The following is a 115,343-nucleotide window of genomic DNA, read 5'->3' as shown; positions in this document are numbered from 1 at the left end:
ATCGAGTAATAAGTAAAATTAAAGCATTATGGAGTATTTTAATTGTAGCGATAGTGTTCTTGAATATGTCAGTTTTAGAGGTAAAAGCAGAAGCTGTAAGCGATGAATGGTCGATTAAAACGACTATAGAAAATCCTAAGGCGGTAAGTGCTGTTTCTGAATTGAATGGCAAGATATATATTTTCGGTGGTTCTTCAGGATCAAACCCATATTAGGATGTTCAAATTTATGAGCCGAAAAATAATATATGGGCCTCAGGAAATAGCATGCCTACGGCTCGTTCTACAGCAACTTCCGTTGTTTATGGAAATGATATTTATGTTATTGGTGGCTATACAGGTAATGCCTTTTGCTGGACAGGAGGGTCCTCAGTAAATAATGTTGAAGTTTACAATACCCAGACAGATACATGGAGTGTTAGGAAAGCTATGCCGCAGGCTTTAGGTTCGTTGACAAGTGTTTTGTATAAGGGAAAGATTTATGTGTTTGGTGGGATGACAACAAATACGCGTTCAGTTGCTACTGTCCAAGTATATGATCCGGCTTCCGACATCTGGTCAACTAAACCCAATCTTTTGACAGCACGTGGAGGGGCCCAAGCTGTCATTTATTCCAATAAAATATTTGCTATTGCTGGAAAAACTGAAGCAGGTGGACGTAGTTATGAACTTAATACAGTAGAATCCTTTGATTTTGAACAGAATAAATGGTCTCCTGAGGCTAGCTTAAAGCAAGCCAGAAGTGGGGCTGGGGCTATAACATTAGGTGGACAAATTTACGTTATTGGAGGAAGTCAGAGTACATTGGCTAATTCTCCGGTTAATACTATAGAAATATTCGGGAAGATTGACGGTTCCACACCTGAGCCGGCACCAACTCCCGAACCAACTGATCCATCTCTACCAACTGGGGACCGTGCAATTCTGGTGGTTACTATGACAACTGGTTTGGAAAAGGAGTTTGACCTAAGCATGAAAGAGGTTAATGACTTTATCTCATGGTATGAGGGCAAGCAGGCTGGTTCTGGATCGGCTTCATACGCTATTAATAAACACGATAATAATAAAGGTCCATTCAGCAGCCGAAAGGATTACATGCTATATGATCGTATCCTAACATTTGAAGTAAGTGAATATTCTAAATAAATTTAAAAGCTCTGCTAACCTTAATTGGTCGGTAGAGCTTTTAACTGTTCACGCCTCTTATAATGTATCAAGGTATTCTTTCTGGGATTTGATATAATCTTCCACACCATCATGATAGGTAAATCTACCGCCATTTTTATCAATAATCCAGTTGATCTTCTCGTCATTTAACAAGACTCCATACATGCAGTGATGAAGCAGTTCAATTTGTTTTTCATCCCTAATTCGGATCAAGTGTTTTTCTTGTTCGTCAATGAGGTACCATTTCGTTTCTGTTTCATCTACATCTAGATCTACATCCGCATCCACATACAGTATTGATACCGACAAGGGGAATGGCCAGTCAAACCAATGTTCTCGCTTGTCTTCTCTATAACCTTCAAATGCCATGGTTATTTCCTCCTACTTGGATAATTTCCTGATTAGTTAAATGTAACTAACGTGCTGCGATTGTACGCTTTATTGAACACTGTTTTTTTGGAACTCGCAGCTATCCTCAGCCTTTGGCATCTTGGCACCAATGGGGTGAATGACTTGCCGTTTGAGGTTGGCACGAACTGCGATACGTCTGTTTAGGCTGGGTTAATGGGGGGGAGGTCCGAACTTTATTGTAAATCCCTCATTTGCTCAATTTGTAAAGGCAATGCTGGTTCAAGGGAGAATTTTCGGCAGTAGCCCCTTTTGACATTGGACGAGTAGGCTTTTAGGAATACACACATTAAATTTACTGCTGTTCTTGTCTTATCCTATTGGCTCAGGAATATCGCCCCCATATTCTTTCCATGGCTTTACGTGCGCCATCGTAAACTTCTGCAAAAGTTTAGTGTAACTTTGGCAACCGTCTATTCCGCTATTGTTGCATAATAGTTGTGTCCGCTTTCGTCGTTCATTGTTCTGATCTGTATAGTATACGGAAACGCTGGGTAACAAAGAAGTTGAACGCTTTGTTACCTGATATCGAACGCTACTCCAATACTCTACAATAATTCTGCTGAGCGAAGACGGGTGCCCAACATGATGGAACTGGAGATAAAGACAGGTAGCAGTGTAGTGGACATAAAGGCGCGCGGTTGTTGGCTTTGGGAAGAAGGGGACAACAAGAGCGATATGCGCTCTATATTGTAATCATAGAGGGCTGGGATGGTGACCAAAAGATCATTACATTTTCCTCGTCTGGAAATAGGCATTATACGGTATTAAACCTCCAATGATCGGGAGTTTATTTTTTGTACTCAGAATATAATTTGTGCATAACACATCAGGAGGCTACATACATGTCAAAAAGACTCGAAGGTAATGGATTATGGGAAAGCAGCTGCATCTTCATACTGGAACATAAGGAAGCGTATCTAAAGCTCATGAAAGACCGTCAACGGCGCGGCAAGCCAGAGTTGGATGATCAGGAAGTGCAGCTAATCGAGCAAGCGCTAATAGATTCCTACAACTCACGTACGGCTGTCACGCGGTGAGGATGATTTTAGCTGGATTAAGTTGGAGGATATTATTTCTGCAAGTACATAAAAGGCCCTAGGTAACCGGGTCTTTTTTACGTCCTTTACCAAGTTAAAATATGTTTACTATTTAATATTTTTCGTATATATTAATATTTGGAAATTATTTTTCATAAATTTTTCCTGCGAAAATAGATTGAATTAATAGAGGAGATTATCTCAATGAGCATTTCATTAAGAATAGAACGCAAATCCGGTGTTGAACCAATCGAGTTTATAAAAGGTGAGATCACTGGCTTTACTTATAAGAATAATAGTTCCATAAACCTTTCAGCTAAGTCTACAAACTTGGCTCATTCGCTACATATTCGAAGCAAAATTCCGCTTCATTCGCTTCCTTCAGTTATATACAATGCGGATAATTCCAACATGCTGTACACATGGGCAAACGCAGAATATAAACCTGATAGTGAGGACTACTATCGAAAATGTAACATCCAAGTCGTGAGAAATGAAAACGCGATCCGTGATATTACGTTTACACACGCTTATGTAGATAAGTATCAAGAACAGATTGATACCAGCAAAAAGATTCTTGAGTTTGAACTTGTTTTAAAACAAAAAGAAGATCAATTGGGAAAAATTCAGTACACTCCTCAGTTAGAACCTAAGGAAACAAGAGAACAGGATCAGCCTGATGTCTCGCAAAAAATACTAGAAGGCGCATATAGTAAGAATATGTTAGTGTATGCAGGAAATAATACTTTTCCGTTTGAAAATCCTATGGTAGAACTAGAAAAGACTTGGGTGCGAGGCGTAGAGCAGGTAAAAGATTCGACAGACACTGTAATACATTATCCTGATCGTAAAGCATTTACATTAGTAGCTGTTCCTATAGCTCGAAAGAAGTACGGGGACATCACAGCAAATTTACTTCAGCATTCACTTGATTACAAACCAGGACATTTACACTTTAATGAGTGGTCGTATGAGGCGCAGCAAATTAAAAAATCCAAAGAACATAATATGTATGTAATTGATAAAGCAGTACAAAAAGCTAACGACAAAAAAGTTAAAAGTTTTTCAAGTGAGGGGTCTATTGCAATTGAAAGTGACAGAGATTTGTATAACGCTTTTCACAAAATGAAGTACAAAATAGATGGAACATATGTAAAAGGACAATGGGAAATTACTACAATATATTATGATAAATATAATTTTGAATATAATTTTAAACAAATGTTTACTGGGGACAACAAGCTCGGTTGGGCTGCGGCCAACCTAACAAATTTAATGGAATCATGGGGAACACTCAATGAGTATACATCTTATGTTACAGTAACTGATACAAAAAAGGCTTGGAAGTGAGGTGTGAAGTGCAGATGAAGCGCAGATACATCTACATTTTGATCTCTCTACTAGTTATAGCTACTACTTTAATTTTTATGGCAAATTCTGGAGACGACACGATCAGGAAGTACCCATATGGCAAAGATACGTTAGAGTTTTTTGGAGATGGGACTTTTCAGATTTACAGAGGAGGAGGAGCCGGTGAGCCTCCAATACTATACACTCATCAAATTGAAGCTCCAAATTCAGTGATTGATAACGTTCTGTCTTATAAAATAGAAAAAAATATCGTATACGTGGTTGGTGAAAAAGGCTTCATTAAATTGGATTCAAGTACCAATACGTACGAGCAAAAGAAACGGATTTCCGACTTTACTTCCAAAGATAGAGCGATATTTAATAAATTAATGGAAAAATAGAAGTTATCATAAGCAAATGTGGTAGAAAGGGAGCTTTAATTTGTTCACTAAGGTTAAGTTAACATGCGCTTTAGTTGAGTAATTGTTATGTAAGTATTCTAAATTTATAAAGAATGGTTAACCACCAGTGGTGATTTTATGATTATTAAAATTGAAGGTTACTTTTTTCAAAATTTGATTACTGGTCACCAATGCACACAAGAAGAACTATATCAAAAGTATATACAAGCAAAAATGATAACTCTTAATATTAGAGATTTACCTGATATATTTTGTCGACTTCATAATTTTAATCGATTGCGTTTTGAAGATGACACAGAGGTTGGTTATGTGATTGATACAGATACAGACAGGATATACAGACCGATATATTGATGTTTAAAGCGATTTATCCGAAAGAGATCTTCCTATCTCCTTAAATTACAAGTAATGAAGGACTCACATAACTGGCTGACAGAACAAAAAATAGATACATAATAAGGAGAGGTCTTATAGCGGTGGGAAAATATACTTGTCCTTGCTGTGGTTACAAAACCTTAAACGATGAACCGCCTGGAACCTATGATATTTGTGAAATTTGTTTTTGGGAAGATGATGGTATTCAGTTTGCAGATCCTGATTATGATGGTGGGGCAAACATAGTATCTTTAAGACAGGGCCAGCAAAATTATAAAGTATTTGGCGCTTGCGAAGAAAAATGCATAGAGTTTGTGAGAAAAGCCTCAGATAAAGATATACGCGATACGAACTGGGAACCCTATAACTAACTGAAACGTTAGTTCTACTTGCCATCTAATGTTAAGAGGAATTTTCTTGAAGTTTTTGAAGGAGCAAATATAGATATGTGGGGTGGCACTGGAACGCGCCGAAGGGTTTAATCGATTAGCCAGGCAAAGAGTGGTACAAGGGCTTCTTCGGGGATTCCACCACAAATACGGCCTTTTTTATCGTTGGGGATAAGATCAAAGTAACAAGCCAAGGTACTTGGAACTGGACAGTACGTTTAATATCGTAAGGCGAGCAGCCTGACCTTACATAAATTCTTTTGAAATATCACCAAACCGTTGCATAATCCGAAAGAATGGGTGATACCCTACTGGCATGCGCTGACGGGATGTTTATTGTTTTGGAATATAGTAGAATTCATTAATTGAGTCTTGAGGAGTGAAAAATATATACTCGAAGCCATAACTCAATGCAATTAAATTGAATTAAGGCAGATATAAAGAAGGACTCTATCAGCTAAATGCTGTAGGAGTCCTTCTTGTTGTTCTTTAGTTGTGGCAATAGTAAAAGCTCTTCATCAGTGGCACCTTACTGGATACGCTGGTAAAGTGTTTTTATTTTCCTAGAAGTCCATCCCATAAACAAGACCTCGCATAGCCTGTGGAGTAAACAAAGGAGGCGTTACGTGTGAGAGGAATAGAAAGAGGTTACGAAGAGACGGCCGGGAAGATTTGGACATCGATAGCTGCTGTCTTGGCACTCTTCATTTTGTTGGTAATCATCTTGAAATTAATTCTTTTATAAAGATTATTAGGCTCTACCGGTTTATCTGGGTGTGAGCCTTTGTTTTGTTTACCTGCATGCCCTATCACTGAACGTATTTATACATATATTAAGGTGAACGACAAATAAAGGAGGTTTAAGACATGGGTGCATATGAAGGTGCAGGTGGCGGCGGTGTATGGACTTCTACAGCGGCAATTTTAGTGCTCTTTATTCTCTTAGTTATCATCACTAAATCACTTTGGGTTTAATTCGTGAAAAGAACTGTTGGATAATACCACTTCACTCATGGATGGCAAATAGTTGAACTCAATGAGCGCATAAGCTATTTGGCAATAGCTACAGTATTCGCTTCTCTTTTGGCGAATACTTGGTGGATTTCCTGCCATAATAGATTTGCGCTTATTGTATTTTGTAAGAAGGGGTATGTTTCATTGAATGGGTACAATCCTTCCTAATACCTAAATTTAATCTCAGATAGGGCCTTATTAGTTTGCAACAATAACTGGTATGAGTCTTTTATTTGCGATAATACGCACGATACTTTGACACATCTTTCAGTATAGTATTAAGAAGATTCAATATACTTTTCCAGCGGTCATTTCTTAGCTTTTGTTTATATGGCAAATTTACATAACATTTTTCTCATTAGTGAGTTTATTCTTAAAATTGATTCTTGAGATGGGATTATAATTACGGCGATACAATTTTAGTAGGATTATTCATCCAAAACTAAAAGACTCTATCCAAATATCGACAGAGTCTTTTGTATGAATATTTGTTTTAGGATGGAAAAAGTGTTTCGGAATCTGCGGAACCGCCGTCACCAAGCCAACGGTTAGGACCTGCAAATGAGAAAGTTTTCCCGTTTCCAGATATTTTGACATTAGCGATTTTCCAACCTGGTTTATACCCAGATCCATCAGTTCTAATAGTAATTTTTCTGATGTCACCTAGGTTACTAGTGCTGATTCTTGTTGTATCGGAATCTCCTTGTTCAAAGCTACCATTGAGTGTAGCGGTAGCATAATCTCCATTAGAACCATACAGAGTTATAGAGATGTTCGAGTCTGTTCCGGCATCTTTGAGATTGGCCGTATTTACAGTAACGACATATTCAACATTAGCAAAAGGCGTAACAGACTCTATACTTCTATTTGAGTCTTGTAATGAACTATAAGTGTCACTTGTGACCTGATCTGCAAAAGAAGGTGCAGCAAAAGCTACAGATGAGATAAGCATTGCTACTGATGCTAGTAAAGATACTTTTTTCATTAAATTGTTACCACCTTTCTAGTATTTGTATTTAATGTTATACATGTGTAATGTATTTGTACATAGTTCATTGGTTGTGAAGAGAAATTTTTTTCTTGTCTTTGTTTGTTGTATTTTATCTTTATGTGTCGGATATTAGCTTTCTAAATAATCATGTAAGGGTATGATTATTTAGAGAAGGATTTTTAGCGCTTATCCAGAATGAATTGTCGAGTTGATCAACATGAATCATACATATGAAGTGTTGATCCAATATCGAATTGTTTTCAGCTGCATTAAGTCAGATAAGAGCATCTGTAGTCCAGCCGTTGAGTAGGATATGATGGAGTTTGTGGAATACGGTGGTGGGCAAGTGGGGCCTTATAAAGTTTTAAAATAAAAAATTGAGCAAACAATGCAGCAACGTACAAACCATGGACGGATATACAGCCGGAATACTTAAGTGAAAAAAGCTGAAGCAAGTTTGAGGGCTATAGGTGTGGTCAGTTGTACACAAAGTATTTGAGTCAAGAATGCTGCTGCTTTTGACTGGGTACCATTTCGCTTCTGTTTTAACCAGTGGAAGCATAGTTGAATATGTATGGTATTTAAAAGGAAGGCAACTGAATTTAGCAGTTCTATGGAATTTAGGAGTTGGGTGTATCGTTTAACACAAAAAAAGCAGGAAGAATCCTTCCCGCTTTTGCTTGAAAACGATTATTAACGTCTGCGTTGTCTATCATTTACGCTAAACAGATTAACAGCCAGTGCGTTACCTCTTGCACGCGCAATGGCTCTTTGAGTGGAACGGATGTTTAATCTTCTTCTTCTTAAATCACGTTTGCAATGTCTTCTGCTCATAATATCACCTCCCTTCAAGAAATGAAGGTACGGTTAAATCTTAGTGGCGTTTATGCTTACGCTTGGAAATTTTGATATTCAAGGCATTGGTTGCTAGTGCATTTCCGCTTCCTGTTTTAGCAGCTGCGGCTTGAAAGACTTTAACGACCAGATATCTGTTTTTCCCGATGCGATGCTTATACGTTTTAACTCTATTTCTGATCATCTGCATATCTCCTTTGCTTAGTTCTGCTATATACATATGTCAATTGTGATAGTAATGTATCAGCATAAATCTATTAAAAGCAAAAAGAAGCTAGTACCTATATTCCTAATGGATAATAAAAAAACTCATGCGAACCTGTCTTCGCCTTTTCAACTTTACGTTGCAGGAGAATGTTATAGGCAGGTCGGCATGAGTCTAATAGTGTAGATAAAGATAATAGGCAGTTAGTATGAAAATTATTTACTATTAAGAGTGTTAAGTTTTTTCTCGTAGTACGCCTCTTGAGCAAGAATATGATTCAGTTGTTCAGAGAGCTGTTTATATTCTTGGCTGTCTTCTGGATAATTATTTCTTTCGAAAATTACAGCTTCGAGTTGCTTTTCTAAATACCTGAAATGGATAAGTATTTGTATATACTTAATACGGTCGTAAGTTGTTATGTGGGAGTTCTCTTTTGCATACAAATGATCCATTGTTGGAACTACACAGCTTATGGCGATAAATATCACAACAAACGCTGAAATTATAATTTTTTTCATTTAATTCCTCCTACAGAGCTATAAGTAATTAATATACCATATTTATCTAAAACAAAGAAAGATCTATTAGTTTTGCCCATGACAGTATAGCTGCTCAAGGTCAGTGGGGAATTATTTGAGATGAGGAGGCTGATTTTTAGTAGAAAAAATAGGGATAGGTTGCTGAAATGAAAAAAAAGTTGTGAGATACATAATAAACATAATAGCAATACAAAACCGGCTTGCCCTAGGCAGCCGGTTTTATATTAGTGGATAGAATAACGGGGAAGAAAGAACGAGAAATCAGTGGAAGTCCCGGAAGAGTCCTACAACCTTGCCCAAAATGCTGACGTGTGTCAGGCGAAGCGGTTCAAAGGCTGGATTTTCAGGTTGAAGCCGGATATGATCCTTTTCTTTGTAGAAGGTTTTAACTGTAGCTTCGTCTTCATCTGTCATAGCTACAACAATATCACCATTATCAGCGGTCTGCTGCTGACGTACGATTACATAGTCTCCGTTAGCAATACCAGCTTCAATCATGCTTTCGCCTACAACAGATAACATGAATATTTTATCCTCACCAACAAAGTGTTGGGGAAGAGGAAAGTAATCTTCAATATTTTCTGTCGCCGTAATAGGAAGGCCAGCAGTTACTTTGCCGACGACGGGGACACGACTAATGGAGTAATTAATCAAGTTGCTGTTATCCGATTCGTCTTGACCGAGTAACTCAATAGCCCGTGGTTTTGTAGGATCGCGGCGAATGAGTCCTTTTTTCTCTAAACGATCCAAATGACCATGAACCGTAGAACTGGAGGCTAATCCGACAGCCTCGCCTATTTCGCGTACAGAAGGGGGGTATCCCTTTAGACGCACTTCATTGCGGATAAATTCAAGAATGGCCTGCTGGCGGCTCGAAATCTTAGACATACCGTATCAACCCCATTTAGTAACGTTTGGGAAAATTATAGCATAGAACCTCCGTTCGTACAAACATAAGTTCTAAATAATCCCTAAAAATAATTACGAACTTTTGTTCTCTTTTCTATTGAATAAAACAAATGTTCGTGTTATATTGTGAAAACATAAGAACAAACGTTTGGAGGACACAGCCAATGATGAAATATAGCACTTATCAAAGTATTTTTCCGATGAATTTAGAAAATTTACAGGAGACTCGAAAAGAGGGTAGGGCACGTTTTATGCAGATTATTACCAATACTCTTTTACTTAAGCTTCTTATTATAGTGATTGTTGCTTGGATTGCAGGGGCAGGTGTACTTACAGTTTTCGCGGCACCTTCAGCTTCCAAGGAAGAAGTGACTAAACTGACCGTACAACCTGGGGATACGTTGTGGGAGATTGCCGCAAATCATAAACCGGAACGAATGGATACACGGGTATATATAGAAGGAATTGTGCGGATTAACGGTTTGGAGGATCGGGGAGTGCAGGCAGGTCAGGTACTCAAGCTTCCTAACTTCTGATCTATAGACTATTAGAGCTTGTCAGGGAGCGTAATACGGGAGCCTTGACAAGCTCTTTTCTACATGTCAAAGTGTATTATATCTTTGCTTTTATGGAGGGGACACAATTTGGATATAGACAGCTTGGTACAGCGCATTAATGAATTAGCGCGCAAAGCAAAATCCGAGGGTTTGACGGAAGAGGAAGCCACAGAGCGCGCCAATCTTCGGGAAATTTATTTAGGTAACATTCGCCGTAATTTTCGGCAGCAGCTTGAGACGATTGAATTTGTGGACGATGATACATCGAAAGGAAATGACGGGCTGAAGCATTAATGTTGTTAAAGTGCCCAAGCCTGCAATTTGCCTTTTGTTTTAGGTACCTTTTATGGTATCTATATAGATCAGCTTTGAGGCAATTGTTTTAATGTAATATATCTGGGAAGGAATTGAGAGATGGCCCGATCATTTGAAAGAAAAGTACGCAAAAACACAGCGCATTTAAATAAATCGCGCAAAAAGCAAGGCATTCAAACCATTAGCGGCGCAGGTTCTACAATGGATATTTTCCGTGGCCGTAACATTACTGTGCCAATTATGCTGGCTGGTCTTTCTGTATTGTACATGCTTATGAGTTACTTTTTGACTAAGACCGGTATGCGAGGGATGGATTGGCTTGTATTCGGCCTGTACTTGATGCTGGCTGTTATCTTTTTCATCCGTCGTCCTTATTTGAAAGTGGGAAAGGATACTCTCTATATGCTGAAAGGTGGTAGAGAACGTCCAATGACGGCAGGGGACATGAAAGCCATCAAGATTGAAAAGGGTTACGTAACCGTTGAAAGAAAAGGTAAGGGTGGTAATTTTATTTTCACAAAATCATTAGGTCGCTATGACACGGATGCCATTGCAGAGCGACTTGAGAAGTTTGCGCTATCCAATCAGATACAGGTAGACAAGAAATAACTGATTTGCCTGTAGCTCTGTAACAAAGGCCGTATGATGTTATTTCATATAACATGCTGCGGCCGCTTGCTTAATATGGGCACACATAACGATTCAAATGCTTAATCAAGCAAATAGGCGTACATATACTGTGGAAAGAGAGTGGATAATTCAGATGACGATTCAGGCGGTAATGTTTGATCTTGATGATACCCTTTTGTGGGATGAACGTAGTGTAGAAGAGGCATTTGATGCAGCGTGTCAAACAGGCTCCCGTGAAGCAGGCGTTGATCCAAAAACTCTGGAGGAAGCCGTACGTAAGGAAGCACGCGCTTTGTATGAATCCTATGAAACCTTTAGTTTTACTCAAATGATCGGCATTAATCCGTTTGAAGGATTGTGGGCGAATTTTACAGCAGGTGAGCAACCTGAATTCCGCCAATTGGAACAGTTGGCCCCTGTTTATCGAAAGGAATCATGGCGCAGAGGACTCCAGCAACTAGGGATAGATAATGAGAAGTTGGCGGAAAAGCTGGCTACCCAATTTGCTTCGGAAAGACGCGCGCGTCCACATGTATATGAAGAAACGTTCGAGATTCTAGAACAATTGAAGGGACATTACAAGCTGTTATTGCTGACAAATGGCTCCCCTGATCTACAACAGGAGAAACTGGATGGAGTTCCTCAATTAGCTCCTTTCTTTGATCATGTTGTCATTTCAGGTTCATTTGGTCGAGGCAAGCCTGATCCGTCTATATTCCAGCATGCTTTGGGGCTTCTTGGTATTGAGCCTGAACATGCTTTAATGGTAGGAGATAAACTGACGACTGATATTCAAGGAGCGTTGGCAGCAGGTGTACACTCGGTCTGGGTGAACCGAAACACTAAAACCAATACCACAGAGATCAAGCCGAAGTTCCAAATCAAGCATCTGTCTGAATTGGACGGAATTATTCAATCGTTAAAGTAAGAAATCAATAGTCTTTAGAAACGAGTATTAAGAAAACTCCCTTCGCTATTGTTACAGAGCAGAGGGAGTTTTTTTATTCACACAAGGATAAATTCGTAATTATGCTTTAATGAAGGTTGGATCTTCATACGGTTCGGCAATCCAGCCATTTTCTTCGATGAACAAGCGGATTGCGACGATCTTTTGATTCTCCATTAAAGTGAAGAAGTGAGGTATATTTTCAGGTACGGAGATAACGTCCCCAGGTGAAAGCTCTACGTTAAAATAGCCGATCTCTTCTGGGCCTTTAATGATGAAGATGCCTTTACCAGCGACAATGGCACGGATTTCATCCTCGGTGTGGGTGTGAATTTGCTCAAACTTGGCCAGCAGCTCGTTCAAATTCGGCGTTGCTTCAGATAAAGTGATAACGTCCCATATTTTATATCCGCGACGTGCGGCTAAATCCTTGATTTCGGGTTCAAATGTTTTGAGAACAGCGGCCTTTTGATCATCTGTTAAGGTAAAGTTTTCTTGCAGCTCCCCAGACAATTTGGAAGCATCCCAATGTTCATACAATATCTCGTGACTCTCCAGAAATTCACGTACTTGTTCTTCACCGCTAATTCGTTCATTGGTATTACGTATTAAGATTTCGGCCATATATATATATTCCCTCTTTTCCACTTGGATTAATGTTGTATAAAGAATACCATGTCTTGAAACGTTGTACAATACAGGATTTCAACATTTTATAATGCAAATGACCATAGCTAAAGGATACAGGGTTAAGTACGCTCTATAATGCTACAAACTATAAAAATGGATAAGAGAAGTCATTTTTACAAAGAACAACCTGTATAAAACGTATGTTTTTACTTCAATCTATCTAAATGATACGGTTTCTGCTAAACTAGGATTTAACGTTTTGCGGGGGTGAAGAAATTTGGATAAAGTTAGCTTGCAGGATGCATTACAACGAAGAATACTCCTTCTTGATGGGGCCATGGGCACCATGATTCAACAGGAAGACCTTTCCCCCGATGATTTTGGTGGGGAAGAGCTGGAGGGCTGTAATGAAATGCTGGTCTTAACGAGACCGGATGTCATTCAAGGGATTCATGAAGCATACTTGAAGGCCGGAGCAGATCTAATTGAAACGAATACATTTGGAGCAACATCCGTCGTTTTGGCGGATTACGATATACCAGAACGTGCCCGTGAAATTAATCTGGTGGCGGCCAAACTGGCGCGTAACGCGGTGGATAAATACAGCACTGCGGACAAGCCTCGTTTTGTAGTAGGAGCTATGGGCCCAACCACGAAAACCTTGTCTGTCACAGGTGGGGTTACATTTGCTGAGCTGATTGAAAGCTATCAAGAGCAGGCCTTGGCGCTTATTGAAGGCGGCGTGGATGTACTCCTTTTGGAGACCTCACAGGATACGCTTAACGTCAAAGCTGGAAGCATCGGAATTCGGCAAGCTTTTGAGCAGACAGGTATCGAGCTTCCGCTAATGATTTCAGGCACGATTGAGCCTATGGGAACTACGTTGGCCGGACAAAATATCGAATCCTTTTGCATATCACTGGAACACTTGCACCCAATTTCGATTGGATTGAATTGTGCTACAGGTCCAGAGTTTATGCGTGATCATATTCGCTCTCTGTCTGAAATGTCCTCTGCAGCTATTAGCTGTTATCCAAATGCGGGCTTGCCCGATGAAAATGGCCAATACCATGAATCGCCTGATTCTTTAGCACGTAAAATGGCTGCTTTTGCTGAAAAAGGCTGGTTGAATATTGCTGGGGGTTGTTGTGGTACCACGCCTGAGCATATTCGAGTTATGAGTGAAAGTATGGCGCAGTTTGAGCCGCGTCCGCTGGTAGGTCATCATCCTCCTGCCGTATCGGGCATTGAGCCTGTATATATTGAACAGGACAATCGTCCGTATATGGTTGGTGAGCGAACGAATGTTCTGGGCTCCCGCAAATTCAAGCGTTTGATCGTGGAAGGCAAATATGAAGAGGCATCTGAAATTGCCCGTGCTCAGGTAAAAAGCGGAGCGCATGTCATTGATATTTGTGTGCAGGACCCGGATCGCGATGAAATGACGGATATGGAAGCATTTTTGAAACTGGTTGTAAACAAGGTAAAGGTACCTTTAGTGATTGATACCACGGATATTAAAGTCATTGATACAGCACTTCAATATTCGCAAGGCAAGGCAATAATTAACTCCATTAATTTGGAGGATGGTGAAGAGAAATTTGAGAAAATGGCTCCTCTTATTCATAAGTACGGCGCCGCTGTTGTTGTTGGAACAATTGATGAACGCGGACAGGCTATTTCACGTGAGGATAAGCTTGAGGTAGCTAAACGTTCTTATGATCTGTTGGTGAACCGTTATGGTTTGGCAGCGGAGGATCTAATTTTTGATACGCTCGTATTCCCAGTAGGAACAGGTGATGAGCAATATATCGGTTCAGCTAAGGAAACCATTGAGGGCATTCGCATTATTAAAGAAGCGCTTCCCGGGGTGCATACCATCCTGGGCATCAGTAACGTATCTTTTGGTTTGCCGGAAGCGGGTCGTGAAGTGCTCAATTCCGTCTATTTATATGAATGCACCAAAGCAGGTCTGGACTATGCGATTGTAAACACTGAGAAGCTTGAACGTTATGCATCCATTCCAGAGCATGAGCGGAAACTTGCGGAAGACTTGATCTATAAAACAAATGACGATACTTTATCCGCTTTTGTAGCAGCTTTCCGTAACAAGAAAGTGGAGAAAAAAGAAAAGATATCAAACCTTTCGCTCGAAGAACGACTGGCTTCCTATGTAGTCGAGGGAAGTAAGGAGGGACTCATTCCGGATCTGGAGCAAGCGCTCGTGAAATATTCTTCGCTGGAGATTATTAACGGCCCGCTGATGAAGGGGATGGAGGAAGTAGGACGACTGTTTAACAATAACGAACTGATTGTTGCGGAGGTGCTGCAAAGCGCTGAAGTGATGAAGGCGTCCGTAGCCTATTTAGAGCCGTTCATGGAGAAGAATGAATCCTCAGTAAAAGGTAAGATTTTGTTGGCTACAGTCAAAGGTGATGTGCATGACATTGGTAAGAATCTGGTGGAGATTATTCTATCCAACAATGGTTACCATATCGTGAATCTGGGTATAAAAGTACCACCAGAACGCATTATTGAGGCTTACCGTGAAGAAAAGGCCGATATGATTGGCTTATCCGGACTGCTTGTTAAATCGGCACAACAAATGGTGCTGACCGCACAGGATTTGAAAAATGCGAATATTGATATTCCAATAATGGTTGGTGGAGCTGCTTTAACACGTAAGTTCACTAAAAATCGTATCCGTCCTGAGTATGATGGTCTGGTTGCCTATGCAAAGGATGCTATGGATGGGCTGGATATTGCCAACAAGCTTATGAATCCTGAGTCCCGCAAAAAAATGGCTGAGGACATGGAGGCTGAGCGGGAGGCTGAAGCGGCAATAGTCGTGGAAGCTAAGCCGCTCCCTAAGCTCACTCGAGCTGTGCGCTCTAACATTGCTCAGGATCTGCCCGTCTATATTCCACCAGATACGGATCGTCATGTACTGCGTAATTATCCACTGAATTATATTTTGCCTTACGTGAATATGCAAATGCTAATGGGGCATCATCTTGGTTTAAAAGGCAATGTTGAGCAGCTGCTGGCTTCGGAAGATCCGAAAGCGATTCAGTTGAAGGAAACCGTGGACAGCATCATGTTTGAAGCTGTGACGGACGGAATCATCCAGGCACATGCTATGTATCGTTTCTTTCCAGCGCAGTCCCAAGGAAATCAAATTCTGATCTATGATCCGTCGGATGTGAGCAAGGTACTGCACACATTTACATTCCCGCGCCAGCAGGTAGAGCCTTATCTATGTCTGGCTGATTTCTTGAAATCAGTGGAATCCGGGGTTATGGACTATGTAGGTTTCATGGTCGTTACAGCTGGTCATGGGATTCAGCAGATATCTACCCGGTGGAAAGATAAAGGGGATTATCTGCGCTCGCATGCACTTCAAGCGGTAGCACTCGAAGTAGCAGAAGGGTTAGCGGAACGGCTTCACCATATTATCAGGGATAGCTGGGGGTTCCCAGACCCTGCCGATATGACAATGAAACAGCGACACGGTGCCAGATATCAAGGCATACGGGTATCCTTTGGCTATCCGGCATGTCCAGATCTGGAGGATCAGGGGCCGTTGTTCCAGTTGTTAAAACCTGAGGATATTGGCGTTGAGCTGACGGAAGGGTTTATGATGGAACCGGAGGCTTCTGTATCAGCCATGGTGTTCAGCCACCCTCAGGCGCAGTATTTTAACGTCGAAAAGGTTTAACACCTTTATCAGATAGGATAGCAAATACCCTCCGAGCTTCGGAGGTTTTTTGCTGGTCAGCAGGAAGAAGGTTAATGTTATGGAATTTTATTTTCTCGGTACAAATGCAGGGGTGCCTACGATTCAGCGAAATGTAACGTCCATCGCTCTTCGTTTGCTGGAAGAACGAAGAAGCATGTGGCTGTTCGACTGCGGCGAAGGCACTCAACAAGAGGTATTGCGTTCGCCGCTCAAACTAAGCAGACTTGAAAAAATATTTATCACCCATTTGCATGGGGATCATCTTTTCGGTCTGCCGGGACTGCTGTCGAGCAGGGCGTATCAGGGGGGAACGACACCACTGACGGTATATGGACCGCCTGGAATCCAGCAATATATCGAGCTATCTTTAGGGATCAGCCAATCGCGTATCAATTACCAACTACATATTGTGGAGCATACGGGTGGGGTTCTGTTTGATGACGGTCAATTCCGGGTGGAGTCAGCTTTGCTGGATCATCGGATCGACAGCTATGGCTACCGAGTTGTAGAGATGGATAAGCCCGGTAAGCTTAACCAAGAGCTGTTGGAGCGATATGGTATTAAGCCCGGCCCGGTGTACGGTAAGTTAAAGCGTGGGGAAAGCGTGGAGGTAGAAGGTGGAGTTATTTTGCATCCTCAGGATGTACTGGGTTCGCCGAAAAAAGGGCGTATCATCACGATTTTAGGGGATACGAGACCTTGTTCGAATACGGTAGTGCTGGCTCAAGATGCAACTGTCGTCGTTCATGAAGCCACTTTTCTGCATGAACTGTCAGATACAGCATACGAGTATCATCATAGTACGGCGCTTCAAGCAGCGGAAGCTGCAAAAGCCGCAGGTGCGGGTCAGCTAATCATGACGCATTTTAGTTCTAGGTATAAAGATCAGGAGCAGCTTCAGCCATTGCTGGAGGAAGCGCGAAGCATATTTCCCAATTCATTGCTTGCGGAGCAGCATGTGTTGTTATCGGTACCTGATATCGGTTAATAAACGATTGGAGAAGATATGTGCATGGGTGCCGGGGCAAGCCCCGGTGCCTTTGTTTTTCACCCAAATTATTTTCCGGGAAAGCGCAGGATGCGACAAGAGATGAGAACCCGTACACGGTGGTAGGGGATGAATTTGTTCTACCACATATAGAGGCGTGTCATATTCGAGTTTCTATATATCGAATTTAAAGGATTCTATTTCTTGAGTATGACCAGGAAATACAGGAGATTTCCTTTGAGGAAATAGCTCCTTCGATGGATTTCGACGAAGAAGTGAACTTATGTCATGTGAAAGCGACGGCTTTTAGCGAGGAATGGCGCCATTTTGGAGGGTTTACCAGCAATTCATGGACTTCATAAGCATTTTTGACTTAAGATAGATGAGATGAATGGAGACGGCCGATTATTTAATGACCTGAATAATTAAGGTGGTTAAATAAGAAGGAGAACATCGTTCATGGGATGAATTATAATTTTCAATGCTATGATGTGAATGGATTTGAAGTGGGGGAGGGGATTGCGATAAAATCGTTACTAATTGATCTGGATGGAACACTTTATCATGGAAATCGGATGATCAAGGGTGCGGATCTGTTCATATCCCGATTGCGTACAGACCAGATACCTTATGCTTATGTTACAAACAATGCTTCACGTACACCCGAATTGGTGGCTGAGCATTTGGTTGGTATGGGAATTGAAGCGGCCAGCCATGAAGTATATACTTCGGCGTTAGCAGCTGCACAATATGTTGCACAGCAAAGTCCTGGAGCTCGTGTCTATTGTATTGGTGAAACAGGATTACGCGATGCACTCACAGGAGCCGGTTTGCAGCTTGTTGAGAACCATCCTGATTATGTGGTGCAGGGGATAGATCGTCAATTTACATATGATGCGCTGGCCGCTGCCATGCGTTGGATTCGGGAAGGAGCAACTTTTATTTTGACAAACCCGGATCTCCAATTGCCTTCACATGATGGGCTAACGCCAGGTGCAGGTACGATTGGAGCTGCAATTGAAGCTGCTTCACAGGTAAAGCCTATTGTCATCGGCAAGCCTTCAAGCGTATTGATGAACTATGCGCTGAACCGCTTAAACATTAGGGCGGATGAAGCTCTGGTTGTGGGCGATAATATGCTTACAGATATTGCGGCAGGTGCAGCAGCAGGTTGTAAAACAGCTCTGATCCTGTCGGGCGTGACGACCCGCGCTAATATGGATGAACATGTGCGTACCGTTGGAGTGAAACCTGACCTGATGTTTGAAAATCTCGCTGAACTGCAGGACTGGATGAAAGAAGAGCTGAAATAATAGAAAGTATATGTCTTACAAAACTTGCGAGAATTAAAAGCTATGTAGCTACGAAAGGAAAGATGTTGATATGCCGGAACTTCCTGAAATGGAAAACTACAGAATCTTATTATCAAAACAAATTTTGGACATTCCGATTACTGGAGTGACGGTTAGCCGTGAAAAGTCCATTAATACTGAAGTGGAAACGTTTGAGAAGCAATTGCTGGGAACGACCGTTGTATATTTAGAGCGTCGAGGCAAGCATTTGATTTTTCATTTAAACACGGGCGGGCGGCTCGTACTTCATCTGATGTTGGGAGGACTGTTATATCTGGGAACGGAGGAGCAGCGTCCAGATCGTACAGTTCAGATCGAATTAGATTTTAGTGGATTAAAGCTTTATTTTATCGGACTGCGCTTAGGTTATCTGCACTTGCTAACGGCTAAAGAAACAGAAGAAGCTTTGTCAGACCTGGGACCTGATCCGTTAGACCGCCGCATGACTTTGGAAAAGTTTACAGCACGTCTGAAGGGACGCCGGGGGATTTTGAAAACAACGCTGGTGAATCAGCAGATTTTTTCGGGTATTGGCAATTGTTATTCAGACGAAATTGCTTATATCGCCGGATTTACACCGGGTTCCAAAGTACAAAACATTGTGCAGTCCCCAGAAAAAGTGGAAAAACTATATCATGCCACTCAATCCGTACTACGTGAAGCTACTGCGGAAGGCGGGTACATGGAAATGCCTCTAATGGAGGGGGACACGCTAACAGGTGGATTTGATCATCAGTGTCGAGTATATGACCGCGAAGGAGAAGAATCTCCAAGTGGCGGAAAAATTGTAAGGGTTGAACTGGCGGGGAAAAAAGCATTTTATTGCCCGGTACAGCAGCATGATGCCTAAATTGCTCATCGGCTCCCATGTGAGTACGCGTGGTGGCTTTTCCAAAGCCGCTATGCGTGCGCGAGAGCAGGGGGGACGTTCATTTCAATATTTCCCGAAAAATCCTCGTAGTCTTAGACTGAAGGAATGGAGTGCAACTGATGCTGCTGCTTGCAACGCTTACTGTTTAGAGCACCAGCTTCAATCCATTGCTCATTCACCATATCCTGTTAATCCGGCTCATGGGTCCGAGCGTGGTCAGGAACTTTATGAGCTGACGATTGCTTCATTACGCAATGATCTGGATATTGCTGAAGCCTGTGGGTCAAAAGGGATCGTCGTTCATTTTGGGCATCTGCATTCGTCAGACCCACTAGAGGGCTATCGTAACATTATTAACTGTTTTAATGATGTGCTGGAAGGCTGGCAAGGAAAAGCTAAAATATTGATTGAAAATCAGGCGGGGGATCACGGGCCCATGGGAACCACGCTTGAGGAACTGGTGCAAATCCGTCAGTTGTGCCAGAATCCTGACAGTATCGGCTTTTGCTTTGACACTTGTCATGCGTATGCAGCGGGATTATGGAACGGTGGAATGGACGAGGCTTTGATCGAAAAAGGGAATCGTCTCGGCTATTGGTCAGCTCTGTGCGGAGTTCATTTGAACGATTCTAAATACCCGTATGGCTCTAAAAAAGACAGACACGCCCGCGTGGGCCAAGGCTACATTGGTACTCAAGGAATGCGTTGGATGACAGATCAGGATGCTGTAAGAGGTATTCCTATCGTTTTGGAGAGTGGGACTGGACCTGATGGGACACATCAGGAGGATATTCAAATGATTCTAAGCTGGGACTAAATCGGTCTGATTGATAATAACTATCATTGAGGCTTGTGAGCTTGCATTTATGGGAAAAAGGAGGAGAAGTTGATGTATTTGTTTATGGACGATTATCGGCCTTGTCCTCCGGGCTTTAAGCTGGCAAGAGATGCGGATGAGTGTCTACTGCTACTTCATGAATACCCTATTTCAATACTATCGCTAGATTATGATTTGGGTCCAGGTCAGCCTACGGGAAAGGATGTGGCTGCTGCTATCGCAGGGAAACGGTTATATCCACGTGAAATTTACTTGCATTCCTCCAGTCCAGAGGGGCGGCGAGCCATGTACGAGCTACTCTATGCGAATAAGCCAGAGGGAGTCACCGTGCATAACGGGCCCATACCCGAGGAGCGTATGCGAGAGATCAGAAAAGGGTCTGAACGATGAAAGAGATCGGACAAAAAGAGGTGCGCCGTGCCATATGGGAGGGATGCAAGCTGGCTTTGTTTGTGTACACTCCCATGTGTGGAACATGCGCGGCTGCCCGTAAAATGCTGGAGGTAGCAGAGCATTTGCTCCCTGAAGATGCAGTGGTGCAGAGCAACATTAACTATATTCCTGAACTGGTACAGGAGTACCGGATATCCAGTGTTCCAGCGCTTCTTATATATAATGGTGAAAACAAAAATCCTGAAATCATCTACAAAATGGAATCTGTAGAACACTTGCTGAGCAAAATAAGGAGCGTGATGGAATGATATCCATGAAGAGCATTACGTTGCAGCGGGAAGAAAGACGGATTTTGGACGATGTAAGCCTGGACATACGAGAAGGTGAACATTGGGCTATTCTGGGTCGCAATGGTTCCGGTAAAACAACATTGCTGGAAATGATGACAGGGTATATGTTTCCAAGTCGTGGTACGGTTGAAGTCCTTGGGCAAATTTATGGTCAATGTGATGTGCGGGAAGTTCGCAAACAAATCGGATATATCAGCCAGACTTTGTTGGAAAAGCTGGCGCTAAAAGATCCCGTTTGGGAAGTGGTCGCTACAGGTGCGTATGCTTTTTTGCGCTTTTATCAGGAAATTCCGACAGAGGCAAAAGAAAAGGCCATATCTTTGCTGGAGGGTATGAATTTAGGCGACTTGATTCATCACCCGCTGGGGACGTTATCTCAAGGAGAACGTAAAAAGGTGATGCTGGCCCGCTCACTGATGGCAGAACCTCGTCTGCTAATTATGGACGAGCCTTGTGCCGGGTTGGATCTATTTGAGCGGGAAAAAATGCTGGTCGAGATTGATCGGCTCCGCAAGCGGGAGTTATCAGTGGTCTATGTGACTCATCACATTGAGGAGATTGTCCCCCTCTTTACGCATGTTGCATTGATTCGTGATGGTAAGGTCGCAGCAGCTGGCCCGAAAAAGGAAGTTTTAACGAAAGAATTGATTATGCACACATATGAAGTTCCGGTTGAGCTGGATTGGGATGGAGAACGCCCCTGGATTCGGGTGTGCACTGGAGGGTAATGTTATTTTGGAGGAACTATATATGAGTACAGATGAACAAAGTGAATCTACTTTGTCATCATCAAGATTTGTTTGTACAGCCAATCACGGTTTTGCACCCTATGCTCAAGAGGAGCTTAGAAGAATATTTGGCTCTGTTAAAAGCACGATGCTTTTACCTGGTGAAATTTTTCTGGCTACATTACCTGCGGAAGAAATTGAGGCAGTGAGGACAATTACAGGTCAGCCGCCGATGTTTTTACGTCACTTATTTCCTGTTCATTTTCAGGAAGAAGGAACGGACCTGGTTAAGGTACAGGAGCGTCTGGTTGCATTCATCCGTAACCGCAAGGAACTGATTGATCAACGTGTTTCTTTACAAGTGCGCAAAGGATCTAATAGCAGTTGGATTGAAAGCGCAGGTGCGCTCAAGCAGGCTTTGAGTGAACAATTAAGTGATCTACCTATGGAGCAGACAGTACAAGGCGCCGATGTTATTGTGTCCGTTTTTGCAGATACAGATACGTGGTATGCAGGTGTATCGCGTCCTGAGGACAATCTATCGGATTGGAGCGGAGGCGCGGTTCGTTTTCAAAAAGAAGATGGACAAATTTCTCGTGCCAAATTCAAGCTATTGGAAGCAGAAGCAACGTTCGGCATAGATTTTGCCGCTTTCCATCAGGGACTGGATATTGGGGCAGCACCGGGTGGATGGACTTCCTTCTTACTGGAACGGGGACTGAAAGTTACAGCGGTTGATCCGGCAAAGATGGAGCCATCACTGATGAAGTACGCCAATCTGACTTTTTTGCGTAAAAATGCAAGTGAAGTCAAATTTAAAGAGAATTCGTTCGATCTGCTGGTTTGTGATATGAGCTGGAGTCCTAAGCAAATGGCAAGGCTCGTTACTGATTTACTATATAGTTTGCGAAGTGGTGGTACTGCTATCGTTACGGTCAAGCTAATGCATAAAAAGCCCTTGGCGCTCATTCAAGATGTAATTGCTTCATTTGAAGAGTCCGGCATGCAGATTCAGCGAGCTAAGCAGCTATTCCATAACCGAGATGAGATCACCCTGTACATGATCAAGTATGGAAAATAATACTTTACAATGGATACAGGTGTGCTATATAATAAATCCAAATTGTTCCTTAAAAAATAATAATCACGTTTAAATCAAGGGAAAGCATCCCGCGAAAACGGTTTTCATGACGACATGGAAATTTGATTTTGCGGCAGCTTTCCCTTTTTTGCGTTGTCTGCTTGAGAAAGGTGGTAGGAGAATAATGAAGCAACCATCACAGTTGGAATTCGGATCAATTATCGGTGAGCGTTACCGTATTGTTCGCACATTGGGTTCGGGAGGAATGAGCCGCGTGTTCATGGCAGAGGATTTAAAACTGCCAGGCAAGCAATGGGCGGTGAAGGAGTCGGTTGCCGGGCCACAAGTGATGAAGCTTGTACGCACGGAGGCAGAGATGCTGATTTCGCTAAGCCATCCACGTTTACCGAGAATTGTTGATTTTTTTGAGCATCCTCCATCTGGTGCGGTATATCTGGTCATGGATTACATCGAAGGAATTACGCTGGAAGCATACATGAAGGACTACCAAGGCTATATTCCACAGGAGCAAATCGTCCCATTCGCTTTGCAGGTACTGGATGTGTTGGACTATTTGCATACCCGTCAACCGCCAGTCATTTACCGGGATCTGAAACCAACGAATATTATGCTGACACCGGAAATGGAATTTATACTGATTGATTTTGGAATAGCGAGGAGCTATAAGGCTGAGGTGGATCAAGATACGGTAAAGCTGGGCACAGTGGGCTTCGCTGCTCCGGAGCAATATGGAGCTGGTCAGACGGATGCTCGTTCAGACTTATACAGTTTGGGAGCGCTGCTATTGTATCTTTGTACAGGAGGCAAATATAGCGAGTGGACTGCGGGAGTAGAAGGGTATATTCGCGGAGAATTGCCCCGCCATTTGATCCCAGTGATTCGAAAACTGCTGCGTCAGCATCCTGAGGAACGATTTCAATCTGCCGGGGAGGTCATTGGAGAACTGCGGCACAGTGCTGATTTTCAGCCTGCTCAACAAGGAATATCCGTTAATGATGCCTCATTGGATTATGCAGGTACAAGGGTAGTGGCTGTACTGGGTGTATCTGCCGGCTCCGGTGCTACGCATACAGCAATTGCGGTGAGCCACTATCTGGCTCGAAGGTCCCGCTCCGTAGCTTTGGTTGAGCTGCACAGCACAGCCAAAGCATTTGCCCGACTTCAAGAAGTCGTAGAAGGCACATCTGTTGGACAATCGAGTTCAAGTCGGCGTTTTGAAGTCGATGGAGTACATTACTGGCGACAAACATCTCGTGCGGATGTCATTTCTTTGTTGGGTGGTTCCTATAGATTTATCGTACTGGACCTGGGGAGTGGGCAGGACAATGAACGATTGGAAGAATTCTTGAGAGCCGATTATCCGCTCGTCGTTGGCTCAGGGGCCGAATGGAGAGTTCAGGATATAGCAGGGTTAGCCCGATCTCTTCAGCGCCATCCACAGCACAAATGGAATTACTGCTTGCCATTGGCAACCTCGGAGGCGGCCCGCAGGCTTCGTAAGGAGCTGGATCACGATAAAGTATTTGCTCTACCGTTCCACTCAGACCCCTTCGAACCGGATGATGAGATGGATCAGGTGTTGGACGAACTGTTTCGCGGAGTCATTCCAGATACCCGGAGAAGACGCTTCGTATTCCTTAAGCGACGGCGCTAGATAGAAGGTATATATCAAAAGAGGCAGGGGAGAAGTTGTGTGTCTAAGCTAAGAAAAAGCAGTAAACAAAAACTATACGCCGGTTGCATTGGCGCTGGGATTGTTGGCATTATCTTTGCCGGCTACCTTATGGTTAATATCCATCAAATGAATGAGGTCAGGAAACAGGCTGAGGTAGAGGCAGAACTGAAATGGAAAGTGTATGAACAGGAGCAACGAACCGCGAAAAAAGGCTGGGTGGTTGTCCGTGACATTTCTCCAGGTGAACAGATTGCATCTAATGATTTGAAGGGAATTAAAGTTCCCGGTTCTCAGGCTCCATCAAATTTGCTGGCAGATAAAAGTGAAGTTTCCGGAACCACAGCCAAGATTGAGCTTAAAAAAGGATCTGTGCTTACATCGGCTATGATAACTGCTGATGAACCCACACCTAAAGATTTACGCAACCGTGAGCTAAAGGTGGTGGTACTACCCAACAGCCTGAAGTCGGGGGACGAAGTGGATATTCGCATTCAATTTCCAACAGGTCAGGATTACATTCTATTATCTAAAAAGAAGATTTCCCGACTGGAAGGTCCAATTGTCTGGGTCACTTTGAATGAGCAGGAAATATTATCGCTTTCGAGCGCGATTGTTGATGCCTATCTGCATAAAGCATCCATTTATGCTCTGACATATGTCGATCCCCAATTTCAGCCCAAAGCAATCCCGACCTATCCGCCTAATGCGCAGGTGTTAGCGTTAATGAATAGTGATCCAAATTTGATACACATTGCTGAACAAAAGCTGTCCAAGCAGCTGCGGGATTCCCTTGAAAATGCAATTAATTCATCAAACAGTGTGATTTCAACACCTGTGGAAAGGAGTCTGAGTGAGGAAATTGCAGCTCAGCATGCGGGTGCTACTATAGAAAACCCAGCAAGCGGAATTGATGATACAAGAAATGAATATGAGAACGAGCAGGATCATCAAGAACAAACAAAGATTCTGACGCAGGACGGAAGCTCTGATCCGTATGCCAAATAAATGAGAGAAAAGGAACGGAAGTATGAAAACATGGATATTTGCCGGGCTTTGTGACAAAAGCGATACCTTGTTATACATCAGCAGCATATTAGCAGCTTCCGGCCAACAGGTACTGCTTGTGGATGCTACGCTGCGGGGACGGTATCGGTATAGCATAGGGATGCTTGACAAACCACTTCCCATTACGCAGTTTAGTGGTTTTGATGTAGCAATTGGATTTACAGCATGGGAAGACCTGCATATAGGTATGACGGCTGATCAGAAGGCAGAGCAGGCTTATGACATTGTTATTTTGGATGTAGAGTTACCTAATTTTTGCCCCATTTCTGTTTGGAAAAGGGCAGAACTCCGAGTTTGGGTCAGTGATTATAGCCGCATGCTAATGCATAACGGACAGAATTGGCTTGAGCATTTATTCAGTCAACCTGAATTTCCTAAAGATCTTGTATTTCACAAGCTTTTTTTACAGGCTGTGGATTGTGGTGTGGAGGAGCCGTACCTGTGGGAATACATGAACCATTTCCCAGCTTTTTGGCAGCAAGAGCCATATGTACTGCCATGGGATGAGGGGCTGCTTGCTCTGAAACTGGAAAATGAGCATAAAAAACAGCTACTACTAAAACCGCTATCCAGAACGTATAAGAAACAATTATGCCGTTGTATTGGGGAATGGATGAGTTGGGAATTAAAAGTGAGTCGTCGTGCGCTAAAGCGTGCGGAAAGGAGTAGAGCATGAGTACCATTTTGTTTTGGAGCCCCATTAAGGGGGCTAGTGGAAGTAGCTCTTTGGCGGCAGCAATAGCAATTACCATAGGCAATCTATATCGAGGAAGACTATTATTGACTCATTTGGGTCGTAAATATACCGGTATTGAATCAGGATTACCTATACAAGAGTATGGTATGGACGATCCAACCCTACAGCTTCAGGAAGGGGGCTGGGATGCTGCCGCACGTTTAGTTCTGCGAGGGACACTGTCTAAAGAAAATATTCGTAATTATACGACGCCTGTACTCGAACATACTTTGGATGTACTTGAGGGAACCTCCAGCTTTGGAGCTGCACCGCCGTTACTATCTCCAGGGCTTGTACGGGCAGTAATAGATACAGCGAATCAATATTATGATTTAACGCTGATTGATGCAGGAAGTGGAGCAGGGTGGGGGGCTGTACAGCATGAAGCATGTGCACGAGCCAAACTGGCCGTTCTTTCACTCACTCAAAATATGCGAGAGTTAGACGCTTATTTTGAATCTGTGTCTCCGTTATCTACCTATTCATCGTTACCCTTATTGATTGTACTTGGGAAATATGATGTGCATTCTCAAGTGAATGAAACGAATATTCGCAGGAGATATGGCTACAAAGGTGCTTTGTATACAGTCCCTTATAGCACCGGATTTATGGACGCATGGAACCGCAGGGATGTGATCGGCCATGTGCAGCGTGAGGTGCGAAGTGGAAAAGAGCAGCACCGCAAGCTTTTTATGCCCGTGAGATGGGCGCAGAGTATACGGCATATCAGCAAAGCTATTCTGGAGGCGGCAGAGTCCGATCTTCGGCTCAAGGCTTTGGAGAGGGGCGCTTAAATGCTGTCCGCTCAAATGATCAACGGATTGATTCTTACCTGTATAATACTGATGTGCATCGTACTGATTATTGTTAAATACCGAGGAAATCTTCACTCGCGACATTCAACCCTTCGGGTAGAAAAAAAGAACGAAGATGCCACATTCGAAACATTAATAGAGTATATCAAAAATGCACTTCATGAACTAAGTCATAGCCAGATGGCGGATGCCGGATTGCATGAAGAGGAATATAGACGGCGTATCCATCAAAGGGCGGAACTACGCAGGGCGTTAAAGGACTGTGCCAATGGCAGCATGGGTGATAAACGTTTTGTTAAAAATCTGATGGCTGAGCTTCTGATTAACGGTTACGGCTTAAACGAGAAAATTGTCGATATTGTTATGCCATTCTCCCGACCTGAGTTGTTTAGCATACAGGATCAATTCGAAATTATATTTTACCAATACCAGCAGAAGTTTGGCGCTGATGCACTATCACGTTTACTGGATACTTATGACTTGGCCGAAATGAGGTATTCACAGCAAGGTGAAGAAGATGGAAGTTATCTCGTTACCGCAGAGGATATTCGTTATATCTATGACTGTGAGTACCGCCCTCTTTCCTTTTTGGAGAAAGTGGATATTATTGTCCAGCGGATTTATCAGCATTACAAAGGCTTTTCCGTCATTGATGATATTCGTGACCAGCGGATCGACGGTGTAAGTGGGGGCGTCAGTGGTATGCCGGAAGGTGGGATTCCTGCATCATCAGACTGGCCTTCGGATGGGTATGTATTTGAACAAACATCTGCGCCTACTGCCAATGGTTATGAGAGCGTATGGATCTTTTATAAAGGTAAAACTATCCATCTTTCGTTCCTTTCCTTCGGATCTGAGCGTGAACTTAAAAGGGTGTGCCAAAATATTTATAAATACAATTACCCGGGACAGCTTTCCGAAGCGAATGGTTATAAGGTCAACGAAATGAAGGATGGGTCACGGGTAGTGGTGGTGCGCCCTCCTTTCTCAGAATCGTGGGCTTTCTTTGTCCGTAAATTCGATATTCAAAGCGCATCGCTGGAACAGTTAATTAAGGGACAGAATGCTGATTTTCCAATCCAGTTACTTTCTTATTTAATGAAAGGCAGCCGGATTACTGCTATTACAGGCGCGCAGGGTTCAGGTAAGACGACGTTGTTAATGGCGATGGTCAAGCATATTTATGCTTCGTATACGCTTCGTGTTCAAGAAATGGCCTTTGAACTGCATCTACGCAGCATTTACAGTCGCCGTAACATTCTTACCTTTCGAGAAACGGACCATATTTCAGGACAACAAGGGCTTGACTTGCAGAAAAAAACAGATGGAACCGTCAATATACTAGGCGAAGTAGCAAGTGATGAAGTAGCTGCTTGGATGATTCAAATGTCGCAGGTTGCCAGTCTGTTCACCATTTTTACTCATCATGCCAAAACATTTCGTGATCTCGTGTTTTCACTTCGTAATTCATTGCTCAAAACAGGAGTATTTCAGCATGAAGGCATCGCTGAGGAACAGGTAGTTCATGTCATTAACTTTGATGTGCATCTCAAACGTGATGCGGAAGGGCGACGCTACATCGAACGGATCACAGAATGCGTGCCGCGTGACCCGGATCATACGGATACAGGTTCCAATGCTTCATCGAGCTATAGTTATCGCCACGTTATGGAATATCGGAACGGAAGCTATATACCGATGGAGCCCCTAACTGCCAAAAGTGCAAAAGAAATGTGTGAGCAGATGAATGTAAAGGATGCCAGAGATTTCCGCAGTTTTTTGACCCGCTATTGGGAGGAAGACTATGAGTCTTAAAGAAATTTTATTATGGATTTTACTAATATCAGGTGGGAGCTTTGCGCTTCTATATATAGTTTTGTGGGGGTTGCGTAAGCGCGGTAGTCATGCAGTTCGCAGAGGACGAATTCATTCTGTTCAGGAAGGTCGCAAAGGAAAAGCGGTACTTCAACGTGAGCTGCAAGCCTTACTGCATAAGTTGTACACGCTGTGTATGAAGGTGCCTTTTTTATCTGGATACATCACAAGTGTACGTAAGCGACTAGCTGGTCAGCATGCCTACGATGAGTACAAGCTTCGCCTACAGACCATGAAGATGACGCTGTTCATCTGGGGGGCTTTTACTTGCAGTGGCGTTGTGCTGGTCATGATGAAGCCAGGAATAGAGTTTGCTATATTGGCTGTTTTATGCGGAGTGGTAATCAACAGTCTTATTTTGGATATGGCCATTAGCCGGATGGAAAAAAGGCTACTTGCACAGATGATCGAATTATTCGCCAATGTACGTCATTATTACCATCAGCACGGTATGGTGGAGGAAGCCATATCCGAAGCGGCCGATTTAGCTGAGGCAGAGGCTGGGAGACACGCACGACTCATCCATGAGGCGCTAACAGATGTTGATCCGCACGAAGCATTGGAAAGATACTATGAGTCGGCTCCTAATCGATTTTTAAAAGCTTTTGCCGGTATCTCATATATGGTAATGGAGTTTGGTGACCGGGTTGATGAGGGGGGCTCCATTTATTTGAAGGGGCTCGGCAGTCTCGCACGCGAAATCCAGTTGGAGTTGCTGCGAAGAAATAAACTGGACTATCTGTTAAAAAGTCTAAACGTGATCGCACTGGCACCTGTTTTCTTTACGACCCCAATCGAGACATGGGCGAGATCCAGCTTTCCATCCATGGATGAGTTTTATCAGGGAAAATTGGGTTATATAACGAAATTGTCCGTTTATATTGTGATAATCGTATCTTATTTCCTGTTACAGAAACTGCAACAGACCGATGAGACAGGATATCGTGCGGGTAGAGGCCGGAGGGTTTGGGAGCAGAAGCTATACCGTTTTCCCATCATTCGTAATGTGGTGGATTCTTTAATTCCGCGTCAGCATATGTCTTCTTATTTCCAAATAACCCGTCTATTAAAGGAAAGTGGTGCGGAGGTTAAGCTGGAGTGGCTCTACATACGCAGAATGGCTCTTTTTATCGTAGGATTGGTGCTCAGCATCAGTACGATATTTTTTTTACATGAAGCTGAGAAAACGCATATCCTTCACGCCCCAGTACAATCAGGTCAAATGTTTGGACGTTTAAGTCCGGTGGAGCAAAAAGAAGCTTCGAAGCAGAGTGAGATTGATCGCAAAATCATGCATTCGCTGAACATGAGGGCGAACAGCACATACGAACAAACGTACGTTGTTTTAGAGCATAATGCTAATGGAACTGCTACTCCTGAACAGCTATCCACAAATACTCGGCGTATCCTCCAAAAGCTGAAAGATTGGAATGATGAATACATCAAGTGGTGGGAAGTACTGATTAGTTTGATTGTTGGGTATGTAGCCTATCAAATGCCTATGCTTTTATTATATTTGCAACGAAAAATGCGTCGGTTGGATATGAGGCATGAGGTGTATCAATTTCAAACGGTTATTTCCATTTTACGGGTTATGGAACGAATGTCTGTCGAGGAGATATTGGAGTGGCTGAACAGATTTTCAGTTATATTCAAAAGATCTCTGCAAAAATGTTTGCTTCATTATGAACACGGGCCAGAGGCAGCTCTCGACTTGCTAAAAGAAGAGGCACCTTTGCCGGAATTTCAACGTCTAGTGGACAAGCTCCATTTGTCTTTGGGTAAAATTACGATTCGAGAGGCCTTCGATGATTTGGAATCCTATATGTCCTACTATTTCGAACAAAGAAAACAGGAGTATGAAAAAATAATAGACAGCAAGGCTATCTGGGGGAGGATGATTGGTTTTGCCCCGATGTATGGTCTTATCTTTTTATATTTGGTGATTCCGTTGATCGGTATGAGCTTTGTTCAAATGGATAACTATTATGAGCAAATACAAAAAATTCAGTGAAAAAGTTCTATTATGACTAATACAAAATAACAAGCTAAGGAGAGAAAAATAATGAATAACGCATCAACAGCTTTAAAGGTAGCCGCTGGGATATTTTTGACCATCGCTCTAATTACGATTGTAGTTATACTGTTTATTTCAGCCCAGGAGGCGACTAAAACGGCACAAAACAATTTTGCTGATATCCAGACCGAATTGTCTCAGGCCTCTTTTACGGTATATGACGGCACAACGATTAGCGGTTCCCAGGTGACCAATGCGCTGCGGAAGTTTCAGGGGAAGGACCAATTCGGCATTCAGATTAAAACCGGCAAAAATATGGCAGGCCAGTGGTACGGTAATGCTCTGAACATTAGCCCAGACAGTGAACAGTATGGCGCCGTGAATGGCGGCAGTGATAAGACTGGGAAAATCACGAATACGCTTAATGAGAAAGAGAATGAATACGTAAATCCAAGTGGCAAATTCAAGGCTGAAATCGTCAAGGACAAATCGAACGTTGTCCGTGGATTGTTGTTTACCCAGTCCTAAGCACTACAGTAAAGATAATAATCATAAGGGGGATGAGAGTATGTCTGATCACGCTTCAAGCATGCTGCGGCTTGGTGTGTCAGTTATTCTGTTCATAACCGCATGTGTAACGGCAGCAGACTTGTCCAGCCAGCTGGATGGTGCACTGGAATTAAGATCACAGCAGGAAGAGCATTCTGAAGGGCGAATAGCCCGTACTGCTGGGGTGGGGTTGCCGGAACGGATAAAAGGAACTCAGGTAATGCAGGCAATTCGCATGAACTTACAGGAGGGGATTTCGATTCATGTCGACGGGACAGAGTACGATGCGTATTCTGAACCGTTTGAGCCTGATGTATCGACCTTAGATGCTTCTTCTTTATATTCCATATACCCACAGCGTAATGGGAATGGGGACATAACATCTGTACGTTTTGAGAAATTGGGGGAGGAATGAAGTGGTTCAAACAATATCCAAGCTGCTAGGGGCGCTGATCGCTGTATTGCTTTTGTACATCGTACCCGCAGCTCAAGCTGCTGAACGGCAGGAAGATATATCCGGGTTAAATACATATCATTCAACTGTACGTTTTGTTGATATGGTAAGAACCAAAGGTTACATTACACCGACGATGTATAACGATTTTATGCGTGATCTGGAATTGACAGGCAATATGTACGAAGTTGACTTGGAGCATATGCACAAAAAGTATGTACCGGACTATGCAGATGCCGCGAAGCCAGACAGTTTTCTGGGCAATTATGAAACTGTATATGATGGGTACTATAATCCGCAAATCTTACCTGTACTGTTTCCTGACAATCAGCAGCCAAAATCAGATCAGCTACGTCGGTATACCTTGATGGCCGGGGATTATTTTACGGTCCGGCTACATAATACGAATCGGACTCCTGCGGACTTGTACAAATCATGGCTTCTCGGTGGGGCAGATAGCGGAAAGCCGGCAGTTACAGCTTCTTACGGGGGCATGGTTCTGAATGAAGATTACTGATTTTGCAGTCATATTTATACTTTTGTTTTTGCCCTTTGGTGTAGTTAGTGACTTACGGGTCCAGAATCAGCGTGAAGTGCAGCAGCTAGAAATGAAATATACGTCGGCTCTCCGTACCGCAGTTCAGGATGCAGGGGTTATGCTCTCACAGAATGAACGTCAAGAACGCGAGGCCGGATACGGATCGGATAAGTTTTTTCGTGTAGATAAAGAAGCAGCGCTGCACACGTTCCTGCACACCCTTTTTCTTAATGTAGGCATTGATGGGGATATAGTAGCACAACGTGCATTATTGGATTACATACCAGCCATTGTAATTCTAGATTATGACGGTTATTATGCGTTCACTTCAGAAGCCTATACCGACGAGCATGGACAAGCTGCCATAGGTCCCAAATGGAGCGAAAAAAAGCCATATGCCTATGTTGATTCAGTAGGCAACAGTGTGGGGTTCACCTTGGATAATTATGTGCACGCATATGATGCGCGGAATCACAGGTGGGTGGAGGGCTTTCAAAAGGAACTTCAGGACCAGACCCCTATATCTTTACTGAATAATTCAGAAACTTTTGAGCAAATACGTCGTTCCACCATCGTTCGCAGCGTCCAAGAGGACCTGGCGCGAATTATTAATGTCCATAACGAAAAAGCTGCACGTAACGGCATAACTTATACGTTCACGCTACCGCTCATTCCGCAAGAGGAGTGGTACAACACAGTAGATGATGTGGGTCTGATCGCGTTTATCCAAGGCATTCCGGTCGGAGACAGGTATTACAATAACTATGGATTTGGTGGTGGGAGAGTCGTTAGAAAGCAAGACATTATAGGCGGCATAGAACCAGATACTGGGATGAAATATTTTTATAGAGATTCATGTCCAGCTCCCTTTAAAGCGAGTGAACGTTTTGCGGATGAAAAATCTGCAGCAGCTGCGGGATACTTTGAGTACAAATGTTATAATGGCTTAAAATAATCACCTTCATGGGTGGTTTTTCTTTTTTTAGGCAGATCCATATCAAAAACCTTAAAAATCGCTGTTTTCCATATTCCGATATGGTTGCAGAATGTGCTACAATAAAGCTTTGAAAGAAACGAAATGCATATGAAATAAGAACAGTCGGCAGCGCCGATGACAATAAGGAGCCAAAAACAGCTTATGAGTTTATTGACTGTAGAAAATGTATCTCACAACTTTGGGGACCGCGCATTATTTAAAAATGTTTCCTTTCGATTGCTTGCGGGGGAACGTGTAGGTTTGGTAGGAGCTAACGGTGTCGGTAAATCGACACTCATGAACATTCTGACTGGAAAATTGCTTAAGGATGAGGGTAAAGTGGAATGGACTCCACGTGTACGTTACGGCTATCTGGATCAGCATACCAAGCTGACACCGGGCAAAACGGTACGTGATGTTTTGAAAGACGCTTTTCTTCCTTTGTTGGAATTGGAAAAGGAAATGATGCAGATTACTGACAAAATGGGGGATGCTTCTCCTGAAGAGTTGGAAGTGCTGCTGGAACAGATGGGTGAAATTCAGGAGCAACTGGATATGGGGGATTTTTACCTCATTGATGTGAAGGTTGAAGAAATGGCGAATGGACTAGGTCTGTCGGCCATAGGACTGGACCGGGATGTATCTGCACTTAGCGGTGGGCAACGGACAAAGGTGCTTCTTGCTAAGTTGCTGTTGGAAAAGCCAAATGTCCTGCTGCTGGATGAGCCTACCAACTATTTGGATGTAGAGCATATTGAATGGCTTACGCGCTATTTGAAGGATTATCCCTATGCTTTTATTCTTATTTCACATGATACTGAGTTTATGAACCAGGTCGTTAATGTTATTTACCATCTTGAATTTGCCAAGATGACCCGTTATTCAGCTAACTATGAAAAGTTTCTTGAAATGGCGGATCTGAACAAAGCTCAGCATATTGATGCTTATGAGAAGCAACAGGACTTTATTAAGAAACAGGAAGATTTTATTCAGCGTAATAAAGCGCGTGCCTCTACATCAGGCCGAGCAAAGAGCCGTGAAAAGCAACTTGATCGGATCGAACGTATAGATAAGCCTGAAGAAGCTGCGAAGCCAACCTTTCAATTCAAAGAAGCACGTGCAAGCGGAAAGACGGTATTTGAGGGTATTGATTTTGAGATTGGTTATACGCATGCCCTTTTGCCTAAAATGTCCATGACGATTGAACGTGGCGAAAAGATTGCTATTGTTGGCTACAACGGTGTCGGTAAATCGACATTGCTCAAAACCATATTGGGAAAAATACCGCCAATCAGTGGAAAAACCTATCAAGGTGATTTTTTGCAGCCCGCTTATTTTGAGCAGGAAGTAAAGGCGGAGAAAATTACACCGATTGACGATGTGTGGAATGAATTCCCACATTTGAACCAGCATGAAGTACGAGCGCATTTGGCGCGTTGCGGTTTAAAGAATGAGCATATCACGCGTCCGCTATCTGCGCTCAGTGGTGGAGAACAGGCTAAAGTCCGTCTTTGCAAACTGTTAATGCGTGAAAGCAACTGGGTACTGTTCGATGAGCCTACCAACCACTTGGATGTTAAAGCTAAGGATGAGCTGAAACGTGCCTTGAAGGAATACAAAGGGACCGTATTGCTTGTATCTCACGAACCGGACTTTTACGAGGATTGGGTAACCAAAACGTGGAATGTGGAAGAGTGGTCAAGTAAAGTTAACTAACATCAACTAAATCCAATTCTGCATATTTCACACGAAGTGGGGTTTGCAGAATTAGGAAAATATGCTAAGCTATCTTTAGCTTATACAATAAAATAGTCACACTAGGGGAGCCGCCCATGCGGCTGAGACGGAATAAATGGATTTCGGACCCTTTGCACCTGATCTGGGTTATGCCAGCGTAGGGAAGTGAGCGCCGTACAAACAAGGCAACACCATCTTATTTTTGTTTGTGCGTGGGACGATACACGTATACGGATATCATTGTCCGTTCGATTATTGGACGTTCGTTAAACCACTTCCTTGGGGAAGTGGTTTTTTTGCGTTTCGTTCACTTTAAGTTGTTCGAGCTTCCGTAGACGATTCACATACAATCCTCTTTCATTACTGCTGGTAGACGTGACTGGCTAAGCTTAGATCTTTTAGTCCAATGTGAGGTGAAGACAAAATCGAATTACACGCAATTTCGATGGAAAAGGGCACTTTTGCACAAGCAGCCCAAGTGGCTGCTGTGATTTGTCCGTATGTTCATTATGTACACGCACGTTTAAAACAGAATGGTGCCTCTGCATTGCTATCTTTGACTCGCAGCATGGTGGAGCAGGGAGTTCCTTTGCAACAAATTGTAGTAAATGATCGTGTGGATGTAGCTTTACTTACTTTGGTTGGAGCCGTCCAGCTACCAGCTAATGGATTACCTGTAGCGGATGTGAAAAGCCTACTTCCAAAGGGTACACGCTGTGGAGTATCTGTGCATTCCTTGAAGGAGGCGCAGACTGCCGAGCGGGTAGGAGCGGACTATGTACTTTATGGTCACATATATGAGACCCATTGTAAGCCCGGTATTGTACCACGGGGTTTAGCTCAGCTTGAACATATTTGCAGGCTGTCGAACATTCCGGTGATCGCGCTGGGCGGCATACAACCGCACCATATCCCGGAGCTTTATAGGGCCGGAGCAAGCGGAATTGCGGTGATGTCTGGTATATGGGAGGCTGAGTCGCCCGTTGCAGCTGCGCTGGAATACAGGCGAATGGCAGATCTTGTAGTTCACAACCTGTAGCGAGAAAACGAGAGTAGAGGCAAGCTGAAAGCAGAATGGTTTATGGAGAGGAGACACGGAACAAATGCCAAAGATACACACAGAGGCAAGAGCGATAGGACACGCTGAATGCTTGGTCATAGGTGGAGGTGTCATCGGCAGTTCCATTGCTTACCATGTGGCCAAGGAGGGAAGAAGTACGATCATGCTGGAACGATTGATCCCGGGTGAGGGAGCCTCAGGAGCAGCGGTTGGAATGCTGGCAGCGGAAAGTGAAGAGTTCACCGACTCTGAGCTGGCACGGTTTGCTCGCATAAGTCGAGACGCATTCCCTGAGCTTGTCTGTGATCTGGAGCGTTTGTCAGGTATTTCGGTGGAATTCCGTACAGAAGGATTTGTGACTCCTTTCCGTACGGAAACTGAAGGCCAAAAACGCTGGAAAGCTGCTAAAACGCGAGAGGATGATTGTCCTATCTGGTGGGATGCGAAGGAATTGGCCCGACGAATTCCAGGTTTGGATGAACAAGCGATCGGGGCAATATATCGTTCAAAAGAGACACAAGTGGCTCCTGTCCAGCTTTGCCGTGCTTATGCAGGTGCTGCTGCGGTGCTGGGGGCAACGGTATGGTCTGGTACACAGGCAGAGCAACTGGTCATACAGAATGGTCGAGTTTGCGGTGTTCGAACAGATAGTGGCTTTTTTTCCTGCGATCAGGTCATTATTGCCGGAGGCTTGGATAGCATGAAATTGCTAGCGCAGGTTGGATTTGAATATCCACTTTATCCGGTCAAGGGCGAAGCGGTAGCGGTCTCCTTGAAGGATCACCCGTTAGAATACACCATTTATGCTGATGATATTTACCTCGTGCCTAAACAGAATAACGAGCTTTGGATTGGGGCAACGAGCCTTCCGCATCAATATGACGAAGAGGTGACCGTAGGAGGCTTGGAGGGGTTGCTGGCACGTGCCTCTGCTTGGCTGCCGCGCGTCCGTGAAGCTTCTTTTATACGCACTTGGGCGGGCTTACGTCCGCAGGCCGCATCAGGTCATCCTTTTATAGGCACTGTCCCTGGGGTCGAGGGCGTATATGCTGCCGTCGGGCATTATCGCAACGGTGTCCTGCTGAGTGATGCTACCGGGCGTGCGCTGGCAGCTATGCTTAATGGGGCTGGTGCAGCTGAACTTGGGATAAGTAGATTTTCTTCTGAGCTCCTCAAGGAGGAAAGCTTATGAAGCTGACGATTAACGGCCAGAGCCTGACCTTTTCTAATCGAATCACTCATGTGGATCAATTGCTACATGAGCTTGATGTAAAGGTGAAAACTGTAGTGGTAGAGCTGAATCGGCGTATATTGACCCGTGAAGATCATGATGAAGCAGTACTGAAGGATGGAGATTGCCTAGAGATTGTACATTTTGTGGGAGGCGGTTGATCATGTTAACCATTGGAAAAGCATCTTTTACCTCAAGGTTGTTGTTGGGAACAGGAAAATTCACTGATCTGGATATCCAATCCCAAGCCGTAGAGGCTGCTGAGACGGAAATATTGACGTTTGCTGTACGGAGATTGAACTTGGAGGAACGGGATAAGCAGCATTTTCTCGATATGCTGGATTTGAGCCGATATACACTTCTTCCCAACACAGCAGGGGCTACAACAGCAGAGGAGGCCATTCGTATTGCCCAATTGGCAAAAGCCTCCGGCTTGTGCGATATGATTAAGGTGGAAGTCATTGGGGATAGCAAGACACTGCTGCCTGACCCTTTTGAAACGTTGAAAGCTAGTGAAAAGCTGTTAGAAGAAGGCTTTATCGTGCTGCCCTACATATCGGACGATGTGATTCTAGCCAAGAGGCTACAAGAGCTTGGAGTACACGCCGTTATGCCTGGAGCTTCACCGATTGGTACAGGACATGGTTTGCTCAATCCGTTTTCATTAGAGCTAATTATTGAACAGGCGGAGGTTCCGGTTATTGTCGATGCGGGTATTCGCTCACCCAGTGACGCGGCAATGGCTATGCAGTTGGGGGCAGATGCTGTTTTGTTGAACACAGCCGTATCAGGAGCGAAGAACCCAGTAAAAATGGCTGAGGCCATGAAACTGGCTGTTCGTGCTGGAAGATATGGTTTTGAGGCGGGGATGATTCCTGTAAAACGTTACGCTTCAGCGAGCAGTCCGACAGAAGGCATGATTCAGGCATGAAGGTATCTGACAAATCCGGTGCAGGAGGAACACATCCAAGTGACCGTTATTCCAGACAAGAAAGATTCACACCCTTTGGACCGACAGGACAACGTCGGCTTGCTTCCTCTCACGTATTAATCATAGGTGTTGGAGCGCTAGGCACAGGTATTGCGGAAACACTTGTTCGCGGGGGCGTAGGTACAGTGAGCCTCGTAGACCGGGACTATGTGGAATGGAGCAATTTGCAGCGCCAACAGCTTTTTCAGGAAAGTGATGCTGCGCAAAGATGTCCCAAAGCAGTAGCTGCTCAGCGAAGATTAAAGGATATTAATTCGGAAACGGTTATACATGCACATGTACTGGATGTTAGGGTGGAAGAGCTGGAAGAGTTGATCCAGGGGGTAGATCTCATAATGGATGCAACCGATAATTTCGATACCCGACTTCTTATGAATGACATGGCACTAAAGCATCGGATTCCTTGGATTTATGGGGGATGTGTGGGCAGCTATGGTGTAACCTACACCATTTTACCGGGTCAAACGCCTTGTCTTCACTGTCTGCTGGGAACTGTGCCGTTTGGTGGTGAAACCTGTGATAGCGCCGGGATTATTCCGCAGGCCGTACAGATGGTCACGGCTAACCAAACTACGGAAGCTTTCAAACTTCTGGGTGGATATCCAGAAGATTTGAGAGGAAAGCTGCTTTCGTTTGATTTGTGGAAAAATGAGTATGTAGCGATAGCAGTAGATAGCGTTAAAAAGGAGAATTGTCCTTCTTGCGGCAACCAACCGACGTATCCCTACTTGTCGGCCTCTCATCGGCAGAAAACAGATGTTTTGTGCGGCAGGGATACCGTTCAAATTAGACCAGCAAACCCGACACATCTGAATCTTGCGGAAATAGCAGATAGATTTGCTTCTTTGGGAGAAGGAGAAGTAGAGCAGAATCCGTTTTTGGTTTCCTTTAGTACAAGCGAGCATCGCTTGGTTGTTTTTGCAGATGGCAGAGCGTTGATCCATGGGACAAAGGACGTGGCAAAAGCAAGAAGTCTGTATCATCGCTATTTGGGTTAAACCATAAAAGCAGAAAGCCATTCTTTGGAGAATGATTTTCTGCTTTTTTGTTACAATAATATTAATATGCTTTAATGGCTTATAACAAACTTGTTCGTATCCAATGTAATGCTATGTCCAAACCAGGTGGGTGAAAAGATGAGCCCGTTAATTTTACTTGTGGATGTAAATGAAGCGTCTCCCGTAATTGTTCTTCCATTGGAGCAGGCAGGTTATCAGGTGGTACATGTTAGCAATACATCGGATGCAAGCTCTTATGCAGCCCACAATCCGGTGAATTTGCTACTCCTGAACATAGGAGATGAACAGGCGGATACACAAGGCTTGATTCGCATTTTGCAGCAAAACCATCCTCATGTCCCGCTATTTGCAATGACTTCATCAGATGAGGAGGACCATATTGTTTCCTGCTTTGAACAAGGGGCACATGATGTGATCGTTCTTCCCTTTTATCCTAGAGTTTTTCAGGCAAGAGTGGCTAATTTATTGCGGATTTTTGGTATTGAACGTGATGTGAAAAGGGCGATCGAAGCGGGTGATTTACATATAGACAATGCAAGCAGAATGGTGAGCAGAGGGGGACAAAAGCTGGAACTAACTCCGAAAGAATTTGATCTTTTGCTTCATCTGGCGATACATCTTAACCAAGTTTGTAGCAGGCAGCAAATTCTGAAGGATGTTTGGAAACATGATTATATCGTTGATACGAACGTAGTAGACGTCTATATCAGACATTTGAGGGTTAAAGTAGATAAAGGGTATAAGTTTAAAATGATCCGTACGGAACGAGGTATTGGTTATTCACTCAGAACACCAACCGTATCAGAATAGCATAAGGTATATAAAAAAGCCGGAACTTTTCGTCCCGGCTCGCATATTTCAAAATGAGTTACAGCACGCGGCGTGCTTTAATGTATGTTCTTTTCCAGTTGCTGGAGTTCAAATCGGAGATGGTCACGCCAGGTCCGCCGTAAGTGTGTAAAATTTTCCCCCCGCCCATATAGACTGCTACGTGGGTAATGTTGCGTCCTGTGGCACGGCTACCGCTTGAAAAGAACACTAAGTCACCTTTTTTCAAATTGGACTTGGATACGGCATGTCCGACTTTAGACTGTTGAACAGAAGTACGTGGCAAATCCACTCCGTATTTCTTGAATATGTGCTTCATAAAAGAAGAACAGTCAAAATTACGTGTAGTGCTCGTGGAAGCTCCAAACTTATAAGGAGTTCCCATATATTTTTCACCGTAGTTAATTACTTTTTGGCCTACTGAAGTAGTAGTGGCAGCTTGTGCCGTATTTGTTCCCTCAATTGCAAAAGTACCAAAGCCGATAGTGGCTGCGACCCCTGCTATAATTACCTTTTTTATGATTTTATGCATATTCATGTTGTAAGTACCTCCAGAAATTGATTTGTGCAATATTTTGCTGAGTTGCTAACTAACTGACAGCGTTGAGTATAACAGTTTTGAAGCCGCCTAATAGTTGGAAAAGAACTCTCAAATGCTTGAGGGACAAGACTTACACAGCGTTTATTAAAAAACGATTAAAAATTACAATTTGTAAAAAATATATCGATTCATAGATCTCTATAAACGGAAAAACCCTTGTTAATCAAGGGTTTTGAGTGAAAGAACAATCTGAACAATGGTTACAACAATGTCATAATTAATCCTTGCTTTGAATAACGAGTAGTAGACCGCTTTTGATGGAAATCGTACCTTTTGAAGCCGTTAGCTTATTACTGACAGCACGCGATTGTCCCATTTTGAGGGTGGCATTATGTAGCGGATACATAAATCCTTCCAGTTGTATACCTGTTACTTCGGAAGTCATAGGAAGCAGCGATGTATATGTATAGCCCATAGGCTGGATCTCAAGCGTTGATCCGGTGAGCTCAATATAATTATGTGCGTCCATAATAGCGCAGCTAATATGATGCTGCATTGCGCGTACCAATATTTGAACATTAGCTAATGTGTGATCCATCCGGGTGCCAGTCACACCAAGCAACAATACATGATCTACGTGCTCGTCCATAGCGATTTCCAAAGCAAGCTCAGTATCTGTTAAGTCTTTAAGTACTGGATCACACGCAATCATACGTTGGCTTGCTAATTCTACCTTTTCTTTTTCCTCTGGTGTGATCGAATCAAAATCTCCTACAGAGACATGTGGTGTAATACCGTGTTCGATCAGGAAAAGAGCACCTTTATCTGCACCTATAATAAAATCATCGGGTTGTATTTGATGTAAATCTTCTTCATTAAGACGACCGCCTGAAAATACAATCGCTCGTTTTTTTGTCATAATCAACATCCTTTCTTTCTGATACGATCCTATATATACCATCGTTTTTAAGTATACCGCGTTAAATATGGCTTGCACAATTTTGGAGGACACGGATACAATGAAACAGAAAAAAGGAAGTGTAACGTGTAATAGGAAGGAGAACGAAATGATTAACGTTTTGTTTGTATGTTTGGGCAATATTTGCCGCTCTCCGATGGGGGAGGCGATACTGAGACATAAGGCGCAGGAACGGGGATTGGGTGCAGAAATCGGGGTAGACTCGGCCGGGACAGGCGACTGGCACATCGGAAATCCCCCGCATGAGGGAACACTAAAGCAACTTAAGCTGCATGGAATCAGCGAACAAGGCATACAGGCGAGGCAAGTAACGGGCCGCGATTTTGACGCGTTTGATTATATTGTGTGCATGGATGACTCCAATGAACAAAACATGCGTAAGATTGCAGGTGGGGCGGAGGCTGATATTCTAAAATTTATGGATTTGCTCCCTCAAGAAAAATTAAGAGAAGTACCCGACCCGTATTTTACAGGGAATTTTGAAGAGACCTATCGATTAATGGACGCAGGGTGCGACGCCTTGCTGGACAAGATCATAGAAGAAAAGCTATAATGTGAACGAAAGATGACGGCAATAATTGCCGTTTTTCGTTATACACTTTTGAAAGCGTAACCAAATTATGAAAAAGAGGAAGGAGCTTTATGACCTATTAGGTCAATGCTCTCATTCCCCTTAGTTACCTGGAAGAATATTTACTCAGGCGCGATCCAAAAAATACATTAGCGCGTCAGGCAACTCGTTTTGCCAAAAGCCCCACAAATGTTTGCCATCCTTTTCACGGTAAGAAACTTCAGCGTTCCGTTCGCGCAGCAAATCTGCACATTGACGGTTAAGCTCTACAAAGTTGTAAATGCCAGTATCACTCTCAAATGCATCTTCCTGAAGGCCAACTGTCATCCACACCCGCAAATGAGACAGATCTTTCTCACCGGCGATGATTTCCTGCGAAGCTTCATAGTAAGCACCTGAGAGGCTGATAATGCGGTTGAATAGCTGAGGATACATCAAAGCCAAATGCAGAGACACACTGCCTCCCAGTGAATCCCCCGCCAAAATGCGGGACGCTGCATCTTTTCTTATAGGATACTTTTGCTCTACATAGGGAATAATTTCTTCTGCAAAGCAGGCGGTATACGCCTCAAAACGATTGCCAAAGGGAGCATACTCCTGAGTTCTGATTTTGGTATTCACTTCCACTCCTACAATAATGAAGGGTTCGACGCCCTCATCTAGAATGAGGCGGTTGGCGTGAGTTGCAATGCGGCCAAAATTGAAAAATTCTTCTCCGTCCTGACAATATACGACCGGGTAGCTCAATATTTCATTATAGCCGGGCGGCAAATAAATCCGGAGAGTTCTGGTCTCGCCAAGAAAGCGGCTGTCTACTTCGTCTTTAAGGATGGTTCGTTTTAAATACCGAGAATCCGTCATTTTTCGTCACCTTTCTTGGGTATTATTTTGCATTCGGGATCACAATAAGTTAAGATTACCCTGATTGCAATAGATGTTTAAAATTTCAATCATGTACTAAGCTGTTATAGTAAAAAACATACCCTGTTACATACACAAAAATGTGGCAAACTCAAAAAAAATAACTAAATCTTTGACGCGAGCGATATAACAGGTGTATAATAATCCTATAACAGCGGAACTTGATATTCAAATTTTTTTGTTGAGGTGAAGAAAATGAGCAAGGTTCCTTATGAAGTTTACACAGAGGAAGTTGAGGCGCTGTCCGTACTTTCTCCAGATGGTGAAATTATCAATAAAGATATGTTGCCTAAACTTACAGATGATCAATTGAAAGAAATTATGTATCGAATGGTATTTACACGTACTTGGGATGACCGTGCCGTTAACTTAGGCCGTCAAGGACGTCTCGGTTTCTACGCTCCGGTATCCGGACAAGAAGCAACCATGATTGGTAGCGAATATGCGCTCCAAAAAGAAGACTTTATTGCTCCAGGCTACCGCGATATTCCGCAAATCGTTTGGCATGGCCTGCCATTATACCAAGCTTTCTTGTATTCCCGTGGTCATCAACACGGCGGCCAAGTGCCGGACGGTGTTAATGTACTGATGCCGCAAATCATCATTGGCGCGCAAATTTTGCATGCTATGGGTATTGCGATGGGTTACAAACTGAAAAAGCAAAAACAAGTCGCCATTACATATACAGGTGACGGCGGTTCTTCCGAAGGTGATTTCTACGAAGGCCTGAACTATGCTGGTGTATACAAGTTGCCAGTTATTTTCTTTGTGCAAAACAATGGTTACGCGATCACGACTCCATTCTCAAAACAAACGGCTGCTCTTTCGATCGCTCATAAAGCAGTAGCTGCTGGTATTAAAGGCGTGAAAATTGACGGCATGGACGTGCTTGCAGTTATTAAAGCCGTTCAAGAAGCTGCAGAACGTGGACGTAATGGCGAAGGTGCTACATTGATTGAAGCCGTAACGTACCGTTTCCGTCCGCATTCCCTTTCTGATGATGCAACAAAATATCGTTCCAAAGAAGAAGAAGGCGAATGGAATGCGAAAGATCCGATTGCCCGCTTTGCGAAATACCTTGAGAAAAAAGGTCTTTGGACTGAAGAAGATACAGCTCGCGTAAAAGAAGAAGCTAAGGCAAAAGTGAACGAAGAGATCAAAAAAGCCGAGAAAACAGAGAAAATGACAATTCCTGGCCTGATTGATAGCATGTTCGAAACAACGCCTAAGCACTTGGAAGAACAAAAAGCTGATTTTAAATAATTGAACTTAAAAGAGACCGGGCGGTAACCCGATCCGGTCTGCTTTTCGATTGACCTGAACTGAAATTGATCTGTCAATGTTTAAGGAGGAAATGAAGCAAATGGCACAAATGAACATGAAAGAAGCGATTCGTGACGCACTGCGCGTAGAGTTGAAACGCGACCCTAACGTCCTGCTTTTCGGTGAAGACGTAGGTCATGTAGGTGGCGTATTCCGCGCTACGGAAGGTCTGCAAAAAGAATTTGGCGAAGAACGTGTATTCGATACTCCGCTAGCGGAATCCGCAATCGGGGGTCTTGCTGTGGGTCTGGGTATTCAAGGCTTCCGCCCTGTAGCTGAAATCCAGTTCGTAGGCTTTATCTTTGAAGCGCTCGATCAAATGGCAATTCAAGCATCCCGTATGCGTTACCGTTCCGGTGGACGTTACAATTCTCCAATCGTATTCCGTACACCTTTTGGTGGCGGTGTTAAGGCAGCCGAGCTGCATACAGATTCCCTGGAAGGTCTTCTGGCTCAAACACCTGGTATCAAGGTTGTTGTTCCTTCCAACCCTTACGATGCAAAAGGTCTTATGATCGCGTCTATTCGCGACAATGATCCAGTATTTTTCATGGAGCATTTGAACCTGTATCATGCATTCCGCGCTGAAGTTCCTGAGAATGATTACACAGTTGAACTGGGCAAAGCTAATGTAGTTCGTGAAGGTTCCGATGTGACGATCATTACTTACGGTATGATGGTACACACTTCGATTAAAGCTGCTGATGAGCTGGAAAAAACAAAAGGTATCAAAGTAGAAATCATTGATTTGCGTACCATTAGCCCGATTGACATTGATACCGTTGTTGCTTCTATTCAAAAAACCAATCGTGCCATCGTTGTTCAAGAAGCGCAAAAGAGCTCCGGTGTAGCTGCTGAAGTTATTGCACAAATTAACGAAAAAGCAATCCTGCATCTGGAAGCACCCGTTCTGCGTGTAGCAGGTCCGGATACCGTTTATCCTTTTGCTCAAATTGAAGATACTTGGTTGCCAACGCCAACACGTATCATTGATGCGGTTAATAAAGTATTGGAATTTTAATTAAAGCACACCGTAAATTTGGGAGGTTTTAAACGTGGCTAAATTTGAATATAAATTCCCGGAGCTAGGTGAAGGTCTTCACGAAGGCGAAATCATCAAGATTCACATCAAGCCCGGCGACAAAGTAACAGATGAAGATATCATCATGGAAGTACAAAACGATAAGGCTGTAGTTGAAGTTCCTTGTCCGGTTAATGGTACAGTACAAGAAGTATTTGCCAAAGACGGCGACATCTTTAACGTAGGTCAAGTCGTAGCTGTAATTGATGCAGAAGGTGAACTTCCTGAACAAGAAGATGCACCAGAAGCACCAGCTGCTAGCCCTGAACCAAGTGCTGCTGCACAAGGCGGAGTTGCAGGTACAGCTAGATTTGAATATAAATTCCCAGAGCTGGGTGAAGGTCTTCACGAAGGCGAAATCATCAAGATTCACATCAAGCCCGGCGACAAAGTAACAGATGAAGATATCATCATGGAAGTACAGAACGATAAGGCAGTAGTTGAAGTTCCGTGTCCAGTCAATGGTACGGTTCAAGAAGTATTTGCCAAAGACGGCGACATCTTTAATGTAGGTCAAGTTGTGGCTGTAATCGCTGCAGAGGGCGAACTTCCTGAACAAGAAGATGCACCAGCTGCTGTGAAACAAGAAGAGGATGCTGCAAAAGGCGGAGCTAACACAAAACCAGTTGCAACACCTGCTGCTTCTAACAAAGACGTATTGGCCACACCTAGCGTCCGCAAATTTGCTCGTGAGCAAGGTGTAAACATCGCTCAAGTGAGTGGCTCCGGCAAAAATGGTAAAATCACCAAAGAAGATGTAGAAGCTTTCAAAAATGGTGGAGGTCAAGCGGCTGCACCAGTAGCGAAAGAAGCTGCAAAAGCACAAGAGCCTGCTAAGAAAGAAGCGAAAGCTGCAGCACCATCCGCACCAGCAACAGATCCACGTGCTGAGGAAGAGCGCGTACCATTTAAAGGTATCCGCAAAGCTATTTCCAATGCTATGGTTAAATCGGCTTATACGGCTCCGCACGTTACGATTATGGATGAAGTAGATGTAACTGAATTGGTTGCTTTCCGTACTCGTATCAAACCAATTGCTGAGAAGAAAGGCACAAAAGTAACTTACCTGCCATTCATCGTAAAAGCTTTGGTTGCTGCTTCCCGTCAATTCCCGGCTCTGAATGCCACGATCGACGAAGAAGCAAACGAAATTGTCTACAAAAAATACTACAACATCGGTATCGCTACAGATACAGACAACGGCTTGATCGTTCCTGTTATCAAAGATGCTGATCGTAAGAGTATCTGGATGATTGCTGATTCCATTCGTGATCTAGCTGTGCGCGGTCGTGATGGAAAATTGGCTGCGAATGAGATGAGAGGGAGCACAATCTCCATCACTAACATCGGTTCCGCAGGCGGTATGTTCTTTACTCCAATCATTAACTTCCCTGAAGTTGCGATTTTGGGTACTGGCCGCATCAGTGAAAAAGCAGTCGTGAAAAACGGTGAAATTGTAGCTGCTCCAGTAATGGCTCTTTCCTTGAGCTTTGACCACCGTATTATTGACGGTGCAACTGCTCAAAACTTCATGAACTATATCAAACAGCTGCTCGCTAACCCTGAGTTGCTTGTTATGGAGGTGTAATCAATGGTAGTAGGAGACGCTTCTCTGGATATTGACACATTGGTTATCGGTGCGGGTCCTGGCGGCTATGTAGCTGCCATCCGTGCCGCACAATTGGGACAAAGCGTATTGATCGTTGACAAATCTGAGCTGGGCGGTGTCTGTCTGAACCGTGGATGTATTCCATCCAAAGCTTTGATCTCTGCAGCTCATCAATACGAAGCAGCTAAACATGGCGAGTCTTTCGGTATTACGGCTGAGAACGTAAAAGTAGACTTTGCTAAAACACAAGAATTCAAAAACGGTGTTGTTAAGAAAATGACAGGCGGCGTAAGTGGCTTGCTCAAAGGCAACAAAGTTGAAGTTTTCAATGGTGAGTGCATGTTCATCAACGAAAACGAAGCGCGTGTATTCAACGAACATGAATCACCACGTTACCGTTTTAAAAATGCAATTATCGCAACAGGTTCCCGTCCAATCGAACTGAAACCATTCCCATTTGGCGGACGCATTCTGTCTTCTACAGAAGCATTGAACCTGCCTGAAATTCCGAAAAGCCTGATCGTAATCGGTGGTGGATACATTGGTGCAGAACTTGGACAAATGTACTCCAAATTCGGTTCCAAAGTAACGATCATTGAAGGTATGGATACAGTGCTTCCTGGTTTCGACAAAGATATGACTTCAATCGTTGCGAAAAGCATGAAGAAAACTGGCATCGAAATCTTCACTGGCGCTAAAGCGGAAAGTGCAGAGCAAACAGATAAAGACGTAACAGTGAAATTCTCCGTCAACGGCGAAAGCAAAGAAGTAACTGCTGATTATCTGCTTGTAACTGTTGGACGTCGTCCAAACACTGACGGTGAACTGGGTCTGGATCTGATCGGCCTCGAACTAGATGAGCGCGGAATGGTGAAAGTTGACCACCAAGGACGTACTAGCATTCCTCACATCTTTGCAATCGGCGATATCGTAGCTGGTCTTGCTCTGGCGCACAAAGCTTCTTACGAAGGTAAAGTAGCTGCTGAAGCAATCGCAGGCGAGCCGTCTGTAGTAGATTACAAGTGTATGCCGGCTGTCGTTTTCACAGATCCAGAATGCTCCAGTGTAGGCTACACAGAGACACAAGCCAAAGAAAAAGGCTACAATGTCAAAGTTGGCAAGTTCTCTTATGGAGCAAACGGTCGTGCGGTTTCCCTGAACGCTGCTGAAGGTTTTGTGAAAATCGTAGCTGACGCTGACACAGGTCTGGTACTGGGTACGCAAATCGTAGGTCTGGAAGCTTCCAACCTTATTGCTGAGCTGGGTCTGGCGATTGAAATGGGTGCTACACTCGAAGATATCTCCTTGACTATTCATGCTCACCCTACATTGGGCGAAATCGTTATGGAAGCAGCGGAAGTCGTGCTGGGTCATCCGATCCATGCATTGGCACCACGTCGCTAATACCATTTTTCATTATCTCGTTTTTGGTTTTCATACATGACAAAGAGAGGCAAGGAGCGCTATATCTGCGCTCTTTGTCTCTTTTTTTTCAAGCTTTAGGATTTTCAGGACTACCATGAAAATTCACACAGTACATGGTCAACGAAGCACCGTACATGATAAACTAAATATAGATATTGGTGCAGAAAAAGAATTTTAAAGATTAGAATCTGGCGATGCCAGGTTTTTATTCATGCTCAAAGGAGAGGAATAACGTGCGTAACTATTTGGAACTGCTGGAGGATATTTTAGAGAATGGAGTAAAAAAAGAGGATCGTACAGGAACGGGTACACTATCTGTTTTCGGAAGACAACTTCGTTTTGATTTGGCCAAGGGCTTCCCCTTGGTGACCACCAAAAGAGTACATTTGAAATCCGTTATTCATGAGCTGTTATGGTTTTTGCGGGGAGATACCAACATTTCTTATCTCAAGGAGAACGGAGTTACCATTTGGGATGAATGGGCGGATGAGCAGGGCAATCTGGGGCCTGTATATGGATCACAATGGCGCTCGTGGGAAACAACAGATGGACAACATATTGACCAAATTTCGAATGTCATTGAGGCTATTAAAAATAATCCGGATTCACGTCGACACATCGTCAGTGCTTGGAATGTAGCTGAAATCGAATCGATGAAGTTGCCGCCATGTCATTTTGTATTTCAGTTCTATGTAGCTGGAGGGAAACTTTCCTGTATGCTAACGATGCGTTCTGTGGATACCTTTTTAGGGTTACCGTTCAATATCGCAAGTTATGCATTGCTAACGCATATGGTTGCACAGCAGTGCGGTTTGGAGCCCGGCGAATTTATTTGGTCAGGCGGCGATGTGCATATTTATTCAAATCATATGCAGCAAGTGCATACGCAGTTGGAACGTGATCCTTATCCGTTGCCTCAGTTGAAAATTCTGCGCAAGCCGGATTCGATTTTTGATTATACCTACGACGATTTTGCTTTTGAAAATTACGAGTATCATCCAGGGATTAAGGCGCCTGTCGCCATCTGATTAGAGGAGGTGGAAAAATGGGCATTTCAATGATATGGGCTATGGCACAAAATGGTGTGATTGGCCGGGATAACAAACTTCCCTGGCGCCTCCCTAGAGACATGGCTTTTTTCAAAGAGCAGACGATTAATAAAACGGTACTCATGGGACGCAAGACGTGGGAATCTTTTGGAGGAAAAAGCCTGCCAAACCGACGTAACGTCGTCTTGACTCGAGATCAGCGCTATCAGGCAGAAGGTGCGGAAGTAATTCATTCACTGGAAGAAGGGCTCCAATTAGCAAAGCAGGAGGAGTTAATGGTCATTGGAGGAGCGGAGATTTATTCACTGTTTTGGCCACATGCTGATCGGCTGATTGTGACTCGGATTGAGGAGACTTTTGAAGGCGATACAACCTTCCCTGAGCTGGGTTGGAACGGCTGGAATATAGTCAGTGAGACCCCGGGTATCAAGGATGACAAAAATCCCTATGAGTATCGTTTTGTTGTTTACGAGAGAACGGAATAAGAATAGACTGTATCCGACCCCACTCATTTGAAAAATTAATAAACCATATAAAAAATCCTTTTGGCTGTTGATGCAGAAAGTTGCATAAGTTTTCATCACTTTTACGCTGTATTGTGATACAATAAATCAAATTCAACGAGAACAGACCCTTTCATAATACAAACAGACAAATTCGAATTTGACTTAAATTCTGAATGGATGATCGGGGTTCATAAGCGAAGAGATGGGGGAACGTAACATGTCTACACCAACTGGATTTATGGAATACACACGGCAGCTTCCTACAGACCGGGACCCGGCAGAGCGTATAAAGGATTGGGAAGAATTCCATAAGCATATGTCCGAAGAAGAGCTGCGTACCCAAGGGGCGCGTTGTATGGACTGCGGAACTCCTTATTGTCATACGGGGATGGATATCATGGGAGCAACTTTAGGCTGCCCGGTTCATAATCTCATTCCGGAATGGAACAATCTCGTATATCGTGGTTTGTGGAAGGAAGCACTAGAGCGGCTGCACAAAACGAATAACTTCCCGGAATTCACAGGTCGTGTCTGTCCTGCGCCATGTGAAGGTTCGTGTACAGTCGGCCTGATCGGACAGTCTGTTACAATTAAAACCATTGAGGAAGCTATTATCGAAAAAGGCTTTGAGGAAGGTTGGGTCGTTCCTAATCCGCCAGAAAAGCGTACAGGCAAACGTGTGGCTGTTGTTGGTTCGGGTCCGGCAGGTTTGGCTGCAGCTGCTCAGCTTAACAAAGCAGGGCACAGCGTGACTGTGTATGAGCGTGCGGACCGTGTGGGTGGATTATTGATGTATGGAATACCGTCTATGAAATTGGATAAGAAGGTTGTTCAGCGGCGTGTGGATTTGCTAGAGGCTGAAGGTATTCAATTCATCACAAATACGGAAATCGGCAAAGATATCCCTACCGATCAGTTGATTGCTGAATATGATGCGGTTGTCCTATGCGGTGGTTCTACGAAGCCAAGAGAATTCAACATTGAAGGTAGCGATTTGAAGGGTGTTCATTATGCGATGGACTATCTGAATGGTACCATCAAAAGTTACTTGGATTCCAACCTGGAAGATGGCAACTATTTGTCCTCCCAAGGTAAAGACGTTATTGTAATCGGTGGTGGTGATACGGGTTCAGACTGTGTAGCTACTTCTTTGCGTCATGGTTGTCGGAGTGTCACTCAATTTGGTACTCACACCAAAGCGCCTATGGAGCGTGACCCGATTGCCAATCCTTGGCCACAATTTCCAAACGTGTATTCTCTCGATTATGCACAGGAAGAAGCGAAGGCGCTGTACGGAGAAGATCCGCGTGAGTTCTCCATCATGACGACCAAATTTGTAGGTGATGAGAACGGTAATTTGAAAGAGCTACACACCATTCAAATTCAACGGATTGTTGATGAAACGGGCCGCAAAATCTATCAACCGATTCCAGGTACGGAGCGCATATTCCCTGCACAAATTGCTCTTATTGCCATTGGATTTGATGGTCCTGAGCAAACGATTGTAGAGCAAATTGGTTTGGAGACGGATCGTCGCTCCAACGTTAAAGCACGTTATGGAAAATATGTTACCAATGTAGATAAGGTTTTTGCTGCAGGTGATATGCGTCGCGGACAAAGTCTTGTCGTGTGGGCTATTAATGAAGGTCGCGAAGCTGCACGAGAGGTTGATAAATACCTCATGGGCGCTACCGTTTTGGTGTAATTATAAATTTTATGTTACGGATCAGTCAAAGCTCCATCTTCGGATGGGGCTTTATTGTATTTCAAGCTGAGTCTGTCAGAAGCGATAAATGAATAAATGATTATTAAGCTGTGAAACATTGTGAAATTGATGTTAGTTAATGTAACTTCAATTTAATTATCTCACCATATATTTCTTATCTATATTGATCATAACATAAAAAAGAGCGTTTAGTGTAGCTTTTTTATAGGAAAAAGAATTAATTCACAAGAAAATTAGATAAAATCCGATATTTATGTAATATAAATTAACATATACATAACTTTTATTGACTGTTTAAAATCATGACCTGAGAGAAGCATGGCATCTATGGTATAATACACGTATATTGTTGAAGCGTTTGACTAAATGAATTTACAAAGGAGCTTTCATCGGGAGAAGGCTCCTTTTGCATGAGGCCAGGATACCTGTGTTTTCATTAACATTCCATGTATATGTATGATTCATGGAGGAGAAACAGAAGGCCGTCAGGAAGGAATGGAGTATGAATGAAGACGTTGATTATTGCTGAGAAACCAGATATGGGACGGACGATTGCCGCTGTTATGGAGCCGCGGGCTAAAAATAACCGTACCTATTTGGAAGGTGAGAAATACATTGTAACCTGGGCGATCGGACATTTGTTGGGTTTGGCTGAGCCGGATGCATACGATGATAAGTACAAACGATGGAATATTAAGGATCTTCCTATTATCCCTGAGCAGTTCAAAATTGTACCGAATCCGAAAACAAAAGATCAGCTGAAAATGATTGGTGAACTGGCTAAACGCTGCAATGCCATCGTAAATGCTTGTGATGCTGGACGGGAAGGGCAATATATTTTTGCGTTGATTCAGCAGCAATTGAAGTTGCATCAGCCAGTTAAGCGGCTGTGGATTTCAGATTTGACAGCGGAAAGTATTGCGACAGGCTTTGAACGATTGCGAGATGCTTCGGAGTTTGAATTTCTGACTCAAGCTGCGAGGGCACGAAGTGAAGCGGACTGGCTGATCGGAATGAATGCTTCCAGAGCGTTCACAACACGACATAATACACTGCTGTCAGTAGGACGGGTGCAAACTCCCGTGCTGGCACTGATTCATGACCGGGAAAAGGAAATTGAGGCATTTCAGTCTCAAACCTTCTATGATGTGTGGGCTGAATTTAAGCAAGAACAGATCAAGTACAAAGGTGCGTGGCAGGGGGATCGGTTGACGAAGCCAGAGGAAGCTGAGGCGATCGCTGCGGCCGTTCGCGGAAAAACAGGTGAAATCACCAAATATGATACTAAGCAGACAAAAGAGTATCCTTTTAAATTGTACGATTTAACGCTGCTTCAACGCGAGGCGAATGCCAAGTACGGTTATTCGGCCAAAAAAACACTGGATGTGGCACAAGCGCTTTATGAGCGACACAAGGTCATTTCCTATCCGCGTACCAATTCTAACTATGTGACAGAGCAAAATATAGACGGCATGCACAAGGCACTACGGATGCTGGGGACAGGTCCTTATGCTGATCTGGTACAACAAGCCAACCCCAATTTGGTCCATAAACAGAATAAATCGGTCTGCAATCCATCTCGTGTTGAGGATCACCATGCTATTCTGCCGACGTTAAAAAGGCCAGGAACGCTAAGCAAGGAGGAGCAAAATGTATATGACCTGGTTATTCGCAGGTTTTTATCACATTTTTTCCCGCCTGCTGAATATAAAATGCATACCGTAATGACGCAGGTGGACAAGCATCTGTTTAAAACAAATATCAAAGAGCTTCTTTCCTTGGGTTGGAAAGTAGTTTTAAGTAAGGTTGATCAGGATAAAGGTAAAAAGAGCAAATCACCGAAAAAAGAGGATGAAGAGGAAACGGACGAGTGGACGGATAAGAAGTTTGAGATTGATGCGGGGCGTCCCGTGGATTGTGTTCGGGCCGAGATGAAAGAAAAGGCGACTCAGCCCCCTAAAAGCTACACGGAGGGTACATTGCTTAAGGCGATGGAAAGCGCGGGCAAACAGATGGAGAATGAGGAATTGCGTGAGGTCATGAAGGACGCCGGTTTAGGCACACCTGCGACGCGGGCCGCCACAATTGAACGATTGAAAAAGGTTGGCTATATTGAAATGAAGGGCAAAAAGATTCTTATTACGGAAAAGGGAAAGATGGCTATTGACCTGATCCGTCATGCTGGGGTTGATCTATTAGCCTCGCCGGAGATGACTGGTCAATGGGAACGTCGTCTACACCAAATTTCCAAAGGAGAGGCGGCTCAAGAGAAGTTTATGGATAACGTTAAAAGATTTACGTTGTCCATCATTGACAAGGTGAGGCAGCAGCCACCGGCTCCGGCAAATGCCTTTGGCGAGGAAGCAAGGGGAAAGCGTACAGCTGGAAAAGAAGGCGCACGTAATGCACGCGCGAGTGGAGGCACCGCCGCTAAAGGGGTGGGGCGTGCTACATCAGGACGCGGTGGAAGCGCAACGCTGGAGCAGGCAGCAGCACCAGCAAGTCGTGCTGCGGGAACAGCGGGTTCCGCTGCACGCAGCTCCTCCGAAGGAGCCTCAGGCTTTTCGGTGAGCCAAAGGCAAGCTTTGGGTAGCTGCCCACGCTCTAATTGCGGCGGAAGCATTATAGAAGGCCGCAAAGGGTATGGGTGCAGCCACTACAAGCAGGGTTGTGGCTTTGTCGTCTGGAAGGAATATGCTGGAAAGCAGATTACCGGAACGATGCTCAAATCTCTGTTGACGAAGGGACAGACGCAATTGTTGTCTTTTAAGCGTAAAGATGGATCGACCGTCAAAGCGCGAATTGTTCTGAATGAACCAGGTACAGGACAACTTAGCGTTCGAGAGGAATCCTGAGACAGGGTTTAGACCACCATTTTGGCTGAATCAAAGGTTGAATAACATTTTAAAAACAAAAAAGGGACCTTATCCGAGGGTCCTTTTTTGTTGATGCAATTGTATGCTTTCGTGGATAACTCGTGGTACTTCCGTTAGCTTCTGTATCGTATACATCACGGAGTTCACGTTTTTTTGCAATTCAACCATATTGTAAATCCATTCCTTAGGCTGCTTGAGATACACAGCATGAATACCTGCGGCAAGGGCTGGAGATACATCAGTGCGCAGAGAATTCCCGATCATCCAGGTGATGCTTCGGTCCAAGCCATTCATCTGGATGATTTCTTCCAGTGCTTCGACATTTTTATGCTGGCGAATGTAGATGCGCTCATTAAAGTAGGTAGCCAGTTTCATTTGTTCAATCTTTCTTTCTTGAATGATCTGCTCACCCCCAGTATAAAGATGGAGGGAATGCCCTGCTTTTTGGAGGGAGTTCAACGTTTCGACCATGCCTGGATACGGTTCGATTTCCTGTTCGTACACACTTCGGCCAAGAGAGCGAAGCTCCTGCTCTTCCCGAAAATCGAGACGGCGTCCGAATTGTTCCGAGAAAAATTGATACGTATCTATCAGAGATTGTGGAAAATGCTCGCTGGCAAAGCCCACTTGATGAACTCCAGCCACATCAATTTCGATTTGTTTTTCACGAATCGTATTTTTCGTTAGATTATGAGTTGCAAACCATTCCTGAAGCAAATCGAAAAAGTGGTTGAGGATAAGGTCAAAATACTTGTTGCAGTGGACTAAGGTGTCATCAAGATCAAATAAAATGTGCTGCTTCGGATACGACATGATGCATACTCCTTCCAAGCCAAAGCTTTAACGCTGCTTTGGTTATAACTAAAAGTACAATTCAAATTACAATCCAATATAGGATTCCAAAAATACCTGTAAATCAGCCGCGCCATCGGGACGGATGCTGAATTTTTCCTTATGATAACGTCCGATGTGAATACGGAGCAGACCAGCCACTCGTAAAATCATCATATCAGACATGAGTGTATCTTCCAAACGGCTCAAATCATGGCGCATATCTTCGAGAGACTTAGGACCTTGAGCTACATAACGCAGAATTCGCAGCCGCTGCGGATCATTGACCGCACGAGTGAGCCGTAGCAGAAGCGTAGGCGGTTCTTCCTCGCTCTCCTCGGGAATATCTACCGGATACTGGATCAGCAGTGTGCGGGTATAAAAACAGTATGAATTAATCGGGCGATTATGGACAACCGGAAATAGGACTACTGTATCCAGGTCTTCCATGTGTGGCACGACTAGTCCAGCTGTCGCATACTCAACCAGCGCTTCTGGTTCCATTTTACTCAGTAGCATGCGCTTTTCCGCAGCGTCTTCTTCTGCCAACACACGTAGTTCGCCTTCCAAGGCTCGAAAATAATCACGATCCCACAATCTGAGGAGTGGTGCGTATACCTTACGAATGCGTAAAGATTCTTCAAAGGTTAAAAAAGGGATATGCGGAACGAGCAGCTCAAACATATCTTTATCCGGACCGTGGTCCAAATAAGAGATATAATCAGATATTTCATCCGATTCCGGTCGAAGTAACGCCCAGGCATAGAGTGCGTCATAATCGCTAAAAGGGCAATCCTGAGCTGTAGCAAGCTCAGTACGAACTTCATGTTGTAGTCGTGCATCCACCTTGTCGATCCATTCATGGCCCAAGTCCATATCTTGGACCCACTTTTTAGTCACATAGGCCATGAAGCTGCCGAGCAATTCATAAATTGGAGAAGTGTCTATTTTAATTTGATAACTCATGGAACCCAATGCCTCCTATTCTGTCTTCTAGCCCAGAGCGGTGAACGTAATTAAGCCCGTCCATAAGCAAAACATGAGCATTTTAATAATTGCTCACTTATTTATTATGGCTTGTTCTGCCAGGGATTGTCCACTATAATATGAAATAGTGCGTTGTGACGTGAATGGGTTCGGATTGAACATACGAGGCTCCTTAACCAAAGGAGTTGGATACATACCAGACAAGCTCTTTCCGTAAAATCGTCATCTCAGATGGCGATTTTTTTCTTCTATTCTTTAATACACTAATTACACCTGAATTTGTATGTGTTTGTCGGTTTTGCAGGACGGTATGGAATACATAGTGATAAGAATTATTATTGATTATGGAATCAAATGCAAATCATTTCTTAACATTGATTTTAATTATTTTATTTGTTCGATCAGGAGGAGCTAGGATGTCGTCGTCGTTACGGGTTCATTATTTTATTTTAATTGCTGTTATTATTGTTGCTGGATTATGCCAAGGTTTATTATTACCTATTCTGTCTATCTCGTTGGAACAAATGGGAGTTTCATCTTCACTAAACGGAATGAATGCGGCTGCCCTGTATATTGGCTCATTCGCAATGACGTTGGTGGCAGAACGGACATTGGGCTTGTTGGGGTTCAAAAAGCTGATGGCCGGAGGGCTTGTGCTAGTGCTCATTACGCTGCTGCTGTTCCCGCTAATCCCTGATATTCGGGTATGGTTCGTACTGCGTCTGCTAGTAGGTATTGGTGACAGTGCACTGCACTACTCTGCGCAGCTATGGATATTGCTGGTGACTCCAGCAGAGAAGCGAGGCCGCAACATTTCCTTTTATGGTATGTCATACGGTCTGGGTTTTGCATTAGGACCATTGGGATTATGGCTACTCGATTATGGAATGCTGGTTCCATTCGCTGCGTTGGCCTTATTGTGCTTGCTTGTCTTGCTGTTGGTGTTAATTAAGCTGCCGGACTCCAGACCGGAGAAGTTGGAGTCCGAGGCACGTCCCACTCAAAGATTTCGTCGCAGTTACAGCTGGGCATGGTACGCTCTTTTGCCAGCATTTCTATACGGCTATATGGAAGCGAGCCTGAACAGTAACTTTCCAGTCTATGGCCTACGTATTGGCTTTCATACCGATGAAATCGCCGTCTTGCTACCGTTCGTCAGTTTGGGAGGGTTAGTGCTGCAGCTACCGCTAGGGATATTGAGTGACCGTTGGGGACGTAAAAAGGTGCTAATGAGCGTAGGTATAGCAGGGGGAATGACCTTTATGTTGCTACCATGGAGCGGTAATCATTTTATGTTCACTTTGATATTGCTGACCCTAGCAGGTGGTTTAGTAGGCTCCTTTTTCTCCCTCGGTTTGGCCTATGCCGCTGATCTGCTGCCCAAATCATTTTTAGCAGCCGCTAATGTACTGGCATCCTTTCACTTTAATCTGGGAAGTGTGATCGGACCTAATATTAGCGGAGGATTGCTGGACTATGGAACTCAAGGCAGCATGTTTCTTGTCCTTGGAGGTAGTTACGTTGTTTTCGGATTGTTAGGTCTGTTTTCCAGAAAAAGAGTACCGGCGGTTTAAAACTGCGGTTTGCATGGTATTTGTTTCACATTTACTATAAAATATAAACAGTATTGATGGCGCGCAAAGGGGAATCACTTAGATGATTAAAATTCGGAAGCTGACCAAGCAAGTGGGGCCTGAACGGACCCAGCTACTTCGAGGAATTGATGCTGAAATTCATCAGGGCGAATTCATTGCCATAGTAGGGCCAAGTGGAAGCGGCAAAACGACGTTGCTTCGCTGTCTTGCTTTACTAGAGCCATGGGATGAAGGCAGTTTAATTGTAGGTGGCAATGATGTGCTGAAATCCGGGTGGACGGGCAAGATGAAAATAAAGCGGGAATGGGCATACCTGGAGCAAAACCCGCATCTAAATATGAATCGAACCGCTCTTAAAAATGTGCTCATTGGCAGATCCGGTCAAACTCCAATGTGGAGAATGGTGACCGGTATGGTGCGTTCCGACGATTACATGGGAGCGATGGACGTACTGGAAGATCTGGGTCTGCTGGATAAGGCGCATGATAAATGCGACAAGCTCAGCGGTGGCGAGCGGCAGCGGGTAGCGACTGCGCGTGCTCTCGTGCACGGAGCCAAAGTTATTTTAGCTGATGAGCCTGTAAATGGACTTGATCCAGCTTCGGCAGCGCATGTATTGGAGACCTTTCGCAAGCTGTGTTCTGACGAGCGGGTGACGATCATTACTGTATTGCCGCTGGAAATGGCTGAACGCTTTGCTTCCCGTATATGGGGGTTGAATGATGGTGAATTGGTGTTTGATATTCAGGGAAGACGATTGACACAAGCAGAAAAGAACAAATTGTGAAGGGGACGGCAAGAGAAGTGAAAATAATGCTGTTGAGAATGGTAGCTGGCTGCTGTTCCTTGCTGCTCCTTGCTGGATTTTTAAGCGGCTGTAATGTTATTAGCGATCCCATTTCGCTGATGGAGACACCGACGATGTCTGACGAGAAACAGCAGTTGAATGGTGCAGTGAATACGCAACTAGGGGCGGTACAGCCTTTAAGACCGAATGACCCAGATGACCCGACGCCAATTCGGACGGGTGATCTGAACAATGATGGCACAGACGAAGCAGTGCTCTTTTATGAAACGCCAGATGAGAGCGTAAAAATACATGGTGCCTTGTTTGAAGATCAGGGCGGAACGTGGGTAAAGAAGCTAACGTTTGATGGGGAAGGCACTGTGCTAGAGTCATTTAAGCTCGTGGATTTAACGAATGATGGAACACTCGATATTGTAGCGGGTTTTTCCAGTGGAGATAGTGGCGATGGCGGGGATCAGAAGGGACTCATCGTGTATTCCTATACCGGAGGAACTCTGGAGAAAATATATGCTACAGGCTATACGGACTTCGTCGTAGATGATTTTAACCATAACAAGATGGACTTGAACGGGGATAATTTGAATGATTTGACGATTATCACGCTGCGACGTAATGAATTCTTTACAGTTAAAACATTTCAATTCAGTGGGGGAACCTTTAAGGAAATCGGATCGTTGGATTTGGACAGTCAGGTCTTAGGTGTCTATAATGTCGTTGCTGGCAAGGTAGCCGAGGGTAGGCAGGGGATTGTTATAGATACCAAAATTGCCCAGACCACTACCGTCTCCAATGTCATTGTGATGGATCACGGCAAGCTCAGGAAGCTTAATCTTATGGATGTCACCTTTAAGGATGCGACCATCGCCAGTGGTGATGTGGATGGTGACGGTATTCTGGAATTTGGTAATTTGGAGAAGCCAAAAGGTTGGAGTAACAAGCCGCTGGATGAGGTTCCATATTTTGTGTCGTTCTATCAGTGGGACGGGGCGAAAGGGACGATTTTTAAGCAGCAGCAGTATCGTGATTCTAATGAACAGGTCTACTTCAGATTACCGAAAGAGCTGCATGGCAAGGTGACGATTGATCCGAAAGTTTCGAAGAAGGACAGCTATTTGCGCTTCATTTTGGATGATACAGACAAAACGATAGCGGAAATTAAATTTTTCTCGTTGTCACAATGGGAGCGAAACAACGAAGGGTATAGCCAACTGTGGCGAACGAATGCGCAGGTCATTGGCATTAAGCGATCCAGTGAGCTGGAACCGCGTAAAACCATAAAAAACAAGATGGGGGAAAGGCAGGTAGAGTAGAGTGAGTAAAGTTTTAATCATGGAAGACGAGGAATCCATTCGCAGTTTTATTGTCATTAACTTGAAACGTAACGGTTTTGAGGTGCTGGAGGCGTCGGAAGGGCATGAGGCTCTGAATATTTTGAACACGGTGCGGGATATTGATATTGCACTGCTTGACGTAATGGTACCCGGTATGGATGGTTTTGAAGTCTGTCGGAGAATCCGGGAAACGAATGAGCGCATCGGCATTATTTTTCTCACAGCGAAGGTACAGGAGCAGGATAAGGTGTATGCCTTGTCTGTAGGGGCCGATGACCATGTGAGTAAGCCTTTTAGCCCGACGGAGCTGATTGCACGTATTCAATCGTTATTGCGTCGGGTGAATGTACATCGTGAAACAGCAGCCAAAGTGTCCTTCCAGTCTGGACCGTTTACGCTAGATTTGATTGCTAAGCAATTTAAGAAGAGCGGGCAGCTGATCGAGTTGACACCGACTGAGTTTTCCCTGATTCAATTTTTTCTCGAAAAAGAAAACACGCCGCTCAGCCGAGATGTTCTACTTGATCACGTATGGGGCAAGGAATATATGGGCGATCCGAAAATTGTGGATGTGAACATCCGACGTTTGCGGCAGAAAATTGAAAACAATCCATCTGAGCCAGCTTTTTTACAAACAGTGTGGGGACATGGATATAAATGGAAAGGTCAGTCTCAATGATCAAAAAGGGGATTCGCCGACAGATTGTGCTTCACTATTTTTTCGTAGTGTTCTTGGCGCTTCTGTTAGTAGAAGTCATTTTTATGTTTGCACTCCGGTCGTACTATTACGATTCCATTTACAAACATATCGAAAGCCGTATCGAATCGGTAAGTGAATTTGCACCCAAATTCAAAGAGCCGGAACAGTCTTTGCAATCGTATTTGTTAAATACATTTTCTCTGCCCTTCACTGAACTGCAGTTGCTTGATGAACAGGGAAATGTAATTGATAACTCGACGAATTTTGCAGCAGATCTAAGTGTGCAAACAAGTGATGTGACACAAGCATTAGCTGGAGATACGGGCAAATGGATCGGAAAGCAACCGAGTACGGGGCAGCAAGTGATGGCGGTATCTCAAAAACTGGACAATATCGTCGGAGACCAGGTGTATGTTATTCGGTATACGACTTCGCTGGAATTGGTAAATGATAAGCTGTTTACGATTACGCTGTTTTCTCTTGGCATCATGGCAGCTGTACTGGTTATTGTATTTGTGGTCAGTACAGGGCTCGCGAATTCCATTGTTAGACCAATTAATAATATCCGCGATGTATCTGCTCAGATGGCTCAGGGGAGGTTTGATGCACGCATTGAAGGCGATTATCGCTATGAGTTGGGTGAACTGGCTTCGACTCTGAACTATATGGCACAGGAAATTGTCAGAACAAATCAAATCAAGGATGATTTTATATCATCCATATCTCATGAATTGCGTACTCCGCTTACATCTATTAAAGGTTGGAGTGAAACGTTAAATTCTGGCGGTTATGACCCGGAAGAGACGAAAATCGGGATGAAGATTATTTCTAAAGAGACGGATCGACTGATTGGCTTGGTGGAGGAAATCCTCGATTTTTCCAAGCTGGAGCAGAATGCCATGAAGCTTGTGATGGGAACGGTGGATCTACGGGAGCTTTTGCAGGAAATTATGCTGAACGTATGGGCCAAAGCAGAAATGAAGCAGATAAAACTTCAGCTGGATTCGGAGGAAACGGCATATCTCGTCCATGGAGACGGTAACCGTCTAAAACAGGTGTTTTTGAACATTGTGGACAATGCTATCAAGTTTTCGCATGAAAGCTCAATTATTTTCCTGTCTCTACAACGGATTGATGGCAATATCGAGATATCCGTACAAGATACAGGGATTGGAATTAGTGCTGAAAATCTTGCCAGAGTCAGAGACCGCTTTTTCCAGGTAGACCACCAAAACGGTGGTACTGGACTGGGATTGGCAATCTCGCAACAGTTTATCGAGCGCCATCATGGTCAGATGCTCATCAGAAGTGAACTGGGGGCTGGAACTACGATTACGGTTTCATTACCTGCTCTGCAAGCAGAACAATCCGTGGAACCATCACAACTTACTGAAGGACAGATTTAAAGCCTACTTATAGGTGTAATTAGAAAAACAGCCAGTCCTCTCAATCGGGAGGGCTGGCTGTTTTTAATTTGGGGGTACGTTATGAGGTAAAACCTTCGGCACGCAAGCGTGTATTGCGCTCGTAAGCTTCTTTTAGCATACGTGTAGTTTGCGGTCGTACCGCCATCTTACCAAATACCGTTTCATTGGGTCCGATGACCATAATTTCGCCCGGGTTACCTTTAATGACAGCACCATCGCGAATCACAGCACCTTCACCGATAATCGCATGTTCAATATGGACGTTACGTCCAATGCGTGTGTCAGGCATAACGATACTTTCTTTGATGGCTGATCCTTTACCTACCTCGACACCACTAAATACAACGGAGCGTTCTATTCGGCCCTCTACTTGGCAGGAATCATGCAGCAAGCTGCCCAATGGTTGTGTTTGACGGTTAGGTACCTTTTGTGCGCTCAACCTTGTGCGGCGTTCACGTGTATACATCGGCCAGTCCTTGCGTTGAAGGTCGATAGCACAATCATCCTGTAACAAATCCATGTGTGAATCCCATAGGCTTTTAACGGTACCCACGTCCTTCCAATAGCCCTGGAATTCATAAACGTACAAGGATTCTTGGTCCGCTAACATTTTAGGGATGATATCTTTACCAAAATCATGACTGGATTGAGCATCCTGTGCGTCTTCTAACAAGTAATTTCTTAAGTAATCCCATTTGAAAAGGTAAATCCCCATAGAGGCCAAATTACTTTCCGGTTTCTCCGGTTTCTCTGCAAATTCTGTGACACGCAGATCTTCATCGGCACTCATAACACCAAAACGGTGTGCTTCATCCCAAGGTACCTCCATGACAGAAATGGTAGCCGCAGCTCCTTTTTCCTTATGGTGGTTTAGCATTTCACGATAATTCATATAGTAAATATGATCACCGGATAAAATAAGCACATGCTCCGGATTTTGGCTGTCAATATATTCGATATTCTTATGAATAGCATCTGCCGTTCCTAAGTATTCAGCGTTACCTGTGTTATAAGATGGAAGCAGGGTAATTCCTTTGTCATCTGTTTTTGTAAGACCCCATGGTGTTCCATCCCCGATATGTTCGTGCAAGGATTCTGCCTCATATTGCGTCAGTACACCTACAGTATCAATGTCTGAATTTACGCAGTTACTGAGAGGAAAATCGATGATCCGGTAATGACCGCCAAAAGGTACGGCGGGTTTTGCAATCGTTGAAGTAAGGGGAGCAAGACGGCGTCCCTCTCCGCCTGCCAGCAGCATGGCAATGCATTCTTTATTAAACATTTCGTTTCCCTCCCGGTTTAGTTGTCAGTGTAGTACATACATAAACGGTATGGGGTACTCTTGAAACCATAAGGTATATAAGATTCCCCCAAAACTAAGGTTTATTTTTTTCCTAGTCATTTTTCTGTTCATTGTGGCTAGAATGGGGTAATAACTCAGGTCAGCTTTGACCCAAAAGCGAATGCATTACCGATTCATACATTTTTACTTACAAAACATATAAGGGTGGTGACGTGATGACAGACCAAACTCTTCCGCAACAGGCTATTTCATCGGAAGATATTTATTTGTTTCATGAAGGAACGCTTTATCACAGCTACCGATCTTTGGGTTCCCACCTTACTGTGGAGAACGGAGAACAGGGCGTCCGCTTTACGGTCTGGGCTCCTCATGCTCTCCATGTCGGGCTTGCTACAGATCGCAACAACTGGAATGGGGAACAGGATTCCTTATATAGGGTTCCCAAATCCGGTTTTTGGAGTCGTTTTTTTCCGGGGATATCCCAAGGAACTTTTTACAAATACGACATTACGGGGGCAAACGGTGAACGATTCCTGAAAGCAGACCCTTACGCGGTACGTGCTGAAGTGAGACCGGCAACGGCTTCTGTGGTAGCTTCTATAGATGGTTATGCTTGGAACGATGCGATTTGGCGCCGAAAACGTAGAGCACCTTATGGAAAGCCTCTGCACATATACGAGCTTCATCTGGGCACTTGGAAGCAAAAAGAAGATGGTACGTTTTATACATACAGGGAAATAGCTGATCTTCTTGTGCCTTATGTGACCGATATGGGGTATACACATATTGAGCTGATGCCGCTGAGTGAACATCCGTATGATCTTTCCTGGGGCTACCAGCTCACCGGATATTTTGCACTCACAAGCCGGTATGGAGAACCGCATGATTTTATGTATTTGGTGGATCGTTGCCATCAGGCGGGAATCGGAGTGCTGATGGATTGGGTTCCAGCCCATTTTGCCAAGGATGCTCATGGATTAAGGCTGTTTGACGGATCGCCCCTGTTCGAATACGCGGATCCGCTGATTGCGGAAAAGCCCGGCTGGGGAACACTGACGTTTGATTACAGCAAGCCGGAGGTGCGTTCTTTCCTGATATCTAATGCGCTATTCTGGATGGATGTATACCATATTGACGGCCTGCGCGTAGATGCTGTGACGAGTATGCTACGGCTGGATTTTGAAAAGCAGGACGGTCAATATCGTTTTAACTCTAAAGGAGGCATTGAAAATGAGGAGGCTATTGCCTTCCTTCAACAACTGAATGAAACAGTATTCCGCTATTATCCGTATGCTCTGATGATGGCAGAGGAGTCCAGTGCCTGGCCGATGGTGACTTCCCCGGTAAGCGATGGAGGACTCGGTTTTAATTACAAATGGAATATGGGCTGGATGAACGATACGCTTGATTATATCGAAACGGATTTCGATCAGAGGCCGGAGCGCCATAATTTGCTGACATTCCCCATAGCTTATGCGTACAGCGAGAATTTTACACTGCCGTTGTCGCACGATGAGGTTGTTCATGGTAAGAAGTCGCTGCTTGATAAAATGCCAGGTAGCTATGAGCAAAAATTTGCCGGGCTTCGAGCACTTCTCGGTTACCAAATCACCTCCCCGGGCAAAAAGCTCTTATTTATGGGAGGGGAATTCGGCCAATTCATCGAATGGAAGGATGAGGAGCAGCTTGACTGGTTTCTGCTGGATTATGACAGTCACCGTTCGCTGCACGCTTTTACGAAAGCGCTGAATCATTTGTATATTCAGGAAAAGGCATTATGGGAACTGGATCATTCGTGGGATGGATATCAGTGGATTGAGGCGGAGGACCGTGGGCAGAGCGTAATTACGTATTTACGTAAAAGTAAAAAGCCGGGAGATACACTGGTCGTGCTTATTAACTTTCAGCCCGTGCCCAGAGAGAACTACCGAATTGGGCTGGAAAAGGCCGGGAGTTATATCGAACTGCTGAACAGTGATCATAAGGACTTTGGGGGAAGGGACCAGCTGAATACGGGAATAATACGGACCGCCCCCATCCCTTGCCACGGACAGCTTCACAGCTTGGAGGTGACCATACCACCCCTGAGCATCGTTATACTCAAGAAAGCGCCTCGGAGGCCTAAAAAAGCAGATTAAACACATAAGGAGGAAGCACATATGAACATTTTGTTTGCGGCAGCAGAAGCACATCCATTTATTAAAACAGGCGGGTTGGCTGATGTCATTGGCGCACTGCCGAAGGCACTTCGTCAGGCGGGGTGCGACGTCCGAATCATTTTACCTAAATATGCGGGGATTCCCGATACTTATAAAAAGTCTCTGCGTCCGGTAGCGGTGAAGCAAGTAGCCGTAGGCTGGCGTAATCAATATTGTGGAATAGAGGAACTGACATTAGACGGAATCAAGGTTTATTTTATTGACAATGAGTATTACTTCGGTCGTGACGGTATTTACGGTTATATGGATGATGGCGAACGTTTTTCCTTTTTTAACCGGGCGATTTTAGAAGTGCTGCCTGAACTGAACTTTCGGCCGGATATTTTGCATTGTCATGATTGGCATACGGCGATGGTTCCGCTGCTTCTGAATGCTGATTATCGACATTTGCCCTTCTACAGTGATATTCGCACGGTGTTTACGATACATAATCTGCTGTATCAGGGGGATTTTCCGTATGAGGCCTTAACTGAGCTGCTCAACCTGGATGGGAGCTATTTCACCCCCGAGGGTGTGGAGTATCATGGCAGACTGAATTTTATGAAAGGTGGGCTTACGTACTCGGATCATGTCACGACCGTAAGTCCAACCTATGCAGAGGAGATTCAAACGGAATTTTACGGATATGGGCTGGAGGGTCTGCTTCGTAAATTGGGAGATCAGGGTCGCTTAACGGGGATTGTGAACGGAATTGACACCAAAAGCTACAATCCTGCCACGGACAATCGTATTTATACGAAGTACCGCACGAGTCTGACAAAGAAAAAGGAAAACAAAATTGGCCTGCAGAAGGAGCTGGGACTGCCGGTGCGGCCAGACGTACCTATGATTGCCATGGTAACCCGGCTTGTAGATATGAAGGGGCTAGATCTGGTAACGAGAGTGCTTGACGAAATCTTGTATTATGATGATATCCAGTTTGTCGTGCTGGGAACAGGGGATCCGGCTTTTGAGCATTGGTTCCGTGAGGCAGCAGGACGCTATCCACTGAAAATGTCGGCGCAGCTCGCTTTTAGCGAACCTCTGTCACGAAAAATATATGCGGCAAGCGATATGTATCTTATGCCATCAAGGTTTGAACCTTGCGGGATCAGCCAACTGCTGGCGCTTCGTTATGGAAGTATCCCTATTGTACGAGAAACAGGGGGCCTTAATGATACTGTGCAGGCTTACAATGAATCCACAGGTGAAGGAAACGGATTTAGTTTCACGAACTACAATGCACATGATATGTTGAACACCATTCGTCGTGCTGTTCATTTTTATCGCCAATCTGAGCATTGGTCGAAGCTTACACAGACGGCTTTTGCAGGAGAATATAGTTGGGATGTTTCAGCCGAAGCGTATATGGATATTTACCATTTGCTAACAAAAACGGACTGGACAGAGTAGGAACACCACAGTCATGTTAATGAAAAAGGGAATCCCTTTAGCCAAGTTTTCTGGCTGAGGAATTCCCTTTTTTGCTATGATCAGTCGCCCCCACCACCACAGCTACTTCCACATGAAGAGCCACTGCTACACGAAGAATGGCTACCAGAATCGCCTGAATCATGATGAGAAGAGCCTCCATGATGAGAACTGTCAAGAGAGGAATGATGGTGCGAGTGATGTGTATCCCAGTTCGAACAGCCGCTTGCCGAGCTACAGCCGGATGAGCTAGCTAATACGGCATTACCTGTAGCATCCGGGTGCATGTGTATGGCAAATTGCTCAGGTTGATACCATGAATACCACACAAAAGCTAATAACAAATAGTCGACCTGTAAATAGTTGACCTTAGGCAATTGCTTACCCTCAGGATCATCCACCGCTTTATTCACCCGCTCGCGCAGATGTTGTACAATCTTATGAACCGCTTGTTGGGCCTGCTGTGAAATGGCTATATTCTCCTGCGTATTCCAGCGGTCACCTGCTGGCTGCGCGGAAGTTGTGAGTTTGTAATAGCGCGAAAGCTCGTCGCTCGGTAATGGATGATTAAAAAAAGTTCCCCACAAACTGGCGCTATAGCGGTTCCAGCCAAAGCATTCTACATACAACCAGTCAAACCACGCCCGCTCCTCAGGCATCGGCCGAGAGCCGCCAGAATGAGGCGCATGGTGAAGCATACGACCAAAAAAAGCTTCCGAGAATTGCTGATATTCGCGGGTAAACATCAACATTTCGTGCCATAATTCATCCACATCACTACTGAACATAGGCACTCGATTCATAATCGCGCATAGCATAAAATATCGTTTTAGCTCATGCCAGCGCCAATCATATTCTTGCTCCGTCAGCTCAGGGTGGGCTTCGATTACACGACTCCTTACACTATGAGCATAGGAGGCGGGAATGGATTGCTCCAGTAGCTGCATCAGCTCTGTAATCTCTGGATGACGCTCCTGCGCAAGGGACGAAGGGGATGGGGAGCTGAGGAAAAAAGCATTCCGGCTCCGTGTTTTTCTGTTTCCCCGGTTTCTGCGTATTGCACGGAATATAAACCAAAAAATGATGAGGATCACCACAATAAACAACGTCCAAAAGCTGCTCATACTATCCATGATGGCTGACTACTCCTTTCTGAAAGAACACGGAATTAAGATTTAGCGTTCGTTATTCAGCAGAGCGAATTCTTTTTTTATCCGGGCTAGCAGTTCAGGATTCGTGATTACATCGCAAGCAGTCCATGCCAAAGTTCTCGCAGCCAGCAGCATTCCTTCCATGGCCCGGTCCTGCATCGCCAAATCGCGGAATTCTGGTGTATGCAAGGCATGCTTCTCGTCAATAACTTGAATGTAAGGATGGATAGCAGGGCAATGAAGCGATACATTTCCGATATCCATGGAGCCGTGATCTTCGCCTTCCGTTATATCTTCTTGTGAAATGCCAGCCTGCACCAAATTTGCGGTAAACGCATCGGAAAGTACACGGTTCGTGACCATTTCATCATAAGAAGTCTCATAATTGGAGGTCTCCAAACGACACCCGGCCTGTAAAGCAGCTCCTTCAGCAATTTGAATAACACGGCGAGTCAGTGGGTTCAGTTCTTGACGTGTAGCCGCTCTCACATAAAATTGGGCTGAGGCGTAATCAGGAATAATATTGGCTGCTTGCCCACCCTGGTTAATGATCCCATGGATACGCACTGTACTTTTTACTTGTTGACGGAACGCATTGATGCCATTGAACGTTTGAATCACAGCGTCCAGCGCATTAATGCCTTCGTGCGGGCTGGCAGCCGCGTGAGCAGATTGACCAAAAAATTCGAATTGTACAGCATCAATCGCCAGTGATTTGCCTGATTTTTCGTAACGGTCATAAGGATGCGTCATAAGTGCGATGTCGCAATCATCAAACAATCCGGCAGCGGCCATAGGGACCTTTGCACCGCGTGTTTCTTCGGCAGGTGTGCCGTATACCCGTACTTCTCCACCAGTTTCGTCGATGATCGACTTGAGGCCGACGGCAGCACCGGTACTCATCATACATATCAGATGGTGCCCACAGGCGTGTCCTAGACCTTTCAGAGCGTCATATTCTGCCAGAAAAGCGACAACCGGTCCGGGTTTTGCAGCTTTGTAAGTTGCAATAAAGGCTGTTTCTATGCCCAATACAGGTGCCTGGACCTCAAATCCGTGAAAAACCAGTTCTTCTTTTAAACGGGCAGCGGCCAGAAATTCCTCGTTTCCAAGTTCAGGATTTGCGCCAATATATAACGAAATGTTCTTAAACCGTGGGGCATGCTGCTCAATGGTCTGTTGAATGGTCTGTTTAAAATCCATGCTGAAAACTCCTTTATATAAGCTGTAATGTAGGTACTGCGTTAGGTATGCTGAAATTGTACTATAACATTCATTGCATAATCATGCATATTCATTTATAATGACACAATCTTATTTATTATAAAGAATTTAAGGAGAGAAAAAAAGATTGAAAAAGGCATATCGTTTTACCGCCCTGGTTTTGACGGCGGTTATCTTGCTGTTGACTGGTCTTCCCATGCTCAATGCATACGGAACGGAAGCAAAGCCACAGAAAAAACTTGTAGTGGGCATGAGTGCCGACTTTCCGCCGTATGAGTTTCATAAAGTCATTAACGGTAAGGATACCATTGTTGGGTTCGATGTGGATATCGCCAAGGAAATCGCCAAAGATTTGGATGCGGAGATGGTCCCTGAAGACATGAGTTTTGACTCTTTGCTGCCTGCTCTGCAAAGTGGTCGTGTAGACTTGGTACTGTCCGGTATGACACCAACGGATGAACGCAGAAAGAGTATTGATTTTTCGGATGTATACTATCGCTCCAAGCAAGTCATCATGGTACGCCCAGAGGATAAAGACAAATATCCGACGATGGATGCTTTGAAAGGCGAGAAGATCGGAGCACAAAAGGGAAGTATTCAGGAAGAGATTGCTCAAAAAGTGCCCAATGCCTCTGTAACTTCACTGGATAAAATATCTGACCTGGTACTCCAGCTGCGGACCCAGCGTGTGAACGCTGTCGTGATCGAAGATACGGTTGCTAAAGGATACACGTTAGACGGTACCGTAACCCTTGCCAAGGCTGTGCCTGAGGATGCGGGAGCAGAAACAGCTGTAGGTATCCGTAAAGGGAATGCAGAATTGCTTGCTTCTGTAAATAAAACGTTGGCTCGCCTGAAAGCAGACGGGTCGATTGAGAAGTTTTCCACGGAAGCGAGTGCACTTTCTGCTGATCGTCAGGTTTCTTCTAATAACATTGTAGATATTTTTTGGAAATACCGCAGTTTATACGCTACGGGTATCGGCTACACCTTGTTGCTGTCTGCGCTCGGAGTACTGTTCGGATTCATCATTGGTCTGATCATATCCTTGCTACGTATGAGTGGAGTACGCATCATTGAGTGGTTAGGTACCACTTATGTAGAGATACTGCGTGGCACACCTATGCTGGTGCAACTCATGATTATTCACTACGGGGTTGCTTTGACGCTTGGTGTCAATTTTACTCCACTCCAGTCTGGTATAATCACATTGTCTCTGAATAGCTCGGCATATCTGGCTGAAATTTTCCGTGCAGGTATCCAGGCAGTAGACCGTGGACAGATGGAGGCTGCCCGTTCATTGGGTATGGGACGAGGCAAAGCTATGCGTCATGTCATTTTGCCGCAAGCATTTAAATCTATTTTGCCTGCTATCGGTAATGAGTTTATTACGATCATTAAAGAATCATCCATTATTTCGACCATTGGGATGGTGGATATTATGTATCAGGCCCAGGTCATTAAGAACATTACCTACGAAGGATTAAGTCCGTTCGTAATCGCAGCCGCTATTTATTTTGTAATGACATTCAGCTTGTCTAAGCTGCTGGGTTTATGGGAAAGGAAGTTGAGAGCCAGTGATCACCGTTAAACAACTGCGTAAATCGTTCGGCAAGAATGAGATTTTAAAAGGCATTGATATAGATATCGCCAAAGGTGAAGTCGTCGTCATCATCGGTCCCAGCGGTTCGGGGAAGAGTACGTTTTTACGTTGCATGAATCTGCTAGAACAGCCTACGGACGGGGAGATTTTGTTTGAGGGCGAGCCGATTACAGCTCGTGGTCATAATATTAATGTAACCCGGGAGAAGATGGGGATGGTGTTCCAGCATTTTAATCTGTTCCCGCATAAAACAGTGTTGCAGAACCTGACGCTTGCACCAACGCAGGTTAGAAGACAGTCAGGGAAGGAAGCGGAAAAAATTGCGCTAGAACTCCTGCGTACCGTAGGGCTTGAGGATAAGAAGAATACCTATCCGAACCAGCTATCCGGTGGTCAGAAGCAACGTATTGCGATTGCGCGTGCTTTGGCCATGCAGCCGCACGTAATGCTGTTCGATGAGCCGACTTCTGCATTGGACCCTGAAATGGTTGGAGAGGTTCTGGATGTAATGAAGAAGCTCGCCGAAGGCGGCATGACCATGGTAATCGTGACGCATGAAATGGGCTTTGCCCGCGAGGTAGGCGATCGAATCATCTTTATGGATAACGGTCAAATTGTGGAACAAGGTACACCAGAGCAGGTATTTGGTACTCCAAGCCATGATCGCACCCGTGATTTTCTTGCCAAAGTATTGTAAGAAAGTGCTGATATGAGCTATAAAAAAGCCCTCCGTTTGACGGAGGGCTTTTTCTTTTTTTGTCACCATTTCACCATATTTTCGTAACAAATATCGATTTCTTGGTGACAAAATTGTAACGATTATAGTATGATGTTCAAGGTTCCCAACATTTTCATGCGGATAAGGTTACAAAATTGTGATATTATGCAGTAAGCCAAAACTTACCGGGACAGCATGCGGTTATGACAAACGCTGAATGCTGGGCCCAAACTATGGGAAGTGCGGGGGACGTAACAACGGCAGTCTTTCCGAAACGTCATAAGACGATATGGAATATGCCTAGGGGTGAATTGCACAAGCATAGGGCTTCTCCTGAGTCCGAATCCGACAGCTAACTTCGCAGGCATAACAGAGGAGGTACATATCTTTGAAACATCTAAAACATATTGGAAAAACCATGAAATTTGCGGTGCTTGCCGCAGCCATTGCAGGGCTGGCACAGACAGCTGGAGTAGCGGATGCTGCTTCGCTTCATACTGCCAAAGATGGCGATACCTTCTTTTTGCTTGCTCAACGTTATGGAGTATCAGTGGACGAGCTGACGAAGGCGAACCCAAACATTGCCTCTAACAATATATATGCAGGTCTGCAAATTAAGGTACCTGGTGAAAAAAGTGTGAATGCAGCTTCGGATTCGAAGCCGCAGCTTCTTACGGAGAAAGCACCAGCGAATGAGGGGCCAACGATTGAAGCGTGGGGCAAAACATTTAACTATAGCAAAATAGTTGACGTTAAGGCTACTGCGTATTCTGCCGCAGCCGATGAGAATGGTAAATGGGGAGCAGTGGACTACTACGGCAATCCGCTTAAACTAGGTACAATTGCGGTAGACCCGAACGTCATTCCGATGGGCACGAAAGTGCTGGTTACAGGCTATTCCCACCCAGGTTTGCCGGATCATTCTTTTGTAGCTGTCGCTCGCGATCAGGGCAGCGCCATTACAGGAAAACGGATTGATATCTTTATTCCTGGCAACAAATCATTTGTGAACGACTTTGGATTTCAAAATGTGAAGCTGTACGTTATTGATAAATAGCATTATACGTATATATGGTTTAATTAAACATAATATATATTATGTAAACTTAATGCCTGTATCCTACCGCATATAACTAGGTCAGACTCTTATCAGGTCCTATCCATAAAAAAGGCTGTCTTGACGAGCAGAAAACTTCTGCTGGTAAGACAGCCTTTTTACGTTGCTTTAGCTTGTAGCTCAATCATAAACATATGGTTATTTCTGTTCCGATGTGTGGAGTAGCCGGGGGACTGTGACAAATTTGTAGCCCTTAGCTTTTAGAGAGTGAATTAGACCCGGCAGAGCTTGAACAGTGCCTTGCAAGTTGGAACTTTGACCTCCACCTGCGTGCATTAAAATAATAGAGCCAGGCCCAGTAGCTGGGATCACATTGCGCTGAATTTGTGTTTTACTTAGTCCCTTCCAGTCGAGAGAGTCTACATTCCAATTGACAATCATGTAGCCATGACGACGTGCCCACTGGATTTGAGGCTCCGTGATTTCACCGTAGGGTGGACGAATCAACTTGGGGCGAAAACCTGCGCTGGCTTGTAAAATACGTTCTGTTTTTGTAATCTGGTTGCGAAAGCGTTCTGGTGTGGCCTTCCTAAAATCCGGATGAGTATAGGAATGGTTTCCTATAGCATGGCCTTCACGGATAATACGGCGTATGATCCCAGGATGCTTTTCCGCACGGTGACCGACGATGAAAAATGTAGCTTTGATGCCGTTGGCGTGTAATACGTCCAAAACCTGCGGCGTATACCTAGAATCGGGCACATCATCAAAGGTTAGGGCAATTTGGCGGGTGTGTGGGCCGCACATTTTAAAAATGTCCGCATGTTTTTTTCGCAGCATTGCTAATGTAGGAGTTGCTCGATCTGTGCTCTGTTGTACAGAAGAAGCAACAGCTGCTTCCTTGGGATGGGGCGTTCCGATGTTGGGAGGCGCATCCGCGTGAACGGGTAAACTTGAAAATGCTAGTAACAGTGCCAAGCCTGGCAACACTCCCCTGTACGGCATATGTATCCCCCCTTTCCGTGCAGTGATACCTAGTGGTGCTCTCGACTATTATGTACCTGTCCTATTAAAAATATGCTGGTTACCAAGTTCGGCTCATAAACGACTGGAAAGAAGTCCACGATGAAACGATTATCAATGAAGATGATGGAGCTAAACGTACATATTCTCTTAAACATGACCGAAAACAGGAGCATTTTCGCAAGTTTTAGCCTTACAACGAATTCGGTATACCGTGACAGCTGGTGTATAATGGGGATGCAATTCATAATTATACAGACATGGAATTGAAGGAAGGATGGATAAAAGTGACCGACTTGTTTACTCCTTATCAATTAAAGGGGCTTTCTTTAAAAAATCGGATTGTCATGCCCCCGATGTGCCAATACAGCGTGGAGGCCAAGGACGGAAATCCAACGGATTGGCATCATGTCCATTATGTGAGCCGGGCAGTAGGAGGCACTGGACTTATTATTGTGGAAATGACAGCGGTCCATCCAGATGGACGTATTACAGATCGTGATTTGGGTATTTGGAGTGACGAACATATTCCTGCATATCGTAAGATTGTAGAGGAAGTTCACAAGTATGGTGCCAAAATTGGCATTCAACTAGGCCACGCTGGACGCAAGGCTGAAGATGCTGAGCAACCTGTGGGTCCTTCCTCGATTCCTTTTAGCGAACGCTTTAAAGAGCCGCACGCCTTAAAGACAGCTGAAGTCAGGGAACTGGTTCAGGCATACAAAGAAGGCGCGCGCCGCGCGGTGGAAGCAGGTTTTGACACGGTCGAGATACATGGCGCTCACGGCTATCTGATCCATCAATTTCATTCGCCTTTAACAAATGCCAGAGAAGATGAATATGGGCAGGATTTGTCACTGTTCGGTGTTGAGGTCATACATGCTGTTAAAGAGGTTCTTCCTGCTGATATGCCTGTGCTTATGCGGATTTCTGCCAAAGAATACGTCGAGGATGGATATAATGTGGAATACATAACAGACGTAGGGGAACGATATCGTGATGCGGGTGTGGACATTTTCCATATCTCTTCTGGTGGTGAGGGTCCGATTGGTTCTGGCGGAGGCCCGTCTGCGCGTGCCGGCTATCAGGTGGATTTGGCTCATACCATCCGTGAAAAGCTGAATGTACCTGTCATTGCGGTTGGCTTACTGGATGATTATGAGGACGCCCGCCGGGTAGTTCAGCAGAAAGAAGCTGATCTGGTAGCAATAGGCCGTGCCATGCTGCGTGATCCCTATTGGGCGCTGCATGCATCGCGGGAGCTAAAAGTACAGGCCGATATCCCAGAGCCTTACTTGCGCGGCTTTTAGATATTTTTGAAACCCTCTTTGCAAAGCTTGCGTAAACATGTGTACAGAGCTTAAAATTTAAGCATTCAACTCTAGGAGGAACTTCACATGTCTATTTTCAAACGATTAAGAGATCTTACGATGTCCAACATTAATGCCATTATCGACAAGGCAGAAGATCCAATTAAAATGACGGATCAATACATTCGTGATATGCAAGAGGACCTGGAAGATGCAGAGAAAGCGGTAGCCGCTCAAATTGCTATTGAAAAGAGATTCAAACAGCAATACGAAGAACAGGCTGCTTTGGTAAAAAAACGCGAAGAACAGGCACATACCGCTGCAAAAGCACAAAATGTAGATCTGGCTCGTCGCGCGCTGGAAGAAAAGAAATCTGCTGAACAAAAAATGAATGAGTTCAAAGCTGGTTACGAACAGAACAAAGCTGCAGCCGATAACCTGCGTGGCAAGCTGGATGAAATGCGCAGACAGCTGACAGAAATGAAAAACAAGCGCGAGACACTGGTTGCCCGTTATAATGCAGCTAAAGCGCAAACTGAAATTAACAAAGCTATGAACGGTTTTAGCTCTGATACGGCAACTGCCGGATTGAAGCGTATGGAAGAAAAAATGCTGCAAGCAGAAGCACGTGCCGAAGCGAGCAACGAAATGTCTTCTAAGGAAAAATCGTTGGATGAGGAGTTCAAGGAGCTGGATAAGAAAAGCGCCGTGGACGATGAGCTTGCCGCTTTGTTGAAGCAATACGAAAATAAATAAGAACATTTTAGCAGTGCCGCCAAGGGTGATTGCTCAGGAAGCGAAGGAGAAACGTTTTCTCCTTCGCTTTTCCCTGCCTGGAGGCGTAAAACATTATATGAAGGTCAAGAAGATGTGGAGGATGGTATGAAATGCATTTTTTAGAAACGATGAAAGCAATGCTTGTATGGACTGGTGCGGGGGCAATTTTGATCTTCGCATTAATGTATGTCGACTCTTTATTTACGAAGTATAAGGATTTTGCCGAAGTGAAGGCTGGAAATATGGCCGTAACGGTACGAATGATTATGAAGTTAGTTGCACAAGGCTATATCTTGTCAGGCTCTATCGCTACAGCTAATAATTTGCTCGAAGCGCTTGTGTATTCTGTGATTGCCTTTGTCATCCTGCTTGTTTTGGAAGTTATTGTACGTCTGCTGTTGCGGTACTGGGCTCAGTTTGATCTGGATAAAGGGACACAGGAAGGTAAAATTGGTTTCGGTCTGTTTTCAGGAGCGCTGCATCTGGTTGGCGCCTTGATCATTACAGCATGCTTCTAGGCTAAGAAAGGCAGGAATATAACCATGGGTGTGTGGAAACGAATTTCAAATCTATTTGCTAAGCCGGAGCCGCCGAAAGCAGAGAAAAGCATGCTTCACTTAAATCCAGGTGATATCTGTGAAGTGTCGCTTGTCACCTATGAAGTGGTAGGTCGTGTACATAATCGTGCCCGGAATGCCGTTGTTTTGACGCTTCAGGATGGTAATCAAGTCAGTTATCTTCATATTGAGGAACGGGAAACACTGCAATTTGGACTATATCAGGCCATCGACGGCAGACTTGACAACCCTGAGGAAGTGCCGACCATTTTAGAGTTGGATGATACAACGTATCATTTGGAGGAGCAGTATTCTGGGCATGTTACCGTCATGGGCCGTGCTCCTTTCCGACAGGGTGGAGAGCAGCATGTGTGGCAGTACCAGTCTGATGATTACCATCTGTTGCGAGTAGAGTGGCAGGACGGTCGCTTTATGCTTTATGAAGGAGAAGAAGTGATTACCGGAGACGTCAAGGTTATTCGGGCAAGCTAGGAGAGGGTTACACATGAGCAAACGCACCTGGCAGTATGCATTAAAGGTCATTGTGGCGCTGAGCTTGTTCGTATCCGTGTTAAGCGGCTGCGGCGCGCCAAGTGTAAAAGATACGTATCCGCTGGAATCGGTTAGTGGCAGCGGAAACTCGACCTCGTATGTATACCGGGCAGCTGGCAAGACAGTCCCGGAAGTAGCGGAGGAATTGAAAGAACAGCGTACACCGGAACAAATGTCACCGCAGAGCAATGAGCGGATGTTTCTGGTATATAGCGATGAGTGGTACCATTTGCAGCAAGATCCAGCTAAGAAGGAAGATACACTCATTGAAATTGACAGTAAAAAGTATGTCGAACAAAATTACAGTTCAAGCTTTCTAAAAGGATACTTAACCGCAACTGTACTGGATGCTCTGTTTGATTCATTGCGTGGTTCAGGCTCCTATCGAGGCTACTCCAGCAGAGATGTATACCGACCTTCTCAGGGCCAATATCGTGCTCCTACGGTGCAGGAGAAAAAGGCGATTCCGCCGATTACGGTGGAGCGGAAAGGTTCGGTTACCCGTAGAGGAAAGAACTCGGATTCTAGCGTTGGATCAAGCGGAAGTTTGTTCGACAGAGGGTCCAGCAGTTCACCGAGCAGAGGCTCGATTTCACGTGACCGGAGCGACAGTGGCGGTTCCAGCATATTTGATTCGCCGCGTAAATCTTATAGTAAGCCCAAAACACGTAGCGGTTCAGGTAAAATCAGCCGACGAAGTCGACGATAATGGGTATCGTCAATTTATTTGAAAACAAAAGATTCTTGGAACTGTGGTACTGATGCACAGTTCCTTTTTTTATTTTTAGAGATGACGTTGGTGATCATCTAGCGGCACAGCCAAACCTACACTTTTATGGATATAATAATGTAGAGATAATCAAAACTTTGTTTGATTGAAGGGATTGAAAATTAAATGGTACTATCTATTTCTTGGCCAGATCTTTCACAAAGACCATTTAATCTAATGGTGGAACGAAAAATGGAGTGTTCTCCGAATGTCCTGTATCAGGCTTGGACGAAGCAGTTTGACAGTTGGTTTGCAGCCCCAGGATCAGTATTAATGGAGGCTGAAGTGAACATGACCTTCTTTTTCGAAACGCATTTTGAGGGGAAGCGTCATCCACATTACGGAAGATTTCTAAGACTTGAGCAAAACCGACTGATCGAGCTGACTTGGATTACTGGCGAAGGCGGTACCAAGGGAGCTGAAACAGTTCTCACTGTTGAGCTTAAACCTCGCGGTAATGGCACGCATCTTTACTTAACGCATGCAGGTTTACCAGACGAGAATTCAAGAAACCAACATGAGCAGGCTTGGCCGCTTGTACTTGAGCAGCTCGACAAAAGGATGATGCCAGATAGATAATTCAGAAGGTTCCAGGCTAAAACTGCAACAAGAGGACGATTTTAAAATCGTTCTTTTTATATTTTTTGATGACAAAAATAAATATTTACCTTACATAAAAACAAATATTACCAGTTTACTAGATTATTTCATTGCCACATCTAATAGTAAAATATACAATTACAACAGGCGAAATAAGAGGATGGTGTATCTGTGTTATCTGCTTTTTTATATATATTACTTGGTGTATTCGATGCTTTGGCCGCTGTTATTTTGGTCTTAAAGCTTTATATGCTTCCCGTGAGGGAATATCGTAGAAAAATATTATTTTATGGAATTGGCATAGCTTTGTTTTCCTTTCTAATGAGGGAAGTTATAGGCTTGCCTAAATTAGATTTGCCGCTTCAGTATTTGTTAATGGTTATCTTTTTTAGATTCGGTTTAGGGATCAAAACCCATCTAGCAGCTTTTTCTGCTGGTTCTGGTCTAACGGCCTACATTAACCTACAACTATTTGTATTTCTGTTTGCGAATTTTTTCGGCGTAGCAGAACCAGGTGTTATTAATGATACTTCTGGCTCTTCTATTTACGTTATTCAGTTATCTTCTATTATTATTGCGTACTTTATTTCTTTTGTGATGGGAAAATATAACTTTGGATTCTCGTTTATAATTCAGCCTCCACATGATTTTTTAAGAGCTGAAAATTACTTATCGTCCCTAAATAAGCTGTTGATTCTAGGTGCTCTAATATCAGCTGCCACCATTTTTATTACTTTGTATATGCTCTATAGCTCAAATACCATAGGATTACTATCCATTTCATTGCTTACTTTCGGCTTGTCGTATTTCTTTTCAGAGAGAGGAGATTACGAGGGTGCTAGAAGCGCTATCAAGGTACATCGCAACGGAAATAAAAAAAGCTGATCCTGATGGTCCAACAAGTGTAGAAGTGATGGAGTATGCGCTTGGTATAAAAATTACCGAAGTATCATCAATACTAATGGTTGCGGTTATCGCTTGGATGACCGGGCATTTTTGGGGATCGTTATTTGCTCTGGTTACTATCATGTTTGTAAGAAGATTTTCAGGAGGGGCACACTTCAGCAATCTTACATTTTGTGTCTGTTTTACAACGGTAATATGTGTAACTATACCCTTCGTCTCTTTAAATTTATCTACAATTTCAATTATTAATGCTTGTTCAATATTAGTGTTTTTAGTTTATGCACCCAATCATTTTATTTATATTCATAAGACCAATAACCACAAATATTATAAAACGGTATGTGTTTTGGTTTGCGCAGTGAATTTTTTTATACAGTCCCACATAATATGCTTAGCTTTAGCTATTCAAGCATTCAGCATTCTTCCTTTATGGAAAGGAGGTGAACGAAAATGGATAAGAGATTGGCGAGAGTTTTAAATATAAGACTGGGAAAATACGCTAACGAATCTACCAAAAATGAAAAAACAGTATTTGGTGCTAAACCGATACCGGCTGAGCTTAAGAAAAATGAAAAGAACTGATGAAGTATCGCGTTTTCAATTTGGGGCATTGCTTTTATACGATCGGGCTAACCGCACAGACTTGCAAGGAAGCTTTTCAGCTATCACGACTTGGTTTTGTGAGATCGAGTCTAACGCATTTGGAGGTACGATTCGAAGAATCTGACTTCACTTGCTCTATGTCTCATAATAAGCTTAAAGCACTTAAAAAGTTATAGAAATGACCCGTAGAATTCACGGGTTATTTTTATTGCCATACATACTTAGACTGTCAATAGGGGTAAAAGCAACCGAAGTCGAAGATCTAAACACCCCCTCCCGATTTGCCAGATAACGGTTTTAGCGTTATAACAGAAAGAGGGCATTTTAGAAGAACGGAGTGAGATTATGAATCATACATCATTGAACGCAGAAAAATTCCAGCGTAAAGCAGTTCAGGTGGAAGAGGCACAAAGCAGGATAGCTAGCTATGTTAAACAGGGTGAAAGGGAAGACGTAGAGCTGGAGCAGGCGCATGGACGTTATTTGGCGATGGATTTGACCGCACCACACCCGTATCCCCGTTTTCGTCGGTCAGGTATGGACGGTTATGCGATCCTAGGCTCGGACACCGAAGTGTGCTCATCCGGTCAGGAAATCTGGCTACATGTGATTGATGAAATTCCATGTGGCACCGTATCGGACAAGCGGGTGGAGACTGGAATGGCTGCCCGCATCATGACAGGAGCGCAATTACCTGAAGGAGCGGACACGGTTGTCATGCTGGAAGCGACACAGCTGCGTGAGGAAAACGCACAGACATATGTCGGCTTGAAGAAGCGTATAGAAGTTGGCAAAAATGTGACACAGATTGGTCATGAGATTCAGGAAGGTCGGCTTTTGCTTAGTAAGGGAACCTGCCTGGGAGCAGGGCACATCTCGGTACTGGCTACTTTTGGAGTACACCGGGTACCTGTTTACAGGAAGCCAAAGGTGGCCGTTTTTTCTACAGGATCGGAATTACTTGCAGTGGATGAGCCGTTACAACCGGGGAAAATTCGAAACAGTAATACATATATGTTGGCTTCTCAAATTAGAGAGGCAGGAGGAGATCCGTTTATTTTACAAGCCATTCATGATGATTTGAGCCTTGCCCGTACTTCTGTACGTGAAGCGATAGCTGCCTATGATATCGTGGTCACGAGTGGAGGAGTATCGGTGGGGGATTTTGATATTATGGGTGATCTGGTACGACAAGAAGATGTGAATATGCTGTTCAACAAGGTTACGATGCGTCCAGGAAGTGTGACCACAGCCGCAGTGATTGACGGCAAGCTGTTATTTGCGCTTTCAGGCAACCCCGGCGCGTGCTTTGTAGGCTGTGAGCTGTTTGTACGGCCGACGATCCAAATGATGTTATCTTCGGCACATCCATATTTACAAACCTGGACGGCGAAGTTAGGTGCAGATTATACGAAGGTAAACAACTATACACGCTTTGTACGCAGCTCTCTGGAGATACATGGTGGACAAGTATACGCGATTCCTGCGCGAGTAGATGAATCCAGTGTCATGGTGACCATTAAGGACAGCGACTGTCTGATCGTGATTCCTCCCACAACAGAAGGATTACGCGAAGGTGAAGAGGTGCGTGTACTGGTGTTACAAGGTGGACAGGTGACGTGAATACGAAACATCCATTTGTATGTCAAATCGTCGGATTCAAAAATACGGGAAAAACGACCTTTCTCGGAGGATTGATTCGTTATGTGCAGAAGTCAGGTCTACGCGTAGCAGTGATTAAGCATGATGGACATGAATTTGAAATGGATCATGAGGGTACAGATACGTTCAAGCACCGACAGGCGGGTGCTGAAGGCATAGCTATTGTTTCGGCTGGAAGAACAGCCATTTTAGAGGAGAATAGTCAGCCTGTCACCGGACTGATCCGGCATTTTCAGGCCTATGATTGTGTGTTGCTAGAAGGCTTCAAGCAAGAGGATTATCCGAAGCTGGTCATGGTGCGGGAACAATCGGATGCTCAGCTTACCGATAAGCTGACAAATGTACAGGGAGTAGCGGTTTGGGAGCATCAAATGGATTGGGCTCAAGGTCACTACTCAGATGAAATGATACAGATATTTCCTGCCGAGGCCAACGGACCCGCAGGCCGCTGGCTACTCGAACAGATTCAAAAGCAGATAGAAGGAATGAGGAATGAGCAGGGGTGAGACATCAATCGGCTGAGTCGGTTAGAGTCTCTACCCGCCGTTCGATCGCCTGAGACATGGTTTTGTCAGTCAGGTGAGCATACACTTCTGTTGTTTCTGTCGAAGCGTGCCCCAGCTGTTCCTTTGTTTTGTAAATATCATTTTGTAAATAATAGTCAGTAGCAAAGGAATGACGAAGCTTATGCACGGTAAGGTAAGGCTTGCCGAACCGTTTGGCGTACTTAATGATCATTGCCTGAATCGCTCTTTTGGTCATTCGTTTGCCTTCTGTACTGCCGTTAGGACGTGTGACAAAGAAAGCCTTTTCTTTTTTTGGAGCGCGGTAACGGGTATGTCTCAGGGACAAATAAAGTACGAGATCATCTTTGGATTGCTCGCGGAAATACACCGGCGTTTTAAAGGTTTCGTCGTTATTGCCTTTGCGGTACACATATAATAGTTTATTGTTTATGTCTAAATCGTCCAGATTCAGATTGACGATTTCAGATACGCGCAGGCCTGAGTTCAGAATGAGGCTGGCGATGCAGGCATCCCGTTCCTTATTTAGTTCATAGGAGTATAAAGCCTGCTTGTTATCGGCCAAATCTTGACCATAGCCTTCATAAATATAACCGATGAATTCAAGCAGTTCTTCCTCTTCCAGTATTTTACCTTTAAGCTTAGCCGCCGTATCCTTGGGTTTATGTATACGCTTGATTTCGACCTTAGCCATAATGTTGCGTTTGAGCAACGGATAAAAATTTTCATCCTCAGCGATCTGACTTAAATAATGAAAAAGCGAACGCAGAGACGATAGCTTACGTGAAATGGTAATACGGGAGTTGGAGCCTTCGCGCTTAGTAGACAGGAATAATCGAAAGCCTGTAATACTGTCCATATGAAGTGTCTCCAACTCTTCCAGTGTAACTTGGGCATTCGTTTCTCCGGTGGACAAGCCTTCCGCGCGAAGCCATGAAAAGAAAGCTTCGTAATCCCGCACATATTCTAGTAATGTGGAAGGGGACAGGTCGGGCAGCTTATAATCCATAAATTGCTGCACGTACCATGGTAATCCCGGCATTTTTTCATCTAGTTTGCGCCGGTCGATGATCTTTTGTATATTCATTGAGTTCCACCTCGTCCGGTCATAATATATATGTATTTTAGCATATTTTGAACAGCACTGGATGGGATGTAATTCGAAGTTAAAGAACAGATTGAACCGCCAAGAGAGGTGAAAGTATGGGGTATAATATCAAATCGGAACTGAAGCTGTCTATTAAGAGTGTACCGGAGTCGCAAAAGGACATTATTGTACAGCTCATGCAATTTTATTTATATGATTTTACAGCCTATCTTCGAATTGATGTCACTGAGAAGGGGACATTCCCGGCTTATCCAGACTTGTATCAATATTGGACGAGCGGTGAACAGAAGCTACCTTTTCTGATTTGGAGACAGGATATTCCTGTGGGTTTTGCACTCGTTGACCGAATGTCCAGCAATCGAGAAGCTGACTATTACATGGCTGAGTTCTTTGTACTTCGTCCTTATCGGCATAATGGGGTTGGGACTTGGGCGGCTCATGAGCTGTTTGGACGTTTTAACGGACGTTGGAAGGTGACCCAAATGAGCACGAATAGGCCGGCACAGTCCTTTTGGCGTAAGGTGATTGGAAGCTATACGAAAGGTGAGTACAGGGAACAGACACATCCGATAAGAGGGAATATCAGTCAGTTTTTCAATACCTGAAAAATTCGAAATAGAAAGTAAGTAATGAAAAAGAGTCGGGGAGAGTATCCTATCGGCTCTTTTTTGTTGTCAATTCAAGTCTTCTATCCATCTATAGAGCATTCCAATTAGAACCTGCATTGACACTATAAAAACGCAGGTATACAGTTATTAACATAATTCATATATATCTCATTGGAATTATCAACAATGAAACATCGGCTCCAAAAATGCAATGTAATCATAACATCACCCATCAGATCGGAGAGTGTTTTTAGGTGAAACGAACAAGTCGATTTGCAAAAATGGTAGCTTTAACCCTGTCGATGGTGCTGGTCTTATCGGCATGCTCGGGTAATAGCGGGGCCAATTCTACGAATACTGAGGCGAATGCAGCGGGAGGCGGGCAAGCTGCAGAAGGTGGAGATCTTACCTATGCACTGGCAACATCGCCGGATTCACTGGACCCGCATAAGAGTGGATTGGCAGTAGCATCTCGGGTATATCGTGCGATATTCGATAACTTGGTGGTAAAGCTACCGGACAATACGATTAAGCCTTGGCTGGCAACCGAATGGAGCGTTTCCGAGGATGGAAAAAGCTATACATTCAAGCTGCGCAAGGATGTTAAGTTCCATGACGGAACTCCGTTCAATGCGGAAGCCGTCAAATTTAGCTATGATCGGATTATTGATCCGCAAGCCGTAGTAGGTAATGCCGCTAACTTGCTGGCTCCCTATGAATCCTCACAGGTGATTGACGAATACACGATTAAATTGAATCTGAAACGACCATCGCAGGCATTTTTGAGCAATTTAAGTGTTCCGGCTGTAACTATTGTTTCGCCAGCAGGAGTTAGAAAATATGGAGATCAATTCGGTAAGCATCCAGTGGGTACAGGCCCCTTTAAGTTTGTAAAATGGGACGAAAATGCAGAAATCAAAATCGAACGTAACCCGGATTACAAATGGGCACCGGAAACTATTGAGAATCAGGGAGCGCCGTATTTGGACAGCGTGACCTTTAAAATTGTTCCGGAGGAGGCGACCCGGATCGGCAGTGTGCAGAGTGGGCAGGCTTTGGCCGCTGAAACCGTCCCACCGCAGAACATTTTGACGTTGAAGAGTGACCCTAATTTCCAATTGTTGCAGGTCAATACCCTAGGATTGCCATATACACTGTTCATTAACCAAAAGAAGACACCGTGGAATGAATTAAAGGCGAGGCAGGCATTGCAATATGGTATTGATGTGGGGACGATCGTCAAAACGCTGTATCTAGGAACTTATGAACAGGCTTGGTCGCCACTCACTCCAGGTATTTTTGGATATGATAAATCACTGGAAAACGGCTTGCAGCCTGATCTTAACAAGGCCAATCAGTTACTGGATGAGTTGGGGTGGGTTAAGGGAACGGATGGTTTCCGGGTGAAGGATGGACAACGTCTTACGCTGCATTATGTAGACGGCACACCGAACCGTGAAAAACGGAACGACATTGCAGCCATTATTCAGCAGCAGCTGAAGAAAATCGGTGTTGATGTGAAGATTGAAATTACCAAGGATATTGCAACAGTTGTATATACGAACGGAAACTATGATTTCTACGGAAATAGCCAGGTCAATGTGGACCCGAACGCTTTATATGCTTTTTACCACACAGCGGCACCAAATCAGCGGCCTACACTTCCTAACTTCTCCAATCCAGAGGTCGACAAGCTGTTGGAGCAGGGAGCTATTGAACAGGACGATGCCAAGCGGGAGGAGATTTATAAAAAGGTGCAACAGCTAATACGTGATCAGGCCGTCATCATTCCGATTTATGTTTTCCCTTATACGGTTGGAGCAGCCAAGTCAGTGCAGGGTCTCAAATTCGATTTAGTGGGTTATCCGCTCTTTAACGATGTGCGTATTCAAAAATAGTATTGCTAAATAATTTCTGGGGACCATCCAGTAAGGAAGGAGTGTGGGCTATGATCAGAGCTGTTGCAGAAAGACTGGTTACTTCTTTGTTGGTCATTCTGGGTTCCTGCATTTTAGTATTCAGCATTTTGTATCTGCTCCCGGGGGACCCGGTGGATTCGATTCTTGACCCTTCAACGGCCACGCCAGAGATGATCGCCAATTTGCGTCATAAGCTGGGAGTGGATCAGCCTTTTCATGTTCAGTTTTTGAACTATTTCGGAAATCTGCTACAAGGTGATTTTGGAAAATCACTGCTCAATGCTGATCCGGTGCTGCCTAAAATATGGGTCAATCTCCCGCCTACACTGGCGCTGACGCTTGCCGGTTCTGCTATTTCGGTCATTATTGGTGTCCTGCTTGGAGTGCTGTCGGCCATTCATCGGGATAAACCGATTGATATCATCGCTCGAATCGTTGGATTGTTCGGCATTTCTATGCCCACATTCTGGTCAGGCATTCTGCTGTTGCTTATTTTCTCCATTCACTTGGGATGGCTGCCTGCTATGGGCTCGGACGGTTGGAAAACTCTTGTGCTTCCGTCTCTCACTTTGGGCATTGTCGGTGCAGGGTTCATTGTCAGAATGGTGCGTAACAGTATGCTGGAAGTCATTAATGAGCAGTTCATCGTAACGCTCCGTTCCAAGGGTTTGTCTGAGAAGGTTATTATGTATCGCCATGCGCTACGCAATGCGTTGATTCCAGCGATAACGATGATCGGGATGCTGATGGGAGAAATGCTGGCCGGAGCAGTTGTGAGTGAGACGGTATTTTCACGGCAAGGCATTGGGCGTTTAATTGCGGACGCAATTATGGCTAAAGACTTGCCAGTTGTGCAGGGAGTTGTATTGTTCTCTGCCATCATGTATGTGATCGTAAATCTGCTGGTGGATATATCGTATACGTTCATTGATCCAAGGGTTAGACGCTCGGCGTAAGCCGGAAGGATTCAGGGAGGAGGAAGTCGGTTGAGAGAAACAATGGCTGCCAAAACAATTTGGAAGGAAAGAAAGCTGCGGGTAGCTCGGCAAACTGGAAGGTGGCGGCTCGGTGGAGTGTCGGATGGGTTCTTATATGCGGCGGGACTGATTATTGTGTTCGTAATCGTCTGTGCGGCGTTTCCGCAATGGATTGCTTCTTATGCACCCACAGAAATGTTAAGCGACCATATATTACAAGGACCAAGTGCGTCTCACTGGTTCGGAACGGATTATTTTGGGCGGGATGTATTCAGTCTGGTTGTTCACGGAAGTCGGGATTCTCTATTTATTGGCTTTATGTCGGTACTCGTCGGCGGTCTGGTGGGTGGAATTATTGGTGCGCTCTCAGGTTACATTGGCGGTACAGTGGATTCGATACTGATGCGATTTATAGATATTTTGATGACTATTCCCGGAATTCTGCTGGCTTTGGCGATTGCGGCGGCTCTTGGCCCAAGCTTGTTCAATATTGTGCTGGCGGTAGCCATATCTGCTGTCCCCGGTTATGCAAGAGTTATGCGAGGCCAAATTATGAGTATAAAAGGACGTTCTTACGTCATTGCTTCGCGTTCCATCGGAGTTACACCTTTCGGCATCTTTTGGCGTCATGTGCTTCCTAATTCCTTGTCCCCTTTGCTCGTGATGGCGACGCTTGGCATCGGTAGCGCTATTTTGGCCGGATCGGGATTAAGCTTTCTGGGACTTGGCACGGTAAAGGAAATTCCAGATTGGGGAACAGTATTGTCTCAAGGACGAGGATATTTGACAGTAGCTTGGTGGATATGTACCTTTCCTGGCCTAGCCATTACGTTGTTTGTGTTGTCAGTCAATATTTTGGGCGACAAGCTGAGAGACCAGTTGGACCCGAAAAAGAACGCAAACTAGCATCAGGAAGCCTATTCTTAAGTGCTATAGAAGGAGGGAGTTCGTTTGTCATCATTGCTGGAGATTGAACATTTGTCGGTCGATTTTCACACTAAAAAAGGTTTGCTGCAAGCACTCGACAACGTATCACTGACGATCAGGGCGGGAGAAACGGTCTGCCTCGTCGGTGAATCTGGCAGCGGAAAAACGATTACCTCCAAGGCGATTATGCGGCTAATCGATTATGAGAACGGACGAATTGCCCAAGGACAAATACGGTTGCAGGGCATAGATTTGACCGTTTTGTCACAGCAGGAATTACGCTCACTTCGTGGCAAAAAGATGGCGATGGTATTTCAAGAGCCGATGTCGGCGTTTGATCCGGTGTACACTATCGGGTATCAGCTGATAGAAATCATCATGGAGCATGACCGGAAGACACGAAAGCAAGCATGGGCTCATGCGGTTCATTTGCTGAACAGGGTAGGGATTCCTGAACCGGAAATTCGTATGAAGCAATACCCCGGAGAGCTGTCCGGTGGGATGCTACAACGGGCGATGATTGCAATGGCACTTTCATGTGGCCCTGAGCTGCTAATAGCGGATGAACCAACAACGGCGCTGGATGTAACGATTCAGTCACAAATTTTGCAATTGCTTCAGGAATTAAAGACAGAATTCAACATGTCGATTCTGTTGATTACGCATGATTTGGGTATTGCCGCAGAGGTTGCGGATCGAATTGTTGTGATGTATGCCGGTCGAGTTGTGGAGCAAGCAGTAACGGAAGAACTGTTCGAGCTGCCATTGCACCCTTACACTAGAGGGTTACTTCGTTCGGTGGCAACACTGGATACAGATCGCAGCAGCAAGCTGTTTTCGATCCCGGGGGCAATTCCGAGCCTGAGTGCATTGCCTTCCGGCTGCTTGTTTCACCCGCGTTGCCCGCATGCGACAGATCAATGCAAAAACGAAGCGCCACCGCTGGCAACCAAGGATGAACGCGAGGTAGCTTGCTGGCATTCGGAGCAATTGGCTGCCTCCGACGAGTGGCATATTACAGAGCTATCAATGAAAGGGCAGATCACGGCAAATGCTGTTGCAAAGGCAACCGAAGTAAAGGAAGAATTGACGAACGTATCTGCTGTTGATGGGGCTAAGGTGAGCAGTCATGGCGTACAGGTAAAGAACTCGCCTAAATCCAATGAGACTATCACGGAAACCGTCCAGAACAAGCAGGACTTGTTTAGAGTGGATGGAATTCGCAAGTATTATCCGGTGAAAAAAAGCTTTCCCGGTCGGACGGGTGCTTCGATCCGGGCGGTGGATGATGTATCGTTCTCAATCCGGCAGGGCGAAACCTTTGGATTGGTCGGAGAATCCGGCAGCGGTAAGTCTACTTTAGGCCGGCTGCTGATGCAGCTGGAACGTCCGACCTCAGGGCAGGTATGGTTCCAGGATCGGGAGCTGACACGTTTAGGAAATTCTGAGTTGCGATCCGTTCGCCGTGATATGCAGATGATTTTTCAAGACCCCTACGGATCACTTGATCCACGGTGGAATGTGGGAGATATCATAGGGGAGCCGCTTGCGGTTCATGAAGGGTTGTATGGCAAGGCAAAGCAGGAACGGGTGGAAGAACTCCTGAGCGCTGTTGGATTATCACCTTCGCTGGTTACGCGGTTTCCACATGAATTTTCGGGAGGACAGCGGCAGCGAATCGGGATAGCCCGTGCCATTGCTCTGCAACCGCAGTTTATTTTGGCGGATGAGGCAGTGTCGGCTTTGGATGTTTCCGTTCAGGCGCAAATTGTCAATCTGCTTCAGGACTTACAGCGTAAGCTGGATACAACCTATTTGTTTATTGCACACGGATTGCACATTGTCCGCCATATTTCAGATCGGATAGGGGTTATGTACTTGGGGAAACTTGTAGAAATTGCGCCAAGTGACGAGTTGTTCAGGCATCCTGCCCATCCGTATACCCGGGGGCTTGTTGACTCGATACCTAACCCAAATCCGAAAAACCGTCGGGAGCTAATTACGGTACAAGGTGAGATTCCTTCGCCTGCGAAGCCGCCATCCGGCTGTCGTTTTCATACCCGCTGTCCACTAGCGACCTCGCGTTGTCGTGAGGAAGCACCTGAGCTGACAGCGATTAGCACAGGACATTATGCCGCTTGTCATTACCCGGCCTAGGTTCAACCCCTTCCTTTGATCTGCTATCGGTATGATAAGAGAGCTACATTCTACAGGCCGTTCATGGTAAGATAAGGATATAAGTATATAAATTCAATAGGAAAAGAGGGCATTATGCTAGATAAATGGGTTCAGGAATTAAAAGATGATGAACAAGAGCTGATTGCGTGGAGAAGACATTTACATCAGCATCCCGAGCTGTCTTTTGAAGAAACGAATACGTCTGCATTTATCGCCGATCAATTGCGCTCTTTTGGTATTGAGGTAAGAACGAATGTGGGTGGAAACGGTGTGCTCGGGTTTTTAGAAGGCGGTCAGCCAGGTAGAACGATTGCATTTCGTGCTGATTTTGATGCACTTCCCATTCAGGATGAAAAGGATGTGCCTTATAAATCGACCGTTCCGGGTGTTATGCATGCCTGCGGACATGATGGTCACACGGCTGCGTTACTTGGAGTGGCACGCGTGTTGAGTCATAACCGTGAGGCGCTGAAGGGAAAGCTTGTGTTTATTTTTCAACATGCGGAAGAAAAACCGCCTGGCGGAGCCAAGTTTATGATTGAGGATGGCTGTCTGGATGGGGTAGAGGCGGTATATGGTATTCACCTCGCATCTGAAATTCCTTTTGGTAAAATTGGATTAAAGAGTGGGCCTGCGATGGCAGCTGTCGACGCGTTTACGATCCAGATCAACGGTAAAGGCGGGCATGGCGCACGACCGCATCAGACGGTGGACTCTATTGTTATCGGCAGTCAAATTGTGAACGGGTTGCAGCAGGTGGTTAGTCGCAGGGTGGACCCTATTGAATCAGCAGTGTTAACGATTGGGGTATTTCAAGCTGGAACTGCCTTTAATGTGATTGCAGATAAGGCCAAAATCGAAGGCACCGTACGTACGTTTAATAAGGAAGTGCGTAAGGAAGTGGAGAATGAAATTCGCAGTATCGTCAAGGGGTTGACTGAGGCTTATCATGCCGGATACGAAATTGACTATCTGAATGGCTATCCTTCTTTGGTGAATGCCGAAGCCGAAACGGAACGTGTACGCGAGCTCATCGGCAGACTGTATGGAGCAGACGCTTTTTTGGATTTGAAGCCGGTCATGGGAGCAGAGGATTTTGCTTATTATTTGGAGCATCGACCGGGAGCCTTCATTCATGTGGGTGCACGCAATGAGGATGAACGAACGCATTTTGCTCATCACCATCCTCACTTTGATTTTGATGAGCGGGCATTGCTCGTCTCAGGGCATATTTTTTTAGCACTGGCGCTTGAATACTTGCAATAATAGGCATATGTTTATGACTGACGACATATTAACGAAGCTGGAACCGCGCATAGCGCGGTTTTTTGTTGTAAATCAAAGTATTTTGACACCCATAAAGAATGAAAATTAAGTAATTAATTCACTATATGAAAAATTCATAATAGAATTAAATAAAAGGTATTAACTCTGAAGGAAGTTCAAACCTCCTATTATAAGCTGCGGAGCAGGAGATAAAATTGTATTATCTTGATTTTTCGCACAAGGAAATGGGAAAAAGATGACGAATCTATTGAGCAAGACACCGATGTAAGCGCTAACAAAACCAGTGTTGCACCGTATTTATTGGGAATGAATGGGGGTGAGTCTGAGAGGACATTTGTCAGAATTGTGAGAAGCAACGATAACGATAGGAACGAATTCAGAATCGGCTGATTACTTTTATCTCAAAATGACTCGCATATTCAATTGATAATGAAGAAGGAGGTTGAATTCATTGACTAAGGCAAAAAACAGGTTGAGAATTGCTTGTTTGGCGCTTGTGGTAGCGGGTGCTTCCTGGACAGGAATGATAGCGCCGACTCATGCTGCTCCAAGTGACGATTACAGTTGGAAAAGTGTGGTTACGGGTGGAGGAGGTGGTTTTGTACCTGGCATTATTTTTAATGAAACGGAAAAAGACCTGATCTATGCCCGTACAGATATTGGAGGAGCTTACCGCTGGAATGCTGCCAATGAGAGTTGGATTCCGCTGACGGATTCTGTGGGCTGGGAGGATTGGAACAAAAATGGTGTCGATGCACTAGCGACTGATTCTGTTGATCCGAATCGTGTATATATAGCTACAGGTACGTATACTAATTCATGGGATAAACAAAACGGGCAAATTATGCGTTCCATCGACAGGGGCAATACGTGGCAGACAACCAAGCTTCCTTTTAAGGTGGGGGGCAATATGCCGGGGCGTTCAATGGGTGAACGTCTGACGATTGATCCAAATAAAAATAATATTTTGTTCTTTGGAGCTCGAAGTGGTAATGGACTATGGAAAAGCTCTGATTTTGGAGCAACTTGGAGCAAGGTAAGCAGTTTCCCGAATCCAGGGACGTATGTACAGGACCCTTCCAATGAATATACCAGCGACATTGTCGGTTTAGCGTGGATCACCTTTGACAAAAAAACAGGCTCTTCCAGTAAAGCAACGCAGACGATCTATGTAGGTGTTGCAGATAAAAAGCAAAGTGTCTATCGCAGTACAGATGGCGGGACAACCTGGTCTGCTATAGCGGGACAGCCTACGGGCTATTTGCCACATCACGGTGTGTTATCACCGGACGGCAATCTATATATTTCTTATAGCGATGGAGCAGGTCCATATGATGGATCAAAGGGTGAACTGTGGAAATTGAATACAGCAAGCGGGCAATGGACTAACATTAGCCCCATAGGTAGCAGTAGTGCGGACAATCATTTTGGATATGGTGGACTGACGGTGGATGCCCAGAAGCCAGGTACACTCATGGTTGCTACGTTGAATGCCTGGTGGCCGGATGAAACGATTTATCGCAGCACTGATAGTGGGGCAACTTGGAATCCTATTTGGGAATTTGATGGTTATCCGTCTCGTAAGCTGAAATACAATCTGGATATAAGCGGTGCGCCTTGGCTGACTTTCAATGCCAACCCTGCACCACCGGAAGTATCGCCCAAGCTGGGGTGGATGATTGGAGATCTGGAGATAGATCCATTTAATTCAGACCATATGTTGTACGGCACCGGAGCTACGATTTATGGCTCTAAAAATCTGACCAATTGGGATAAAGGCGGAAAGCTGGATATTTCAGTAGCCGCTAAAGGGGTAGAGGAAACGGCAATTTTGGATCTGGTGAGCCCTCCAACCGGCGCGCCTTTGGTGAGCGCAGTAGGTGATGTCTCTGGATTCAGACATGACGATTTATTCAAGGCTCCAGCTAAAATGCTGGATAATCCGACCTTTACAAGCAGCGAAAGCATTGATTATGCCGAGCTGAATCCTTCTTTTATGGCCCGAGTAGGTAAAGCGGATTATAAAAAAGATCCAAATGCCAAATCCATCGGTTTTTCCAATGATGGAGGAGCCAACTGGTATAAAGCAAATAGTGAGCCTTCCGGTACAGCAGGAGGAGGCAGCATCGCCGTAGCAACAGATGGTAATGGCTTGCTGTGGAGTACATCAGACAAAGGTGTGTTCTACTCCAAAACTGGCGGCAACTCATGGACAGCAAGCACAGGGATTCCAGCGAATGCAAAGATCGTCTCTGACCGAGTGAACCCTAATAAATATTACGCATTTGCCTCCGGGAAAATATATGTGAGCACCAATGGAGGCGTATCCTTTACGCCATCAGCGGTAACTGGCTTGCCGACAGCAGGCAATGCTGATATTGATGCTGTACGAGGAGCAGAAGGAGATGTGTGGTTCGCCGGAGGCTCCGAGGATGGAGGACCATACGGCTTATGGCATTCCAAGGATTCAGGTGTTACATTCACCAAACTCGATAATGTGCAGGAAGCGGATTTTGTAGGCTTTGGTAAGGCAGCGCCGAACCGTACGAATGCAGCGGTATTTATCGTTGGTAAAATTGATGGTACACGTGGATTTTACCGTTCGGACGATGCTGGCGCAAACTGGGCGCGCATTAATGACGACAAGCATCAATATGCTCGAGTGACCAAAATTATTGGGGACCCTCGGGTTTATGGACGTGCTTATCTGGGAACGAATGGCCGCGGCATTCTGGTGGCAGATCGTGTGGGTGGTGATCAGCCGTCTACCGGGCAAGCAAGTATTACACCAACGACTGCAACCTATGGAGTGGATACCAGCAATACGGATCTTACTGTCAAGCTAACACTTAACGGCAATACGCTAGAAGCTATTAAGCAGGGGAGTGTGGTGTTGAACAAAGGTGAAGATTATACGCTTAGTGAAGAAACAGTCGTTCTTACCAACAAGTATTTATCTAAACTTCCTAAAGGAGAGACAGCACTAAACTTCCATTTTAGTACAGGCAATGATGCGTTGTTTACGATTACGGTGAAAGAGGATACCCAAGTGAGCCGGGAACAGGCGAGGGCGTTCTGAAGGTGCAAACCTTCAATGGGAATGTATCCGCCACAAGCAATACAATCAGTTCCAAATTTAAAATAACCAATACGGGAACCTCATCAATTTCCCTAGCAGACGTGACATTGCGTTATTATTACACCATTAACGGGGAGAAAGCACAAAATTTCTTCACGGATTGGTCGAGCGTCGGTACAGGGAATGTGATTGCTAGCTTCAAAACATTATCCAATGCGAAGCCAGGGGCAGATTCTTATGCAGAAATCGGGTTTAAATCGGCTGCGGGTTCTTTAGAACCCGGTCAAAGTGTGGAGTTGCAAACCCGGATATCCAAAGAGGACTGGAGCAGTTACACACAAACCGATGATTATTCATTTAATCCCACAGCAAACAGTTTACAAGATTCTGCTAAAATAACCGCTTACCTGTCTGGAAGCAAGCAATGGGGAATTGAGCCCTAAACCTTAATAAGGATAATCCTAAGTCAGCCACTCTAATGAGTGAGCTGGCTTTATTTTTGACGACCTGTTGTCCCGCATTCTTTTTTTGGGGAAAAAGCAACGACAAGTTGAAAACAGCTACTAATAGAGATTCAAATTATATAATATAATTATTTCACTATATGAAAAATTCATAATAGAAAAAAAACTCTTTCTCGCATACGATCTCCACAAAACAAACACACCACTTTAAGTAGAAAAAAGAAACACTAACACGAACATATGTTCTTTTATCTCAAAAAAGAAACGCTCCTGTCCTTAGACAAAAAGCGTCTCTAATCCATTTTTTATATTTATCATACACCTCAAACAAGATGCCGAGATGCTGAAATTAACAGTGTCATCGTAATGACATTCACAATCGTAGAAAGTAATACTGTTTGTGCGGCAAAATCGGGTTCATTTTTATATTCTTCCGCCAAAATACTTGTATTAACGCCGGTAGGCATACCCGATGCAATGAGCAAGGCTTGAGCCGGAATCCCCTTAAGACCCAACAGCAAGACGAGCATAAAACCGACCATTGGACCAGCAATCAGGCGCAGTACCATACTGATGTACACGGCTGTCCGGCGCAAACGAAAGGGATATTGCACAATTTGTGCTCCCAAAGTAAGCAGAGCCACGGCAACCATCGACTGACTAATATAATTCAAAGGTTCAGCCAGTAAATTAGGCAATGGACTATGCAGCAGATTTAGGAGCAAACCTAGCGCAAGCGCATAGGGAACAGGCATTTTTAAAAAATTAATTAATATTTTTCGAGTATTGGCCTTGCCGTTTTGCACAACAAAAGTGCCGTATGTAAAAGTGACAAAGCTTTGAAAGGTCATAATCAGAGCTTGAACGGAAATGGCCAACGGGTCACCTTTGAACACCAACTGATTGATTGGCAGACCATAATTTCCTGAATTATCTAGCATCACACTATTTGTAAAAGCTCCGCGCATTCCGGGGCTGTATTTCAGAGATCTGGCGACGGTAGTGCTGATTACGTACAGAATAGCTATGTACAAGGCATAAAAAAGTGAAACCTCACCCATGAGCATTAAAGAAATTTCCGAGTTATAAAGACCTGTAAACACAACTGCGGGGGTGATATAGTAAAAATTGATTTTAGCTAAGGTATACAAATCCAGTCGAAAATAATATTGCATGATACAACCAAAACCGATAAGTACAAAAATAGGTAAAACAACGTCCAAAAGAATGGTGCCGAACATGTCTGTTTCATCTTCTTTCTATTATGCGAATGTAAAGGCTGATTCTTAAAAATGCATGTGTAATTCTCATTATACTGTGTAAATAGGTTAGGCGTATAATAAAATTTTATAGTGATTTTGACAATATGGACTGCAGCTATAGTAGTGTCTCACACATTAGATAAGAAAAGATAAAAAATCAGCTTAGAGAAGCCGTTAATACATCTAGGGACATTTGAGCCCGGTCTTTACTATAAGGAGGAATCGCATCATGAGAAACACTTGGACAGCTTTACTAGCGTGTATACTGGTCTTGGGTTTGGCAGCGGGAACCGCTGAAGCCAAGCAGGGACGCGGAAATGATCAGGAGAACAAACAGGAAGCAAAGACGTCTGTTAAAGACGGGAATGAAAAGAGCGGGGAAGAGCCAATCAATCCCCATGACTCAGACAATGATCAGTCCAAAAAACAAAAAGACAAAGCATCCGGGAAAAAGGATGAAAACAGTAAAAAAGACAAACACGCAGAAATCAGAAAAACCGAACCTGTTGCAGTAACAGATGATACATACGAGGAGTCCAAAGACCATAATGGTCACAAGGGACGCAACGGTTATAAGGGTCTGCTTCACGCGGTAGAAAATACGAAGGATAAGCCGGCAGGAGCGGTTATTGCGAATCTGCTGCTTACGAAATACCCAAACCGTTTGACTCCGGAGCAGGTTGCTGAACTTGAATTGATCCGGAATTCTGGTAAAGCACTGACTGAGGCAGCTGAGCTACTGGCTGAAAACGGAAATGTGACTGATGCCGTTTACATGCAGGAGGAGGCGGTACTGGCTAATGTGTCCGATCTGGACAGCTACAAAAAGCTGGGTGAATTCTCGAAGAAGGCCGGACGGCCGTCGGGTATGAAGCTGTTCGTGAATGGTGAAAAATACGATGCCAAACCGATTAACCGCAATGGGACCACACTTGTTCCGTTTAGAACAGCTTCCGAAGCTTTGGATGCAAAGGTTTCCTGGGATCCGAAAGAAAAGGCTGTTACTGTCACCCGTAACGGCGTGTCCGTCAAATTATTTGTTAACAGTCCAAAAGCATATATTAACGGTCAGCCGTATTCTATCGAGCAGCCAGCATCCATAGTGGATGGGACGACAATGGTACCTGTAAGGGTAATCGGAGAGGCCTTGGGGACAAATGTAAAATGGGAGCCTGAGAGCCAGTCCGTTGTTGTATACGAGCAGACAACAACAACACCTGCATCAACATCTTAACGTGCTGTAAACAAAAAGGGCCCTGACTAACTGTCAGGCCTTTTTGTTTTACCTTGCAATTAATGATTTCGTATTCTTTTTAATGGTGAGAAGATAGATAGCCTTCATAATACTACCAAGCTATTCGCATTATGTGCTGGTCATGTGTACAATTAAATAGAGAACGCTTAGAAAAGGGAGTGTCATAGATGGATTTAGGATTAACGGGAAAAACAGCCTTTGTTGCAGGTTCCAGTAAAGGACTCGGCAAGGCAAGCGCACGAGAGCTGGCACGCGAGGGTGCGAATGTCGTCATTTCAGGACGGAACGAAGCAGAGCTTCAGCGGACGCAGGCGGAATTACTGGAAACAGCGAGTGGCCGCGTTGAATATGTAGTTTGCGATGTAACAAAACCAGAACATATCTCCCAGGCCATCCGCCGTACAGCTGATTTGTTTGGCACCGTAGATATTTTGGTTAACAATGCGGGTGGGCCTCCTGCCGGTACCTTTGATGATTTTACAGATGAAAAGTGGATGCAGGCCTTTGAACAAAATTTACTTAGTCATATCCGGTTGATCCGTGAAGTGTTACCATATATGAAAAAACAACAAAGCGGTAGGATTTTAAATATTGCTTCTTCCTCAGTTAAGCAGCCAATTCCGGGGTTAATCATTTCAAATACGCTGCGTACTGGAGTTGCTGGATTGGCAAAAACATTGTCTCTGGAATTAGCTCCTCATAATATTCTGGTACATACTGTAGCACCGGGGAGAATTGCAACTGATCGCGTGCGTAGCTTGGACGAGCATCGAGCTGAGAAAACCCAGCAAACGACGGATCAGGTTCGCAAACAAGCAGAAGAGGGCATTCCATTGGGACGGTATGGACAGCCTGAAGAGTTCGGTAAAGTTGTTGCTTTTCTGGCGTCTTCAGCTTCATCCTATTTGACAGGGAGTACCATCCTTGTGGATGGCGGAATGATTAAATCGTTATAAAATAAAGATGCGTGCCAGCCTCAGGTTTAATTGAGTGCTGGCACGCTTTTTTAAAATTTATTTAGGAAGTAGAAAATCTTCATTCACGGACTGTTCAGCCCTCACGGCCTGGAAGCTCACAACCCTCATCGGTACATAAACCACCTGCATCTTGTTTGGACGAGCTGCCGCTTATCATGGTGAAAGGTGAGCGTTCATCCCATGCTTTTTGAAGCGCATCATGAAATACTTCCTCCGGCTGGGCACCAGAAATAGCAAATTTTCGATCAAATACAAAGAATGGCACACCCTGAACACCCAATTCAGCGCCTTCGGCTTCATCAGCTCTAACTTCGTCGGTAAAACGGTCACTGGCTAATATAGCAGCCGCTTCCTTTTGATCCAAACCAACTTCAGTAGCCAGCGCTACCAGCACTTCATGATCCCCTGTATGCTTGCCTTCGATGAAAACAGCTTGGAATAAACGCTCGCTCAGCTCCAGCATTTTGCCTTGTGTTTGAGCCCAAAGTGTTAAGCGGTGAGCATCAAGAGAGTTCGTCGGCACCATGGCATGAATATTATAATCAAGACCCGCAGAGCGTGCGTTTTCGTTCATTCGATCATTCATAGCCTGAGCCTCTTGCAGACTGACCCCATATTTAGCTGATAGTTCTTCATTGATCGTTTTACCACTATCTCTCACAGCATTCGGGTTCAATTCGAAACTCTTGAATGTCAATTGCACCTCATTGCGATGTGGGAATTGCTGTAATACTTGCTCCAAACGGCGTTTGCCGATATAACAGAATGGACACATATAATCAGACCAAACTTCGATATTCATAAGGAAAAAGCCTCCATGTATACGTATTTTATTGAGTAACTGGGAGTGGTGCTCCCCCCTTTAGAATGTGTATTAAGGTGGAACTTCATTAGTTACAATAAGAATTATAAAGCTAAAGCATTCAACGTGCAAATAATTAATGCTTGTCAAAAAATTAATGCTGTGATATTTTATATGTGTAACCGGTTACACATTGGAGTTGAACCTACACTATGACAACAATTAAAGAAGTCGCCAGCTTTGCAGGTGTTTCCGTAGCGACCGTATCCAGAGTTATTAATGAAACTGGATATGTACATGAGGATACACGGCGAAAGGTAGAGGCTGCTGTGAAGCAGTTAAATTACAAGCCTAATGAAGTTGCACGTTCTTTGTATAAAAAGAAATCCAGATTAATCGGCCTGCTGCTGCCGGATATTACGAACCCTTACTTTCCCTTGTTAGCTCGTGGGGTGGAGGATCGAATGCAGGAAAATGATTTTCGGATTATTTTCGGTAATAGTGATGAAGATCGCCAAAAAGAATTGGATTACATGGATACTTTTGTTCAAAATAATGTCGTTGGTGTTATTTCTTCTACCAATGATCCCGATGCCGATTGTTATGCCAAACTGAAGATCCCGGTCGTTTTTCTCGATCGAACTTCCAGTGACAGCCTCTCCGTATATGCAGATGGAGCCCATGGCGGTTGCTTGGCTGCTCAAGAAATGGTTGCCCGCGGCAGCAAACAAATTACAGTCATGCAGGGCCCTGCACATATTCGTCCAGCACAAGACCGTTTTCGCGGGGCGGTTGAAGAGCTTCAGCAATCCGGAATTGCTTACCATGTGGTCGAGACAACCTCCTTTTCGTTCAAGGAGGCCGAGTCGTGGGCCAAAGAGCTGTTTAGCAAGTACCCGGATACGGACGGAGTTATCGCAAGTAACGATATCGTGGCTACAGCGGTGATGCATGAGGCACATAGATTAGGAAAGAAAATCCCGGATGATGTTCAAATTATCGGGTTTGATGATATACCATTAAGTAGTTTGTTATTCCCGCCTTTGTCAACGATCCGACAACCTGCTTATGAAATGGGCTGGGAAGCAGCAGGGCTACTCATTCAGTTGATTGAGCAGTCGCAAGTAACGAAGTCAAGCGTACCTAATCTTCATTCGAAAGTACTTACCTATTCAAGCATACAATTGCCCGTCAAATTTATAGAACGGGAAACGACAAGAAAGGTGGATCATGATGGCTAAAATTTCAATTATCGGAAGCAGTTCTATGGATCTCGTAGTTACTTCGTCCAAACGTCCCGGTGCTGGTGAAACGGTATTGGGTGAAAGCTTTACAACCGTACCTGGAGGTAAAGGAGCCAATCAGGCAGTAGCCGCAGCACGACTCGGAGCAGACGTTACGATGATTGGACGTGTAGGGGATGACCATTTTGGAGAACAGATTTTACGGAATTTTGAAGAAAATCATGTTCATACTGGCTATGTGAAACCGGTTACACATATGGAAAGCGGTACAGCGCATATTGTACTAGCTGAAGGTGATAACAGTATTGTCGTGGTAAAAGCAGCAAATAATGAAGTGACACCCGCCTATGTGGAAGAAGCACTTGACGTCATTCGAAGTTCGGATATTGTGTTAATTCAACAGGAAATACCGTCGGAAACGGTTGTTTATGTAAGCGAAATTTGTGCGAAGTACCAGGTACCCTTGTTGCTGAATCCAGCCCCGGCTCGTGAAGTGGAAGAAAGCGTAATTGCGAATGCGACCTACATTACGCCAAACGAGCATGAAGCTGCCATTATGTTTAAGGATATGAGCCTGCAAGAAGCGTTGCGCAAATATCCCAACAAGCTGTTTGTGACTGAGGGCAGCAACGGTGTACGATTCTTCGACGGAGAACAGGAAGTCGTGGTTCCTACTTATAAAGTAGAAGCCGTTGATACAACAGGTGCAGGAGATACGTTTAACGCTGCTTTTGCAGTGGCATTGGCTGAAGGAAATTCGTTGGCAGACAGTGTGAAATTTGCTAATCGTGCTGCGTCATTGTCCGTAACCAAATTTGGAGCCCAAGGTGGAATGCCAACCCGACGTGAAGTGGAGGAGCAAATATAATATGAAGAAACATGGAATCCTAAACAGTCATATATCCAGAATACTGTCGGATCTCGGCCACACAGACTATATTGTCGTGGCTGATGCTGGCTTACCTGTTCCTGAAGGCGTTACCAAAATTGATTTGGCCCTTAAATTGGGGGTTCCATCCTTTCAGGACGTCGTTGATGTCATTGCAGCAGATATGGTGATCGAAAAAGTAATGCTGGCCGAAGAAATTAAACAAGAAAATGAACAAGCATTACAGTATATTATGCGCACCTTTGCAGGGGAGCAATTAGAACAGCCACAGCTTAATAAGCAGGCAGCCGTCATTGAGTTTTGCCCTCATGAACAATTCAAGGAGCTGACCCGGTATGCGAAGGCGGTCATTCGTACAGGAGAGGCTAAGCCGTTTGCCAATTGTATTTTGCAGGCAGGAGTTCATTTTGGATAAATCAATGTTGAATAAAAAGGAGGGTACAGCATGCAGATTCAAATGAAAGGAATTCACAAAGCCTTTGGAACCAATCAGGTACTGAGTGGTGTTGACTTTGATCTTCGTGAAGGAGAAGTACATGCCCTCATGGGTGAGAATGGTGCAGGCAAATCAACGCTGATGAATATTTTAATCGGACTGCATCGGCGAGATGAGGGAACGATCATCATTGACGGTCAGGAAACCTATTTTGCCGACCCCAAAGAAGCGGAGCAAAAAGGAATTGCTTTTATTCACCAGGAACTGAATGTGTGGCCGGAGATGACCGTGCTGGAAAATCTATTTATCGGCAAGGAAATGACATCCAAGTGGGGCTTACTAGACAGCTCCAAAATGAAAGCGCTAGCAAATGAACAATTCAGCAAGCTTTCGGTAAATCTTCCATTGAACGGTGAAGCAGGCGATTGTTCAGTGGGTCAACAGCAGATGATTGAAATTGCCAAAGCACTCATGACGGATGCTAAAGTTATCGTGATGGATGAGCCGACAGCCGCCTTAACCGAACGAGAAATTCAGAAGCTGTTCGAGGTTATTACTTCCTTGAAAAAAGATGGTGTTTCGATTGTGTATATTTCACATCGGATGGAGGAGATATTCGCGATCTGTGATCGGATTACCATCATGCGTGACGGGAAAACGGTGGATACTCAGGCGATTCCCGATACGCATTTTGATGAAGTTGTACGGAAAATGGTGGGTAGAGAGCTGACTGAACGCTACCCGGTAAGAACGCCTGCTTTGGGAGAAGTGGTGCTGGAGGTCAAAAATGCTTCGCATAAAGGGTTATTTGAAAATGTGAATTTCACTGTACGATCTGGGGAAATTGTAGGTTTTTCAGGCTTAATGGGCTCGGGACGGACCGAGATCATGCGGGCGTTATTTGGACTGGATGCTTTGGATCGTGGTGAGATTCATGTGCGTGGAAAAAAAGTGTCTATTCGTAAGCCGGATGATGCGGTGAAACTAGGGATTGGCTTCATTACAGAAGATCGAAAAGATGAGGGCTTGGTGCTGGACTTTTCCATCCGGGAAAATATGGTGCTGCCAAATCTGTTCAGCTTTACTTCAAAAGGATTTATTTCAGGTAAAAAAGAGCTAGATTTTGTTAACACTTTAATTAAGCGCTTACAAATTAAAACCCAATCGGGCGAAACAACGGTTCGCAGTTTGTCAGGTGGTAATCAGCAAAAGGTGGTTATTGCCAAATGGGTAGGTATTGGTCCAAATGTACTCATTCTTGACGAACCGACGAGAGGTGTGGATGTGGGAGCCAAGCGGGAAATCTACCAGTTGATGAACGAGCTGACCGAACGTGGAGTCGCGATTATCATGGTATCCTCGGAACTCCCTGAGGTACTCGGCATGAGCGATCGTATTGTCGTGGTGCACGAGGGAAAGATCAGCGGAGAGCTGAGCAGGGAAGAAGCCACACAAGAAAATATTATGACGCTAGCTACAGGAGGACAGTAATATGACAACTATGAATGAATCAAAAAGCAGCAAAGGCTTTCAAATGTCACAAATCACACAGAAGCTTGGCCCGTTGTTGGGACTCATTATTTTGGTAATTATCGTATCGGTCTTAAATCCCAGCTTTTTGGAACCGCTTAATATTTTGAATTTATTGCGCCAGGTATCTATTAATGCGTTAATTGCGTTCGGTATGACCTTCGTTATTCTCACAGGCGGAATTGATTTGTCAGTCGGCTCCATATTAGCACTATCCAGTGCGTTTGTCGCAAATATGATGCTGGCCGGGTTCGATCCTATTTTGGCGATTATCATTGGCTGTGCATTGGGTGGCGTGATGGGCATGGTCAACGGCTTGATGATTACGAAAGGTAAAATGGCTCCGTTCATCGCTACACTAGCAACCATGACCATTTTCAGAGGATTAACACTCGTTTATACCAACGGTAACCCTATTACAGGACTCGGAGACAGTCTGGTATTTCAATTGTTCGGTCGTGGCTATCAGTTCGGTATTCCGGTTCCAGCGATTACGATGCTCATTACCTTTGCTGTCCTATGGATCATTTTGCATAAAACACCATTCGGACGCAAAACGTATGCCATCGGTGGTAACGAGAAGGCTTCGATTGTATCCGGTATTAAAGTACCGCGTGTGAAAATTTGGATTTACTCTCTGGCTGGAATGCTTTCCGCGTTGGCGGGTGCTATCTTGACCTCACGTTTGAACTCGGCACAACCGACAGCGGGTACTTCTTATGAACTGGATGCCATTGCGGCTGTCGTATTAGGTGGAACAAGCCTCTCGGGAGGACGCGGACGAATCGTAGGTACGTTAATTGGTGTGCTTATCATCGGTACACTAAACAATGGCTTGAACTTGCTGGGGGTTAACTCTTTTTATCAAATGGTCGTAAAAGGGATAGTCATCGCTATTGCTGTATTGATTGACCGTAAAAAATCCGCATAATACACCTAATCTGCGTAGAAGGAGACACATAAATATGAAAAAGCTTATATTAATCATGACTGCCTTGCTGCTCCTGCTCATGACAGGGTGTTCCTTGGAACCGCCCGAATGGGCCAAACCTAAAGCGGCCGCGAACCTGAAGGACATTAAAATCGGCTTGTCGATCTCAACGCTGAACAATCCATTCTTCGTCTCTCTCAAAGACGGAGTTGTGGCAGAGGCCAAAAAACAAGGAATGCAGGTCATTGTTGTGGATGCACAAAATGATTCGGCGAAACAAAGTAATGACGTGGATGATCTGATTCAACAGGGAGTAAACGCGTTACTCATTAATCCGACAGATTCGTCGGCCATCTCCACTGTGGTACAATCAGCGAATGCATTGAACATCCCGGTTATTACACTGGATCGTTCTGCTGACAAAGGAGACGTAAAAGCACTCGTCGCTTCAGACAACGTAGAGGGAGGACGAATGGCTGCCAGATATGTGATTGATCAAGTTGGAAAAGGTGCCAAAGTGATTGAGCTGGAAGGTGTTCCAGGAGCATCCGCTACCCGTGAACGTGGGAAAGGCTTCCATGAAGTAGCAGATAAGGATCTGAAAGTCATAGCAAAACAATCGGCCGATTTTGATCGGACCAAAGGTTTGAACGTGATGGAAAATCTGCTGCAAGGAAACCCGGACGTACAGGCAGTATTTGCCCACAATGATGAAATGGCGTTGGGTGCGATCGAAGCAATCCAAAGCTCAGGTAAGAACATTCCAGTCATCGGTTTTGACGGTAACGAGGATGCGCTTAAATCAATTAAGGAAGGGAAACTGACAGCCACCGTAGCTCAGCAACCCGAGCTTATTGGTCAATTGGCGGTGCAGGTAGCCAAGGATGTACTTCAAGGTAAAACCGTGAAAACATCCATTCCCGCTAAGCTGGAGTTAGTGGATCAATCGAAATAAAAAGGGCGCTTGACTCAACATATTAAGCTATTCGGACTGATGCTGTAATGCGCATCAGTCCTTTTTTTGGCTATTCTACAATGACGATACATACACATAAATGGAAGTTTTTTATTTTTGTATTGTAAGAAGAGACGGTAAAAGATAGAATAACAATTATATGATAATGAGAATCACTATCATATTATGAATTGTATATATCTAAGGAGGACGTATATTGTGCAACAAAGGTACAGATTAAAATGGGAATCCACGCTTTGTCTTGTGGTTCTTTTGATGGTTGTATTGAGTGCATGTGGAAACGCAGCTAGTAACAACCAGACAAACGACAAGACTAGCACTAATGATCCCTCCGGGCAATCCAAAACGGTTGTCATGCGCGAGTATACTGATGCCACTGGCAATAAGATCAGTATCCCTGCAAATCCACAGCGAGTTGTCACGACACAATATTTGGATGCTATGCTGGCCTTGGGAGTTAAGCCTGCAGGTGCTGCTTCCCATTTGTTGGAAGGCAACTATTTAAAAGGTAAGATTGACGGAGTTGCGGATATTGGGAACCCGACAAATGTAGAAAAGGTGCTGGAGTTACAACCGGACCTGATCATCACAACAGAATATACCACGCCAGAAGTGAAGGAGCAGCTGGAGAAGATTGCTCCAACCGTAGTCGTTTCGTTTGGAGAAGGCGATGTATTTGAGCAACTGCGGAATGTCGCAGCCGTGCTGGGTAAGGACAAGGAAGCCGAGCAGTGGATCGCTAGTTTCAACAAAAAGGCTGAAGAAGGTCGAAAGAAGCTGGCTGGAAAATTTAAAAAAGATGAAACGGTTACGATTTATATGGCCTACGATAAGAATGTGTTAAGGGTATACGGAGCGCGGAATGTAGGACATGTTATTTACCGTTCACTGGAATTGAATCCTCCTGAGTACATACGCCAGAAGCTGGCGAAGGACCCGAGATTTAATTATGTTTATGATGTTATTTCAATGGAAAAGTTACCTGAACTATCAGGAGACCGAATTATTATGCTGGTTTATGATGAAGCGAGCAAGGACGGAATGCTTAAGCAAATTGAGCAAAGTGCATTGTGGAGAAATCTCCCGGCTGTCAAGAACCACAAAGTGTATTTCATCAAAGCTGACCCGTGGTTTACCTACTCGCCGCTGGCTATTGACAAATCGCTGGATGAAGCCGTTAACATGCTTTCCGTCGATCCTAAATAATCACTCGAAATTAGAAAGGAGAAGTCATGACTATGCTTAGACGATTTTTTGAATACTACCGTCCTTACCGGACTTTGTTCATCATTGATTTCTCTTGTGCCTTGCTAGCTGCACTGCTGGAGCTGGCTTTTCCGCTTGCAGTCAACCGGGTGGTCGATGATTTGCTGCCCAGCGGAAACTGGAAATGGATTTTATATGCCTGTCTAGCTCTACTCGGTATTTATGTCATAAGTGCTGCGCTGAATTACGTGGTTACCTATTGGGGGCACAAGCTGGGCATTAACATCGAATCGGACATGCGTAAAAAGCTGTTTGATCGGGTACAAAAGCAATCTTTTCGTTTTTTTGACAATAACAAAACAGGGCATCTCGTTTCACGTATGACCAACGATCTAATGGATATTGGGGAAATTGCCCACCACGGACCTGAAGATTTGTTCATCGCGTTGATGACACTGGGGGGAGCCTTTGGTATCATGCTCGGTATTAACTGGAAGCTGGCTGTACTGACTTTCATCATTGTACCCCTCATGATTTACTTGTCTCTTTATTTCAGCCGAAAAATGTCTGCTGCTTTCCATCGTATGTTTTCTGATATTGCGGATTACAACGCTCGTATTGAAAATAACGTCAGCGGGATTCGTGTTGTTCAAGCGTTCTCCAACGAAGCTCATGAAATGGAGCGTTTTGCTGAAAATAATGGACGTTTCCGTAAAACGAAGCTGATCGCGTACCGGATTATGGCCTGGAATTCCTCAATTAGTTTTATACTAATGAAGCTGGTTTCATTGTTTGTGCTTGTGTGTGGAACATGGTTTGTTATCAAAGGACAGATGACCTACGGGGAATTTATCGCATTTGTGATGCTGTCTAATGTATTCCTGGGGCCGATTAAACAAATTAATTCTGTCATCGAAACGTATCCGAAAGGGATTGCTGGCTTCCGACGGTATCTGGATTTGCTGGAAAGTGAATCGGATGTAGAAGATCTGCCAGGAGCCAAGGCGGTTAGCCATCTTAATGGAGATATTCAATTTGCAGGTGTAACGTTTGGTTACGAGAACAAAGATAAGGTATTACGCAAAGTGGACCTATCTATCCATGCGGGTGAAACCGTAGCACTTGTGGGTCCTTCAGGAGCAGGTAAAACGACACTTTGCAGTTTGTTGCCTCGCTTCTACGATGTCGAGGAAGGCAGCATTACCATTGATGGGATGGATATCCGTGAAATGAAGCTGGAATCGCTGCGATCCATGATTGGTATCGTACAGCAGGATGTATTCCTCTTTGATGGAACGATTCGTGAAAATATCGCTTATGGTAAGCTGGATGCTTCGGAAGAAGAAATCTGGGATGCTGCTCGTCGAGCTCAGATTGAAGACCTTGTTCGCTCATATCCGGATGGTCTGGATACAATGATCGGTGAGCGGGGTGTGAAGCTCTCCGGTGGTCAAAAGCAACGTTTGTCTATTGCCCGGATGTTCCTTAAAAATCCGCCAATTCTCATTTTAGATGAAGCGACATCAGCATTGGATACAGAGACAGAAGCCGCGATTCAGCAGGCGCTGACAGAGCTATCCCAAGGCCGTACGACACTCGTTATTGCGCATCGTTTGGCAACGATCAAAAATGCTGACCGCATTATCGTAGTTGCAGATCAAGGGATTGCCGAGCAAGGCAGACATGAAGAGTTATTGGCAGTAAAAGGGGCATATAGCCGCCTGCACCAAGCTCAATATGGAACGTAAATAGGTCGATATGACGCCGTAAATAGAGAGAGGAATGAACGAGTTTGACAAAGAAAATGTGGATTGTGATGATGCTTCTGTCAGTCATTTTAGTTCTTACCGCCTGTGGTGGAAACGTAAAGCAGCCGGATGAAAAGCAGAATCAAACTTCTAGTGAACAAAAATCAGAGGAAACGAAAACAGTCAAAACGATTCATGGAGATATTAAGATACCGGTTCACCCTCAGCGGGTTGTAGTGGATTTGTACCTGAATGATTTATTAGCACTAGGAATTAAACCTGTGGGAAGTGTTAAATATTATCTGGATAATCCGTTTTCGAAGGATCTTGTACAGGGAATTACAAGCATTGGAGACCGCGGAAGTGTATCCATTGAGAAAGTATTGACTCTGCAGCCGGATTTGATTCTGATTGGTTCCAAAGATGCTTCTGAATATGAAAAATACAGTAAAATTGCTCCGACCATCGTGATTCCTTATGGAACGTACAAGAATGTGCATGAGGAACTGACAGCTTTTGGTGAACTGCTTGGAAAAGAACAGGAAGCCAAAACATGGCTTGCTCAATACGATCAGCGAATGCAGGCTGCACGTGACAAGCTAAAGGGAATTGTTCAGCCTGGAGATACTTTCACCGTAATGGAAGCTTCGGAAAAAGAATACTATGTCTATGGTGATAATTTTGGCAGAGGAGGACAGGCGGTATACAGAGGACTGAATTTGACACCTCCGCCGCTTGTCCAAAAAGAATTATTAGGTGAGACTCAATGGAAATCGGTGTCAAAAGAAGTCATTAATCAATATGCCGGCTCTTATATCTTTCTGACGGTTAACAAGGATTTGGGCGGTTACGAAGGAGACAGCATATGGAAATCACTGAATGCAGTCCGGCAAGGTAAGGTTTTTGAGCTCCAAGAGGATCGATATTGGTACTTCGATCCCATCGCTATTGTAGGGCAAGCTGAAGAAATCGCAGATATGATCGTCCAGCGGAATAAAGAGAACGCCGCACAGAAGTAGTCGCTTCGGTGTTGTTGGCAGCCCTTTGGTATTTATGCCGAAGGGCTTTATTTTTTCACAATAGGGCAGATCATTAGGCATTCCTCGAAATTTGCTATTGAAGCCGTTGCCACATTAATTTACAATAGTAAAGATTGCATGATAATAATTCTCATTATCAACATCATCTTCAACACAGTTCGTGATAGCTACATACTATTCAACAGTAAGGGTGAACAATAGTTATGAAATTATCAGAATCATCGGATAGCCCTGCTCAAAGTAATCATAACCAGTCGCCGACTCAATTCCACTCGCGACCTTGGGCGGCTTCGCTTATCCTGACAGCTGGGCTTGGACTTTTAGCGTTCGGTATCGCGCTATCCCTATCTTTTGGTGCAGCCTCTATTAGGCTAGAAGAGGTATGGAACGCCGTTTTTCATTTTAAACCCGAGTTACAAAACCATCAAATTATTTGGGAAATCCGTCTACCTCGGATTCTGGGTGGGGTTCTAATCGGAGTTTGCTTTGCCGTAGCAGGTGCAATTATGCAAGGAATGACCCGAAATCCGCTTGCTGACTCGGGCTTGCTTGGACTGAACTCGGGAGCCAGCTTGGCGATGGCGATTTGCTTTGCCCTTTTTCCCGGATCTTCCTTTTTACAGTTAATGTTGTATTCCTTTGTTGGTGCAGCTCTGGCTGTTGTGATGGTATATGGAACAAGCTCCATCTCCAAATCAGGTCTTACGCCAGTTCGTCTTGTATTGGCGGGCGCAGCTGTCACGGCATTGCTGTCTGCCTTAGGAGATGCAATTAGTTTGTACTTTAATGTTGGACAGGATTTAGCCTTTTGGTATGCCGGAGGGCTTAGTGGAACCAAGTGGGTTCAGCTCGGTATAGTTTTGCCTTGGGTTGTGGCAGCTTTTATCGGCGCTCTCATGTTGTCGCGCTCCATTACGCTGCTTAGTTTGGGAGACGAAATTGCGTTAAGTCTAGGTCAGCGAACTGGGGTGGTAAAGGTAGTCGGGATGATTCTTGTTCTGATTCTGGCGGGTGCAGCGGTGTCGTTGGTTGGTTCTATAGGTTTCGTGGGATTAATTATTCCCCATATAACCCGCAAGCTGGTTGGCGTCGATTATCGCTGGATTATTCCATGCTCGGCCATTATGGGAGCTTTACTCATTGTATTTGCCGATCTGGCAGCCCGTATGATTAACGCACCTGAGGAAACACCGGTGGGCGTACTTATTGCCTTAATTGGGGTTCCATTCTTCCTTTATCTGGCACGTAAAGAAAGGAGGGCGCTGTAAGATGAATAACGTTACGAATGGGGCTATTGCCAAAGCTAGTCATCGTAAAAAAATCCATGATTGGATGGTTGTAATTATTCTGATCGTATTGCTCATTGCTGCGTTCACCATAAGCGCGAATACGGGAACTATCCGGCTTTCGCCAATGGAGCTATTTAGAACCTTGTTTGGACAAGGGACTCCACAGCAGGAATTAATCCTCTTTGAATTCCGATTGCCGCGAATGGTTATTTCTCTTCTAATCGGTGCAGGTCTCGCTGTTTCTGGCTGCATCATGCAAGGGGTCTCACGTAACGGCCTAGCGGACCCTGGTATTCTGGGGATTAATGCGGGCGCCGGGCTGATGGTCATGCTGTTTATATTGCTTTTTCCATCTATGCAAACTACGAATTCATTGTTTTTACTTCCCGCTCTTGCGCTGATTGGATCAGGAGCAGCTGCTATTCTCATCTACGCGCTTTCTTACAAGAAAGGCGAAGGAATTTCCCCGACAAGGCTACTGCTGAGCGGAATTGGCGTAGCGGCGGGTATCAGTGCTGCGATGATCATTATGACTCTTAAGCTGACACCTGAAAGCTACACGTTTGTAGCTAATTGGTTAGCAGGAAGCATCTGGGGCTCAAACTGGAAATTCGTAATGGCTCTGTTGCCTTGGCTGATTGTATTGCTTCCTTTCGCATACTACAAAGCAAATGTGATGAATGTGCTTAATCTGGGAGATCAGACGGCATCGGGGTTGGGTACACCTATCGAAAAGGAACGTATTCTCCTTCTCGCTGCTGCGGTTGGATTGGCCAGTTCTAGTGTTTCGGTTAGCGGCGGTATCGGCTTTGTCGGTTTGGTGGCTCCACATTTAGCGAGAAAGCTGGTGGGTCCGAAGCATAAAATGCTGCTGGTAACCTGTGCTTTAGTCGGAGCACTCCTGGTACTTGTAGCGGATACGATCACACGATCCTTACCTTTACAGAAAGAAATACCGACAGGTTTGATTGTAGCCATCATTGGTGCGCCATACTTTTTATATCTGCTGAGTCGCTCCAAAGGGTAACATCACGAAAGGGTACCACCTGTCAATTAAAGGATACACACAACAAATAACCTTCAACACCACTAAGGAAGTGGGACTGAAGGTTATTTTTTTCATTTGATTTAGCAGCCTTTCATCTCAACGGGAAGTATTCAAGGCATGAGAGGTTTGATGCAGCTCTCTGATCATTTTATGCAACGTGTAATTTTCCTGACGTGTCACGCCGTGTTGATTTTCCTGAACCAGCAACTGATGGATGTTTCGTTTTAGAATTTCACTTCGACGTTCCAGCATTTCGGTACTCATAAATAAATGAACACTCCCTTTGTCATGAATAAACCTACATTTTTGAAATGAGCATAGGCTGAATATAAGTTTGCCTTTCGACTTCTTTAAGTATATCGTGCTAGATGATCAAGGGAAAACGGAGCGAGACTGCAAATTACTTTTTCTCATCATCCATGCCGTGTCGACAGCGACTCACCCCATGAGTTCTTAGATATACTTCCTGATGCTGGCGATAACAGGAGATTAGACGTAATTAACTTCATGTATATAATTTGACTAGCTCATGTTTTTTGATATAAACGGATTTAGTGTATTAATTCATTTAAAATTTTGCTGAAAGCTATGGAGGGGAGCAACTAGAACTGCAAAGGTGTATTCGATGCAATCATTGGTTTATTCCATATCAGCGAGCTCAGTTAACCAAATTTTGCAGTTCTAAATGTCGGAGTCATTACAACTACCTAATGAAAAGAAAAGAATAAGAGGCTATAACATTTTGGAAGTGAGGAGATACAATAATGATTATTTAAAAATCAAATGAAGAAATTGAGCTCATGAGGGGAGCTGGCCGAATTACGACTATTCTGCCAGTCCGCACCACTTGCCTTTGAGGCCGAACTTTTCAAGTCCTGTGTGTACGCCGTAGACGTATACTGGAGGCCATGATCCGAATGAAGCACGGCTCTGGATACGTCTATTTTGTGTGCATTCATAATACCAATTTCTTTATACCCCGGACCGAAAAGATCCGGAATGGTGGAGAAATAGCTGCTTTATTATCATTATTTGTATTGTGGATATACCGGCTGAACGGCTACCTGCTCAGGATCATGACCGAAGAACAACAGATTCGGCTTAACCTCCTGCACAATCTGCTGAATGCGGGCGATTGACTGGCGTGCCTGTTCACGGTCAAAGCCGTCAAACGGCACGTCGTTTGCGTAATTCTCCTGCGTGTAGGCAACATCAATCGTCAGCATGACCGGACCCGATTCCTTTGTTGTGACCAGCGCGGACTGATGACCCGGCGAATGACCCGGAGTATAGAACAGTTGCAAACCTGGAACCAGCTCATGATCCCCTTGAAGCAGTCGGTAATTCAAGTCCGCCTGCACGCATTCCGGTGGCGCATACTCCAGATTACCGATCGCAGCGTCTGCTTCGGTCTGCTGCACATAAATCGGTGTATTCGGAAAATGCGGATTGCCTCCAGCATGATCCATATGCATATGAGAGATTACGATGGCATGGATATCGTCCGGTTGATAGCCGATCCGATCCAGTACAGCCACGATACTATCATCGGCTGACATATGGGGAATGAAGCGCCCTTCAAACGGTGTACTTTTAAAATAATTTGGATTGTTGATAAACGAATCCGGCATACCGGTATCAATGAGAATCGGACCGTGATCTGTCTCCAGCAGATACGACCAGATTTGCAGGCGCACCAGTTCACCGGGCTGTGCATGATGGTTGAGTGAGGAGCGATCAATATCAAGCTGACCGATCGGTAACCAGTACAATTTGTTAATCATACAATCATCCTCCAATCTTAGTTTACATAATAATTATTATGTAGTTATGAATCAGGGTTTCGGCTGACAGAAAGTGATGTTTGTATTTTCGTTTGTAAGATCCGGGTGCTGGAGCCTCATGCTGTCGTTGTAATCTCACTCTTTCGAAAATTAATTTTTAATAGTTTAAATGATAAGGCATGTAGGCGTCCAGCAGAAATTTGCCCAGAAGCTGGATCACACGGTCATCATCTCGAAAATCGGTGAAATTCTTGGTGATCCACTGCTGCTATTGGGTGAAAATTACCAGGCTATCATATGGAGATGTTGCACGCGCCGGAAGATGATCCGGATAGCGAGCTGGAAACTGCATATGATATTCATGTTTTGGCTGCTATGGCGATTTTGACTGCTACCGATCGAGAGCAGCGCCCCAGCTTGCTGATGAAGTAGAGAAGTGGTGCTGCATGCAAGACTATTGGCTATTTAGTTTTGTTTTGGATATGAATGAATTACATTCGGAGAACTTTTCTTGAGCGTGTTTTAATTTGTCTACATTGTGGGATCGACCCCCTCTGACCCTATGCCACCCCGTTAAGTGCTTTGAAATGTCTGCTTGAAGGCGATACCAGGCTGGACAAGAGGGGAGCGCTTTATTTATACTTAAAAAGCGCTAAAAAAAACAGCGTATAATATAAATTATACGCTGTTTAGGTTTAAAACGACTTTTAGAATCCCTCCTGCATAAGATGTCGATTGGATTGTCGATAAAAATCAGACGAAAATGATCGTTTTACAGTATATTTCGGAATATGAACTGAATTGGAGGCGAACGGGATGAAAAAAGAGTTACGACATGTGGGGCTCGATACAACTGAAGAAACTGATGAAATATATACTGAGGAGCTGGAAGCTTTTTTGATCTGGATGAAGGATGCGGGATATACGATATATACGCAAAAAAATTATATGGGGGATGTAAAGCAATTTTTACGCACGTTGCGTGAAAAACCACTCGATCAGGTGAAGAAGATTCATGTTATGTCGTATTTGTCTAAAGCGCGGGAGGGAGGCGCCGGAGATAGTACGCGGAACCGGAAGCATGCAGCGGTGAACAGTTTTTTTAAAGCGCTACAGGAATTTGAGTTATGCAGCACAAATCCGGCAGTGGGAATTAAAAAAGCAAAAACTGAAAAGAATCGTATGCCCGTCTATCTGGATGAAAAGGATATTCATCCGTTTTTGCTCGCGGTGGAGGGGAAATATGCAAATCGTAATATGGCTATTTTTCTGCTGATGGTCTACATGGGATTGCGGGTGGGGGAGGTTCATTCATTGAATGTCTCGGATTACAGCCGAGAAAGACGTACGTTAGATGTGTTCGGTAAAGGACGTAAGTGGCGTACTCTCCCGGTACCGGAAGCCGTATGTGATTTTGTAGAGCATGCGTTGGAGGAAAGATTGACGCCGTGGAG

Annotated in this window: 109 protein-coding genes, 2 pseudogenes and 2 riboswitches (1 of these 113 only partly in view); of the genes and pseudogenes, 89 read left to right on the top strand and 22 right to left on the bottom strand. The window is 44.5% G+C overall.

What is annotated here, in order from left to right:
* Positions 1 to 65: 65 nt before the first annotated feature.
* Together MKX30_RS02375 and MKX30_RS02370 are read left to right on the top strand one after the other, a co-directional pair.
* Positions 66 to 215 (top strand): hypothetical protein, encoded by a 150-nt coding sequence (locus MKX30_RS02375; protein WP_023989015.1) that lies wholly within the window; start codon positions 66 to 68, stop codon positions 213 to 215.
* A 51-nt stretch (positions 216 to 266) separates the two neighbouring features.
* On the top strand, positions 267 to 1,145 hold the full coding sequence (locus tag MKX30_RS02370; RefSeq protein WP_023989014.1) for a Kelch repeat-containing protein: 879 nt from the start codon (positions 267 to 269) through the stop codon (positions 1,143 to 1,145).
* A gap of 57 nt (positions 1,146 to 1,202) precedes the next feature.
* On the opposite strand, the gene MKX30_RS02365 is transcribed toward MKX30_RS02370, so the two are convergent.
* Positions 1,203 to 1,535 (bottom strand): hypothetical protein, encoded by a 333-nt coding sequence (locus MKX30_RS02365; RefSeq protein WP_023989013.1) that lies wholly within the window; start codon positions 1,533 to 1,535, stop codon positions 1,203 to 1,205.
* Positions 1,536 to 2,419: 884 nt separating this feature from the next.
* Here MKX30_RS02365 and MKX30_RS02360 point away from each other — a divergent pair.
* The 5 genes and pseudogenes from MKX30_RS02360 to MKX30_RS02335 all read left to right on the top strand — a co-directional run bounded on the left by MKX30_RS02360 (position 2,420) and on the right by MKX30_RS02335 (position 6,125).
* Positions 2,420 to 2,666 (top strand): annotated as a pseudogene (locus tag MKX30_RS02360) (YolD-like family protein).
* A gap of 152 nt (positions 2,667 to 2,818) precedes the next feature.
* Positions 2,819 to 3,964 carry a hypothetical protein gene (locus MKX30_RS02355; RefSeq protein ID WP_023989012.1) on the top strand — a complete coding sequence of 382 codons (1,146 nt, stop codon included), beginning with the start codon at positions 2,819 to 2,821 and terminating at the stop codon, positions 3,962 to 3,964.
* Positions 3,965 to 3,978: 14 nt separating this feature from the next.
* A complete protein-coding gene (locus MKX30_RS02350) occupies positions 3,979 to 4,365 on the top strand; it encodes a hypothetical protein (protein ID WP_023989011.1) in 387 nt (128 codons plus the stop codon).
* A gap of 497 nt (positions 4,366 to 4,862) precedes the next feature.
* Positions 4,863 to 5,132 (top strand): CPCC family cysteine-rich protein, encoded by a 270-nt coding sequence (locus MKX30_RS02345; RefSeq protein WP_023989009.1) that lies wholly within the window; start codon positions 4,863 to 4,865, stop codon positions 5,130 to 5,132.
* A gap of 885 nt (positions 5,133 to 6,017) precedes the next feature.
* Positions 6,018 to 6,125, top strand: coding sequence for a hypothetical protein (locus MKX30_RS02335; RefSeq protein WP_023989007.1), 108 nt, complete (start codon positions 6,018 to 6,020; stop codon positions 6,123 to 6,125).
* 532 nt (positions 6,126 to 6,657) lie between these two features.
* Here MKX30_RS02335 and MKX30_RS02330 read toward each other — a convergent pair.
* The 5 genes from MKX30_RS02330 to lexA all read right to left on the bottom strand — a co-directional run bounded on the left by MKX30_RS02330 (position 6,658) and on the right by lexA (position 9,642).
* A complete protein-coding gene (locus tag MKX30_RS02330; protein WP_023989006.1) occupies positions 6,658 to 7,149 on the bottom strand; it encodes a PLAT/LH2 domain-containing protein in 492 nt (163 codons plus the stop codon).
* A 699-nt stretch (positions 7,150 to 7,848) separates the two neighbouring features.
* Positions 7,849 to 7,989, bottom strand: coding sequence for a hypothetical protein (locus tag MKX30_RS02325; protein WP_167348633.1), 141 nt, complete (start codon positions 7,987 to 7,989; stop codon positions 7,849 to 7,851).
* Positions 7,990 to 8,029: 40 nt separating this feature from the next.
* Positions 8,030 to 8,194, bottom strand: a complete 165-nt coding sequence (locus tag MKX30_RS02320; RefSeq protein WP_013310546.1) for a hypothetical protein — start codon at positions 8,192 to 8,194, stop codon at positions 8,030 to 8,032.
* 236 nt (positions 8,195 to 8,430) lie between these two features.
* Positions 8,431 to 8,733, bottom strand: coding sequence for a hypothetical protein (locus tag MKX30_RS02315; RefSeq protein WP_028541732.1), 303 nt, complete (start codon positions 8,731 to 8,733; stop codon positions 8,431 to 8,433).
* A 282-nt stretch (positions 8,734 to 9,015) separates the two neighbouring features.
* Complete coding sequence (lexA, locus tag MKX30_RS02310) at positions 9,016 to 9,642, bottom strand: transcriptional repressor LexA (RefSeq protein WP_013310545.1); 627 nt, start codon at positions 9,640 to 9,642, stop codon at positions 9,016 to 9,018.
* Positions 9,643 to 9,830: 188 nt separating this feature from the next.
* Between lexA and MKX30_RS02305 the strand changes: the two genes are divergently transcribed.
* From MKX30_RS02305 to MKX30_RS02290, 4 genes are all read left to right on the top strand, one after another.
* Positions 9,831 to 10,199, top strand: a complete 369-nt coding sequence (locus MKX30_RS02305; RefSeq protein ID WP_034095187.1) for a LysM peptidoglycan-binding domain-containing protein — start codon at positions 9,831 to 9,833, stop codon at positions 10,197 to 10,199.
* Between the two features lie 108 nt (positions 10,200 to 10,307).
* On the top strand, positions 10,308 to 10,514 hold the full coding sequence (locus MKX30_RS02300; RefSeq protein ID WP_013310543.1) for a DUF896 domain-containing protein: 207 nt from the start codon (positions 10,308 to 10,310) through the stop codon (positions 10,512 to 10,514).
* Positions 10,515 to 10,634: 120 nt separating this feature from the next.
* Positions 10,635 to 11,144 carry a hypothetical protein gene (locus MKX30_RS02295; protein ID WP_023989003.1) on the top strand — a complete coding sequence of 170 codons (510 nt, stop codon included), beginning with the start codon at positions 10,635 to 10,637 and terminating at the stop codon, positions 11,142 to 11,144.
* Between the two features lie 154 nt (positions 11,145 to 11,298).
* The gene (locus MKX30_RS02290; protein WP_023989002.1) at positions 11,299 to 12,093 is read left to right on the top strand and encodes an HAD family hydrolase; all 795 of its coding nucleotides are present in this window, start codon (positions 11,299 to 11,301) and stop codon (positions 12,091 to 12,093) included.
* Positions 12,094 to 12,192: 99 nt separating this feature from the next.
* Here the strand turns inward: MKX30_RS02290 and MKX30_RS02285 are convergent, their stop codons facing one another.
* Positions 12,193 to 12,735, bottom strand: a complete 543-nt coding sequence (locus MKX30_RS02285; RefSeq protein ID WP_023989001.1) for a 1,2-dihydroxy-3-keto-5-methylthiopentene dioxygenase — start codon at positions 12,733 to 12,735, stop codon at positions 12,193 to 12,195.
* Positions 12,736 to 13,018: 283 nt separating this feature from the next.
* On the opposite strand from MKX30_RS02285, the gene metH reads away from it, so the two are divergent.
* The 26 genes from metH to MKX30_RS02155 all read left to right on the top strand — a co-directional run bounded on the left by metH (position 13,019) and on the right by MKX30_RS02155 (position 40,650).
* On the top strand, positions 13,019 to 16,459 hold the full coding sequence (metH, locus tag MKX30_RS02280; protein WP_028541730.1) for a methionine synthase: 3,441 nt from the start codon (positions 13,019 to 13,021) through the stop codon (positions 16,457 to 16,459).
* Positions 16,460 to 16,538: 79 nt separating this feature from the next.
* On the top strand, positions 16,539 to 17,468 hold the full coding sequence (gene rnz, locus MKX30_RS02275; protein WP_023988999.1) for a ribonuclease Z: 930 nt from the start codon (positions 16,539 to 16,541) through the stop codon (positions 17,466 to 17,468).
* Positions 17,469 to 17,932: 464 nt separating this feature from the next.
* Positions 17,933 to 18,781, top strand: coding sequence for a TIGR01457 family HAD-type hydrolase (locus MKX30_RS02270; RefSeq protein WP_081326439.1), 849 nt, complete (start codon positions 17,933 to 17,935; stop codon positions 18,779 to 18,781).
* A gap of 70 nt (positions 18,782 to 18,851) precedes the next feature.
* Positions 18,852 to 19,670, top strand: a complete 819-nt coding sequence (locus MKX30_RS02265; protein WP_028541727.1) for an Fpg/Nei family DNA glycosylase — start codon at positions 18,852 to 18,854, stop codon at positions 19,668 to 19,670.
* A complete protein-coding gene (locus MKX30_RS02260; protein WP_179085389.1) occupies positions 19,660 to 20,508 on the top strand; it encodes a deoxyribonuclease IV in 849 nt (282 codons plus the stop codon). The genes MKX30_RS02265 and MKX30_RS02260 overlap by 11 nt, the downstream gene beginning before the upstream one ends.
* Positions 20,509 to 20,580: 72 nt before the next feature.
* Positions 20,581 to 20,919, top strand: coding sequence for a cyclic-phosphate processing receiver domain-containing protein (locus tag MKX30_RS02255; protein ID WP_025724126.1), 339 nt, complete (start codon positions 20,581 to 20,583; stop codon positions 20,917 to 20,919).
* Positions 20,916 to 21,230: a thioredoxin family protein gene (locus MKX30_RS02250; RefSeq protein WP_341062409.1), complete on the top strand. Its 315-nt coding sequence runs from the start codon at positions 20,916 to 20,918 to the stop codon at positions 21,228 to 21,230. Before MKX30_RS02255 ends, MKX30_RS02250 begins: the two co-directional genes overlap by 4 nt.
* The gene (locus MKX30_RS02245) at positions 21,227 to 22,000 is read left to right on the top strand and encodes an ABC transporter ATP-binding protein (RefSeq protein WP_341062407.1); all 774 of its coding nucleotides are present in this window, start codon (positions 21,227 to 21,229) and stop codon (positions 21,998 to 22,000) included. The genes MKX30_RS02250 and MKX30_RS02245 overlap by 4 nt, the downstream gene beginning before the upstream one ends.
* 22 nt (positions 22,001 to 22,022) lie before the next feature.
* Positions 22,023 to 23,081 carry an SAM-dependent methyltransferase gene (locus MKX30_RS02240; RefSeq protein ID WP_341062406.1) on the top strand — a complete coding sequence of 353 codons (1,059 nt, stop codon included), beginning with the start codon at positions 22,023 to 22,025 and terminating at the stop codon, positions 23,079 to 23,081.
* A 181-nt stretch (positions 23,082 to 23,262) separates the two neighbouring features.
* On the top strand, positions 23,263 to 24,756 hold the full coding sequence (locus MKX30_RS02235) for a serine/threonine-protein kinase (protein WP_081047519.1): 1,494 nt from the start codon (positions 23,263 to 23,265) through the stop codon (positions 24,754 to 24,756).
* 39 nt (positions 24,757 to 24,795) lie between these two features.
* A complete protein-coding gene (locus MKX30_RS02230; RefSeq protein ID WP_023988990.1) occupies positions 24,796 to 25,782 on the top strand; it encodes an SAF domain-containing protein in 987 nt (328 codons plus the stop codon).
* 22 nt (positions 25,783 to 25,804) lie between these two features.
* Entirely contained in the window at positions 25,805 to 26,518 is a 714-nt protein-coding gene (locus MKX30_RS02225; protein ID WP_023988989.1) for a hypothetical protein, read from the top strand.
* On the top strand, positions 26,515 to 27,372 hold the full coding sequence (locus MKX30_RS02220; protein WP_023988988.1) for a hypothetical protein: 858 nt from the start codon (positions 26,515 to 26,517) through the stop codon (positions 27,370 to 27,372). The genes MKX30_RS02225 and MKX30_RS02220 overlap by 4 nt, the downstream gene beginning before the upstream one ends.
* Positions 27,373 to 29,208 carry an ATPase, T2SS/T4P/T4SS family gene (locus MKX30_RS02215; RefSeq protein ID WP_341062404.1) on the top strand — a complete coding sequence of 612 codons (1,836 nt, stop codon included), beginning with the start codon at positions 27,373 to 27,375 and terminating at the stop codon, positions 29,206 to 29,208.
* Positions 29,198 to 31,282: a hypothetical protein gene (locus MKX30_RS02210; RefSeq protein ID WP_341062403.1), complete on the top strand. Its 2,085-nt coding sequence runs from the start codon at positions 29,198 to 29,200 to the stop codon at positions 31,280 to 31,282. Before MKX30_RS02215 ends, MKX30_RS02210 begins: the two co-directional genes overlap by 11 nt.
* A gap of 51 nt (positions 31,283 to 31,333) precedes the next feature.
* Positions 31,334 to 31,813 (top strand): hypothetical protein, encoded by a 480-nt coding sequence (locus tag MKX30_RS02205; RefSeq protein ID WP_023988985.1) that lies wholly within the window; start codon positions 31,334 to 31,336, stop codon positions 31,811 to 31,813.
* A gap of 40 nt (positions 31,814 to 31,853) precedes the next feature.
* The gene (locus MKX30_RS02200) at positions 31,854 to 32,249 is read left to right on the top strand and encodes a hypothetical protein (RefSeq protein WP_071558656.1); all 396 of its coding nucleotides are present in this window, start codon (positions 31,854 to 31,856) and stop codon (positions 32,247 to 32,249) included.
* Position 32,250: 1 nt separating this feature from the next.
* Positions 32,251 to 32,805: a hypothetical protein gene (locus tag MKX30_RS02195; protein ID WP_071558657.1), complete on the top strand. Its 555-nt coding sequence runs from the start codon at positions 32,251 to 32,253 to the stop codon at positions 32,803 to 32,805.
* Positions 32,792 to 33,781 (top strand): hypothetical protein, encoded by a 990-nt coding sequence (locus tag MKX30_RS02190; protein WP_053325603.1) that lies wholly within the window; start codon positions 32,792 to 32,794, stop codon positions 33,779 to 33,781. The genes MKX30_RS02195 and MKX30_RS02190 overlap by 14 nt, the downstream gene beginning before the upstream one ends.
* Positions 33,782 to 33,964: 183 nt before the next feature.
* The gene (locus tag MKX30_RS02185; RefSeq protein WP_023988981.1) at positions 33,965 to 35,518 is read left to right on the top strand and encodes an ABC-F family ATP-binding cassette domain-containing protein; all 1,554 of its coding nucleotides are present in this window, start codon (positions 33,965 to 33,967) and stop codon (positions 35,516 to 35,518) included.
* Positions 35,519 to 35,611: 93 nt separating this feature from the next.
* Positions 35,612 to 35,720: riboswitch (TPP riboswitch) on the top strand.
* Positions 35,721 to 35,984: 264 nt separating this feature from the next.
* Positions 35,985 to 36,578, top strand: a complete 594-nt coding sequence (locus MKX30_RS02180; RefSeq protein WP_023988980.1) for a thiamine phosphate synthase — start codon at positions 35,985 to 35,987, stop codon at positions 36,576 to 36,578.
* A 64-nt stretch (positions 36,579 to 36,642) separates the two neighbouring features.
* Positions 36,643 to 37,791, top strand: a complete 1,149-nt coding sequence (thiO, locus tag MKX30_RS02175) for a glycine oxidase ThiO (RefSeq protein ID WP_023988979.1) — start codon at positions 36,643 to 36,645, stop codon at positions 37,789 to 37,791.
* Entirely contained in the window at positions 37,788 to 37,991 is a 204-nt protein-coding gene (gene thiS / locus MKX30_RS02170) for a sulfur carrier protein ThiS (RefSeq protein ID WP_013310519.1), read from the top strand. Before thiO ends, thiS begins: the two co-directional genes overlap by 4 nt.
* A gap of 2 nt (positions 37,992 to 37,993) precedes the next feature.
* The gene (locus MKX30_RS02165) at positions 37,994 to 38,761 is read left to right on the top strand and encodes a thiazole synthase (protein ID WP_076159169.1); all 768 of its coding nucleotides are present in this window, start codon (positions 37,994 to 37,996) and stop codon (positions 38,759 to 38,761) included.
* The gene (locus MKX30_RS02160) at positions 38,758 to 39,819 is read left to right on the top strand and encodes a ThiF family adenylyltransferase (RefSeq protein ID WP_023988977.1); all 1,062 of its coding nucleotides are present in this window, start codon (positions 38,758 to 38,760) and stop codon (positions 39,817 to 39,819) included. The genes MKX30_RS02165 and MKX30_RS02160 overlap by 4 nt, the downstream gene beginning before the upstream one ends.
* Before the next feature lie 138 nt (positions 39,820 to 39,957).
* On the top strand, positions 39,958 to 40,650 hold the full coding sequence (locus MKX30_RS02155; protein ID WP_023988976.1) for a response regulator transcription factor: 693 nt from the start codon (positions 39,958 to 39,960) through the stop codon (positions 40,648 to 40,650).
* 58 nt (positions 40,651 to 40,708) lie between these two features.
* On the opposite strand, the gene MKX30_RS02150 is transcribed toward MKX30_RS02155, so the two are convergent.
* Both MKX30_RS02150 and MKX30_RS02145 read right to left on the bottom strand, forming a co-directional pair.
* Positions 40,709 to 41,206: a C40 family peptidase gene (locus MKX30_RS02150; RefSeq protein WP_023988975.1), complete on the bottom strand. Its 498-nt coding sequence runs from the start codon at positions 41,204 to 41,206 to the stop codon at positions 40,709 to 40,711.
* A 280-nt stretch (positions 41,207 to 41,486) separates the two neighbouring features.
* Positions 41,487 to 42,128: a thiamine diphosphokinase gene (locus tag MKX30_RS02145; RefSeq protein ID WP_023988974.1), complete on the bottom strand. Its 642-nt coding sequence runs from the start codon at positions 42,126 to 42,128 to the stop codon at positions 41,487 to 41,489.
* A 148-nt stretch (positions 42,129 to 42,276) separates the two neighbouring features.
* On the opposite strand from MKX30_RS02145, the gene MKX30_RS02140 reads away from it, so the two are divergent.
* Positions 42,277 to 42,741 carry a low molecular weight protein-tyrosine-phosphatase gene (locus MKX30_RS02140; protein WP_023988973.1) on the top strand — a complete coding sequence of 155 codons (465 nt, stop codon included), beginning with the start codon at positions 42,277 to 42,279 and terminating at the stop codon, positions 42,739 to 42,741.
* A 144-nt stretch (positions 42,742 to 42,885) separates the two neighbouring features.
* Here MKX30_RS02140 and MKX30_RS02135 read toward each other — a convergent pair whose 3' ends face one another.
* On the bottom strand, positions 42,886 to 43,620 hold the full coding sequence (locus MKX30_RS02135; protein ID WP_023988972.1) for an alpha/beta hydrolase: 735 nt from the start codon (positions 43,618 to 43,620) through the stop codon (positions 42,886 to 42,888).
* Between the two features lie 255 nt (positions 43,621 to 43,875).
* On the opposite strand from MKX30_RS02135, the gene pdhA reads away from it, so the two are divergent.
* The 8 genes from pdhA (at position 43,876) to MKX30_RS02095 (ending at position 55,254) form a co-directional block, all read left to right on the top strand.
* Entirely contained in the window at positions 43,876 to 44,943 is a 1,068-nt protein-coding gene (pdhA, locus tag MKX30_RS02130; protein ID WP_013310511.1) for a pyruvate dehydrogenase (acetyl-transferring) E1 component subunit alpha, read from the top strand.
* A 100-nt stretch (positions 44,944 to 45,043) separates the two neighbouring features.
* The gene (locus MKX30_RS02125; protein ID WP_013310510.1) at positions 45,044 to 46,024 is read left to right on the top strand and encodes an alpha-ketoacid dehydrogenase subunit beta; all 981 of its coding nucleotides are present in this window, start codon (positions 45,044 to 45,046) and stop codon (positions 46,022 to 46,024) included.
* Positions 46,025 to 46,058: 34 nt separating this feature from the next.
* The gene (locus MKX30_RS02120; RefSeq protein WP_023988971.1) at positions 46,059 to 47,672 is read left to right on the top strand and encodes a 2-oxo acid dehydrogenase subunit E2; all 1,614 of its coding nucleotides are present in this window, start codon (positions 46,059 to 46,061) and stop codon (positions 47,670 to 47,672) included.
* 3 nt (positions 47,673 to 47,675) lie between these two features.
* Positions 47,676 to 49,097: a dihydrolipoyl dehydrogenase gene (gene lpdA / locus MKX30_RS02115; protein WP_023988970.1), complete on the top strand. Its 1,422-nt coding sequence runs from the start codon at positions 47,676 to 47,678 to the stop codon at positions 49,095 to 49,097.
* A gap of 254 nt (positions 49,098 to 49,351) precedes the next feature.
* Entirely contained in the window at positions 49,352 to 50,146 is a 795-nt protein-coding gene (gene thyA / locus MKX30_RS02110) for a thymidylate synthase (RefSeq protein ID WP_023988969.1), read from the top strand.
* A gap of 17 nt (positions 50,147 to 50,163) precedes the next feature.
* Positions 50,164 to 50,652, top strand: coding sequence for a dihydrofolate reductase (locus tag MKX30_RS02105; RefSeq protein WP_023988968.1), 489 nt, complete (start codon positions 50,164 to 50,166; stop codon positions 50,650 to 50,652).
* A 238-nt stretch (positions 50,653 to 50,890) separates the two neighbouring features.
* Entirely contained in the window at positions 50,891 to 52,378 is a 1,488-nt protein-coding gene (locus MKX30_RS02100; RefSeq protein WP_341062400.1) for a glutamate synthase subunit beta, read from the top strand.
* A 527-nt stretch (positions 52,379 to 52,905) separates the two neighbouring features.
* On the top strand, positions 52,906 to 55,254 hold the full coding sequence (locus MKX30_RS02095; RefSeq protein WP_341057639.1) for a type IA DNA topoisomerase: 2,349 nt from the start codon (positions 52,906 to 52,908) through the stop codon (positions 55,252 to 55,254).
* Positions 55,255 to 55,323: 69 nt separating this feature from the next.
* On the opposite strand, the gene MKX30_RS02090 is transcribed toward MKX30_RS02095, so the two are convergent.
* Together MKX30_RS02090 and MKX30_RS02085 are read right to left on the bottom strand one after the other, a co-directional pair.
* Positions 55,324 to 56,088 carry an HAD family hydrolase gene (locus tag MKX30_RS02090; protein WP_068942617.1) on the bottom strand — a complete coding sequence of 255 codons (765 nt, stop codon included), beginning with the start codon at positions 56,086 to 56,088 and terminating at the stop codon, positions 55,324 to 55,326.
* Positions 56,089 to 56,154: 66 nt separating this feature from the next.
* Positions 56,155 to 57,072 (bottom strand): hypothetical protein, encoded by a 918-nt coding sequence (locus MKX30_RS02085; RefSeq protein ID WP_025722652.1) that lies wholly within the window; start codon positions 57,070 to 57,072, stop codon positions 56,155 to 56,157.
* Between the two features lie 437 nt (positions 57,073 to 57,509).
* Here MKX30_RS02085 and MKX30_RS02080 point away from each other — a divergent pair, with 437 nt between their 5' ends.
* From MKX30_RS02080 to MKX30_RS02060, 5 genes are all read left to right on the top strand, one after another.
* Positions 57,510 to 58,667, top strand: a complete 1,158-nt coding sequence (locus tag MKX30_RS02080) for an MFS transporter (RefSeq protein ID WP_071558664.1) — start codon at positions 57,510 to 57,512, stop codon at positions 58,665 to 58,667.
* Between the two features lie 82 nt (positions 58,668 to 58,749).
* Positions 58,750 to 59,475 (top strand): phosphonate ABC transporter ATP-binding protein, encoded by a 726-nt coding sequence (locus tag MKX30_RS02075; protein WP_023988962.1) that lies wholly within the window; start codon positions 58,750 to 58,752, stop codon positions 59,473 to 59,475.
* Positions 59,472 to 60,806 (top strand): hypothetical protein, encoded by a 1,335-nt coding sequence (locus MKX30_RS02070; RefSeq protein ID WP_023988961.1) that lies wholly within the window; start codon positions 59,472 to 59,474, stop codon positions 60,804 to 60,806. The genes MKX30_RS02075 and MKX30_RS02070 overlap by 4 nt, the downstream gene beginning before the upstream one ends.
* Position 60,807: 1 nt before the next feature.
* The gene (locus MKX30_RS02065; protein WP_023988960.1) at positions 60,808 to 61,506 is read left to right on the top strand and encodes a response regulator transcription factor; all 699 of its coding nucleotides are present in this window, start codon (positions 60,808 to 60,810) and stop codon (positions 61,504 to 61,506) included.
* Complete coding sequence (locus MKX30_RS02060) at positions 61,503 to 62,933, top strand: sensor histidine kinase (RefSeq protein WP_023988959.1); 1,431 nt, start codon at positions 61,503 to 61,505, stop codon at positions 62,931 to 62,933. The genes MKX30_RS02065 and MKX30_RS02060 overlap by 4 nt, the downstream gene beginning before the upstream one ends.
* Positions 62,934 to 63,012: 79 nt before the next feature.
* Here MKX30_RS02060 and MKX30_RS02055 read toward each other — a convergent pair whose 3' ends face one another.
* On the bottom strand, positions 63,013 to 64,239 hold the full coding sequence (locus tag MKX30_RS02055; RefSeq protein WP_023988958.1) for a glucose-1-phosphate adenylyltransferase: 1,227 nt from the start codon (positions 64,237 to 64,239) through the stop codon (positions 63,013 to 63,015).
* Positions 64,240 to 64,475: 236 nt separating this feature from the next.
* On the opposite strand from MKX30_RS02055, the gene glgB reads away from it, so the two are divergent.
* Together glgB and glgA are read left to right on the top strand one after the other, a co-directional pair.
* Positions 64,476 to 66,398 carry a 1,4-alpha-glucan branching protein GlgB gene (glgB, locus tag MKX30_RS02050; protein ID WP_023988957.1) on the top strand — a complete coding sequence of 641 codons (1,923 nt, stop codon included), beginning with the start codon at positions 64,476 to 64,478 and terminating at the stop codon, positions 66,396 to 66,398.
* A 21-nt stretch (positions 66,399 to 66,419) separates the two neighbouring features.
* Positions 66,420 to 67,871, top strand: a complete 1,452-nt coding sequence (glgA, locus tag MKX30_RS02045) for a glycogen synthase GlgA (protein WP_341062399.1) — start codon at positions 66,420 to 66,422, stop codon at positions 67,869 to 67,871.
* Between the two features lie 80 nt (positions 67,872 to 67,951).
* Here the strand turns inward: glgA and MKX30_RS02040 are convergent, their stop codons facing one another.
* Both MKX30_RS02040 and MKX30_RS02035 read right to left on the bottom strand, forming a co-directional pair.
* Positions 67,952 to 69,022 carry a hypothetical protein gene (locus MKX30_RS02040; protein ID WP_341062398.1) on the bottom strand — a complete coding sequence of 357 codons (1,071 nt, stop codon included), beginning with the start codon at positions 69,020 to 69,022 and terminating at the stop codon, positions 67,952 to 67,954.
* Positions 69,023 to 69,064: 42 nt separating this feature from the next.
* Positions 69,065 to 70,243, bottom strand: a complete 1,179-nt coding sequence (locus MKX30_RS02035; RefSeq protein ID WP_075154269.1) for a M20 family metallopeptidase — start codon at positions 70,241 to 70,243, stop codon at positions 69,065 to 69,067.
* A gap of 148 nt (positions 70,244 to 70,391) precedes the next feature.
* On the opposite strand from MKX30_RS02035, the gene MKX30_RS02030 reads away from it, so the two are divergent.
* The 3 genes from MKX30_RS02030 to MKX30_RS02020 all read left to right on the top strand — a co-directional run bounded on the left by MKX30_RS02030 (position 70,392) and on the right by MKX30_RS02020 (position 73,642).
* On the top strand, positions 70,392 to 71,855 hold the full coding sequence (locus tag MKX30_RS02030; protein WP_023988953.1) for an ABC transporter substrate-binding protein/permease: 1,464 nt from the start codon (positions 70,392 to 70,394) through the stop codon (positions 71,853 to 71,855).
* Complete coding sequence (locus MKX30_RS02025) at positions 71,842 to 72,564, top strand: amino acid ABC transporter ATP-binding protein (protein ID WP_013310491.1); 723 nt, start codon at positions 71,842 to 71,844, stop codon at positions 72,562 to 72,564. The genes MKX30_RS02030 and MKX30_RS02025 overlap by 14 nt, the downstream gene beginning before the upstream one ends.
* 234 nt (positions 72,565 to 72,798) lie before the next feature.
* Positions 72,799 to 72,967: riboswitch (cyclic di-AMP (ydaO/yuaA leader) on the top strand.
* A 6-nt stretch (positions 72,968 to 72,973) separates the two neighbouring features.
* Positions 72,974 to 73,642, top strand: coding sequence for a 3D domain-containing protein (locus MKX30_RS02020; RefSeq protein WP_023988952.1), 669 nt, complete (start codon positions 72,974 to 72,976; stop codon positions 73,640 to 73,642).
* Between the two features lie 198 nt (positions 73,643 to 73,840).
* Here MKX30_RS02020 and MKX30_RS02015 read toward each other — a convergent pair whose 3' ends face one another.
* Positions 73,841 to 74,647 (bottom strand): polysaccharide deacetylase family protein, encoded by an 807-nt coding sequence (locus MKX30_RS02015; RefSeq protein WP_023988951.1) that lies wholly within the window; start codon positions 74,645 to 74,647, stop codon positions 73,841 to 73,843.
* A 305-nt stretch (positions 74,648 to 74,952) separates the two neighbouring features.
* Between MKX30_RS02015 and MKX30_RS02010 the strand changes: the two genes are divergently transcribed.
* From MKX30_RS02010 to mobB, 11 genes are all read left to right on the top strand, one after another.
* Entirely contained in the window at positions 74,953 to 75,975 is a 1,023-nt protein-coding gene (locus MKX30_RS02010; protein ID WP_341062397.1) for an NADH:flavin oxidoreductase/NADH oxidase, read from the top strand.
* 87 nt (positions 75,976 to 76,062) lie between these two features.
* The gene (locus tag MKX30_RS02005; protein ID WP_013310486.1) at positions 76,063 to 76,731 is read left to right on the top strand and encodes a PspA/IM30 family protein; all 669 of its coding nucleotides are present in this window, start codon (positions 76,063 to 76,065) and stop codon (positions 76,729 to 76,731) included.
* 131 nt (positions 76,732 to 76,862) lie between these two features.
* Positions 76,863 to 77,270 carry a DUF350 domain-containing protein gene (locus MKX30_RS02000; protein ID WP_013310484.1) on the top strand — a complete coding sequence of 136 codons (408 nt, stop codon included), beginning with the start codon at positions 76,863 to 76,865 and terminating at the stop codon, positions 77,268 to 77,270.
* Positions 77,271 to 77,294: 24 nt separating this feature from the next.
* Complete coding sequence (locus MKX30_RS01995) at positions 77,295 to 77,801, top strand: DUF4178 domain-containing protein (protein ID WP_007432513.1); 507 nt, start codon at positions 77,295 to 77,297, stop codon at positions 77,799 to 77,801.
* Between the two features lie 13 nt (positions 77,802 to 77,814).
* Positions 77,815 to 78,570, top strand: coding sequence for a DUF4247 domain-containing protein (locus tag MKX30_RS01990; RefSeq protein WP_023988948.1), 756 nt, complete (start codon positions 77,815 to 77,817; stop codon positions 78,568 to 78,570).
* Positions 78,571 to 78,756: 186 nt separating this feature from the next.
* Positions 78,757 to 79,209: an SRPBCC family protein gene (locus tag MKX30_RS01985; protein ID WP_341062395.1), complete on the top strand. Its 453-nt coding sequence runs from the start codon at positions 78,757 to 78,759 to the stop codon at positions 79,207 to 79,209.
* 192 nt (positions 79,210 to 79,401) lie between these two features.
* Positions 79,402 to 80,115 (top strand): hypothetical protein, encoded by a 714-nt coding sequence (locus tag MKX30_RS01980; RefSeq protein ID WP_341062393.1) that lies wholly within the window; start codon positions 79,402 to 79,404, stop codon positions 80,113 to 80,115.
* On the top strand, positions 80,066 to 80,614 hold the full coding sequence (locus MKX30_RS01975) for an accessory gene regulator ArgB-like protein (protein WP_071558668.1): 549 nt from the start codon (positions 80,066 to 80,068) through the stop codon (positions 80,612 to 80,614). Before MKX30_RS01980 ends, MKX30_RS01975 begins: the two co-directional genes overlap by 50 nt.
* Positions 80,587 to 80,718, top strand: coding sequence for a hypothetical protein (locus MKX30_RS01970; protein WP_256026492.1), 132 nt, complete (start codon positions 80,587 to 80,589; stop codon positions 80,716 to 80,718). Before MKX30_RS01975 ends, MKX30_RS01970 begins: the two co-directional genes overlap by 28 nt.
* A 366-nt stretch (positions 80,719 to 81,084) precedes the next feature.
* Complete coding sequence (locus tag MKX30_RS01965; RefSeq protein WP_341062391.1) at positions 81,085 to 82,362, top strand: molybdopterin molybdotransferase MoeA; 1,278 nt, start codon at positions 81,085 to 81,087, stop codon at positions 82,360 to 82,362.
* Positions 82,359 to 82,907, top strand: a complete 549-nt coding sequence (mobB, locus tag MKX30_RS01960; protein ID WP_028541693.1) for a molybdopterin-guanine dinucleotide biosynthesis protein B — start codon at positions 82,359 to 82,361, stop codon at positions 82,905 to 82,907. Before MKX30_RS01965 ends, mobB begins: the two co-directional genes overlap by 4 nt.
* A 4-nt stretch (positions 82,908 to 82,911) precedes the next feature.
* On the opposite strand, the gene xerS is transcribed toward mobB, so the two are convergent.
* The gene (gene xerS / locus MKX30_RS01955) at positions 82,912 to 84,012 is read right to left on the bottom strand and encodes a tyrosine recombinase XerS (RefSeq protein WP_341062389.1); all 1,101 of its coding nucleotides are present in this window, start codon (positions 84,010 to 84,012) and stop codon (positions 82,912 to 82,914) included.
* Between the two features lie 116 nt (positions 84,013 to 84,128).
* Between xerS and MKX30_RS01950 the strand changes: the two genes are divergently transcribed.
* From MKX30_RS01950 to MKX30_RS01920, 7 genes and pseudogenes are all read left to right on the top strand, one after another.
* Positions 84,129 to 84,638, top strand: a complete 510-nt coding sequence (locus MKX30_RS01950) for a GNAT family N-acetyltransferase (RefSeq protein WP_028541692.1) — start codon at positions 84,129 to 84,131, stop codon at positions 84,636 to 84,638.
* 284 nt (positions 84,639 to 84,922) lie between these two features.
* The gene (locus MKX30_RS01945; RefSeq protein WP_445671559.1) at positions 84,923 to 86,539 is read left to right on the top strand and encodes an ABC transporter substrate-binding protein; all 1,617 of its coding nucleotides are present in this window, start codon (positions 84,923 to 84,925) and stop codon (positions 86,537 to 86,539) included.
* A gap of 50 nt (positions 86,540 to 86,589) precedes the next feature.
* Positions 86,590 to 87,516, top strand: a complete 927-nt coding sequence (locus tag MKX30_RS01940) for an ABC transporter permease (RefSeq protein ID WP_023988940.1) — start codon at positions 86,590 to 86,592, stop codon at positions 87,514 to 87,516.
* A gap of 30 nt (positions 87,517 to 87,546) precedes the next feature.
* A complete protein-coding gene (locus MKX30_RS01935; protein WP_053325585.1) occupies positions 87,547 to 88,443 on the top strand; it encodes an ABC transporter permease in 897 nt (298 codons plus the stop codon).
* A gap of 45 nt (positions 88,444 to 88,488) precedes the next feature.
* Positions 88,489 to 90,621: an ABC transporter ATP-binding protein gene (locus tag MKX30_RS01930; protein WP_341062387.1), complete on the top strand. Its 2,133-nt coding sequence runs from the start codon at positions 88,489 to 88,491 to the stop codon at positions 90,619 to 90,621.
* 114 nt (positions 90,622 to 90,735) lie between these two features.
* On the top strand, positions 90,736 to 91,908 hold the full coding sequence (locus tag MKX30_RS01925; protein WP_068942589.1) for a M20 metallopeptidase family protein: 1,173 nt from the start codon (positions 90,736 to 90,738) through the stop codon (positions 91,906 to 91,908).
* Positions 91,909 to 92,380: 472 nt separating this feature from the next.
* Positions 92,381 to 95,451: pseudogene (locus MKX30_RS01920) on the top strand (X2-like carbohydrate binding domain-containing protein).
* 344 nt (positions 95,452 to 95,795) lie between these two features.
* Here MKX30_RS01920 and MKX30_RS01915 read toward each other — a convergent pair.
* Positions 95,796 to 96,713, bottom strand: a complete 918-nt coding sequence (locus MKX30_RS01915; protein WP_075154260.1) for an AEC family transporter — start codon at positions 96,711 to 96,713, stop codon at positions 95,796 to 95,798.
* 250 nt (positions 96,714 to 96,963) lie between these two features.
* Between MKX30_RS01915 and MKX30_RS01910 the strand changes: the two genes are divergently transcribed.
* Both MKX30_RS01910 and MKX30_RS01905 read left to right on the top strand, forming a co-directional pair.
* Complete coding sequence (locus tag MKX30_RS01910) at positions 96,964 to 97,968, top strand: copper amine oxidase N-terminal domain-containing protein (protein WP_069080612.1); 1,005 nt, start codon at positions 96,964 to 96,966, stop codon at positions 97,966 to 97,968.
* A 188-nt stretch (positions 97,969 to 98,156) separates the two neighbouring features.
* Entirely contained in the window at positions 98,157 to 98,945 is a 789-nt protein-coding gene (locus tag MKX30_RS01905; RefSeq protein ID WP_341062385.1) for an SDR family oxidoreductase, read from the top strand.
* Between the two features lie 94 nt (positions 98,946 to 99,039).
* On the opposite strand, the gene MKX30_RS01900 is transcribed toward MKX30_RS01905, so the two are convergent.
* Complete coding sequence (locus MKX30_RS01900) at positions 99,040 to 99,768, bottom strand: DsbA family oxidoreductase (RefSeq protein WP_023988931.1); 729 nt, start codon at positions 99,766 to 99,768, stop codon at positions 99,040 to 99,042.
* 212 nt (positions 99,769 to 99,980) lie between these two features.
* Here MKX30_RS01900 and MKX30_RS01895 point away from each other — a divergent pair, with 212 nt between their 5' ends.
* From MKX30_RS01895 to MKX30_RS01845, 11 genes are all read left to right on the top strand, one after another.
* A complete protein-coding gene (locus MKX30_RS01895; protein ID WP_053325576.1) occupies positions 99,981 to 101,009 on the top strand; it encodes a LacI family DNA-binding transcriptional regulator in 1,029 nt (342 codons plus the stop codon).
* Positions 101,002 to 101,880, top strand: coding sequence for a ribokinase (gene rbsK, locus MKX30_RS01890; protein ID WP_068942581.1), 879 nt, complete (start codon positions 101,002 to 101,004; stop codon positions 101,878 to 101,880). Before MKX30_RS01895 ends, rbsK begins: the two co-directional genes overlap by 8 nt.
* A gap of 1 nt (position 101,881) precedes the next feature.
* Positions 101,882 to 102,316, top strand: coding sequence for a D-ribose pyranase (gene rbsD, locus MKX30_RS01885; protein WP_023988928.1), 435 nt, complete (start codon positions 101,882 to 101,884; stop codon positions 102,314 to 102,316).
* 30 nt (positions 102,317 to 102,346) lie between these two features.
* A complete protein-coding gene (locus MKX30_RS01880) occupies positions 102,347 to 103,828 on the top strand; it encodes a sugar ABC transporter ATP-binding protein (RefSeq protein WP_023988927.1) in 1,482 nt (493 codons plus the stop codon).
* A 1-nt stretch (position 103,829) separates the two neighbouring features.
* The gene (locus tag MKX30_RS01875) at positions 103,830 to 104,798 is read left to right on the top strand and encodes an ABC transporter permease subunit (RefSeq protein ID WP_013310465.1); all 969 of its coding nucleotides are present in this window, start codon (positions 103,830 to 103,832) and stop codon (positions 104,796 to 104,798) included.
* Positions 104,799 to 104,832: 34 nt separating this feature from the next.
* Positions 104,833 to 105,753 carry a ribose ABC transporter substrate-binding protein RbsB gene (gene rbsB / locus MKX30_RS01870; protein ID WP_341062383.1) on the top strand — a complete coding sequence of 307 codons (921 nt, stop codon included), beginning with the start codon at positions 104,833 to 104,835 and terminating at the stop codon, positions 105,751 to 105,753.
* Between the two features lie 219 nt (positions 105,754 to 105,972).
* A complete protein-coding gene (locus tag MKX30_RS01865) occupies positions 105,973 to 106,980 on the top strand; it encodes an ABC transporter substrate-binding protein (protein ID WP_069080613.1) in 1,008 nt (335 codons plus the stop codon).
* A 32-nt stretch (positions 106,981 to 107,012) separates the two neighbouring features.
* Positions 107,013 to 108,728, top strand: coding sequence for an ABC transporter ATP-binding protein (locus MKX30_RS01860; RefSeq protein ID WP_069080614.1), 1,716 nt, complete (start codon positions 107,013 to 107,015; stop codon positions 108,726 to 108,728).
* A gap of 68 nt (positions 108,729 to 108,796) precedes the next feature.
* Positions 108,797 to 109,747, top strand: a complete 951-nt coding sequence (locus MKX30_RS01855; RefSeq protein ID WP_256715645.1) for an ABC transporter substrate-binding protein — start codon at positions 108,797 to 108,799, stop codon at positions 109,745 to 109,747.
* A 224-nt stretch (positions 109,748 to 109,971) separates the two neighbouring features.
* Positions 109,972 to 111,036 carry a FecCD family ABC transporter permease gene (locus tag MKX30_RS01850; RefSeq protein ID WP_025720646.1) on the top strand — a complete coding sequence of 355 codons (1,065 nt, stop codon included), beginning with the start codon at positions 109,972 to 109,974 and terminating at the stop codon, positions 111,034 to 111,036.
* A gap of 1 nt (position 111,037) precedes the next feature.
* On the top strand, positions 111,038 to 112,084 hold the full coding sequence (locus tag MKX30_RS01845) for a FecCD family ABC transporter permease (protein WP_023988920.1): 1,047 nt from the start codon (positions 111,038 to 111,040) through the stop codon (positions 112,082 to 112,084).
* 117 nt (positions 112,085 to 112,201) lie between these two features.
* On the opposite strand, the gene MKX30_RS01840 is transcribed toward MKX30_RS01845, so the two are convergent.
* The 3 genes from MKX30_RS01840 to aiiA form a co-directional block, all read right to left on the bottom strand.
* Entirely contained in the window at positions 112,202 to 112,369 is a 168-nt protein-coding gene (locus MKX30_RS01840; protein ID WP_007432475.1) for a hypothetical protein, read from the bottom strand.
* A 515-nt stretch (positions 112,370 to 112,884) separates the two neighbouring features.
* Positions 112,885 to 113,064 (bottom strand): hypothetical protein, encoded by a 180-nt coding sequence (locus MKX30_RS01835; RefSeq protein WP_144390585.1) that lies wholly within the window; start codon positions 113,062 to 113,064, stop codon positions 112,885 to 112,887.
* Positions 113,065 to 113,133: 69 nt separating this feature from the next.
* Positions 113,134 to 113,889, bottom strand: a complete 756-nt coding sequence (aiiA, locus tag MKX30_RS01830) for a quorum-quenching N-acyl homoserine lactonase AiiA (RefSeq protein ID WP_071558670.1) — start codon at positions 113,887 to 113,889, stop codon at positions 113,134 to 113,136.
* Between the two features lie 297 nt (positions 113,890 to 114,186).
* Here aiiA and MKX30_RS01825 point away from each other — a divergent pair, with 297 nt between their 5' ends.
* Together MKX30_RS01825 and MKX30_RS01820 are read left to right on the top strand one after the other, a co-directional pair.
* Positions 114,187 to 114,321: a hypothetical protein gene (locus tag MKX30_RS01825; RefSeq protein ID WP_341062379.1), complete on the top strand. Its 135-nt coding sequence runs from the start codon at positions 114,187 to 114,189 to the stop codon at positions 114,319 to 114,321.
* A 384-nt stretch (positions 114,322 to 114,705) separates the two neighbouring features.
* Positions 114,706 to 115,343 carry the 5' portion of a tyrosine-type recombinase/integrase gene (locus MKX30_RS01820; protein ID WP_341062377.1) on the top strand. It continues 319 nt past the right edge of the window, so the window shows 638 of its 957 coding nt (coding positions 1–638); the start codon lies at positions 114,706 to 114,708; the stop codon falls past the right edge of the window.

Origin of the sequence: Paenibacillus sp. FSL P2-0173 (assembly GCF_038008045.1) — a bacterium.
GTDB lineage: Bacteria > Bacillota > Bacilli > Paenibacillales > Paenibacillaceae > Paenibacillus > Paenibacillus polymyxa_B.
Note: the sequence above shows the minus strand (reverse complement) of the source record. Positions and strands in the feature narration are given on the sequence as shown.

Bases quoted from the DNA above. Each gene is read 5' to 3' on its own strand.
- MKX30_RS02375 (WP_023989015.1), top strand. From the start codon at position 66: ATGTCAGTTTTAGAGGTAAAAGCAGAAGCTGTAAGCGATGAATGGTCG.
- MKX30_RS02370 (WP_023989014.1), top strand. From the start codon at position 267: ATGCCTACGGCTCGTTCTACAGCAACTTCCGTTGTTTATGGAAATGAT.
- MKX30_RS02365 (WP_023989013.1), bottom strand. From the start codon at position 1,535: ATGGCATTTGAAGGTTATAGAGAAGACAAGCGAGAACATTGGTTTGAC.
- MKX30_RS02355 (WP_023989012.1), top strand. From the start codon at position 2,819: ATGAGCATTTCATTAAGAATAGAACGCAAATCCGGTGTTGAACCAATC.
- MKX30_RS02350 (WP_023989011.1), top strand. From the start codon at position 3,979: ATGAAGCGCAGATACATCTACATTTTGATCTCTCTACTAGTTATAGCT.
- MKX30_RS02335 (WP_023989007.1), top strand. From the start codon at position 6,018: ATGGGTGCATATGAAGGTGCAGGTGGCGGCGGTGTATGGACTTCTACA.
- MKX30_RS02330 (WP_023989006.1), bottom strand. From the start codon at position 7,149: ATGAAAAAAGTATCTTTACTAGCATCAGTAGCAATGCTTATCTCATCT.
- MKX30_RS02325 (WP_167348633.1), bottom strand. From the start codon at position 7,989: ATGAGCAGAAGACATTGCAAACGTGATTTAAGAAGAAGAAGATTAAAC.
- MKX30_RS02320 (WP_013310546.1), bottom strand. From the start codon at position 8,194: ATGATCAGAAATAGAGTTAAAACGTATAAGCATCGCATCGGGAAAAAC.
- MKX30_RS02315 (WP_028541732.1), bottom strand. From the start codon at position 8,733: ATGAAAAAAATTATAATTTCAGCGTTTGTTGTGATATTTATCGCCATA.
- lexA (WP_013310545.1), bottom strand. From the start codon at position 9,642: ATGTCTAAGATTTCGAGCCGCCAGCAGGCCATTCTTGAATTTATCCGC.
- MKX30_RS02305 (WP_034095187.1), top strand. From the start codon at position 9,831: ATGAAATATAGCACTTATCAAAGTATTTTTCCGATGAATTTAGAAAAT.
- MKX30_RS02295 (WP_023989003.1), top strand. From the start codon at position 10,635: ATGGCCCGATCATTTGAAAGAAAAGTACGCAAAAACACAGCGCATTTA.
- MKX30_RS02290 (WP_023989002.1), top strand. From the start codon at position 11,299: ATGACGATTCAGGCGGTAATGTTTGATCTTGATGATACCCTTTTGTGG.
- MKX30_RS02285 (WP_023989001.1), bottom strand. From the start codon at position 12,735: ATGGCCGAAATCTTAATACGTAATACCAATGAACGAATTAGCGGTGAA.
- rnz (WP_023988999.1), top strand. From the start codon at position 16,539: ATGGAATTTTATTTTCTCGGTACAAATGCAGGGGTGCCTACGATTCAG.
- MKX30_RS02270 (WP_081326439.1), top strand. From the start codon at position 17,933: ATGAATTATAATTTTCAATGCTATGATGTGAATGGATTTGAAGTGGGG.
- MKX30_RS02265 (WP_028541727.1), top strand. From the start codon at position 18,852: ATGCCGGAACTTCCTGAAATGGAAAACTACAGAATCTTATTATCAAAA.
- MKX30_RS02260 (WP_179085389.1), top strand. From the start codon at position 19,660: ATGATGCCTAAATTGCTCATCGGCTCCCATGTGAGTACGCGTGGTGGC.
- MKX30_RS02255 (WP_025724126.1), top strand. From the start codon at position 20,581: ATGTATTTGTTTATGGACGATTATCGGCCTTGTCCTCCGGGCTTTAAG.
- MKX30_RS02250 (WP_341062409.1), top strand. From the start codon at position 20,916: ATGAAAGAGATCGGACAAAAAGAGGTGCGCCGTGCCATATGGGAGGGA.
- MKX30_RS02245 (WP_341062407.1), top strand. From the start codon at position 21,227: ATGATATCCATGAAGAGCATTACGTTGCAGCGGGAAGAAAGACGGATT.
- MKX30_RS02240 (WP_341062406.1), top strand. From the start codon at position 22,023: ATGAGTACAGATGAACAAAGTGAATCTACTTTGTCATCATCAAGATTT.
- MKX30_RS02225 (WP_023988989.1), top strand. From the start codon at position 25,805: ATGAAAACATGGATATTTGCCGGGCTTTGTGACAAAAGCGATACCTTG.
- MKX30_RS02220 (WP_023988988.1), top strand. From the start codon at position 26,515: ATGAGTACCATTTTGTTTTGGAGCCCCATTAAGGGGGCTAGTGGAAGT.
- MKX30_RS02215 (WP_341062404.1), top strand. From the start codon at position 27,373: ATGCTGTCCGCTCAAATGATCAACGGATTGATTCTTACCTGTATAATA.
- MKX30_RS02210 (WP_341062403.1), top strand. From the start codon at position 29,198: ATGAGTCTTAAAGAAATTTTATTATGGATTTTACTAATATCAGGTGGG.
- MKX30_RS02205 (WP_023988985.1), top strand. From the start codon at position 31,334: ATGAATAACGCATCAACAGCTTTAAAGGTAGCCGCTGGGATATTTTTG.
- MKX30_RS02200 (WP_071558656.1), top strand. From the start codon at position 31,854: ATGTCTGATCACGCTTCAAGCATGCTGCGGCTTGGTGTGTCAGTTATT.
- MKX30_RS02190 (WP_053325603.1), top strand. From the start codon at position 32,792: ATGAAGATTACTGATTTTGCAGTCATATTTATACTTTTGTTTTTGCCC.
- MKX30_RS02185 (WP_023988981.1), top strand. From the start codon at position 33,965: ATGAGTTTATTGACTGTAGAAAATGTATCTCACAACTTTGGGGACCGC.
- MKX30_RS02180 (WP_023988980.1), top strand. From the start codon at position 35,985: ATGGAAAAGGGCACTTTTGCACAAGCAGCCCAAGTGGCTGCTGTGATT.
- thiO (WP_023988979.1), top strand. From the start codon at position 36,643: ATGCCAAAGATACACACAGAGGCAAGAGCGATAGGACACGCTGAATGC.
- thiS (WP_013310519.1), top strand. From the start codon at position 37,788: ATGAAGCTGACGATTAACGGCCAGAGCCTGACCTTTTCTAATCGAATC.
- MKX30_RS02165 (WP_076159169.1), top strand. From the start codon at position 37,994: ATGTTAACCATTGGAAAAGCATCTTTTACCTCAAGGTTGTTGTTGGGA.
- MKX30_RS02160 (WP_023988977.1), top strand. From the start codon at position 38,758: ATGAAGGTATCTGACAAATCCGGTGCAGGAGGAACACATCCAAGTGAC.
- MKX30_RS02155 (WP_023988976.1), top strand. From the start codon at position 39,958: ATGAGCCCGTTAATTTTACTTGTGGATGTAAATGAAGCGTCTCCCGTA.
- MKX30_RS02150 (WP_023988975.1), bottom strand. From the start codon at position 41,206: ATGAATATGCATAAAATCATAAAAAAGGTAATTATAGCAGGGGTCGCA.
- MKX30_RS02145 (WP_023988974.1), bottom strand. From the start codon at position 42,128: ATGACAAAAAAACGAGCGATTGTATTTTCAGGCGGTCGTCTTAATGAA.
- MKX30_RS02140 (WP_023988973.1), top strand. From the start codon at position 42,277: ATGATTAACGTTTTGTTTGTATGTTTGGGCAATATTTGCCGCTCTCCG.
- MKX30_RS02135 (WP_023988972.1), bottom strand. From the start codon at position 43,620: ATGACGGATTCTCGGTATTTAAAACGAACCATCCTTAAAGACGAAGTA.
- pdhA (WP_013310511.1), top strand. From the start codon at position 43,876: ATGAGCAAGGTTCCTTATGAAGTTTACACAGAGGAAGTTGAGGCGCTG.
- MKX30_RS02125 (WP_013310510.1), top strand. From the start codon at position 45,044: ATGGCACAAATGAACATGAAAGAAGCGATTCGTGACGCACTGCGCGTA.
- lpdA (WP_023988970.1), top strand. From the start codon at position 47,676: ATGGTAGTAGGAGACGCTTCTCTGGATATTGACACATTGGTTATCGGT.
- MKX30_RS02105 (WP_023988968.1), top strand. From the start codon at position 50,164: ATGGGCATTTCAATGATATGGGCTATGGCACAAAATGGTGTGATTGGC.
- MKX30_RS02100 (WP_341062400.1), top strand. From the start codon at position 50,891: ATGTCTACACCAACTGGATTTATGGAATACACACGGCAGCTTCCTACA.
- MKX30_RS02095 (WP_341057639.1), top strand. From the start codon at position 52,906: ATGAAGACGTTGATTATTGCTGAGAAACCAGATATGGGACGGACGATT.
- MKX30_RS02090 (WP_068942617.1), bottom strand. From the start codon at position 56,088: ATGTCGTATCCGAAGCAGCACATTTTATTTGATCTTGATGACACCTTA.
- MKX30_RS02085 (WP_025722652.1), bottom strand. From the start codon at position 57,072: ATGAGTTATCAAATTAAAATAGACACTTCTCCAATTTATGAATTGCTC.
- MKX30_RS02080 (WP_071558664.1), top strand. From the start codon at position 57,510: ATGTCGTCGTCGTTACGGGTTCATTATTTTATTTTAATTGCTGTTATT.
- MKX30_RS02075 (WP_023988962.1), top strand. From the start codon at position 58,750: ATGATTAAAATTCGGAAGCTGACCAAGCAAGTGGGGCCTGAACGGACC.
- MKX30_RS02060 (WP_023988959.1), top strand. From the start codon at position 61,503: ATGATCAAAAAGGGGATTCGCCGACAGATTGTGCTTCACTATTTTTTC.
- MKX30_RS02055 (WP_023988958.1), bottom strand. From the start codon at position 64,239: ATGTTTAATAAAGAATGCATTGCCATGCTGCTGGCAGGCGGAGAGGGA.
- glgB (WP_023988957.1), top strand. From the start codon at position 64,476: ATGACAGACCAAACTCTTCCGCAACAGGCTATTTCATCGGAAGATATT.
- glgA (WP_341062399.1), top strand. From the start codon at position 66,420: ATGAACATTTTGTTTGCGGCAGCAGAAGCACATCCATTTATTAAAACA.
- MKX30_RS02040 (WP_341062398.1), bottom strand. From the start codon at position 69,022: ATGGATAGTATGAGCAGCTTTTGGACGTTGTTTATTGTGGTGATCCTC.
- MKX30_RS02035 (WP_075154269.1), bottom strand. From the start codon at position 70,243: ATGGATTTTAAACAGACCATTCAACAGACCATTGAGCAGCATGCCCCA.
- MKX30_RS02015 (WP_023988951.1), bottom strand. From the start codon at position 74,647: ATGCCGTACAGGGGAGTGTTGCCAGGCTTGGCACTGTTACTAGCATTT.
- MKX30_RS02005 (WP_013310486.1), top strand. From the start codon at position 76,063: ATGTCTATTTTCAAACGATTAAGAGATCTTACGATGTCCAACATTAAT.
- MKX30_RS02000 (WP_013310484.1), top strand. From the start codon at position 76,863: ATGCATTTTTTAGAAACGATGAAAGCAATGCTTGTATGGACTGGTGCG.
- MKX30_RS01995 (WP_007432513.1), top strand. From the start codon at position 77,295: ATGGGTGTGTGGAAACGAATTTCAAATCTATTTGCTAAGCCGGAGCCG.
- MKX30_RS01990 (WP_023988948.1), top strand. From the start codon at position 77,815: ATGAGCAAACGCACCTGGCAGTATGCATTAAAGGTCATTGTGGCGCTG.
- MKX30_RS01985 (WP_341062395.1), top strand. From the start codon at position 78,757: ATGGTACTATCTATTTCTTGGCCAGATCTTTCACAAAGACCATTTAAT.
- MKX30_RS01970 (WP_256026492.1), top strand. From the start codon at position 80,587: ATGGATAAGAGATTGGCGAGAGTTTTAAATATAAGACTGGGAAAATAC.
- MKX30_RS01965 (WP_341062391.1), top strand. From the start codon at position 81,085: ATGAATCATACATCATTGAACGCAGAAAAATTCCAGCGTAAAGCAGTT.
- xerS (WP_341062389.1), bottom strand. From the start codon at position 84,012: ATGAATATACAAAAGATCATCGACCGGCGCAAACTAGATGAAAAAATG.
- MKX30_RS01950 (WP_028541692.1), top strand. From the start codon at position 84,129: ATGGGGTATAATATCAAATCGGAACTGAAGCTGTCTATTAAGAGTGTA.
- MKX30_RS01945 (WP_445671559.1), top strand. From the start codon at position 84,923: ATGGTAGCTTTAACCCTGTCGATGGTGCTGGTCTTATCGGCATGCTCG.
- MKX30_RS01940 (WP_023988940.1), top strand. From the start codon at position 86,590: ATGATCAGAGCTGTTGCAGAAAGACTGGTTACTTCTTTGTTGGTCATT.
- MKX30_RS01925 (WP_068942589.1), top strand. From the start codon at position 90,736: ATGCTAGATAAATGGGTTCAGGAATTAAAAGATGATGAACAAGAGCTG.
- MKX30_RS01915 (WP_075154260.1), bottom strand. From the start codon at position 96,713: ATGTTCGGCACCATTCTTTTGGACGTTGTTTTACCTATTTTTGTACTT.
- MKX30_RS01910 (WP_069080612.1), top strand. From the start codon at position 96,964: ATGAGAAACACTTGGACAGCTTTACTAGCGTGTATACTGGTCTTGGGT.
- MKX30_RS01905 (WP_341062385.1), top strand. From the start codon at position 98,157: ATGGATTTAGGATTAACGGGAAAAACAGCCTTTGTTGCAGGTTCCAGT.
- MKX30_RS01900 (WP_023988931.1), bottom strand. From the start codon at position 99,768: ATGAATATCGAAGTTTGGTCTGATTATATGTGTCCATTCTGTTATATC.
- MKX30_RS01895 (WP_053325576.1), top strand. From the start codon at position 99,981: ATGACAACAATTAAAGAAGTCGCCAGCTTTGCAGGTGTTTCCGTAGCG.
- rbsK (WP_068942581.1), top strand. From the start codon at position 101,002: ATGGCTAAAATTTCAATTATCGGAAGCAGTTCTATGGATCTCGTAGTT.
- rbsD (WP_023988928.1), top strand. From the start codon at position 101,882: ATGAAGAAACATGGAATCCTAAACAGTCATATATCCAGAATACTGTCG.
- MKX30_RS01880 (WP_023988927.1), top strand. From the start codon at position 102,347: ATGCAGATTCAAATGAAAGGAATTCACAAAGCCTTTGGAACCAATCAG.
- MKX30_RS01875 (WP_013310465.1), top strand. From the start codon at position 103,830: ATGACAACTATGAATGAATCAAAAAGCAGCAAAGGCTTTCAAATGTCA.
- rbsB (WP_341062383.1), top strand. From the start codon at position 104,833: ATGAAAAAGCTTATATTAATCATGACTGCCTTGCTGCTCCTGCTCATG.
- MKX30_RS01860 (WP_069080614.1), top strand. From the start codon at position 107,013: ATGCTTAGACGATTTTTTGAATACTACCGTCCTTACCGGACTTTGTTC.
- MKX30_RS01855 (WP_256715645.1), top strand. From the start codon at position 108,797: ATGATGCTTCTGTCAGTCATTTTAGTTCTTACCGCCTGTGGTGGAAAC.
- MKX30_RS01850 (WP_025720646.1), top strand. From the start codon at position 109,972: ATGAAATTATCAGAATCATCGGATAGCCCTGCTCAAAGTAATCATAAC.
- MKX30_RS01845 (WP_023988920.1), top strand. From the start codon at position 111,038: ATGAATAACGTTACGAATGGGGCTATTGCCAAAGCTAGTCATCGTAAA.
- MKX30_RS01840 (WP_007432475.1), bottom strand. From the start codon at position 112,369: ATGAGTACCGAAATGCTGGAACGTCGAAGTGAAATTCTAAAACGAAAC.
- MKX30_RS01835 (WP_144390585.1), bottom strand. From the start codon at position 113,064: ATGAATGCACACAAAATAGACGTATCCAGAGCCGTGCTTCATTCGGAT.
- aiiA (WP_071558670.1), bottom strand. From the start codon at position 113,889: ATGATTAACAAATTGTACTGGTTACCGATCGGTCAGCTTGATATTGAT.
- MKX30_RS01825 (WP_341062379.1), top strand. From the start codon at position 114,187: ATGGAGATGTTGCACGCGCCGGAAGATGATCCGGATAGCGAGCTGGAA.